The 115,343-nt window shown below is 69.3% G+C and carries 99 protein-coding genes (1 of these 99 only partly in view); 61 read left to right on the top strand and 38 right to left on the bottom strand.

What is annotated here, in order from left to right; all coding sequences use genetic code 11:
• The first annotated feature begins 431 nt into the window (after nt 1–431).
• Nucleotides 432–1,163 (top strand): hypothetical protein, encoded by a 732-nt coding sequence (locus PXH83_RS20000; protein WP_274561740.1) that lies wholly within the window; start codon nt 432–434, stop codon nt 1,161–1,163.
• Nucleotides 1,164–1,404: 241 nt separating this feature from the next.
• Here the strand turns inward: PXH83_RS20000 and PXH83_RS20005 are convergent, their stop codons facing one another.
• On the bottom strand, nt 1,405–2,829 hold the full coding sequence (locus PXH83_RS20005; RefSeq protein WP_274561741.1) for a hypothetical protein: 1,425 nt from the start codon (nt 2,827–2,829) through the stop codon (nt 1,405–1,407).
• Between the two features lie 847 nt (nt 2,830–3,676).
• Here PXH83_RS20005 and PXH83_RS20010 point away from each other — a divergent pair.
• From PXH83_RS20010 to PXH83_RS20025, 4 genes are all read left to right on the top strand, one after another.
• Nucleotides 3,677–5,830, top strand: a complete 2,154-nt coding sequence (locus PXH83_RS20010) for an AIPR family protein (protein WP_274561742.1) — start codon at nt 3,677–3,679, stop codon at nt 5,828–5,830.
• A gap of 817 nt (nt 5,831–6,647) precedes the next feature.
• Complete coding sequence (locus tag PXH83_RS20015) at nt 6,648–7,676, top strand: tyrosine-type recombinase/integrase (RefSeq protein WP_274561743.1); 1,029 nt, start codon at nt 6,648–6,650, stop codon at nt 7,674–7,676.
• A 404-nt stretch (nt 7,677–8,080) separates the two neighbouring features.
• Nucleotides 8,081–9,520: an ATP-binding protein gene (locus PXH83_RS20020; RefSeq protein WP_274561744.1), complete on the top strand. Its 1,440-nt coding sequence runs from the start codon at nt 8,081–8,083 to the stop codon at nt 9,518–9,520.
• Between the two features lie 239 nt (nt 9,521–9,759).
• Entirely contained in the window at nt 9,760–13,209 is a 3,450-nt protein-coding gene (locus PXH83_RS20025) for a type ISP restriction/modification enzyme (RefSeq protein ID WP_274561745.1), read from the top strand.
• Between the two features lie 400 nt (nt 13,210–13,609).
• Here PXH83_RS20025 and PXH83_RS20030 read toward each other — a convergent pair whose 3' ends face one another.
• A complete protein-coding gene (locus tag PXH83_RS20030; RefSeq protein WP_274561746.1) occupies nt 13,610–14,629 on the bottom strand; it encodes an SMP-30/gluconolactonase/LRE family protein in 1,020 nt (339 codons plus the stop codon).
• Nucleotides 14,630–14,747: 118 nt separating this feature from the next.
• Between PXH83_RS20030 and PXH83_RS20035 the strand changes: the two genes are divergently transcribed.
• Complete coding sequence (locus PXH83_RS20035; RefSeq protein WP_274561747.1) at nt 14,748–15,197, top strand: MarR family winged helix-turn-helix transcriptional regulator; 450 nt, start codon at nt 14,748–14,750, stop codon at nt 15,195–15,197.
• Between the two features lie 139 nt (nt 15,198–15,336).
• The gene (locus PXH83_RS20040) at nt 15,337–16,407 is read left to right on the top strand and encodes a class I SAM-dependent methyltransferase (RefSeq protein WP_274561748.1); all 1,071 of its coding nucleotides are present in this window, start codon (nt 15,337–15,339) and stop codon (nt 16,405–16,407) included.
• A 58-nt stretch (nt 16,408–16,465) separates the two neighbouring features.
• On the opposite strand, the gene PXH83_RS20045 is transcribed toward PXH83_RS20040, so the two are convergent.
• Nucleotides 16,466–16,897 (bottom strand): ester cyclase, encoded by a 432-nt coding sequence (locus PXH83_RS20045; RefSeq protein WP_274561749.1) that lies wholly within the window; start codon nt 16,895–16,897, stop codon nt 16,466–16,468.
• 58 nt (nt 16,898–16,955) lie between these two features.
• Nucleotides 16,956–18,182, bottom strand: a complete 1,227-nt coding sequence (locus PXH83_RS20050; protein ID WP_274561750.1) for an MFS transporter — start codon at nt 18,180–18,182, stop codon at nt 16,956–16,958.
• Nucleotides 18,183–18,313: 131 nt separating this feature from the next.
• Here PXH83_RS20050 and PXH83_RS20055 point away from each other — a divergent pair, with 131 nt between their 5' ends.
• On the top strand, nt 18,314–18,820 hold the full coding sequence (locus PXH83_RS20055) for a MarR family winged helix-turn-helix transcriptional regulator (protein ID WP_274561751.1): 507 nt from the start codon (nt 18,314–18,316) through the stop codon (nt 18,818–18,820).
• A gap of 158 nt (nt 18,821–18,978) precedes the next feature.
• Here the strand turns inward: PXH83_RS20055 and PXH83_RS20060 are convergent, their stop codons facing one another.
• Nucleotides 18,979–20,130, bottom strand: a complete 1,152-nt coding sequence (locus PXH83_RS20060; RefSeq protein ID WP_274561752.1) for a threonine synthase — start codon at nt 20,128–20,130, stop codon at nt 18,979–18,981.
• A 231-nt stretch (nt 20,131–20,361) separates the two neighbouring features.
• Between PXH83_RS20060 and PXH83_RS20065 the strand changes: the two genes are divergently transcribed.
• The 7 genes from PXH83_RS20065 (at nt 20,362) to PXH83_RS20095 (ending at nt 28,256) form a co-directional block, all read left to right on the top strand.
• Complete coding sequence (locus PXH83_RS20065) at nt 20,362–21,936, top strand: S8 family peptidase (protein ID WP_274561753.1); 1,575 nt, start codon at nt 20,362–20,364, stop codon at nt 21,934–21,936.
• Between the two features lie 196 nt (nt 21,937–22,132).
• Nucleotides 22,133–22,834 (top strand): DUF4190 domain-containing protein, encoded by a 702-nt coding sequence (locus PXH83_RS20070; protein ID WP_274561754.1) that lies wholly within the window; start codon nt 22,133–22,135, stop codon nt 22,832–22,834.
• Between the two features lie 151 nt (nt 22,835–22,985).
• On the top strand, nt 22,986–23,738 hold the full coding sequence (locus PXH83_RS20075) for a GntR family transcriptional regulator (protein WP_274561755.1): 753 nt from the start codon (nt 22,986–22,988) through the stop codon (nt 23,736–23,738).
• Between the two features lie 575 nt (nt 23,739–24,313).
• A complete protein-coding gene (locus PXH83_RS20080) occupies nt 24,314–24,493 on the top strand; it encodes an SPOR domain-containing protein (RefSeq protein ID WP_274561756.1) in 180 nt (59 codons plus the stop codon).
• Between the two features lie 71 nt (nt 24,494–24,564).
• Nucleotides 24,565–24,978, top strand: a complete 414-nt coding sequence (locus PXH83_RS20085) for a (deoxy)nucleoside triphosphate pyrophosphohydrolase (RefSeq protein WP_274561757.1) — start codon at nt 24,565–24,567, stop codon at nt 24,976–24,978.
• Nucleotides 24,979–25,104: 126 nt separating this feature from the next.
• Nucleotides 25,105–25,542 carry an ATP-binding protein gene (locus PXH83_RS20090; protein WP_274561758.1) on the top strand — a complete coding sequence of 146 codons (438 nt, stop codon included), beginning with the start codon at nt 25,105–25,107 and terminating at the stop codon, nt 25,540–25,542.
• A gap of 209 nt (nt 25,543–25,751) precedes the next feature.
• On the top strand, nt 25,752–28,256 hold the full coding sequence (locus tag PXH83_RS20095) for a SpoIIE family protein phosphatase (protein WP_274562916.1): 2,505 nt from the start codon (nt 25,752–25,754) through the stop codon (nt 28,254–28,256).
• A gap of 6 nt (nt 28,257–28,262) precedes the next feature.
• Here the strand turns inward: PXH83_RS20095 and PXH83_RS20100 are convergent, their stop codons facing one another.
• On the bottom strand, nt 28,263–28,979 hold the full coding sequence (locus PXH83_RS20100; protein ID WP_274561759.1) for a PspA/IM30 family protein: 717 nt from the start codon (nt 28,977–28,979) through the stop codon (nt 28,263–28,265).
• Nucleotides 28,980–29,012: 33 nt separating this feature from the next.
• The gene (locus PXH83_RS20105) at nt 29,013–31,145 is read right to left on the bottom strand and encodes a TPM domain-containing protein (protein WP_274561760.1); all 2,133 of its coding nucleotides are present in this window, start codon (nt 31,143–31,145) and stop codon (nt 29,013–29,015) included.
• A gap of 101 nt (nt 31,146–31,246) precedes the next feature.
• Between PXH83_RS20105 and PXH83_RS20110 the strand changes: the two genes are divergently transcribed.
• Entirely contained in the window at nt 31,247–31,408 is a 162-nt protein-coding gene (locus tag PXH83_RS20110; protein ID WP_274561761.1) for a hypothetical protein, read from the top strand.
• Between the two features lie 60 nt (nt 31,409–31,468).
• Here PXH83_RS20110 and PXH83_RS20115 read toward each other — a convergent pair whose 3' ends face one another.
• From PXH83_RS20115 to PXH83_RS20135, 5 genes are all read right to left on the bottom strand, one after another.
• The gene (locus PXH83_RS20115) at nt 31,469–32,314 is read right to left on the bottom strand and encodes an arylamine N-acetyltransferase family protein (protein WP_274561762.1); all 846 of its coding nucleotides are present in this window, start codon (nt 32,312–32,314) and stop codon (nt 31,469–31,471) included.
• Nucleotides 32,315–32,395: 81 nt separating this feature from the next.
• Nucleotides 32,396–33,166 (bottom strand): succinate dehydrogenase/fumarate reductase iron-sulfur subunit, encoded by a 771-nt coding sequence (locus PXH83_RS20120; RefSeq protein WP_274561763.1) that lies wholly within the window; start codon nt 33,164–33,166, stop codon nt 32,396–32,398.
• Nucleotides 33,163–35,109 (bottom strand): fumarate reductase/succinate dehydrogenase flavoprotein subunit, encoded by a 1,947-nt coding sequence (locus PXH83_RS20125; RefSeq protein WP_274561764.1) that lies wholly within the window; start codon nt 35,107–35,109, stop codon nt 33,163–33,165. The genes PXH83_RS20120 and PXH83_RS20125 overlap by 4 nt, the downstream gene beginning before the upstream one ends.
• A gap of 41 nt (nt 35,110–35,150) precedes the next feature.
• Nucleotides 35,151–35,969, bottom strand: a complete 819-nt coding sequence (locus PXH83_RS20130) for a hypothetical protein (protein WP_274561765.1) — start codon at nt 35,967–35,969, stop codon at nt 35,151–35,153.
• A gap of 58 nt (nt 35,970–36,027) precedes the next feature.
• Nucleotides 36,028–36,321, bottom strand: a complete 294-nt coding sequence (locus PXH83_RS20135; protein ID WP_274561766.1) for a hypothetical protein — start codon at nt 36,319–36,321, stop codon at nt 36,028–36,030.
• A gap of 303 nt (nt 36,322–36,624) precedes the next feature.
• Between PXH83_RS20135 and PXH83_RS20140 the strand changes: the two genes are divergently transcribed.
• The 12 genes from PXH83_RS20140 to PXH83_RS20195 all read left to right on the top strand — a co-directional run bounded on the left by PXH83_RS20140 (nt 36,625) and on the right by PXH83_RS20195 (nt 53,227).
• On the top strand, nt 36,625–38,931 hold the full coding sequence (locus PXH83_RS20140) for an ABC transporter family substrate-binding protein (protein ID WP_274561767.1): 2,307 nt from the start codon (nt 36,625–36,627) through the stop codon (nt 38,929–38,931).
• Between the two features lie 302 nt (nt 38,932–39,233).
• The gene (typA, locus tag PXH83_RS20145) at nt 39,234–41,105 is read left to right on the top strand and encodes a translational GTPase TypA (RefSeq protein ID WP_274561768.1); all 1,872 of its coding nucleotides are present in this window, start codon (nt 39,234–39,236) and stop codon (nt 41,103–41,105) included.
• Between the two features lie 421 nt (nt 41,106–41,526).
• Nucleotides 41,527–43,143, top strand: a complete 1,617-nt coding sequence (locus tag PXH83_RS20150) for a peptide ABC transporter substrate-binding protein (RefSeq protein WP_274561769.1) — start codon at nt 41,527–41,529, stop codon at nt 43,141–43,143.
• Between the two features lie 123 nt (nt 43,144–43,266).
• A complete protein-coding gene (locus PXH83_RS20155) occupies nt 43,267–44,196 on the top strand; it encodes an ABC transporter permease (protein WP_274561770.1) in 930 nt (309 codons plus the stop codon).
• A complete protein-coding gene (locus PXH83_RS20160; RefSeq protein ID WP_274561771.1) occupies nt 44,189–45,133 on the top strand; it encodes an ABC transporter permease in 945 nt (314 codons plus the stop codon). The genes PXH83_RS20155 and PXH83_RS20160 overlap by 8 nt, the downstream gene beginning before the upstream one ends.
• Nucleotides 45,134–45,144: 11 nt before the next feature.
• Complete coding sequence (locus PXH83_RS20165; protein ID WP_274561772.1) at nt 45,145–46,203, top strand: ABC transporter ATP-binding protein; 1,059 nt, start codon at nt 45,145–45,147, stop codon at nt 46,201–46,203.
• Entirely contained in the window at nt 46,196–47,347 is a 1,152-nt protein-coding gene (locus tag PXH83_RS20170; RefSeq protein WP_274561773.1) for an ABC transporter ATP-binding protein, read from the top strand. Before PXH83_RS20165 ends, PXH83_RS20170 begins: the two co-directional genes overlap by 8 nt.
• A 193-nt stretch (nt 47,348–47,540) precedes the next feature.
• On the top strand, nt 47,541–49,160 hold the full coding sequence (locus PXH83_RS20175; RefSeq protein WP_274561774.1) for a peptide ABC transporter substrate-binding protein: 1,620 nt from the start codon (nt 47,541–47,543) through the stop codon (nt 49,158–49,160).
• Nucleotides 49,161–49,209: 49 nt separating this feature from the next.
• Nucleotides 49,210–50,133, top strand: coding sequence for an ABC transporter permease (locus PXH83_RS20180; RefSeq protein ID WP_274561775.1), 924 nt, complete (start codon nt 49,210–49,212; stop codon nt 50,131–50,133).
• Nucleotides 50,126–51,130: an ABC transporter permease gene (locus tag PXH83_RS20185; RefSeq protein WP_274561776.1), complete on the top strand. Its 1,005-nt coding sequence runs from the start codon at nt 50,126–50,128 to the stop codon at nt 51,128–51,130. The genes PXH83_RS20180 and PXH83_RS20185 overlap by 8 nt, the downstream gene beginning before the upstream one ends.
• 11 nt (nt 51,131–51,141) lie before the next feature.
• On the top strand, nt 51,142–52,116 hold the full coding sequence (locus PXH83_RS20190; RefSeq protein WP_274561777.1) for an ABC transporter ATP-binding protein: 975 nt from the start codon (nt 51,142–51,144) through the stop codon (nt 52,114–52,116).
• Nucleotides 52,109–53,227 carry an ABC transporter ATP-binding protein gene (locus PXH83_RS20195; RefSeq protein ID WP_274561778.1) on the top strand — a complete coding sequence of 373 codons (1,119 nt, stop codon included), beginning with the start codon at nt 52,109–52,111 and terminating at the stop codon, nt 53,225–53,227. The genes PXH83_RS20190 and PXH83_RS20195 overlap by 8 nt, the downstream gene beginning before the upstream one ends.
• A 272-nt stretch (nt 53,228–53,499) precedes the next feature.
• Here PXH83_RS20195 and PXH83_RS20200 read toward each other — a convergent pair whose 3' ends face one another.
• Nucleotides 53,500–55,626, bottom strand: a complete 2,127-nt coding sequence (locus PXH83_RS20200; RefSeq protein ID WP_274561779.1) for a prolyl oligopeptidase family serine peptidase — start codon at nt 55,624–55,626, stop codon at nt 53,500–53,502.
• Nucleotides 55,627–55,805: 179 nt separating this feature from the next.
• Here PXH83_RS20200 and PXH83_RS20205 point away from each other — a divergent pair, with 179 nt between their 5' ends.
• From PXH83_RS20205 to PXH83_RS20220, 4 genes are all read left to right on the top strand, one after another.
• On the top strand, nt 55,806–56,000 hold the full coding sequence (locus tag PXH83_RS20205; protein WP_274561780.1) for a DUF2304 family protein: 195 nt from the start codon (nt 55,806–55,808) through the stop codon (nt 55,998–56,000).
• A gap of 23 nt (nt 56,001–56,023) precedes the next feature.
• Nucleotides 56,024–56,911: an N-acetyl-1-D-myo-inositol-2-amino-2-deoxy-alpha-D-glucopyranoside deacetylase gene (mshB, locus tag PXH83_RS20210; protein WP_274561781.1), complete on the top strand. Its 888-nt coding sequence runs from the start codon at nt 56,024–56,026 to the stop codon at nt 56,909–56,911.
• Complete coding sequence (locus tag PXH83_RS20215; RefSeq protein ID WP_274561783.1) at nt 56,908–57,333, top strand: DUF6113 family protein; 426 nt, start codon at nt 56,908–56,910, stop codon at nt 57,331–57,333. The genes mshB and PXH83_RS20215 overlap by 4 nt, the downstream gene beginning before the upstream one ends.
• A 175-nt stretch (nt 57,334–57,508) precedes the next feature.
• Nucleotides 57,509–59,509, top strand: coding sequence for a hypothetical protein (locus tag PXH83_RS20220; protein WP_274561784.1), 2,001 nt, complete (start codon nt 57,509–57,511; stop codon nt 59,507–59,509).
• Between the two features lie 608 nt (nt 59,510–60,117).
• On the opposite strand, the gene PXH83_RS20225 is transcribed toward PXH83_RS20220, so the two are convergent.
• Both PXH83_RS20225 and PXH83_RS20230 read right to left on the bottom strand, forming a co-directional pair.
• The gene (locus PXH83_RS20225) at nt 60,118–60,942 is read right to left on the bottom strand and encodes a transglutaminase-like domain-containing protein (RefSeq protein ID WP_274561785.1); all 825 of its coding nucleotides are present in this window, start codon (nt 60,940–60,942) and stop codon (nt 60,118–60,120) included.
• An 18-nt stretch (nt 60,943–60,960) separates the two neighbouring features.
• Nucleotides 60,961–61,956: a GNAT family N-acetyltransferase gene (locus PXH83_RS20230; RefSeq protein WP_274561786.1), complete on the bottom strand. Its 996-nt coding sequence runs from the start codon at nt 61,954–61,956 to the stop codon at nt 60,961–60,963.
• Nucleotides 61,957–62,098: 142 nt separating this feature from the next.
• On the opposite strand from PXH83_RS20230, the gene fdxA reads away from it, so the two are divergent.
• Together fdxA and PXH83_RS20240 are read left to right on the top strand one after the other, a co-directional pair.
• The gene (gene fdxA, locus PXH83_RS20235) at nt 62,099–62,419 is read left to right on the top strand and encodes a ferredoxin (RefSeq protein ID WP_018089397.1); all 321 of its coding nucleotides are present in this window, start codon (nt 62,099–62,101) and stop codon (nt 62,417–62,419) included.
• A 100-nt stretch (nt 62,420–62,519) separates the two neighbouring features.
• Nucleotides 62,520–63,617 carry a bifunctional succinyldiaminopimelate transaminase/glutamate-prephenate aminotransferase gene (locus PXH83_RS20240; RefSeq protein ID WP_274561792.1) on the top strand — a complete coding sequence of 366 codons (1,098 nt, stop codon included), beginning with the start codon at nt 62,520–62,522 and terminating at the stop codon, nt 63,615–63,617.
• Nucleotides 63,618–63,697: 80 nt separating this feature from the next.
• Here the strand turns inward: PXH83_RS20240 and PXH83_RS20245 are convergent, their stop codons facing one another.
• Both PXH83_RS20245 and PXH83_RS20250 read right to left on the bottom strand, forming a co-directional pair.
• Nucleotides 63,698–64,144 (bottom strand): ATP-binding protein, encoded by a 447-nt coding sequence (locus PXH83_RS20245; RefSeq protein ID WP_274561794.1) that lies wholly within the window; start codon nt 64,142–64,144, stop codon nt 63,698–63,700.
• 297 nt (nt 64,145–64,441) lie between these two features.
• Nucleotides 64,442–65,452, bottom strand: a complete 1,011-nt coding sequence (locus tag PXH83_RS20250; protein ID WP_274561795.1) for a heavy metal transporter — start codon at nt 65,450–65,452, stop codon at nt 64,442–64,444.
• A 97-nt stretch (nt 65,453–65,549) separates the two neighbouring features.
• Between PXH83_RS20250 and dapE the strand changes: the two genes are divergently transcribed.
• Nucleotides 65,550–66,629 carry a succinyl-diaminopimelate desuccinylase gene (gene dapE, locus PXH83_RS20255; RefSeq protein WP_274561797.1) on the top strand — a complete coding sequence of 360 codons (1,080 nt, stop codon included), beginning with the start codon at nt 65,550–65,552 and terminating at the stop codon, nt 66,627–66,629.
• Nucleotides 66,630–66,698: 69 nt separating this feature from the next.
• On the top strand, nt 66,699–67,448 hold the full coding sequence (locus PXH83_RS20260; protein WP_274561799.1) for an LOG family protein: 750 nt from the start codon (nt 66,699–66,701) through the stop codon (nt 67,446–67,448).
• Nucleotides 67,449–67,662: 214 nt separating this feature from the next.
• Here PXH83_RS20260 and folP read toward each other — a convergent pair whose 3' ends face one another.
• Nucleotides 67,663–68,523 (bottom strand): dihydropteroate synthase, encoded by an 861-nt coding sequence (gene folP, locus PXH83_RS20265; RefSeq protein ID WP_274561801.1) that lies wholly within the window; start codon nt 68,521–68,523, stop codon nt 67,663–67,665.
• A 106-nt stretch (nt 68,524–68,629) separates the two neighbouring features.
• On the opposite strand from folP, the gene PXH83_RS20270 reads away from it, so the two are divergent.
• The gene (locus PXH83_RS20270) at nt 68,630–68,995 is read left to right on the top strand and encodes a DivIVA domain-containing protein (RefSeq protein ID WP_274561803.1); all 366 of its coding nucleotides are present in this window, start codon (nt 68,630–68,632) and stop codon (nt 68,993–68,995) included.
• On the top strand, nt 68,992–69,591 hold the full coding sequence (locus PXH83_RS20275; protein ID WP_274561805.1) for a DNA-3-methyladenine glycosylase I: 600 nt from the start codon (nt 68,992–68,994) through the stop codon (nt 69,589–69,591). The genes PXH83_RS20270 and PXH83_RS20275 overlap by 4 nt, the downstream gene beginning before the upstream one ends.
• Before the next feature lie 23 nt (nt 69,592–69,614).
• Here PXH83_RS20275 and chcB read toward each other — a convergent pair whose 3' ends face one another.
• Nucleotides 69,615–70,415 (bottom strand): 2-cyclohexenylcarbonyl CoA isomerase, encoded by an 801-nt coding sequence (chcB, locus tag PXH83_RS20280; RefSeq protein ID WP_274561807.1) that lies wholly within the window; start codon nt 70,413–70,415, stop codon nt 69,615–69,617.
• 303 nt (nt 70,416–70,718) lie between these two features.
• Between chcB and PXH83_RS20285 the strand changes: the two genes are divergently transcribed.
• Entirely contained in the window at nt 70,719–70,886 is a 168-nt protein-coding gene (locus PXH83_RS20285) for a DUF3117 domain-containing protein (RefSeq protein ID WP_003966491.1), read from the top strand.
• A 320-nt stretch (nt 70,887–71,206) separates the two neighbouring features.
• Here PXH83_RS20285 and PXH83_RS20290 read toward each other — a convergent pair whose 3' ends face one another.
• Nucleotides 71,207–71,872: an O-methyltransferase gene (locus PXH83_RS20290; protein WP_274561808.1), complete on the bottom strand. Its 666-nt coding sequence runs from the start codon at nt 71,870–71,872 to the stop codon at nt 71,207–71,209.
• A gap of 140 nt (nt 71,873–72,012) precedes the next feature.
• On the opposite strand from PXH83_RS20290, the gene sigE reads away from it, so the two are divergent.
• From sigE to PXH83_RS20315, 5 genes are all read left to right on the top strand, one after another.
• Entirely contained in the window at nt 72,013–72,795 is a 783-nt protein-coding gene (sigE, locus tag PXH83_RS20295; protein ID WP_274562917.1) for an RNA polymerase sigma factor SigE, read from the top strand.
• Nucleotides 72,792–73,730 carry an anti-sigma factor family protein gene (locus PXH83_RS20300; RefSeq protein WP_274561810.1) on the top strand — a complete coding sequence of 313 codons (939 nt, stop codon included), beginning with the start codon at nt 72,792–72,794 and terminating at the stop codon, nt 73,728–73,730. The genes sigE and PXH83_RS20300 overlap by 4 nt, the downstream gene beginning before the upstream one ends.
• A gap of 122 nt (nt 73,731–73,852) precedes the next feature.
• The gene (locus tag PXH83_RS20305; protein WP_274561811.1) at nt 73,853–75,568 is read left to right on the top strand and encodes a S1C family serine protease; all 1,716 of its coding nucleotides are present in this window, start codon (nt 73,853–73,855) and stop codon (nt 75,566–75,568) included.
• 98 nt (nt 75,569–75,666) lie between these two features.
• Nucleotides 75,667–76,119, top strand: coding sequence for a sec-independent translocase (locus PXH83_RS20310; RefSeq protein WP_274561812.1), 453 nt, complete (start codon nt 75,667–75,669; stop codon nt 76,117–76,119).
• A 118-nt stretch (nt 76,120–76,237) separates the two neighbouring features.
• Nucleotides 76,238–76,912 carry a hypothetical protein gene (locus tag PXH83_RS20315; RefSeq protein ID WP_274561813.1) on the top strand — a complete coding sequence of 225 codons (675 nt, stop codon included), beginning with the start codon at nt 76,238–76,240 and terminating at the stop codon, nt 76,910–76,912.
• A 166-nt stretch (nt 76,913–77,078) separates the two neighbouring features.
• Here PXH83_RS20315 and PXH83_RS20320 read toward each other — a convergent pair whose 3' ends face one another.
• From PXH83_RS20320 to PXH83_RS20330, 3 genes are read right to left on the bottom strand one after another with little or no spacing between them, the layout of a single operon-like run.
• Nucleotides 77,079–78,212 (bottom strand): Mrp/NBP35 family ATP-binding protein, encoded by a 1,134-nt coding sequence (locus tag PXH83_RS20320; protein WP_274561815.1) that lies wholly within the window; start codon nt 78,210–78,212, stop codon nt 77,079–77,081.
• A gap of 43 nt (nt 78,213–78,255) precedes the next feature.
• The gene (locus PXH83_RS20325) at nt 78,256–78,780 is read right to left on the bottom strand and encodes a DUF1003 domain-containing protein (protein ID WP_274562918.1); all 525 of its coding nucleotides are present in this window, start codon (nt 78,778–78,780) and stop codon (nt 78,256–78,258) included.
• Between the two features lie 52 nt (nt 78,781–78,832).
• Nucleotides 78,833–80,107: a magnesium transporter MgtE N-terminal domain-containing protein gene (locus tag PXH83_RS20330; RefSeq protein WP_274561817.1), complete on the bottom strand. Its 1,275-nt coding sequence runs from the start codon at nt 80,105–80,107 to the stop codon at nt 78,833–78,835.
• Between the two features lie 187 nt (nt 80,108–80,294).
• Between PXH83_RS20330 and PXH83_RS20335 the strand changes: the two genes are divergently transcribed.
• A complete protein-coding gene (locus PXH83_RS20335) occupies nt 80,295–81,074 on the top strand; it encodes a hypothetical protein (RefSeq protein WP_274561818.1) in 780 nt (259 codons plus the stop codon).
• Between the two features lie 97 nt (nt 81,075–81,171).
• On the opposite strand, the gene PXH83_RS20340 is transcribed toward PXH83_RS20335, so the two are convergent.
• Both PXH83_RS20340 and PXH83_RS20345 read right to left on the bottom strand, forming a co-directional pair.
• Nucleotides 81,172–82,293 carry an IS630 family transposase gene (locus PXH83_RS20340; protein WP_420803165.1) on the bottom strand — a complete coding sequence of 374 codons (1,122 nt, stop codon included), beginning with the start codon at nt 82,291–82,293 and terminating at the stop codon, nt 81,172–81,174.
• Between the two features lie 34 nt (nt 82,294–82,327).
• Nucleotides 82,328–82,861 (bottom strand): hypothetical protein, encoded by a 534-nt coding sequence (locus PXH83_RS20345; protein WP_274561819.1) that lies wholly within the window; start codon nt 82,859–82,861, stop codon nt 82,328–82,330.
• 77 nt (nt 82,862–82,938) lie between these two features.
• On the opposite strand from PXH83_RS20345, the gene PXH83_RS20350 reads away from it, so the two are divergent.
• Nucleotides 82,939–83,862, top strand: coding sequence for a DMT family transporter (locus PXH83_RS20350; protein ID WP_274561820.1), 924 nt, complete (start codon nt 82,939–82,941; stop codon nt 83,860–83,862).
• Here the strand turns inward: PXH83_RS20350 and PXH83_RS20355 are convergent.
• Nucleotides 83,840–84,955: a magnesium and cobalt transport protein CorA gene (locus PXH83_RS20355; protein ID WP_274561822.1), complete on the bottom strand. Its 1,116-nt coding sequence runs from the start codon at nt 84,953–84,955 to the stop codon at nt 83,840–83,842. The two genes, PXH83_RS20350 and PXH83_RS20355, sit on opposite strands and share 23 nt — an antisense overlap.
• 469 nt (nt 84,956–85,424) lie before the next feature.
• Here PXH83_RS20355 and PXH83_RS20360 point away from each other — a divergent pair, with 469 nt between their 5' ends.
• From PXH83_RS20360 to PXH83_RS20375, 4 genes are all read left to right on the top strand, one after another.
• Nucleotides 85,425–86,009, top strand: coding sequence for a suppressor of fused domain protein (locus PXH83_RS20360; RefSeq protein WP_274561823.1), 585 nt, complete (start codon nt 85,425–85,427; stop codon nt 86,007–86,009).
• A 73-nt stretch (nt 86,010–86,082) separates the two neighbouring features.
• Complete coding sequence (locus tag PXH83_RS20365) at nt 86,083–86,721, top strand: DUF6758 family protein (protein ID WP_274561824.1); 639 nt, start codon at nt 86,083–86,085, stop codon at nt 86,719–86,721.
• Between the two features lie 115 nt (nt 86,722–86,836).
• Nucleotides 86,837–87,703 carry a PHP domain-containing protein gene (locus PXH83_RS20370; protein ID WP_274561826.1) on the top strand — a complete coding sequence of 289 codons (867 nt, stop codon included), beginning with the start codon at nt 86,837–86,839 and terminating at the stop codon, nt 87,701–87,703.
• 81 nt (nt 87,704–87,784) lie between these two features.
• The gene (locus PXH83_RS20375; RefSeq protein WP_274561827.1) at nt 87,785–88,390 is read left to right on the top strand and encodes a MarC family protein; all 606 of its coding nucleotides are present in this window, start codon (nt 87,785–87,787) and stop codon (nt 88,388–88,390) included.
• A gap of 68 nt (nt 88,391–88,458) precedes the next feature.
• Here PXH83_RS20375 and PXH83_RS20380 read toward each other — a convergent pair whose 3' ends face one another.
• Nucleotides 88,459–88,611 carry a hypothetical protein gene (locus tag PXH83_RS20380; protein WP_199814110.1) on the bottom strand — a complete coding sequence of 51 codons (153 nt, stop codon included), beginning with the start codon at nt 88,609–88,611 and terminating at the stop codon, nt 88,459–88,461.
• 202 nt (nt 88,612–88,813) lie between these two features.
• On the opposite strand from PXH83_RS20380, the gene PXH83_RS20385 reads away from it, so the two are divergent.
• Complete coding sequence (locus PXH83_RS20385; RefSeq protein ID WP_274561830.1) at nt 88,814–89,731, top strand: NYN domain-containing protein; 918 nt, start codon at nt 88,814–88,816, stop codon at nt 89,729–89,731.
• A 1-nt stretch (nt 89,732) separates the two neighbouring features.
• On the opposite strand, the gene PXH83_RS20390 is transcribed toward PXH83_RS20385, so the two are convergent.
• Both PXH83_RS20390 and PXH83_RS20395 read right to left on the bottom strand, forming a co-directional pair.
• Nucleotides 89,733–90,575: an alpha/beta fold hydrolase gene (locus PXH83_RS20390; protein WP_274561832.1), complete on the bottom strand. Its 843-nt coding sequence runs from the start codon at nt 90,573–90,575 to the stop codon at nt 89,733–89,735.
• A 344-nt stretch (nt 90,576–90,919) separates the two neighbouring features.
• A complete protein-coding gene (locus tag PXH83_RS20395; protein ID WP_420803190.1) occupies nt 90,920–92,653 on the bottom strand; it encodes a DEAD/DEAH box helicase in 1,734 nt (577 codons plus the stop codon).
• A gap of 473 nt (nt 92,654–93,126) precedes the next feature.
• On the opposite strand from PXH83_RS20395, the gene PXH83_RS20400 reads away from it, so the two are divergent.
• A complete protein-coding gene (locus PXH83_RS20400; RefSeq protein WP_274561834.1) occupies nt 93,127–93,867 on the top strand; it encodes a ferritin-like fold-containing protein in 741 nt (246 codons plus the stop codon).
• A gap of 58 nt (nt 93,868–93,925) precedes the next feature.
• On the opposite strand, the gene PXH83_RS20405 is transcribed toward PXH83_RS20400, so the two are convergent.
• The 4 genes from PXH83_RS20405 to PXH83_RS20420 all read right to left on the bottom strand — a co-directional run bounded on the left by PXH83_RS20405 (nt 93,926) and on the right by PXH83_RS20420 (nt 95,787).
• Nucleotides 93,926–94,192, bottom strand: coding sequence for a hypothetical protein (locus tag PXH83_RS20405; RefSeq protein ID WP_274561835.1), 267 nt, complete (start codon nt 94,190–94,192; stop codon nt 93,926–93,928).
• Between the two features lie 187 nt (nt 94,193–94,379).
• Complete coding sequence (locus PXH83_RS20410) at nt 94,380–94,607, bottom strand: DUF3107 domain-containing protein (RefSeq protein WP_274561836.1); 228 nt, start codon at nt 94,605–94,607, stop codon at nt 94,380–94,382.
• A gap of 145 nt (nt 94,608–94,752) precedes the next feature.
• The gene (locus PXH83_RS20415) at nt 94,753–95,394 is read right to left on the bottom strand and encodes a TetR/AcrR family transcriptional regulator (RefSeq protein ID WP_274561837.1); all 642 of its coding nucleotides are present in this window, start codon (nt 95,392–95,394) and stop codon (nt 94,753–94,755) included.
• Nucleotides 95,395–95,568: 174 nt separating this feature from the next.
• A complete protein-coding gene (locus tag PXH83_RS20420) occupies nt 95,569–95,787 on the bottom strand; it encodes a hypothetical protein (RefSeq protein ID WP_274561838.1) in 219 nt (72 codons plus the stop codon).
• Nucleotides 95,788–95,911: 124 nt separating this feature from the next.
• On the opposite strand from PXH83_RS20420, the gene PXH83_RS20425 reads away from it, so the two are divergent.
• The 7 genes from PXH83_RS20425 to moeZ all read left to right on the top strand — a co-directional run bounded on the left by PXH83_RS20425 (nt 95,912) and on the right by moeZ (nt 105,016).
• The gene (locus PXH83_RS20425) at nt 95,912–96,874 is read left to right on the top strand and encodes an alpha/beta fold hydrolase (protein ID WP_274561839.1); all 963 of its coding nucleotides are present in this window, start codon (nt 95,912–95,914) and stop codon (nt 96,872–96,874) included.
• A 206-nt stretch (nt 96,875–97,080) separates the two neighbouring features.
• Nucleotides 97,081–98,325 (top strand): DUF3152 domain-containing protein, encoded by a 1,245-nt coding sequence (locus PXH83_RS20430; protein WP_274561841.1) that lies wholly within the window; start codon nt 97,081–97,083, stop codon nt 98,323–98,325.
• A 240-nt stretch (nt 98,326–98,565) separates the two neighbouring features.
• Nucleotides 98,566–100,383, top strand: coding sequence for a DUF3492 domain-containing protein (locus tag PXH83_RS20435; protein ID WP_274561842.1), 1,818 nt, complete (start codon nt 98,566–98,568; stop codon nt 100,381–100,383).
• On the top strand, nt 100,376–101,872 hold the full coding sequence (locus PXH83_RS20440; RefSeq protein ID WP_274561843.1) for a hypothetical protein: 1,497 nt from the start codon (nt 100,376–100,378) through the stop codon (nt 101,870–101,872). Before PXH83_RS20435 ends, PXH83_RS20440 begins: the two co-directional genes overlap by 8 nt.
• A 145-nt stretch (nt 101,873–102,017) precedes the next feature.
• Nucleotides 102,018–103,031 carry an SDR family oxidoreductase gene (locus tag PXH83_RS20445; RefSeq protein WP_274561844.1) on the top strand — a complete coding sequence of 338 codons (1,014 nt, stop codon included), beginning with the start codon at nt 102,018–102,020 and terminating at the stop codon, nt 103,029–103,031.
• Nucleotides 103,019–103,774 (top strand): spherulation-specific family 4 protein, encoded by a 756-nt coding sequence (locus tag PXH83_RS20450; protein ID WP_274561845.1) that lies wholly within the window; start codon nt 103,019–103,021, stop codon nt 103,772–103,774. The genes PXH83_RS20445 and PXH83_RS20450 overlap by 13 nt, the downstream gene beginning before the upstream one ends.
• Nucleotides 103,775–103,837: 63 nt before the next feature.
• Nucleotides 103,838–105,016, top strand: coding sequence for an adenylyltransferase/sulfurtransferase MoeZ (moeZ, locus tag PXH83_RS20455; RefSeq protein ID WP_274561846.1), 1,179 nt, complete (start codon nt 103,838–103,840; stop codon nt 105,014–105,016).
• A 71-nt stretch (nt 105,017–105,087) separates the two neighbouring features.
• Here the strand turns inward: moeZ and PXH83_RS20460 are convergent, their stop codons facing one another.
• The 5 genes from PXH83_RS20460 to PXH83_RS20480 all read right to left on the bottom strand — a co-directional run bounded on the left by PXH83_RS20460 (nt 105,088) and on the right by PXH83_RS20480 (nt 112,901).
• On the bottom strand, nt 105,088–105,903 hold the full coding sequence (locus PXH83_RS20460) for a ParB/RepB/Spo0J family partition protein (protein ID WP_274561847.1): 816 nt from the start codon (nt 105,901–105,903) through the stop codon (nt 105,088–105,090).
• Complete coding sequence (locus tag PXH83_RS20465) at nt 105,903–106,694, bottom strand: ParA family protein (RefSeq protein ID WP_214920286.1); 792 nt, start codon at nt 106,692–106,694, stop codon at nt 105,903–105,905. Before PXH83_RS20465 ends, PXH83_RS20460 begins: the two co-directional genes overlap by 1 nt.
• A 119-nt stretch (nt 106,695–106,813) precedes the next feature.
• Nucleotides 106,814–108,454 (bottom strand): alpha/beta hydrolase, encoded by a 1,641-nt coding sequence (locus tag PXH83_RS20470; RefSeq protein WP_274561848.1) that lies wholly within the window; start codon nt 108,452–108,454, stop codon nt 106,814–106,816.
• Nucleotides 108,455–108,528: 74 nt separating this feature from the next.
• Nucleotides 108,529–110,091, bottom strand: coding sequence for an alpha/beta hydrolase (locus PXH83_RS20475; protein ID WP_274561849.1), 1,563 nt, complete (start codon nt 110,089–110,091; stop codon nt 108,529–108,531).
• 137 nt (nt 110,092–110,228) lie between these two features.
• Complete coding sequence (locus PXH83_RS20480; RefSeq protein WP_274561850.1) at nt 110,229–112,901, bottom strand: lysylphosphatidylglycerol synthase transmembrane domain-containing protein; 2,673 nt, start codon at nt 112,899–112,901, stop codon at nt 110,229–110,231.
• Between the two features lie 176 nt (nt 112,902–113,077).
• Here PXH83_RS20480 and PXH83_RS20485 point away from each other — a divergent pair, with 176 nt between their 5' ends.
• Together PXH83_RS20485 and PXH83_RS20490 are read left to right on the top strand one after the other, a co-directional pair.
• Entirely contained in the window at nt 113,078–113,611 is a 534-nt protein-coding gene (locus PXH83_RS20485) for an MGMT family protein (protein ID WP_274561851.1), read from the top strand.
• A 251-nt stretch (nt 113,612–113,862) separates the two neighbouring features.
• Nucleotides 113,863–115,343, top strand: the start of a protein-coding gene (locus PXH83_RS20490) for an ATP-dependent helicase (protein WP_274561852.1). It continues 1,885 nt past the right edge of the window; only the first 1,481 of its 3,366 coding nucleotides appear in the window; the start codon lies at nt 113,863–113,865; its stop codon lies beyond the right edge, outside the window.

The raw sequence follows: 115,343 nt of genomic DNA on the forward strand, positions 1-115,343 counted from the left end.
TCGGCCAACCCCGCTACCTCTCCCGGGACAGCGCCGACGGCAGATCCTGCTACGTCGTCTCCGGCTCCGGCGGTGAACTGGCCTCGCGGCCGACCGGCCAGTACACGGCCCTGCAACTGGCAATGGTCGCTCGCCCGCGTGTTCCGGAACCCTGGGGCGATGCTCGCGGACCATACGGCAGGTGTGGGCGAGCTCCGCTGCCTGAGCCGATGCCTGGACGCGAGCCTGGCCGACTTCGTACGGATCGCGGAAGGCTGCAGAATCCTGCCGTAAGAGAGTGAGGGGCCGGATCAGGAGCCGAACCGATCAGATCTAGCCACAAACCGACCATGATCCGCAAAGCCGCTTGACCGGCCTCTGTACGGTGCAGGGAACATCAGGAGTCACGTCCTGAAGTTCCCCGTCCTCCCACGCGCCGCACAGAGGTATGCATGGCCATCGCACACCCTCAGACCCGTCAGTTCGAGTCGTTCGTCACGAACCTGTCGTACGCACGCCAGATGGTGCGAGCCGGGCAGGCGCTGGAGGTGCTCAGCCCCAAGGGCATCGACACCGGCGATTTCTACCGGGCTGCCTGGGTGCAGTCCATCGCTGCCCTCGAACACTGGGTGCAGGAGGAGGTGTTGCGCCGGGTCGCCGAGGAAGCTGCCAAGGACGACCCGGACATGCCGCGGAAGCTCCGTGACTACCCGTTGCCGCTGCATTGCGTAGAGAAGGTGCAGCGGGGCGAAACGACCACCGCTGAGGTGGTCGCGGATCGGGTCCGCCAGGACATTGCCCGCCAGACCCTGCAAAACCCGGACGCTATCGCGAAGGTGATGGCGCTCGTCACCGACGTCAAGGTGTGGCGAGAAGCGGCGAAGTGGGTCAACCGGTGGAGTCAGTACCGCACTTCGTACGACGAGAAACGGCTGCGCGGTCAGTACATCCTGCTGCTCCGCCGCCGAAACCAGATCGCACATGACGCGGATCTGATCGACGGTGATCTCAAGCAGCGCCGCCAGATTGGCGAGGCTAATGTCACGGACGCCCTCAACTGGATCGAGCGGATTGCGCTCGCGCTTGCGTATGCGCTGGACGGGGACGCGTCCAAGACCCCAGGGCATCCGGCCTCGGCGGGGGCTTCGGAAGCACCAGGTGGAGATCAGCTGCACATCGACTGAGTGATTGTCGTCGAGCCCTGCGAACTCGTCACCGACTGGCTCATGCTCATCGAAGTCGCACCATCGCCCGCGAAGTAAATGGTAGTTAGGAGTCGATCCGGGAAACAACGTTCCTGTTCCGCGGCCCGAACCGGCACACTCCGTAGGCGTGGAGGAGGGCGAGCCGCCGAGGGTTCATCTCCATGACGGCATGCACGGTCAGGAACCAGATGCTGCCATCTGCCCACCGTGCGAAGCGCAGTCACCACGAGGTGCGTCGGTTCCCAGGAGCTACGGAGCTTCCGTGGAGACCGACCGCGACGGATCCCGGGCCGTCAGGTGAAAGAGCGCGGAGGACCAAGTCGATGACGTAGTCGCTGCTGGCACCTCGCGTACCAAGCCATCCGTCCTTGAGGAGCGTGGCGAACGTGGTGTTATTCAGATATCTGGGTACATCTCCTTCCCGAAGGCGCCGGCCACCACGAGAACCTCGAGCGAGTGGGCTGTCGATCAGCGCCTTGAAGTGAGGGCGGGTGAGGTACATGCCGGGGATGAGCGCAGTGGAGCTCATGACGAAGGGCACGTTCCGGCACAGCTTGACCATGCTCGGAGCGGTGACGAGCCGAGGATCCAAGCCGTCGTCGAGTTGTTCGCACTCCTTGTCTACCATCGCCATGCGCTCCAGCTCGCGCTCTGCGGTCGCGTCGTACCGGTATGTCCAGAGGCCCGCCTCCTTGCGCATCCGCTTGTACTGGACTGTGGTAACACTCCCGGTGAACTCGTTCACGTAGATCATGTCGACCCCAGTGACGGTCTCCACGTTGTGGCGGTTGGCGTTGTACACGAAGAGACGATGGCCAGACGGTCCGCCGCTGCGACGGTAGATGCGCCACCCCACCTCGATCGCGTCCATGCCCGGCATCCCCGGGAAGCGGTGGTAGTCGTGCACGATCTGTTGGTCCTCGATCTGTCGGAGATCGGGTAGCCCCGCGAGAAATGGAACAGAGCGGGTCTCCAGGACTTCGGACGCAACGGGAGACTGCCAGGACTCGACCACGTCACGCTCCATGCCCGCGGCCTCGAGCAGCATGCCCACGGCGTCCTTCTCCAGGTTCAGTTTCTCGCCGACGGCGCCTGCTGGTGGGTGCATCCCAAGGGACTGCTCCAGGCCGGAAAGCGTCGAGGTCATCTCGGGCCGTAGCTGACGTACGCATTCGAGCAGTCGTTGGCCGGCTACTTCCGACATGCGGCCGTCGTCCTGAAGGAAGCGCCGGCTTGCTCCCATCGGCATCTCAAGATCCGCGAGTGGGAGCGGCCGAGTGAGCGGGGTGAAATCCCTGGAGAGCAAGGAGCGTTCGTAGGTTCCTGATCGTCTCCCGGGGAAAGCGCCACCGACGCCGATGACAGTGCGCTTGCCGAAATCGGGGTCCCGGTCGGTGAAGAAGGTCAGACACCATCCTCGGGGCTTTCGCCACTCTTTGTACGGGTAGGCGAAGCTCCGCTCGTCTCGCTGAAGCCAGCGTGGTGGGGGTTCCGGGAGGCGCTGCAGCATGAGGGTGGTGCAGTGGACCAGCGCGACGGATGCCACGAGAATCTCCCGATGATGAAGCAGTTCGACGTGGTCATTCTCGGGTAAGTCCAAGCAAAGTATCGCCTGTTGATCAAAAGTGCGGCGATGGTAGTTCATGGAGCTGACCGTCGTGCCCCAGTCGTACACTCGGTCGTCGAGTCCTCGGCCGGTGAGCGAGTGCAGGTCCGGCCTGATGCCCTGCGGGGTGCCTTCGTGAGCGGGCCGTAGAGGGCGGCATGCCTTTCCGTCGGCCTGGTCGATCTAGACGGCAACGCTAAGTACACGCCCCGCAGGCTGCGGCACTTTCTTCGCCTCAACTGTCCTGGCCAATGGTGTGCCGATCCATGAGGTCTCGCGCTGGCTGGGTCACCGGTCGGTCAAGGCCGCGGTCGACATCTACGGGCATCTGCTACCCAGTCCCTGGGAGCGTTGCCGAGGGGTGCTACAGCACGCCACGCCGCCCGCATCTCTCGACGCAATGCCCTGCCACCGAAGGAGGCGAGCTGGAGCGATGGCACCCGAGTTGCGTAGGCGGGCAGGAGAGGCGTCTGTGCTGCATGGTGCTGGGATAGCACGCCCGTGCTGGGATGAACCCCTCCAGAACCACGTTTCCCCAGGTGGCAGCTCTCTAATGCGGATTCCCTTTCAACAACTGCGTTCCGCCACGTCGCTGATGTGGTGGAGTTCAGTTCGAAACTACAAGTGACTGACTAGGCAGGGGACCTTGCTCCGGCCTCATCAGGCATGTCCGCCACCCTGGTGGTGCACGAAGGGGCAAGCCGTCCCCGTGGGCTGCATCACCGCCAGTGGCGGGCGTCTGCCGGGGAGCGCCGCCGACGAACAGCTGATGCGCCTCCTCCGTCAGCACGAGGGTGTGACGGGGGCTCATCCGTTCAGTCCCACCGGTTCACGCTTCTCGTAGCATATGAGAAGTTCAAACGCGTGATCGTGACTGGGGGCAGGGATGAGCAAGAGCGGGCAGGCAATGCCGCTGGAAGTCCGGCATGTTCGCGATGCGCTGAAGCGCGAGTTTGATCCGCTGATCTCGCTGACTGACTACGAGAAACGTCAGCCGTCGGAACGTGAGAATGCCTTCAACTCGCGTGCGATGTCCGCCAGGGCGGCTCGCATGCTCACGGACTGTACGTCCGAGGAAGCGGCAGAGTCGGTGATCGACGGCCGGGACGACTTCGGTATCGACGCAGTGGCCTTCTCCGCCTCCGCCCCCGAATTGTGGCTGATCCAAGCCAAATGGAGCGACAAAGGCAAGGCCGGCTTCGACACCAGCGCCGCACATAAGCTGGTACATGGCCTGAAGAAGCTCGACAATCGGGACTTCGACCAGTTCAACGAGCGGTTCCGACGCCTCGCTGACCGGGTGCGGTCGGTGCTCGACGTGCCTACCTGCAAGGTGGTCCTCGTCATCGCTGTCATGGGCGAAGGGCACCTGTCCACGGAGACCGAGGCCATACTCGTCGAAGCGGCTGAGGAGTTCGGTGGCTACACGCGCTCCATCGAGCACCGGGTGCTCAACCAGACGGACTTCCACCGTGCTGTCCGCGAGGACCTCAAGCCAGAACCGATCACCCTCACCGCCACCATGACGCAAGGCTGGCATTCCCGGGAAACCCCACACCAGGCATATTCGGGGCTCGTGGCGGCTGACGAACTCGCTCAGTGGTACGCCGATAACGGTGAGCGGTTGTACGACCGCAACGTCCGCAGATCGCTTGGCCTGACCGGAGTCAACCAGACACTCGTCGAAAGTCTGATCCGGGATCCGCAGGGCTTCTGGTACCGCCATAACGGCATCACGGTTCAGTGCGACAAGATTGAGCCGCACTTCTTCGCGAAGCAGAAACCCAGTGAGCCCGTCAAGCTGGTCCTCGAGAACGCAAGCGTCGTCAACGGTGCGCAGACCGTCAGTTCTGCCCACCGGGCGTTCCAGCAGAACGAAGAAGCGGTGGGAGAGGCGTACGTTACCGTCCGGATCATCTCAGTTTCCGGTGCCCCGGAAGGGTTCGCGGGCGAGATCACCGAGGCGACCAACACGCAGAACCACATGGAGCGGTCGGACTTCATCGCGATCAAGCCAGTACAGAGCCTGATCCGTGAGGACTTCCGACTCTCTCTTGACAAGGACTACGTATTCAAGCGCGGCGAGCTCGAGCCATCGCCGGCGTTCGGATGCTCGGTCCGCGAGGCCGCCACCGCCCTTGCCTGCGCTCACCCGGACCCGGCCCTGGCGGTACGGGTGAAGGGCTCAGCCGACGCGCTCTGGGAGGACGGTCCTGGAGGCATCTACACCCGGCTGTTCGGGCGCATGCCCAGCGCTTATCAGATCTGGCGTAGCGTCCTAATGATGCGGCGGGTGCGGGAGTCCTTGCACGAGGTCCGCTCCACGCTCACCGGACGGGCGGGTTCAATCGCTGATAGTGGTGCTCTGCTGGTGGCGCACATGGTTGCTCAGCAGGTCGGCTCGGAGGGAATCGACGAACCAGACTCGGGTTGGGAGTCCTCTCTGGAGGACGTACCGGCGCGGGTCGGCGCAACGCTTGCCCAGCTCATTCCGCTGGTGAACCACCTTTTTGGCGGCGGAAGTTACATCACCAGCACCTTCGCCAGTGAGGAACGCTCCCGAAAACTGGTCGCCGCTGTCCTTCAGGCGCTCGCCGACGGTACGGACGCTGGAGACCTCGCTGCGTACCAGCAGCGGGGCGATTCGAAGCCGCCTAGGCGCCCCAATACCGTGACCCTGCTTATCGACCATGACCGCATTCCAGCCGGTACCAGGCTGATGTACCACCCCAGCGCGACGGAGGAGCAGGCCATCGGGGATTGGCTGAACGTCGACCCGAGCCGGGCCTACGCGACCTGGGTCAACGACCGGCGTAAGCCGTTGCTCTGGGAGGCTGACGGGAACCGTTACTCGCCAAGCGGCCTAGTCACGCACATCTGGCAGCAGGCCGAGTGGCGCGAGGCGTGGAGCGCGGTCCAGGGGCCAAAACAGTGGGGTGTGCTGGGCGAAAATGGAACGCTTGTTGACCTCGCAGAGCAGCTCTGGCAGCGGCTCCTGAGGGAGTCCTTGCCTGAGGAGGAACAGTTCGAGTCACTCTAATAAAGGCAGCCGCCAGCGGCGCCCGGGCACAGTGACGCGTGTCAGCGATCCAGCTCTGCCTCGGCCCTCTTTCGATTCGGCACTGGGTGGGCGAGGTGTGAGCGAGGAGTGCGCGGCGCTCTGCGCGAGCATCGGCGACTTCGATGCGCAGAGCGCACTGTCTCAACGTGACGCGGAACTCGAAGTCCCGTCCGAGGACGCACGAGCTGACCCGCGCGGCCGAGCCGTTCTTGTCTCTGAGGCCGAACTTCGTGACAACGGACGTGTTCGAGCCGGTTGCGACCTTGAGTGCATCCGTACTGCGTTGCCGGTCGGCTGTGGAGCTGGGTGGCTCTCCGTCCTCAGGGCGGGCGGCTGAAGCGTCGTTTACATCCAGTAGGCCAGAAGGTCGAATCCCCGTCTGTCTGGAAGTACGGCACAGATGGAAAGACAGTGGCTCCGCCCGTGGAGTAAGGGCGACTTCGCCTAAAAGGGCGGATTAGGGACGGGTGTCTTGTCCGGTTGTGAGGCGCTGACGACGATCTCAAGTGCAGGGTCCGGCTGCAGATCGGAGACTTGGGTGGCGAGCGTCTTTCAGAGGTGCAAGCGGGACGCCCGGGATCGGAACTATCCGTGTGCGCGTCCAAGGTGCGGCCATGGGTGGACCGTGCGGTACCGGGAGCCGGGCGGTAGGCGAGGACGGCAGCGGGAGAGGTCGTTTCCGCGGAGGATCGGCCTGGATGGTGCGGACGCCTTTGCCGCCGGTGTCGAGAAGGACAAGCAAGCCCGCGTCTGCGTCGACCCTGCGCGCGGTGCCATGTCTTTGTCGGTCTGGGCTGTGGAGTGGCTTGAGAGACGAGTCATCGGTGAGTCGACCCGCCGCAATTACGGGGAGTTCATCCGTAACCATCTTGCGCCGCGCCTCGGTGGGAAGCCACTGGCCGGGCTGGCGCGGAGAGACTTTGAGAAGTTCGTCAAGGACATCTACCGAGGCGGTGCAGGGCTGGCTGCATCGACAATGAACGACCGCATGGTGATGGTGGCCGCCATCATGGAGGCGGCCGTCGTCGACAAGCGCATCACGGAGAACCCTGCACGGGGCATCCGGATCTCCCGTAGAGATGCAGTGGCGGTGGACGAGGGCGAAGTTCCGACGCCAGCCGAGGTGGATCTGATCGCTGCGCACATCGCGCCACAGTTCCGCCTCACCGTCTACCTTCAGTCCGGCACAGGCCAGCGCCCCAGCGAAGCCCTGGCTTTCTCCACCGAGTGCAGGCGGCCCGGCTACGTCAGGATCCGATGGCAGGTCAGTGCCAAGGCACACCGTAAGGACTGCCAGACGCCCTTCGTGCCGCTCAAGCATCGGCTGGAGAAGGAGTGCCGAGACGTCCCAACCGCCCAGTTCATTGAGCAGGAGATCGACGCGCATCTCTTGAAGTGGAAGCCGGTGCCCGTCGTCTTCGCTGGGCAGAAGGGGAAACGGATTCGGCTCGAGACCTTCTTTGCCCCACGTCAGCCTGGCGCTGGCGTGATGCCGTCCATCGCGTCTTACGGCTACCAGTTCAAGAAGGCATGCCTGTCGGCTGGCCTGGTCGATCTGGACGGCGATGCCAAGTACACGCCCCGCAGCCTGCGGCACTTCTTTGCCTCCACTGCCCTAGCCAACGGTGTGCCGATTCACGAGGTCTCGCGCTGGCTGGGGCACCGTTCGGTCAAGACGACGGTCGACATCTACGGGCATCTGCTGCCCAGCGCGTGGGATCGCTGCGGGCAAGTTCTGCAGCGCGCCATGCGGCCCGCATCCCCGGACGCGACGTCCCTCCCGTCCGAGGAGGCGAGCTGGAGCGCGGGCACCCGAGCTGCGTAGGAGTATGAGAGCCGTCTCGCCTTCATGGTGCTGGGATAGAACGCCCGTGCTGGGATGGTGCTGGGATGACCCCTGCAAAACCCGCGTTTCCGCAGGTGGGAGCTCTGCACTACGGATTCCGCTTCAACGTGTGAGCGAGTGAAATAACACCACGTTGGTTGCTTGGCAAACATGCAGGTCAGATGGGGTCCGGCTCTTCCGAGTCGGGCCCCTGGTTTTTGCCCGTGCTGGGATGGTGCTAGGAAATCTGATCCCTCGTCACCCGTCATCACCCCTGCTCACCTCTACCGTGCTGGGTTTTCGGTAGGGCTTCCCGCCTCTGCACTTCATACACTCGGCCGCTCGGATGAAGTAAGATTCAATCTACGTAATAATCTATCTACGTTGATCGGCTGGGGAGTGTCGTGGAGTTCCAAGGTCGGGCTGGGGATCTTGAACTACTGGCCGAGCAGTACCGGACAGTGGCAGAGGGTGCTGGAGCCACTCGGGGGCGCGCTGTGATCATGACGGGCCGGCGCCGAGTAGGGAAGTCGCGACTGGTCCAGGAGTTCTGCGACCGTTCGGGAGCGCCGTACGTAGTGTTCCAGGCCACCCGGGGGCGCAACCCTGTGACGGAGCGCGCCGACTTTGCCGCGACGCTCGCGCAGTCGCCAATGCCGGGGGCGGAGCTGGTCGCCGGCCTCCAGGCGCAGGACTGGAACCAGGCCCTGCGCTCGCTGGCGCTCGCGGTACCCGATGACTCACCCAGCATCGCGGTGATCGACGAGGTGCCCTGGCTGGTCGAGCAGGATCAGGAATTCGAGGGCGCACTCCAAACTGTCTGGGACCGTCACCTGTCTGCCAAGCCCGTGCTTCTGCTTCTGGTCGGCAGCGATACATCGGTGATGGAGGCACTGCAGTCGTACGGGCGCCCGTTCTTCGGCAGGGCAGCGAAAATGACCGTCCGTCCCCTGAACCTGGCCGACGTGCAGGCCATGACCGAGCTCGACGCCGCCGGGGCTGTCGACGCCCAGTTGATCACTGGAGGATTCCCCGAGATCGTGCAGTCATGGCGGCCGGGTATGGGGCGTACTGCCTTCTTGCAGGCTTCGGTCACCAATCCTCTCTCGCCCCTGCTGGTGGCTGGCGAGCTGTCCCTGCTGGGCGAATTCCCCGAGGCTTCGCACTCACGGGCCGTACTGGAAGCGGTGGGCAGCGGTGAGCGCACATTCAGCACCATCGCAGCCCAGGCCGGCGGCGCCAGCGCGCTGCCGTCCGGCACGCTCTCCCCGCTACTGGCCATGCTGCAGGCCAAGCGAGTCTTGGCCGCTGATCTCCCCCTCTCCGTCAAGCCGGACAGCAAGAACAAGCGCTACCGGATCGCCGACCCGTATCTGCGGTTCTGGCTGGCCTTCCTGGCACGCGCGATCCCGCTCATCGAGCGTGGCCGCGGTGACTTGGCGCTGGAACGCATCGAGCGGTCATGGACCACTTGGCGCGGACGAGCGGTCGAGCCACTGATCCGCGAGTCCTTGCTGCGCCTGATGCCCAACGACGAGTGGCCCGAGACCGAGGCCATCGGTGGTTGGTGGAACCGTCAGAACAACCCCGAGATCGACCTCATCGGTGCAGACCGCGAGCCGGTGGCCCGGCAGGTGCACTTCGTCGGGTCGGTCAAGTGGCTCGAGACTCAGCCCTTCGGCCGTCATGAGTACGACGCCCTGGTACGCGACATGCTCGCCGTCCCCGGCACCGCCCCGGATACTCCATTGGTCGCGGTCTCCCGTTGTGGGGTGGCCGATGATCTGCCGCTCACTGCGCACTGGGGGCCGGAGGATCTCGTACGGGCGTGGCAGCCCCGATAGCCGCGGAGCAGCGATGTGCTCCTTCTCGTGCCGTGCGAGATGAGCACAGTGGCGGGGTCCGCCTCGGCCGGATCGGTCCCACTGCATCAACACCCGTACCTCAAGGGCCATTGGCACCGGCACGCGCCCTCCGTGCGCCCTGCGCCCCTGTGCGCGCGCTCCCCCGTCCTATTGCTGCGGCTCAAGCTGTGGGACGGCGGTGAGCCACCGCAAAGGGCTACAGCCTGGAGGGGGACGGTGTGCCGGAGGACTGGATTCGGGCTCTCGTGGCGGACTTCGGAACCGAGTGCAGGGCGGGCCTGAGATTCAGCGATACCGAAGCATCGGTCAGCCCGCCGGTGAAGAAGCTCGTCGAGGCATTCGGCGCACGCTGGAGGGTGAACTCCCGTCTGCATCCCGAATTCCCTCTCCCGGAAGCGAGAGTGCGGCCCGACTATGCCGTGGAGAGCGGGGGACGTGTCACCGGCTTTCTGGAGTTGAAGGCACCTGGTCACGACATCACGCCGGATGGCTTCACGAAGCGTGATCGCGAGCAGTGGGAACTAATGCGTCAGCTCCCCAATGTTCTCTACACCAACGGTCACACGTGGTGCTTGTACCGGGGTGGCCCGCTTCCCCTCCGGACAGTCCGCCTTGAGGGAGATCTGTACCGGTCCGGCAGCCGACTGCGCACAGTTGACCCTGATGGTGCCTCGCTGCGGGACCTACTGCGCGACTTCCTCGGCTGGCAACCTGAACGGGTCACCACCGTCCGCCGGCTGGTGACTTCGATGGCTCCGTTGTGCCAGTACCTTCGAGCAGAGGTGCTGGAGCAACTCGATATCGAGCGGCGGACTCCGGAAAGCGCCCCCACTCGGCGACGTGCTCACAAGCCCTTCACCGCGCTCGCCCATCACTGGAGCAAGGTGCTCCTCCCGTCGACCGACGGGCAGGACTCGGACCACATCTTCGCCGATCGTTACACGCAGACGATCGCCTTTGCTCTGCTCCTAGCACGCACCGAGGGTCTGCGCCTGACAGGTCGGGACCTCGCCGCAGTGGCAAGTGAGTTGGAAGTTGAGAACACGGTCATGGGCCGTGCCCTGCAACTCCTGACGGAGAGGGTGGATGCCGAGTTCGCCCGGCGCCTCAACACCCTGGTCCAAGTGGTAGACGCCGTCGACTGGAAGTCGATCACGAAGCAGCGACCCGACGCCCACATGTATCTGTACGAGGACTTCCTGGAGGAGTACGACCCCGAGTTGCGCAGACGTTCCGGTACCTACTACACCCCGCCGCGACTCGTCCGTACGATGGTCCGCTTCACCGACGCTGTGCTGCGTACCCGGCTCGACTGTGCGGAGGGCTTCGCCGACGGCCAGGTCACCGTCATCGATCCGGCGATGGGAACAGGCACCTTCCTCAGCGAGATCATCGACACGGTCGCCGAGCAGCGGGCCCGACGAGGGCAGGGCTTCCGTGGTGAGGCGGTGGAGCAGCTGGCAGGGCGACTGATCGGTTTCGAGCGGCAGATGGCGGCGTACGCGGTCGCCCAGATGAGGATTACCCAGACCCTTCGTGAGCAGGACACCCGCACACGGCTCGACGACTTACGGCTCCACCTCGCCGACACTCTTGCCGACCCCTACGAGAGGTCCTCGCTCTTCGCCTTCCTGCCCGCCGACGACGCGTTGGTCGAGAACAGCCGCCAAGCGGATTGGATCAAGCGGGAACAGCAAGTGACCGTTGTGATCGGCAACCCGCCCGACCGTGAGAGGGCCGAAGGTGAGGGGGGGTGGGTAGAGGCAGGTTCCGAGAAGGAAGGCATCGCGCCTCTGCTCGACGACTTTCGCCTGAGAGGAAGGAACGGCACGCAGGAGAACAAGCTCAAGAATCTTTATGTGTATTTCTGGCGCTGGGCCACCTACAAGGTGTTCGACCAGCACCGTCCTGAATCGCACCGCGGCATCGTCGCCTTCATCAGTACCGCGGGTTTTCTCAGTGGTCCGGGTTTTCGGGGCATGCGGGAGTATCTGCGCCGTACATGCTCGGAGGGCTGGATCATCGACCTCAGCCCGGAGGGCATCCGGCCTCCGGTGCGGACACGCCTCTTCCCCGGAGTGCAACAGCAGCTCATGATCGCCGTGTTCGTCCGCAGCGGGGGCGGCGAGAAGCCCGCCGGCATCAGATATGTCGCCCTGGAGGGCACAGCTGAACAGAAGTATGCACAGCTTGAAGATCTCACTCCTGACAGTGCGCAATGGCGTCCCGTTCGTTCAGACGCCCAGGCCCCGTTCACCCCTGCGGCGGAGGGCGACTGGGATACTTATCCGGCCCTTGGCGACCTGTTGCCGTGGGCGGTGCCTGGCGTGCTGCCGAAGCGCACGTGGGTCTATTCCACGGACAACGACACGCTGCGGGCCCGATGGAGGAGGCTGACCGCAGAGCGAAACGTCGAGGAGAAGAGGGCCCTGTTCCGGGAGACGCACAGCCGAACCGTCGACAGGCAGGTATATCCCCTGCCTGGCTCTGCACTGCCGAAACAGTCGATGATGGACAGCTCTTCTGCCTGCCCGGAACCAGTACCGGTCGCCTACCGACCCTTCGACCGACAGTGGGTTATTCCAGACAACAGAGTCCTCGACAGAAGTTCGCCGGAGTTGTGGGAGAGCCAGATTCCAGACCAGATACGGATTGTTGAGCAACACTCCAGGAAATTCGGTCCCGGGCCCGCCGTACTCTTCACGGCTCTGTTGCCAGACCATCATCACTTCGATGGTCGAGGCGGTCGCGTTCTGTCCCTCCTGCAGAAGGATGGCACACCCAACGTGGCTCCCGGTCTGCTCCAGCACTTGACTAACTCCTACGGCTACCGGAACGTCTCTGCGGAAGATCTGGCTGCGTACATTGCCGCCGTCATCGCTCACCCTGACTTCACCTCACGGTTCGGAGATGAACTGACCACGCGAGGCGTTCGCGTGCCGCTTACCGGGGATGCCGCACTGTGGTCGGAGGCGCTCTCTCTCGGCAGGACCGTGATCTGGGCATCGACCTTCGGCGAACGGTTCATCGACCCGCAGGACGGGCGGCCGGGCGGTGCCGATCAGGTCTGGGGGACAGCGCTGCCGACGATCACGTACCGGAAACAGGTCGGCAGACACGAAATGCCTGAGCGATTCCTCTATGATCCCGACCGCCTAGAGCTGTGTCTCGGCAGCGGTGTCTTCGGGCCGGTTACGCCCGGGGTGCGCGGGTACCAGGTCAGCGGGCAGAACGTACTTGACGGCTGGCTGAGGCGACGAAGCGGCCCTCCGTCACCCAAAGCGAGCAGCGAGCTGGACCGTGTACGCCCGGACCAGTGGCTTCCTGCTTGGAGCGAAGAACTTCAGCATGTACTGGCGGTTTTGTGGCACCTGGTCGAAGTGCAACCCGCCCAATCCCTATTACTCGACCGTGTCCTAGCTTCCCCTCTGATCAGTGTGGAGGAGCTTCTCAGGCGCGGTGTTCTCCCCGTGGCGGAAATTGCCCGCCGCTCAGCTCCGGCGCCATCGCGTGACCAAACCATCCCAGGGACTGAGGGCATCGAACTACGGGAACCGCACGCAGTCAGACCGATCACGCCGCAAGGCCAAGCGCCAGTGGAGGCTCCGACCCCGCGGCCACGCAGCAGCAGGGAGCCCGGCAGTAATCGGCCGTACCGGAAGCGGTAGCCGGATACTGGATGGCGGGGATCGCGAGCCCGTGTTCCGCGACCTGGGGGAGGGGACAGGACGCTCCGGTACGCGGTCCATCGCGATCTCCGTGGAGGGGCAGCCCACAAGCGAGCTGGCGAGGACACGCGGGGCGGATCAGGTGGGTGAACGACCTTCCTGAACCCCGATCAGTTGGCGCTGGTGCGGCCCAACTGGCCGTGCCTGGCATGTGCCAGCGCCCCGGCGGGCACTGGCAAGACGGTCGTCGGTCTGCATCGCGCGGCGTACCTGAACCGACGCACCACTGAGGGCCCGGGAAGAGGCACGAGTGCGCGCAGATCGACGGCACGGCGACGATCCTGGAGACACTCGGGCCGGCTGTGCAGGGTGAGGCGTCGTCTTTCCCGTGCTGATCCCGTCAGATTCCCCTGACCGCCGCGACCGTGAACGGAGTCTCAGGGGTGCCCGGTCCCATCGGGCCGCCCTTGTCGAATTGCGAGCGGACCACGAGCGTGCGGCCGTTCTGGCGGACCAGGGTCGTCGGGATCTGTAGCGCCTCGTCCGTCACTCGGCGCTCCATGCGGGCGGTCCTGCCGTCGTCGGTGAGGTGCCAACGGGTGATCGTATTAGTGGTGTTGTGCGCGGCCCACAGTGTGCCGTGGCGCAGTTCGAGGCCGTCGGCGTGCCGCATGTCTCCGCCGTGCAGGGTGACTCGGCGGGCCGTGCCCGACGCGAGGTCGATGCGGAAGAGGTCGCCGCCGGTCATGTCGGGCGTCAGGAGGTAGCGCCCGGACGGGTCGGCGACGATGCCGTTGAGGGTGAACGTACCGGCCGGGTGCGGGCCTACAGTGCCGGAGAGGTCGAAGCGGGTCGTGAGTGTGCCCCGCCTGTCGCCTGCTGCGGTACGGGCCAGCTCTCCCGGGGTCACGCGGTAGACGACGGTGCGGACGCTGTCGGTGAGGTAGGCGCTGCCGTCCGGTGCGATGGTGACGTCGTTGACGAAGGACGCGCTGTCGCCGGGGACGTCGAACCGGGCCAGAAGCCTGCGGCTTCGTATGTCGTACACCGCGACCCCGGCCGTGGAGTCGGTCACCCACAGCCGTCCGGCGCCGTCCACCTTCAGGCCGTTGGCGGTGTGCCGCCCGTCGGTGCCGGCCGGGAGGAAGACCTCGGCGGTGCGGTGGCGGGGGGTGATGCGGTAGATGGTGCCGTTGGTGTAGGAGCCGACGTAGAGCTCGCCGGTCCGCGGGGCGGCGGCGATGCCTTCGGGGTAGACGCGGTCGCCTGGTAGTTCGTAGGCGGCGGTTATATGGGTGTGTGCCGTGGCCGGTGTCGGGTGGCGGAGGTCTGTGGCCCCTACGGGAGCGGCTGAGGCAAGAGTGACGGCTAAGGCCAGTGCGGTGGCCGCCATGGTGTGGTGCCGGATCGAACGGGGCACGGTGGCCCTCCTTCGGAGCTCGCGAATGGGCATGAGGTGTTGGGTCGGGTTCTAATGGTAATTAGAGCTCTAATTGTCGTCAAGAGTCTCAGTCTTCTGCGGCGGATACGATGCGCAGATGACGTCCATGCCTGTGTCCGAGCGCCTCGGCTCCCACGTGAAGCGCGCCGAGCAGGCCCTCAGCGCGGCCAAGTACGCCGCGCTCAAGCCGGCGGGTGTGACGGTCGCGCAGTACGCCGCCCTGCTCTTCCTCGTCGAGAAGCCGGGCATCTCGGCCGCAGCGCTGGCCAGGGCCTGTGGCGTCACGCCGCCGACCATGAACACGGTCCTGAAGAACCTCCAGGAGCGCGGCCTGATCGAGCGCACCCCGCACGAATGGCACAAGAACATCCTGGAGACCCGGCTCACCGAACAGGGCAAGGCGGTCATGGCCGATGCCGACGCCCGGGCGGTGCGCGTCGAGCGGGCTCTCGCCGACGAATTCTCTGATGAAGAGAGGCAGTTGCTCGTCGGTCTCCTTGCTCGCTGCACCGATCTGCTGGAGTCGGTCAGGCCCAAGTACGGGTGACCTGGCTCCTGCCATGCCGTCCGGTACGGATCTCCCCGCTCGGTGCGAATCTCCCGCGTAGCATCGAATAGAGGGTTAATTCGGGCGGTGCGGCAAGGGGCGGCGCGTTTCGCTCGCCGACCGCCGGGAGGAGGCTGCGATGACCGAGCAGACGATGGATCCCGTGCGGCAGGAGCAATTCGCGGAGCGGATGGTTCATGTATTGAACGATGCTTGCCTGGCGTATCTGTGCAGCCTCGGTCACCGGACCGGGCTGTTCGACGTCATGTCCGGGCTGCCGCCGTCAACCAGCGAGCAGATCGCCCACGCCGCGAGCCTCGACGAGCGCTACGTGCGGGAGTGGCTCGGGGGGATGACCGTGGGCGGGATTGTCGAGTACGACCCCGGGGGCCGGACGTACACGCTGCCGCCCGAGCATGCCGCCTCGCTCGTGCGGGCCGCCGGTCCCGGCGACATGTCTGCCCTTATGCAGGATCTGGCGCTGATCGGCTTGGTCGAGGACCAGGTGCTGGATGCGTTCTACACAGGCGGTGGCGTCCCGTCCTCCGCGTATCCGCGGTTCCAGGAGCTCCAGGCCGAGAAGACGGCGGCGGTGTACGACGCCGTGCTCGTCGACGGGATCATTCCGCTGGTGCCCGGGCTCACCGAGCGGTTGCGCGAGGGCATCGACGTGCTGGACGTCGGCACCGGGCAGGGGCACGCGGTCAATCTCCTGGCGCAGGCGTTTCCCGCCAGCCGGTTCCGTGGCGTCGACATCTCCGAAGAGGGCATCGAGTCGGCGCGCGAGGAGGCGGAGCGGCTGCGGCTGGTCAATGCCCGGTTCGACGTGCACGACGCCGCCGAGCTGAGCGGGGCGTACGACCTGATCACGGCCTTCGACGTCATCCACGACCTGGCCCGGCCCGCGGAGGCGCTGGAGTCCGTCGCCGGTGTGCTGCGGGACGACGGAGTGTTCCTGATGGGCGACATCGCCGCCTCCAGCAGGCTGGAGGACAACATCGACCACCCGCTGGGGCCTGCGCTCTACACCTTCTCCGTCTTCTACTGCATGACCGTTTCGCTCGGAGAGGGCGGTGCGGGTCTCGGCACGGTGTGGGGCAGGCAGAAGGCCCTGGCGATGCTCCGGGAGGCCGGGTTCACGGACGTCGACGTGCGTCAGGTCCAGGGCGACGTCCTCAACTTCTATTACGTTGCCCGGAAGGGCAGTTGACAGAGGTCGGTTGAGAGGTCTGTGTTGAGAGGTCGGTCGAGAGGGCCGTCGAGAGTGGTCAGGGGGCGTCCGGCAGCATGCCCAACTGGCCCAGGAACTCCATCTGGTCGAAGTACAGCCGGTAGCTGACGATTCGACCGTCCTCGACGGCGGCGAAGTCGACGCCGCGGACCCTGATGTCCCTCTGGGTCGCGGGCAGCGTCTCCCCGGAGGGGAGCGGCACCGGGCCGGTGTTCTTTCCGACGTAAAAGCCTTCGTCGATCGCCGTGTTGCCCACCTCGAACGAGTGCACCGGCTCGTACGTGCTGTCCGGGAGCGCTTGTGTCAGCTGGCGCCAGTACTCGACGATGTTGTCCCGCCCCCGGATCTCCCCCTGGTCCGGCGTGATGGCGACCGCGTCCTCCGCGAAGCACTCGTCGGTGGCCTGGAGGTTCTTTGCCGTGGTGAGCGTTTCGGTGAGCCTGTCCATGACGTCACGTGCCTGCCCCATGATGGACCTCCTGGTTTAAGGGGTTTATCCCAGTACAGGCCATTTTCTCACTTATCGCTCAGGCGAGCATGATCAGGGCCGCTGTCGCCGGGCCGAACGCGCCGCCCAGCTGGTAGCAGAGGTTGAACAGACCGATCACCGTCGGGCGTTGCGCGTCGGGAGCGGCCTGGGTCGCATACACCGCGAGCGTGGCGTTGCCCGCCGTCGTCGTGAAGACCGCCATCGCGGCTACCAGCAGGAGCAGTGGCGCCCACGGGCTCAGGGCTGCGGTCAGCGGGGCCAGTGCGCCCAGGGTGATCAGGAGTGCCAGGACCCTGCGCCTGCCCATGCGGGCGGAGGCCGCGGCCAGGAGCCAGGACAGCAACGAGCCCAGCAGGAGCGCGACGAGCTGGCCCGTGCCGATCGTGGTGGTCGACCAGTCGGTGCGGGCGGCGAGGAGCTGGGGGACCGTGAAGAGCAGGGCGAAGTACGACGTCGCCAGGGCGCAGGCGAGCAGTGCGGAGAGCAGGAACGTCGGCGTCCGCATCAGGGTGGCCGGGACGAAGCCGTCGGGGCGGGTACGGATGTGGAGGGTGAGGAGTACGCCCGCCACCAGGGCCGCGACCGCCGCCGGGAGCGGGTGGTGCGGGACGAAGACCAGGGCGGTCGCCAGCGCTATGAGCAGTGATGCGCCGCGTGCGTCGAAGGGGGTGGTGGGGCGTGGTGATGTACGCGGGGCGGAACGGGTCACGACGGGGAGCGCGAGGAGGGCCAGCGCCGAGACCGTCAGCGAGACGCGCCAGGAGAGTGCGTCCGCGATGAGCGAGCCGAGGAGCGGCCCGACCGCGCCCAGGATCCCGAAGCCCGCGGTGATGACCCCCATCCGGCGGACCGAGCCCGCCAGGCTCATGGCCGACGTCACCAGCCCCGCGCCGCCGACCGCCTGGGCCGCCCGGCCGGGCAGGGCCAGCGCCATCCAGGGGGCCACGGCCACCAGCAGAGTGCCTGCCAGGATGAGGAACGTACTCACCCGCAGCGTCGTACGCAGGCCACGGCGGCGCAGGAGGCTCGCCATCAGCGGGGTGCCGACCGCCATGGCCCACGCGAAGGTCGTGACGAACCAGGTGACCGTCGCGGGACCGACCCCGAACGAGCCCGCCATCTCGGGAAGGATCAGGACCGGGCTGTTGGCGCCTGCCGCGATGGGCGTTGCCAGTAACGCCAGCCAGAGGGCAGGTATGTGGCTGGGTTGGGAAGTGGCGGGTGGGGGTGTGGTGGTCGCCGGGGTGGTCGTGCGCGCAGGCATCTGAGAGCTCCCGTTAGTTCAGGGTTGATAATCTCAACGTTGAGACATCATCGGTGAAGATAAAAACAGGCAGCTCTCTCAACGTCAACTGTCTTAACGTTGAGATTGTGTTCGTTGAAGGAGATTGCGCGATGAGCGATGCGGTGGACGCGATCATCGGCCAGTGGGCCGCCGAGCGCCCCGACCTGGAGGAACACCTCTGGCCCGTGCACGTACTCGGCCGCCTCCAGCGCCTCGGGCGCGTCCTGGACAAGGAGTTCAAGAGCTTCGCCGCCAAGCGCGGCCTCGAACTTGGCGAAGTCGACGTACTCATCACGCTCCAGCGCTCCGGCCCTCCGTACGAGCTGTCCGCCGGTGCGCTCCTCAAGGCCGCCATGGTGACCTCGGGCGCGATCACCAACCGGATCGACCGCATGGAGGCAAAGGGGCTGGTGGAGCGCGTACGCGACGGCGCCGACCGGCGCACCGTGAACATTCGGCTGACCGAGGGCGGGCACGAGGTCGCCCGCGAATACATGGGCGCCCACCTCGCCAACGAGGCCCGCATGCTGCGGGAGTTCAGTCGCGAAGAGTGCGAACGGATGGGCGACTCGCTGCGCAAGCTGCTGGAGTCGTTCGGCGACACCTCCATCGGCTAGGGGGTGTCCGGTCGATCTCCGCGGCGTCGCGGGGCTTGGCACGCACATCTGCGGCGTTGTCGTCACTCGGCGACGCTCCGCGTCGCCTCCCTCCTCCGCCTTGCAGCTGCACGCACCAAGCCCCGCTCCTTCTCCCACGGAGACCGACCGGACACCCCCTAGGGGGCGGTGGGTGCCACCCCCGTCTTCGCGCCCGCGCCGCACAGCGGCACCACGGCGGTCCTGCCGGGCGGCGGCGGGGATGCTGCCGTTGCGGCCCAGCAGGCGACGCCGGTCGATTCCACGAAGAGGCCGCGTCCTGCCAGGTCCAGTTGTGCGGCGCGGATCTGATCCTCGGTCACCGTGAGGAACTTGCCGCCGGACTCCCGTACCGCGCGCAGGATCTGGCGGGCGCGTGGCGGGTTCGGGATGGCGATGCCCTCGGCGAGTGTGGGACCGGTGGGTGTGGTGAGGGCGGTGAGGTCGTCGGCTCCCGCGTGGAACGCCGCTGCCAGTGGTGACACCGCCTCCGCCTGTACGGCGATCAGGGCGGGGCGCTCGTCGATGAGGCCGTGGGCGAGGAGTTCCGTGATGGCGAGTGAGGCGCCCAGCAGGAGCGTGCCGTTGCCGACCGGGACGACGATCGAGTCGGGGAGCCGGCCGCCCAGGTCCTCCCACAGTTCGTAGACGTATGTCTTCGTGCCGTGCAGGAAGTGCGGGTTGTAGACGTGGCTCGCGTAGAAGGTGCCGGGTTCGTCGGCTGCCGCTCGGGCGGCGCGGGCCGTGGTCTCCCGGTCGCCGGGGACGAGGGTGAGCTGGGCGCCGTGTGCGCGGATCTGCTCGGTCTTCTTGGGGGAGGTCGCCTCGGGCACGTACACCGTGCAGGGCAGTCCGGCGCGCGCGCAGTACGCGGCGATCGCCGTGCCCGCGTTGCCGCTGCTGTCCGCGATCACCCGGGTGACCCGGTCGGGGCCGAGGCGGCGGGCCAGTTCGGCGAGCATCACAGCGCCGCGGTCCTTGAAAGACAGCGTCGGCATCAGAAAGTCGAGCTTGGCCGAAACCGTGTCAGTGAGCGGTACGAGAGGGGTGCGGCCCTCGCCGAGCGTGATGGTGGGGGGTGAGTCCTTGAATGGCGGGTTCCGCAGGGGGAGTGCTTCCTCGTACCGCCACAGTGAATTCACCCGGCCCGCGAGGGAGTCGAGCGGAACCGGGCTGGTGGGGGCGAAGTCCAGATCCCAGGGGCCGCCGCAGGCCGGGCAGCGCCAGGTGAGGGATTCGGCGGGCTCGCTGGTGCCGTCCACCGGGCAGCGGTAGATCGTCTTGGGCGTCATGCCCGAAGCCTAGGCACGGCGCGTCACGGCGAGCGTGTGACAACCAGTCATGTCGGGCGTGCGGCAGGCGGATTGCGAGAGCGGTGAAGCCCTTGTGGGATTCCTATGGATGCGCCAATCTTTCGCCTGTCAGTAGGGCGTGAGAAAGGGCGCGGACTCCGCAGCGTCATTTGTCATGCTCCTGTCGACCGGCCCCCCACCAGCGCACCGCCTATGAGGAGGACCCCTCACATGTCCGTGATGCGTAGTTCCCGGCGAAGAATCGCCGCCGCCAGCGCCACCGCCGTCGCAGCCCTCGCGCTCGGCGCCGTTTCCGCCCTTCCCGCCGGTGCGGCCGACGCCGCCGAGGGCCGGATCCAGAACGCAGGAGCCCCCGGAACCATCGCGGGCAGCTACATCGTGACCCTCGACGAAGAGGCGGCCGAGGCCGGCTCCGCCGAGGGCAGGGCGCTTGCCAAGGAGTACGGCGCCAAGATCAAGAAGACGTACACCGCGGCCCTCAACGGGTACGCCGTCGAGCTGTCCGAGGCGCAGGCGAAGAAGTTCGCCGCCGACCCGGCCGTCGACTCCGTCGTACAGAACCGCACCTTCACCGTCAGCGCGACCCAGCCCAACCCGCCGTCGTGGGGCCTGGACCGCATCGACCAGAAGGCCCTCCCGCTGAACCAGAGCTACACCTACCCCGACGCCGCCGGGGAGGGTGTCACGGCGTACGTCATCGACACCGGCGTACGCATCTCGCACAGCGACTTCGGCGGCCGCGCCTCCTACGGCTACGACGCCATCGACAACGACAACACCGCGCAGGACGGCCACGGCCACGGCACGCACGTCGCCGGTACGGTCGCGGGCGGCGCGTACGGCGTCGCCAAGAAGGCCAAGGTCGTCGGCGTCCGCGTCCTCAACAACCAGGGCTCCGGCACCACCGCCCAGGTCGTCGCGGGCATCGACTGGGTGACGCGCAACGCCGTCAAGCCGGCCGTCGCCAACATGAGCCTCGGCGGCGGCGCGGACTCCGCCCTCGACACGGCGGTACGCAACTCCATAGCCTCCGGCGTCACTTACGCCGTGGCCGCGGGCAACGAGAGCACCGACGCCTCCACCAAGTCGCCCGCCAGGGTGGCCGAGGCGATCACGGTCGGCGCCACCACCAGCACCGACGCCAAGGCCAGCTACTCCAACTACGGCAGCATCCTCGACATCTTCGCGCCGGGTTCGTCGATCACCTCGTCCTGGAACAGCAGCGACTCGGCGACGAACACCATCTCCGGTACGTCGATGGCCTCGCCGCACGTCGCGGGCGCGGCCGCGCTCTACCTGGCGGCCAACAAGACGGCCACCCCGGCGCAGGTCTCCTCCGCGCTGACGTCGGCCGCCACCACGGGCGTCGTGACCAGCCCGGGCACGGGCTCGCCCAACCGCCTGCTGTACGTCGGCGACGGCGGCACCACGCCGCCCCCCGGCAAGCGGTTCGAGAACCTCACCGACTACGCGATCAATGACCACTCCACCACGGAGTCCCCGGTCACCGTCAGCGGCGTCACCGGCAACGCGCCCGCGACCCTCAGCGTGCCGGTCGACATCAAGCACACGTACATCGGCGACCTCAAGGTCGACCTGATCGCGCCCGACGGCACGGCCTACACCCTCAAGGGCTACGGCACGGGCGGCAGCAGCGACAACCTGATCACCACGTACACGGTCAACGCCTCGTCCGAGGTGGCGAACGGCACGTGGAAGCTGCGGGTCAACGACAACGCGTCGTGGGACACCGGGAAGATCGACTCCTGGGCCCTGCAGTTCTGACGGTTCAGCGAGTGAGTCCCAGTGAGTGAGTACGTGAGTGAGTGACTGAGCGGGGGCGGCTGCTTGTGCGGCCGCCCCTTGCTTTGGCTTTTCGTTGTGCATTTGGGGCAGTTGTCGGCCGCGTTACGTCTTCCTCGGTCCGCCGCGTACCATGCGCGCGGCAGTTCGACCCGCCCCGACGAGGAGTTCCGTACCCGTGGACATACCGCCGCCCCAGCCGTTCCAGCAGCCGTACGGTGCTGTGCCGCCCCAGCAGCGGCCCAAGACCAACGGACTGGCTGTCGCCGCCCTCGTGGTCGGCATCGTGTGCTGCATACCGCCGCTCGGCCTGATCCTGGGCATCATCGCCCTCAGCCAGATCAAGAAGCGGGGCGACAGCGGCAAGGGCATGGCGATCGCGGGCGTCGTGCTGTCCGCGATCAGCACCCTGCTCGTGCTGCTCGCTGTCGCGACGGGCGGTGTGACCGAGGCGTGGGGGGACTTCAAGGACGGCATGAAGGAGGGCGTGGGCGAGGCTGCCCGTTCGCGGAGCACGCTGGATCTGAGCATGGGCGACTGCTTCAACGCGCCGGGCGGTTCGCTGGAGGGCATGACGACGGACGTCGAAGTCGTGCCGTGCGTGGAGAAGCATCAGGGCGAGGTGTTCGCGGTCTTCGAGATCGACCGGAGCGGCGCCTACCCGGGGGACGACGCCGTCACCGACATCGCGGACAAGCGCTGCACGGAACTGCTGTCGGACTACGTGCAGAAGGACTGGGCCAAGCCGGACGACGTGGACATGTACTACTACATGCCCGACCGGCGCGGGTGGCGGCTGCTCGACCGTGGCGTGGTGTGCGTTCTCGGGACGTCCGGTGACGGGCTGAAGGGTTCGCTGCGCGGGGGCGGTTCGGCGTAGCCGGGCGGCGGAGCCGAAGCTGTCTTGATACCCCGGTAAAGCCCTGCGTAAAGGTAAGTCATCACTTCGGGTGAAACTTTGGCCTGCGCTTGCGGTCAACAACCCACGGTTGCCAGGCTGTTGCTGTCTGTCAACCTGATGGGAGTGGCCAGTGACATTCGGTGAGCAGCCGGCCTATCTGCGCGTCGCGGGCGATCTGAGGCAGAAGATCGTCAATGGTTCCCTGCCACCCCACACCCGTCTGCCCTCGCAGGCCCGCATCCGCCAGGAGTACGGCGTCTCCGACACCGTCGCCCTGGAGGCTCGCAAGGTCCTCATGGCGGAGGGCCTGGTCGAGGGCCGCTCGGGCTCCGGTACGTACGTACGCGAACAGCCCGTCCCGCGCCGCGTCTCCCGCGCGGGCTGTCGCGGCTCGGGGGCCTCGAACCCCTTCCGGCAGGAGCAGTCCGAGGCAGGTGCGCGCGGCACCTGGGAGTCCAGCAGCGAGCAGCAGCAGGCCACTTCGGACATTGCGAAGCGCCTCGGCATCCAGGAGGGCGACCGTGTGATGTGTACGCGGTACGTCTTCCGGGACGCCGGCGATTCCATGATGCTCTCCACCTCGTGGGAGCCCCTGGCGGTGACGGGGCGTACGCCCGTGATGCTGCCCGAGGAGGGACCGCTGGGCGGCTGCGGCGTCGTCGAGCGGATGGCCGCGATCGACATCGTCGTGGACAACGTCGCGGAGGAGGTCGGCGCCCGGCCCGGTCTCGCCGAGGAGTTGCTCCAGCTCGGCGGCGTACCGGGGCACGCGGTGCTGGTCATCGAGCGGACGTACTACGCCTCGGGGCTGGCGGTCGAGACGGCCGATGTGGTGGTCCCGGCCGACCGGTACCGGATCGCATACCACCTGCCCGTGAAGTGACCGATACACGGATACGTCGTCCGACCACCGTGATCACGCATTAACGCGGCGCTGCATTCCGTAACCGCCGGGCAATCGGCGGCTACAACAGACTGTCATGTCCCAGACTTAGCTTCCCGTTCGTACCTGTACCGCACACGGACTGACGAACGGGAAGTCACCGATGACGGACACCGCCGCACACCTGTTACCCGGGCCACTGACGACCCCGACGACCCCGACGAGCAGCCGCCCAAGCGGAGTTACGCGAAGCTCGCCGCCGACGAGAGCCGCGAGGACTACTCCCTGCGGTACGCGCCGCACTCCTTCCGCCGCTGGTCGCCGCTGACCGAGGGCAGGTATTACCTGGCCCGTCCGAACCCGGTGACTGAACCGCGGGGAGGGATCGCGGCAGGAATCACGGCGGGAGAGGGGGCGCACTCGCGGGGGTGCGCTCCTTCGTCATGGCCGGTTGCGTATCTCTTTGTGTAAAAGCGTATCCGCTGAGTAAAGGTCAGGCGTACGCTCGGGCATATGCGGATTGCGGTTTCCTGGGGATCGTTAGAGGCGAGTGCACCGGCGGACGGAGGCACACGATGAACGACAGCGGCGCTGTGCTCTCTTGGCAGGTGATACGGCAGGACGACAACGGCAGCCGCTATCGCGTCGGGAGGTACGCCACCAGGGCAGAGGCGCAGAAGATCGCGGACAGCCTCGGCGACGACGGGCACAAGCAGCGCTACTGGGTCGAGCGCATCAGTCAGAACGTCCAGTAGGCCGGGCACGTCCGGCAGGCCGGGGCGTCAAGCAGGAGCGGCACCCGCCGTGCGCGTCGTAGGCTCCGCGCATGGACGATCGCGTCGTGGTGGGTGCAGCCGTGTACGACCGGGGGCGGCTGCTGGCCGCGCGCCGCAGCGCCCCGCCCGAGTTGGCCGGCGGCTGGGAGCTCCCCGGCGGCAAGGTCGAACCCGGCGAGAGCCCCGAGCAGGCGCTCGTACGCGAACTGCGCGAAGAGCTGGGCGTCGAGACCGAGACGCTGGAGCGCATCCCCGGCGAGTGGCCGCTGAAGCCCGGCCATGTCCTCCAGGTGTGGACGGTCCGGCTGGTTTCCGGAACGCCCCGGCCGCTCCAAGACCACGACGCACTCCGCTGGCTCCAGCCTCACGAGGCGGACTCCGTGGAGTGGCTGGAGGCGGACCGGCCCGCAGTGGCGGAGGCGGTGCGTCGCTTGAGCGCCCTTTCCGGCGGCCAGTCCGTTTGAGCGCCGCGTACGCCGTTCGTGCCACAGTGCATCGAGGACCGCGATAGCTCTGCCCGCATATCGGGTATGTGCTGATTAACCCCCTGAAACAGGACGCGGGTTTGCTGCTGGTCTGGGATCTGGGATGTGGTCGGCGTGATCGACACCGACGGCGACTGCGCCGAGTGGTCCTTCCCTGCTGAGCCCAATGCCGTACGCACCGCCCGGCATGCGGTGCGGGAGACGCTGCGTGACTGGGGTCTGCTGGACGCCATCGGCGATGTGACCGTCCTCCTCGTCAGCGAGCTCGTGACCAATTCTTTGCGGCACGCGTCCGGGCCCATCGGCGTCCGGCTCGTACGTCCCGAGGGCGACGGGCACCCCGAATCCGCTCCCGCCGGGCCGCGCGTCCTCCTGGTCGAGGTGTCGGACGCGCTTCCGGATCCGCCGCTCGAACGCCTCGCCGGGCCCGATGACGAGGGAGGACGCGGAATGCAGCTGGTGGCCTGTTCTGCACAGCGGTGGGGTACTCGTCGTGGCAGGACGGGCAAGACGGTGTGGTTCGAGCTGGCCCTCCCTGGTTAGAAGAGTGAAGGGACAACGATCAAGGAGCGGAATTTTCCCCGGTCGAAGCGGACACTTCTCCGGCCGAAAAGGAACGAGACCGTGCTGTGATCGTGAACGCCGTGCAGGTTGGGACCGTAGTGCTGAATACTGCGGGAAGGAGCGGTCCGGTGCGTTGAGCTGGAGGGGACGGTCGCGTGAACGAGATATCAGCGGCGGCGGGCGAAGTGATGTGGCAGAACAGCCCGCCCGGCTCTATCTACGACTACATCAGAGTCGCGTCCTTCTCGATCGGTGCCGACGGGCTGGTCGATCAGTGGAGCAGGCGAGCCGAAGAGCTGTTCGGTCTGGCCGCAGGGGATGTCGTGGGCAAGGACCCGGTCGAGGCGTTCATGCCCGCCGAGGTCCGCATACGCGGTCACCACCGCGTCGCCGAGATTCTCGACGGCAAGGAGTGGACGGGCCTCGTCCCGTTCCGGATGCCCGGCCGCCAGGGAGCGCACGGCGTCGCGGAGATCTATGTGATGCCGAGCGCCACCGCCGACGGCGAACGCGGCGCGGTCTGCATCGTCGTCGACGTCCGCGCACTGCGCCGGATCGAAAGCGACCTCGCCTCCTCGCAGGCCATTTTCGGCCAATCTCCTTTCGGCTTCCTCCTGTTCGGTACGGACCTCACGGTGCAGCGCGCCAACAAGCGGTTCGCCACCGTCTTCGGCGGCGCCGCCGACGACCACCGGGGCCGCACCGTTCACGACTACCTCGCCCGCCCCGAGGCCGAGCGGATGACCGCCGCCCTTCAGCGGGTCCTGGAGACCGGCGAGTCCGTCACCGACATGCAGATCGTCGGCACCGCCCCCGACAGCCCCGAGCGCAGACACTGGTCGGTCAACCTCTACCGGGTGCACAGCGGATCCGGCCGCCCCGTCGGCGTCGCCGGGCTCGGCATCGACGTGACCCGCCGCCACGTCGCCGCCCGCGAGGCCGACGACGCCCGCCGCAACCTCGCCCTGCTGAATGAGGCCGGCGCCCGCATCGGGAACTCCCTCGACCTGGAGACCACCGCCCGCGAACTCCTCGACGTAGCCGTCCCCGGCTTCTGCGACCTCGCCTCCGTCGACCTCTACCAGGGCCTGCTCGCCGGTGACGAAGCCCCGCCGGGCCGCGCCGACGGCAGCGCCGAACTGCGCCGGGTCGCCTTCGCCAGCGCCGTCTCCGACGCCCCGCTGGCCGCCCTCGGATGCGTCGCCGACGGGGACGACCCGGGACCGGTCGAAGTCGGGGCCATCCACCGCTACCCGTTCAACTCGCCCTGCGCAGGCGCCCTGCGCACCGCCCGCGTCCAGGTCGTACCGGCGGACGCCGGCGGCTTCGTCCACAGCACGCTCGCCGTGCCGATGGTCGCCCATGACACCGTCGTGGGCCTCGCCCAGTTCTCCCGTACGAAGGGCAGCGAACCCTTCGGAGAACGCGACCGGGCACTCGCCACCGAGCTCGCCGCACGTGCCGCCGTCTGCATCGACAACGCCCGCCTCTACCGGCGCGAACACGAACGCGCCCTCATCCTCCAGCGCAGCCTGCTGCCACCGGGCGACCCGGAGGCCGCGGGCCTGGACATCGCCTGCCGCTACCTGCCGGGAAATACGGCGACCGAAGTGGGCGGCGACTGGTTCGACGTCATCGAACTCCCCGGCCACCGCACGGCCCTGGTCGTCGGCGACGTGATGGGGCGCGGCCTGCGCGCCGCCGTCGCCATGGGCGAACTGCGCACCGCAGTAAGGACCTTGGCGCTGCTCGACCTGGAACCCGCCGAAGTCCTCTCGGCACTCGACGAGATCGCCCGCGGCCTCGGCACGCCCAGCGGCGCCCAGCACGCCTCGCGCGCCGCCCACAAGGCGCGGGAGGCCGACCTGTCCGAGGTCTACCTCGCGACCTGCGTGTACGCCGTCTACGACCCGGTCACCCGCCGCTGTACGTTCGCCAACGCCGGGCACCTGCCGCCCGTCATCGTCGAACCCGGCGAAGAGGCCCTGCTGCTCGACGTACCGCCAGGAATGCCGCTCGGTGTCGGCGGGGAGCCGTTCGAGGAGGTCGAGGTTGAGGTGCCGGAGGGTGCGCTGCTCGCGCTCTACACCGACGGGCTCGTCGAGTCGCGGGACCACCCGCTCGACGAGGGCCTGCTCGCCTTCCGCCGTGCGCTCACCGATCCGTCGCGCCCGCTGGAAGACGTCTGCGACCACGTGCTGAACACCCTCGACACCCGGCACGGTGAGGACGACATCGCCCTGCTGATGGCCCGCATCCAGGGGCTGCCCGTCGGGGCGGTCGGCGACTGGCAGATGCCGCGCGGGCCGCGCTCGGTGGGACGGGCCCGCGAACTGGCGCGGGCGCAGCTCGTCGCGTGGGGCCTCGAAGACCTGGTCGACACCACGGAGTTGCTGGTCAGCGAGCTGGTCACCAATGCCCTGCGGTACGGCGAGGGCGAGATCAGGCTTCGCCTGCTGCTCGACCGTACGCTCGTCTGCGAGGTCTGGGACGCGGGTCTCGTCCAGCCGCGGCGACGCCGGGCACGCGACACCGACGAGGGCGGGCGCGGGCTCCAGCTGGTCGGGCTGCTCAGCGCGGCGTGGGGCTCGCGGCGTACACCGCGCGGAAAGACGGTGTGGTTCGAACTGGCCCTGCCCGACGGGGACGCGGCGGGGGAGCTCAGCGTCGACGAGCTGCTGAGTCTCTACTGATGATCTCTACTGGCCCCTGGCCTTGAGGGCGGCGAACCGGGCCTCGATCTCGGCTTCGTCGCCCCCGCTCTCAAGCTGCTCGAACTGGGCGTCCAGGGACGATGCGGCGAGCTCCTGCTTGCCCATCGCCCTGGCCTCCTCGCGGCGCACCTTGCCCTCGAAGCGGCTCAGCTCGCTCGTCGGGTCGAGAAGGTTGACGCTCTTCACGACGTCCAGCATCCGGGTCTGCGCCTGGGCGGATGTGGCGCGGTCCGCCAATTCGTCGCGTTTGGCGGAGAGTTCGGCAAGCTTGGCCTTCGTTTGAATCAGGCCTGCCTTCAGCGGTTCGACGACCTCGGTCTGCGCGGCGATCACCGGCTCGGCAGCCTGCGCCTCCTTCTCGGACTGAAGCTGCCGCTGGAGTGCGACCTTGGCGAGGTTGTCGAACCTGTCCGCCTCCGCGACCGACCCCGCGGCGCGCTTCTCGTCGGCCCTCCGGCTGGCGGCGAGCGCCTTGGCGCCCCACGCGTTGGCCGCGTCGACGTCTTCCCGCTGGTCCTGTTCGAGGAGGCGCAGATTGCCGATGGTCGCCGCGACGGCCTCCTCGGCGTCGGAGATGTTGTCGGTGTAGTCGCGGATCAGCTGGTCGAGCATCTCCTTCGGGTCCTCGGCCTGGTCGAGGAGCGCATTGATGTTGGCCTTCGCGAGCTGGGTCACGCGACCGAGGACGGTCTGCTTGGTCATGCCGTGTCTCCCTGAGAGTGAGTGCTGTACGGGTCAGAACCGGCCACCGCCGCCCCTTCGGCCACGCGTGCCCCCGCCGCCGAAACTTCCGGGACTTCCGCCGAAGCCCCCACCGCCTCTGCCGCCGTAGCCGCGTCCGAAGCCCCCGTCACGGCCGCCGCCGAGGATTCCGCCGAGGATGATCCCGCCGAGTACGGCCCCGTTCAGCCCGCCGACCCTGTCGCCTCCGCCGCCGTTGCCCGGGCCGCCGTATCCGCGTACGTCCTCTTCGGCGAGGCTCTGCGCCTGCCCGGCCAGGGCGTACGCCTGCTGGGCCTCGGTGAGTGCGTTCTGCGGGTCGTCCGCCGCCGCGGTGGAACGTTCGAGGTGGCGCTGGGCCTCCGCGAGGCGCGTGCGGGCCTGGCTGCCGACCGCGCCCCGGTGCGTGGTGATGTAGTCGGCGGCCGCCCCGACGGCGGCGCGGGCGGTGAGCGTCGCCCGGTCGAGCAGGGCGCGCGCACGCTGCCCCGCCGCCCCTCGCTCGCGCGCGCCCGCCAGGGCTTCGTCGAGCAGGGCGTCGGCCTCCTCCACCCGGCGCAGGGCGTCGATCGGGTCGTACCGCCCCGACTGTTCCTCCTGCCGTACGTCGGCGACCACCGACTCCGCGCGGGCGATCCGCCCCTGGAGATCGGCCGCCGTCGACGCGTCGTGGTCGCTGTGGTTGCCGTGGTCGTCCGTGTCGCCCTTGCCGTCCTTGAGCCCCTGGAGCAGGCCGCGCGCGTCCGCGAGGTCGGTCTCCGTCTCGGTGAGCGCGCCGGGGAGCTTGCCCGCCGCCTCCGCCAGCTCCTGCGCGCGGCGGTCCACGGCGTCGACGAGGGTGGCCGCCTGGCCGACGGCGCCCTCGGCCGCCCGTACGTACACGGCCGCCTGCCCCGTGTCGCCCGCTTCGACAGCCTGCCTCGCCCCTTCGAGGGCGGTGGCCGCGAAGGCGAGCCGGTCCTCGGCCTGCTCGGCGTGGCCGGCGACCGGTGCGGTGGCGGAGTCGGCGTACCGCTGCCGCAGGGCCGTCAGTGTTGCCCCGGCCGTGCTCGTACGCCCGGTCAGCTCGCGGAAAACGGCCTCGGCGGCGGCCAGTGCCTCGGGGGCGTTCTTCTCCAGGTCCCGCAGCTCGTCGAAGGACGCCGACTCGGCGTCGAGGCGGCGGTTGGCCTCCGTACAGCGGGCGACGATCTCGTCCAGCATGTGGCGGCGCGTGTCGTCGCTCTCCGGCAGGGCGTCGTCGAGCTGCTGGCGCAGCCGGAAGGCGACGGCCAGCTCGCTCTTGGCGTCCGCGAGCGCCGCGGCGAAGGGCCCGGCTGCCTCCTCGCCGAACTGGGCGGACGCGAAGCCGAGTTCCTCCTCGCTGGTGCGTACCGCGTCGTCCGTCCCGACGAGTTCCCGCTTGGCCCTGGAGTCGAGTTCCGGCAGCGGTTCGGGCTGCGGCACCTGCGGCTCCTCGACGCCGCCCCACCTGGCGGGCTGTGCGGGCGTGGTGCGGGTGCCGGTCCGCCTCCTGCGCCGGGCATACGCGTACGCCGCCAGCGCACCGGCACCGCCGACCGCGACGATGGGCAGCACCAGGTCCCCGGAGCCGCTCTCGCCCGTGCCCTCGCCCCGCTCCGGGTCGGCCTCGCCGGGGGTGATCGCCGGGGTCGGGACAGGCTGCCCGGCGAGCACCGCGTCGTAGCCGTCAGCGGCGCCGATCGCGGCGCCCGCCCAGTCGTTCTCCCTCAGGGCGGGCTCGATCGCGGTCCTGGCGACATCGTCGAGCCCTGCGTCGCCGAGGCGGGAGTCGGCGTCGACGGAGTAGGCGTACAGCCGGTCGTGGGTGGCGACGGCGAGGAGCACGTCGTCGCGGCCGAGGCCGCTGCGCTCGGCGGTGGCGTCCGCCCAGCTCTGTGCGGGCCTGCCGGAGAAGTCGCGGACGTACGCGACGAAGAGCTGGATGCGGCGGGCGTCGTAGAGGCGGTCGAGAGCGTCTCCCACCTCGTTCGTGCGACTGCCGAGCGCGTCCACCCTGTCCGTGATCTGGCCGTCGCGGGACAGCGATATGGGGTCCTCGGCGTGGGCGGCATGGGCTGCGGGTACGAGGAGACACCACACCGCGACCAGCGTGCTGAGGAAGGCCCGGGCGGCTGTTCGCGTCACGTTTGTGAGGCTATGTCCATGCCCGGGGCGCCGCGACCGGACGGGAGGGAACCTCCGGAGCCCCTTACCGAGTCTTGCGCCGCATGGAACGGATGGGACGCGTGAGGCGCATGGAAGCATTCGTACGACGGTGGAAGAGCCCGCGGCTCAAGTGGCCCAAGCGGGTCGCCCTGGCGCTGGTCGTGCTGCTCGTCGCACCGCCGGCCACCGCAGGCGCCGCGCTGCGCGTCAATTACGCGGGCGACTACGAGGACGGCGGGTAGGTGCGTGCGGGTGCGCGGGTGCCCTGCGGGTAGGGGAAAGAAGAGCGCGCCGGTCGCGCCCTAGACCAGCTTGGTCAGCAGCAGCGCCGCGTCCTCCGGCGTCAGCTCGATCCCGAACACGTCGGCGACAACCTTCGGCACCTCGTTCGGTTCGAGCTCCCGCTCCTCGTGGGAGCCGGGCCTGAGCGTCATCAGCTTCCGGTTGTCCAGCAGGTGCAGCCGGTCGGGGTGCACGCGCTGCAGGAAGACGCGGCTGCTGAAGGGCGAGTGCGGGCTCGTCGCTATGAAATGGTTCCCCGTCTGGAAGTCGACCGGATACTGCGGGTCGAGCGTGAAGGTGTGCCGCGCCATCCAGCCGTCACCCGTCTCGTCGCTGAAGCGCCCGCCCGCCGGCTGGTAGAGCGTCCAACCCTCCGCGCCCGGAGTGACCTCCCCGCGCCGCAGCCGGTACGCCCATACGCCGTCCGACGTCTCGGTCCCGTCCCCGTCCGTCATCTCGATCGGCTCCAGCGGACTCGCCCCGAAGCCGATGTCGCTCAGCCAGCGCTGCCCGTCGAGCTCCACGACCATCATCGCGTGCGTGGTCGGCAGCATCTTGGGCGCACCCATCCGGATCCGCCCCAGGACCGCGAAGAACTCGAAGCCGAGCCGCTCCAGGGCCGCCGCGTACAGGGACGCGTGCTCGAAGCAGTAGCCGCCGCGCGCGTTGCCGATCATCTTGGCCTGGAGCGTGCCGAGATCGAGCGGGACGTCACCGCGCAGCACCGCGTCCAGGTTCTCCCAGCGCACCGAGAGCACATGCGCGCGGTGCAGCGCGCGCAACGTCTCCAGCGCGGGGGTGCGGTCCCCGTCGTACCCGAGGTGCGTGAGATAGGCGTCCAGGTCGAGTTCGTCGCCGTTCCACATGCGGTAGATCCCCGTTTCATCATGTCAATTGCATTGAGCAGTACGACAGATGAAGCGCGGCGTCGGCTACCGGCTATTCCCCTATTCCGCCCGGCGGCGGATCTTGTTCCCCAGCCAGACCAGCGGGTCGTACTTCCGGTCGACCGCCCGCTCCTTCAGCGGGATCAGGGCGTTGTCCGTGATCTTGATGTTCTCGGGGCAGACCTCCGTACAGCACTTGGTGATGTTGCAGTAGCCGAGCCCGTGCTCGTCCTGCGCGGTCTTCTTGCGGTCGAGTCCCGACCCGTCGGCCGCGTCCAGCGGGTGCATGTCCAGCTCCGCGATCCGCATCAGGAAGCGCGGCCCGGCGAAGGAGGCCTTGTTCTCCTCGTGGTCGCGCACCACATGGCACGTGTCCTGGCACAGGAAGCACTCGATGCACTTGCGGAACTCCTGCGACCGCTCCACATCCATCTGCTGCATCCGGTAGTCACCGGCCGCAACCCCCGGCGGCGGCACGAAAGCGGGCACCTCCCGCGCCTTCGCGTAGTTGAACGACACATCCGTCACCAGGTCCCGTACGACGGGAAACGCCCGCAGCGGTGTGACCGTGATCGTCTCCTCGCGCGAGAAGACCGACATCCGCGTCATGCACAGCAGCCGCGGCCGCCCGTTGATCTCCGCGCTGCACGAACCGCACTTGCCCGCCTTGCAGTTCCAGCGCACCGCGAGATCGGACGCCTGAGTGGCCTGGAGGCGGTGGATGATGTCGAGGACGACCTCGCCCTCGTTCACCTCGACCTTGAAGTCCTCCAGGTCCCCGCCGTCCGCATCGCCGCGCCAGACCCTGAAGGCCGCTGTGTAGCTGCTCATTCGTAGAGCTCCTCTTCGGCGAGGTACTTGACCAGCTCCTCTTTCTCGAAGAGGGCGAGCAGGTCGGAACGGATGGCGTCGGTCGTCTCCCGTACGAGCGAGATCTGGCCCCGCACCGGATCGGCAGGGGCGAGCCCGCCCGTAGGGTCGGCCGGCCGGCACAGCAGGTTGATCCGCCGCCACTCCCGCTCCATCGACGGGCAGTCCTCACGGGTGTGGCCGCCTCGGCTCTCGGTGCGCTCCAGGGCCGCGCGCGCGATGCACTCGCTGACCAGCAGCATGTTGCGCAGGTCCAGCGCCAGGTGCCAGCCGGGATTGAACTGCCGGTGCCCTTCGACCCCGGCCCGGCGGGCCCGTACCCGCAGCTCGGACAGCTTGTGCAGGGCCTGCACCATCTCCGGCTCCCGCCTGATGATGCCGACCAGGTCGTTCATCGTCTGCTGGAGCTCCTGGTGGAGGGTGTACGGGTTCTCCGGCGGACGGCTGTCCTCCTGGCCCGGCTCGGGGCCCTCCGCGCTGAACGGACGCAGTGCCTCGGCAGCCGCCGCGTCCACCTGGGCCTCGGCCACCTCCGGCCGCGCGGAGCCCGCGAAGCCGGTCGCGTACTGCGCCGCGTGCAGCCCGGCCCGGCGGCCGAAGACCAGCAGGTCGGAGAGCGAGTTGCCGCCGAGCCGGTTGGAGCCGTGCATGCCGCCCGCGACCTCCCCCGCTGCGTACAGCCCGGGGACGCCCCGGGTCGCGGCGGTGTCGGAGTCGACGGCGATGCCGCCCATCACGTAATGGCAGGTCGGCCCGACCTCCATCGCCTCGGCGGTGATGTCGACATCCGCCAGCTCCTTGAACTGGTGGTACATGGACGGGAGCCGGCGCCGGATGACGTCGGCGGGCATCCGCGTCGACACATCCAGGAACACCCCGCCGTGCGGTGAGCCGCGGCCCGCCTTGACCTCGGAGTTGATCGCGCGGGCGACCTCGTCGCGGGGGAGCAGCTCGGGTGGACGCCGGTTGTTGTCCGGGTCCTCGTACCAGCGGTCGCCCTCCTCCTCCGACTGGGCGTACTTCTCCTTGAAGACGTCGGGCACGTAGTCGAACATGAAGCGTTTGCCCTCGGAATTGAGCAGTACGCCGCCGTCGCCGCGCACCGATTCGGTGACGAGGATGCCCTTCACCGACGGCGGCCAGACCATGCCGGTCGGATGGAACTGGACGAACTCCATATTGAGCAGCGGTGCGCCCGCGAGCAGCGCCAGGGCGTGCCCGTCGCCGGTGTACTCCCAGGAATTCGACGTCACCTTGAAGGACTTGCCGATGCCGCCGGTGGCGAGCACGACGCTCGGCGCCTCCAGCACGAAGAAACGGCCGGACTCCCGCTCGTAACAGAACGTCCCGGCGACCTTCTCGCCGTCCTTGAGGACCCTGGTGACCGTGCACTCCTGGAAGACCTTCAACCGGGCTTCGTAGTCGCCGAATTCGCGGAAGTCCTCCTGCTGGAGCGAGACGATCTTCTGCTGGAGGGTGCGGATCAGTTCGAGACCGGTGCGGTCGCCGACGTGCGCGAGGCGCGGGTATTCGTGCCCGCCGAAGTTGCGCTGCGAGATCTTCCCGTCGGGCGTACGGTCGAAGAGCGCACCCCAGGTCTCCAACTCCCATACCCGGTCCGGTGCTTCGCGGGCGTGCAGCTCCGCCATCCGCCACTGGTTGAGGAACTTGCCGCCGCGCATGGTGTCGCGGAAGTGGACCTGCCAGTTGTCGCCGGCGTTCACATTGCCCATGGACGCGGCGATGCCGCCCTCGGCCATCACCGTGTGCGCCTTGCCGAAGAGCGACTTGCAGATGACCGCCGTACGGGCCCCCTGCTCCCGCGCCTCGATGGCTGCCCGCAGTCCGGCGCCGCCCGCGCCGACCACGACGACGTCCCACTTCTGCCGGTCGAGCTGCGTCATCTGGCACCCTTCATTTTTTTGAACAGCTTGTGAGACAGCTTTCAGAACAGCCGCGGGTCGTCGAAGGCGCCGGACGCCAGGAGATAGACGTAGAAGTCGGCGAGGGCGACGCTCACCAGTGACGCCCAGGCGAGCAGCATGTGCCGGTTGTTGAGCCTGCCGACCCAGCCCCACAGCCGGTAGCGCACCGGGTGCCCGGAGAAGTGCTTGAGCTTGCCGCCGACGATGTGCCGGCAGGAGTGGCAGGAGAAGGTGTACGCCCAGATCAGCGCGATGTTGACGAGGAAGACCAGGGTGCCCAGACCCATGTGGCCCCACTCGTAGTGCTCGTCGCGGAAGGCGAGCACGGTGTCGTAGGTGAGGATCCCGGCGACGGGGACGGCGGCGTAGAAGAAGTACCTGTGCAGGTTCTGGAGGATCAGCGGGAAGCGGGTCTCGCCGCTGTACTTCGTGTGCGGCTCGGCGACGGCGCAGGCCGGGGGCGAGGCCCAGAAGCCCCGGTAGTAGGCCTTGCGGTAGTAGTAGCAGGTCAGACGGAAGCCCAGGGGGAAGACCAGGATCAGCAGGGCGGGGGACAAGCCCCACCAGCTGCCGAAGATCTCCCAGTTGGGGCCGTTCTTCATCGGCTCGCAGTTCTCCGCCAGGCAGGGCGAGTAGAACGGCGAGACGTACGGCGCCGCGTAGTAGTCGGCATTCGCGAAGGCCCGCCAGGTCGAGTAGACGATGAAGGCGAGCAGCCCGGCTGCGGTCGCGGCGGGCGCCAGCCACCAGCGGTCGGTGCGCAGATGCCGCGGGGCGATGGCGGCGCGCGAGGCGTCATGGATGCCCGTAGGGGCTTGGGGTTCTGTGCCTGTGGCCAACGAGGACTCCAATGCGTGGCGGTACAGAACGGCAACGGCGTGGCTCGGTACGTACGGGCTACGGCGCGTGCCGGTCGCGTGCCCCGAGGCCCTCGTCGTCCGTGTCCGTCCACAGGGCGCTGTCGTACGGCGCTTCCGGGATGGGCACCAGGTCGGGCCGTTCTCTGGTGGGCGGCAGGTTCGGGGCGGCCTCGCCCAGCAGGGCGAGGCTTTCGCGCAGATGCCCGGCGTCCGTGCGCACGCGTCGCATCTCCAGGCTGCCGCTGCCGATCTGCTGCTCCAGCCGGGCGACCGACCGGTCCAGTTCGTCGAGGCTGCGCTGGACGGCCTTGAGGTCATCTTGCATGGACATGATTGCCCTCACTTCCGCAGTGGGCGGTGGCAACACTCATGCGCCTGCGAGTGTCGCGCGTCACATCCCCTTTTGTGAAGGGATGTGCAGCGATTCTCGGCGCGCGGCCCGCCGCACGCCCCCTTCTGTTGGGCCGCACGGGTGGGGTTGGAGGGGTCTGCCGCCGTGTCTCCCACGGCTCACGCGCGTGGTCCTTTTCAGTGGGAGGGCAATAGGTGTGATCAGCTGCATATGCCGCCAAAAGCAAAACCGGGCCTATTCCGACAGGGAGTGGGCCGGGCCCCGGCCCCGGAGGTACCAGCCATGTCCCACGTCGGCGTCCCACGCGGGGAGGCATCCCGCTGCAGGCCCCAGCGCGTTCGCCGTTCCCTCGCGCTCCTCGCCAGCGGTGTGCTCGCGCTCTCCGTACTGGCCGGATGCACCTCGGGCGACGACGGCACGGCAGCGGTGACGGCTGCGCAGGACATCGCACCGGCCGGGCGCGATCGGATCGCCGACGGCGGCACGGTGCGCTGGGCCACCGACACGACGCCCGCCACCCTCAACGTCTTCCAGGCCGACGCCGACGCCGCCACCAGCCGGATCGCGGGCGCCGTACTCCCGTCGCTGTTCACCCTCGACCGCAAGGGCCGCCCGCAGCGCAACGGCGACTACCTGGAGTCCGCGGAGGTCGTCGAGCGCGAGCCCAAGCAGGTCGTCCTCTACAAGCTCAACCAGCAGGCGGTGTGGAGCGACGGCCGCGAGATCGGGGCCCGCGACTTCCTCGCCCAGTGGCGCGCGCTGAGCGGCAAGGACACGGCGTACTGGACCGCCCGCAACGCCGGCTACGAGCGCATCGAGAAGATCGAACGCGGCGGCCAGGACCTTGAGGTGAAGGTCACATTCAGCAAGCCCTACGCTGACTGGCGTTCGCTCTTCACGCCGCTCTACCCCATGGACGTGATGGGCAGCCCCGACTCCTTCAACGACGGGGCCCGCGACCGGCTCAAGCCGACAGCGGGCCCGTTCAAGCTCAAGAAGCTGGACCGCGGCGAAGGCGAGGCCACGCTCGTACGCGACCCCCGCTGGTGGGGTCAGACCGCGAAGCTGGACACCCTCGTCTTCCGAAGCGTCCCCCGCGGCGAGCGCGCCTACGCGCTCGCCGCCGGTGACCTGGACGTCGCCGAGATCGGCCGGAGCACCGCCGACCGGGCCGCCCTGGCCGCCAGGGGCGCGGGCAAGGACAAGCGCAAGCGCAAGGAGAAGGACAAGGAGCTGAACCACGGACCGGGGAACGCCATCACGCCCGCCTCCGCGCTCAGATCCTGGGCGGTGGCGCACGGCTCGTCCGAGAAGGAGGCCGAGGCCGAGCAGAAGGCCCGCAAGAAGGCCCGCAAGGCGATGCGGAGGTACGCGGCGGAGCAGGCCGTACTTCGCGGTTTCGTCATCCGCAAGTCCCTCGAACCGGCCTACACGCAGCTCGCGCTGAACGGCACGTCGGGCCCGCTCACCGACGACCGGGTGCGCCGCGCCGTGGCCCGCGCGCTCGACCGCCAGGAGCTCGCCGAGAGCGTACTCAAGCCGCTCGGCCTGCCCGCCCAGCCGCTGGGCAGCCATCTCGCGCTGGCGGGCCAGGAGGCGTACGCCGACAGCAGCGGCGCACTCGGCACTCAGGACACCCAGGCCGCGCAGGCACTGCTCGCGGACGCGGGCTGGACGCGGGGCGGGGCGGAGCGGCTGCCGGACGGCACGAAGGCGGGCAGCAAGGCCGACAAGAAGAAGGCCGACAAGAAGAGGACCGACAAGAAGTCCGACAAGGAGAAGGCCGGGAAAGAAAAAGAGAAGCGGGCGAAGAACGACTCCAAGCCGGGCGAGGGCAGCTACGGCTCGGAGTCCGGTACGCACATCCTGGCCCCGGCACCGGCCGCGGCCCTCCAGGGCCGGGTGCTGATGCGGCAGGCCGTCGCGATGGACGGCAGCAAGATGGACGGCAGCAAGGAGAAGGGCGGCGTGCCCGGCGCCTACGCCCCGCGCGGCACCCCCGCCCCCGCGCCCGCCGCCGCCAAGGGCCCGCTCGGCAAGGACGGCGAGCCGCTGGCGCTGCGCTTCGTGCTTCCGTCCGGCCCCGGCTCCGAGTCGCTGCGTACCGTCGGGGAGAAGATCTCCCGGATGCTGGAGAACATCGGCGTACGCACAGAGATCGTCAAGGTCCCCGACGACAGCTACTTCAGGGACCACATCGCCTCGGGCGACTACGACCTGGCGCTCTACTCCTGGCCCGCGACCGCCTACCCGGCCACCGACGCCCGCCCGATCTTCGCCAAGCCGGAGCCGGCCGCCGACGGGTCGCTGATCGTCGAGCAGAACTACACGCGCGTCGGTACGGACCACATCGACCAGCTCTTCGACCAGGCCATGGCGGAGCTGGACCAGAAGGAGGCCCGCGACCTGATGAGGCGGACCGACGCCCGGATCTGGGCCGCGGCGGGATCCATCCCGCTGTTCCAGCGCCCCGAGCTGGTCGCGACCAGGCCGGACCTCGCCAACGTGGGCGCCTTCGGCTTCGCCGCCCCCCGTTACCAGGACATCGGCTTCAAGAAGACGGACGGCTCCAAGTCGAAGAAGAGGTAGCAGCCGGAACCCTCAGGATTGGCTCAAGTCCCTTGCCCGCCGGTGCCCCCGGCGGGCAAGGTCGTTTCCGAACCCTGTGACCAAAACCCTTTGACCCGAGGGCCAGTAAAAACCCCTGCCCAAAGCCCCGCCGGGACCCCCAGAATCCCTTGCGCGGGACCGGTAACGATCGCCCGGGAAGCCCTTGCGGCGCTCGCCCCGTACCATGGGGGGTAGCCGTGGCGCGTCCGCCCGGCGGGCGTATGAGGAACGAAACCGATTACGACGCCCGATCCCACGATCGAGAGAAGCGCACTCCACCCATGCCCACGCGCCACGACATCCGTAACGTAGCCATCGTCGCCCACGTCGACCACGGCAAGACCACCCTGGTCGACGCCATGCTCAAGCAGGCGGGCGCCTTCGCCGCGCACGCCGCCGAGCACCTCGACGACCGCATGATGGACTCGAACGACCTGGAGCGTGAGAAGGGCATCACGATCCTGGCCAAGAACACGGCCGTGAAGTACCACCCGAAGGATGGCGGCGACGTCATCACGATCAACATCATCGACACCCCCGGCCACGCCGACTTCGGTGGTGAGGTCGAGCGCGGCCTGTCGATGGTCGACGCCGTCGTCCTGCTGGTCGACGCCTCCGAGGGCCCGCTGCCGCAGACGCGCTTCGTGCTCCGCAAGGCGCTTCAGGCCCGGATGCCCGTCATCCTCTGCATCAACAAGACGGACCGCCCCGACTCCCGGATCGACGAGGTCGTCAACGAGACGTACGACCTGTTCCTGGACCTGGACGCGGACGAGGAGCAGATCGAGTTCCCGATCGTCTACGCCTGCGCCCGTGACGGCGTCGCCTCGCTGACCAAGCCCGAGGACGGCACCGTCCCGCAGGACAGCGAGAACCTGGAGCCGTTCTTCAACACGATCCTGGCGCACGTCCCGGCCCCGGAGTACGACGAGGCCGCCCCGCTGCAGGCCCACGTCACCAACCTGGACGCCGACAACTTCCTCGGCCGTATCGCGCTGTGCCGCGTCGAGCAGGGTGAGCTGAAGAAGGGCCAGACCGTCACGTGGATCAAGCGTGACGGCACGATGTCCAACGTCCGCATCACCGAGCTGCTGATGACCGAGGCGCTCACCCGCAAGCCGGCCGAGAAGGCGGGCCCGGGCGACATCTGCGCCATCGCCGGTATCCCGGACATCATGATCGGCGAGACCCTCGCGGACCCCGAGAACCCGATCGCGCTCCCGCTGATCACGGTCGACGAGCCCGCGATCTCCATGACCATCGGTACGAACACCTCGCCGCTGGTCGGCAAGGGCGGCAAGGGCCACAAGGTCACCGCCCGCCAGGTGAAGGACCGCCTGGACAAGGAGCTCATCGGTAACGTCTCGCTCCGCGTCCTGGACACCGAGCGCCCCGACGCCTGGGAGGTCCAGGGCCGCGGTGAGCTCGCGCTGGCGATCCTGGTCGAGCAGATGCGCCGTGAGGGCTTCGAGCTGACCGTCGGCAAGCCCGAGGTTGTCACCAAGCAGGTCGACGGCAAGACGTACGAGCCGATCGAGCGCATGACGATCGACTCCCCCGAGGAGCACCTCGGCGCGATCACGCAGCTGATGGCGACCCGCAAGGGCCGCATGGAGACCATGACGAACCACGGTTCGGGCTGGATCCGCATGGAGTGGATCGTCCCGTCCCGCGGCCTCATCGGCTTCCGTACGGAGTTCCTGACGCAGACCCGCGGTACGGGCATCGCGCACTCCATCTTCGAGGGCCACGAGCCGTGGTTCGGCGACCTGCGCACCCGTAACAACGGCTCGCTGGTGGCGGACCGTTCGGGCACGGTGACCCCCTTCGCGATGATCAACCTGCAGGAGCGCGGTGTCATCTTCCTGGAGGCCGGCACCGAGGTCTACGAAGGCATGATCATTGGTGAGAACTCGCGTTCCGACGACATGGACGTGAACATCACCAAGGAGAAGAAGCTCACCAACATGCGTGCGGCTTCCGCGGACAACACGGAGAACGTGGTGCCGCCGCGCAAGCTCTCGCTGGAGCAGTCGCTGGAGTTCTGCCGCGACGACGAGTGCATCGAGGTGACCCCGGAGACCGTGCGTATCCGCAAGGTCGTCCTGGACCAGAAGGAGCGCGGCCGTACGGCTTCGCGCGCCAAGCGCTGAACCGTGCGCTGACCTCGCCGACTGACCGTCAGCTCCAGAGGCCCGGGCCCCCGCAGACACTGTGGGGGCCCAGGCCTTTCGTCAACTCGTTTTCCGACTCCGAGTGTTCGGATATCGGGCGCCGCTCTCCGGAAGCTGCGTTAACAGTCCGTTTCGCGGGTGTCTGTCTGTGATCACTTTGTCCGGATTTCGGGCAGGTGTCCCACGTCGATGTTGTCAAAACGAGACCCTTTAAGTGTGGTTTACGGCTCGGACGTACTTAATAGTTGGCTCCATTGAGCTCGGGTCAATGGGTCACGCACTGTGGGGAGTGCCGACTCACGAGCACACTTGGGGCACATGACTTCATCGCCGTCAGGGGTGTCGGCGTCCGTCTGTGTGCCCCTCTTGAAGTGATCAGTGGACTCATGAGGAGGAACCCATGCGCGGTGCCAAGAGCGCCAAGTGGGTCGCAGGTGCGATAGTCGTGGCTCTGTCGGCAACGGCGTGCGGTGGCTCGGACAGCGGCGACAGCGACGCCAAGGAGAAGGGCAAGCCCGCGGGCTATGTCTCGATCGACGTCGGTGAGCCGCAGAAGCCGCTGAACCCGGCTGACACGAACGAGTCGCTCGGCAGCTACGTCATCCAGTCGCTGTTCACGCAGCTGCTTGACTTCGACTCCAAGGGCGGGATCGTCTACACGAACGCCGAGTCGGTGGAGACCAAGGACTCCAAGACCTGGACGGTCAAGCTCAAGCCGGGCTGGAAGTTCCACAACGGCGAAGACGTCACGGCCAAGTCGTACGTCGACGCGTGGAACTGGTACGCCAACACCAAGAACAAGATGCAGAACGCGCCTTGGTACTCGGACATCAAGGGCTTCAAGGACGTCCACCCGGAGAAGGGTGAGCCGACCAAGGACGTCATGTCCGGCCTGAAGGTCGTCGACGACACCACCTTCACCATCGAGCTCGACAAGCCGGTTCCGTACTTCAACTACAAGCTGGGTTACGCCACTTGGGCCCCGCTGCCCAAGGCGTTCTACGCGGACCCGAAGGCGTTCGGCCAGAAGCCGATCGGCAACGGCCCGTACCAGTTCGAGAAGTGGAACCACAAGAAGCTCATCCAGGTCAAGGCGTTCGACGGCTACAAGGGCCCGAACAAGGCCGCGAACAAGGGTGTCCTCTTCAAGAACTACGCGACCGTCGAGGCCGCGTACCAGGACCTCATCTCCGGCAACCTGGACATGATCCGCCAGGTCGGCCCGAAGGACCTGCCGAAGTACAAGCAGGACCTGGGCGACCGCGCGATCGACCAGGAGTACGCGGCGATCCAGAGCCTGAACCCCGCGTTCTACAGCAAGACCTTCAAGGACATCGACCCGAAGGTCCTGCAGGGTCTGTCGATGGCGATCGACCGCAAGACGATCACCAAGACGGTGCTCAACGGCACCCGTACGCCGGCCACGAGCTTCACGCCCGTCGGTGTCCAGGGCAACCAGCAGCTCGACACGGACATCTTCACGTACGACCCGAAGAAGGCGAAGCAGCTTGTCAAGGAGGGCGGCGGTGTCCCCGGCAACAAGCTGACGATCCAGTACAACGCCGACGGTGGCCACAAGGAGTGGATCACCGCTGTCTGCGAGTCCATCCGTAACGCCACGGGTGTCGACTGCGTGCCGGACGCCAAGCCGGACTTCCAGACCGACCTGGAAGCGCGTGACAACGACCAGGTCAAGGGCTTCTACCGTGGTGGCTGGGTCGCCGACTACCCGCTGAACGTCAACTTCATGCGCGAGCTGTACGACACGAAGGCCGAGTCGAACAACGGTCGCTTCTCGGACAAGGACATCGACGCGATGTTCCGCAAGGGCGACAACGCCAAGTCCCTGGACGAGTCGATCAAGTTCTACCAGGACGCCGAGAAGGCTCTTCTGAAGAAGATGCCGGCCATCCCGCTGTGGCAGTACCGCATCAACGGTGGCCACTCGAAGGCTGTTGACAACGTCAAGGTCGACTTCCACGGTGACTTCGAAATCACCGGCGTCACCGCGAAGTAGTCAGCCTGCGGGCCATCCCCCACTCGGCCGTTAACCCGCCACCGCACCGGCGGTAGGCACGGGGGCCGCTCCCTGAACCAAGGGAGCGGCCCCCGCGCCCAGTTATCCACACGGAGGCAAAAAATGGGGCGTTATGTCGCGCGGCGACTGCTCCAGATGATCCCGGTCTTCATCGGGTCAACCTTGCTGGTCTTCGCCATGATGTACGCGCTGCCCGGCGATCCCGTGCGCGCGCTCGCCGGCGAACAGACCGTAGACCCGGCACAGATCGCCCAGATGAAGAAGGACCTCGGGCTCGATCTCCCTCTCTGGCACCAGTACGTGAACTACCTGGGCAACCTGTTCCAGGGCGACTTCGGTACGCAGATCGCCAGCGGCCGACCCGTGGCCGACATCATCACGGACGCATTCCCGATCACGATCCGACTGGCCCTGTTCGCCTTCACGTTCACCGTGCTTGTCGGCATCTCCATCGGCATCTTCGCCGGTCTGAAGGCCGACACTCTCCGGGACCGGGGACTGCTCGTCCTGACGCTGCTCCTGATCTCGATTCCCTCTTTCGTACTGGGCTACCTGCTCCAGTACGTCTTCGCTTTTGAGATGGGCTGGGTCGAACCCAACGTCAGTGAGGAAGCCCCAGCGGGCGAGCTGATCCTGCCCGCGGTCGTCCTCGGCTCGTTGTCCCTCGCATACGTCGCACGCCTCACGCGTACGTCGGTCGCCGAGAACCTGCGCTCCGACTACATGCGCACCGCCGTGGCGAAGGGCCTGCCCCGGCGCCGCATCGTCGGCGTACACCTGATGCGCAACTCGCTGATCCCTGTGGTCACCTTCCTCGGCACCGACCTCGGTGCCCTGCTCGGCGGCGCCGTCGTCACCGAAGGCATCTTCAACGTCAAGGGCGTCGGCAACGCCGTCTTCGACGCACTGAGGCACCGCGAGGGCTCGACGGTCGTCGGCATCGTCACCCTGATCGTGGTGGTCTATCTCGTCGCCAGCCTGATCGTCGACCTGCTCTACGCGGTCCTGGACCCGAGGATCCGTTATGCCTGAGGCACTCGAAGCCACCGTCAAGGACGAGCCGGCGGCCAAGACCGACGCCCAGCCCGCGGCCGGCAAGCCCGAAAAGCCGCGCAGCCTCTGGTCCGACGCCTGGCACGACCTGCGGCGCAACCCGCTGTTCGTGGTCTCCGGGATCCTGATCGTGGTGCTGCTGACCATGGCCATCGCGCCCGGCCTGTTCACCAGCGCCGACCCGCGCTACGCCGACCTGGCCAAGCACTACCTCCAGAAGCCCAATTGGGGCAACGTATTCGCGGAGGACTGGCTCGGTTACGACATCCAGGGCCGGTCCATCTACGCCCGCGTGATCTACGGCGCCCGCGCCTCGATCTCGGTCGGCGTGGTCGTGACGGTTCTCGTCACGATCTTCGGCGGCGTCGTGGGCATGCTCGCCGGCTACTTCGGCGGCTGGATCGACACGCTCTTGTCGCGCGTCACCGACATCTTCTTCGGTGTCCCCTTCATCCTCGGTGCGATGGTGGTGCTGACCTCCTTCGAGGACCGCGCCCTGTACGTCGTGATCCTGGCCCTCGCCTTTCTCGGCTGGACCCAGATCGCCCGTGTCGCCCGCGGCTCGGTCATCACCATCAAGCAGGCCGACTACGTCATGGCGGCGAAGGCGCTCGGCGCCTCCACCTCCCGCATCCTGCTGCGCCACATCCTGCCCAACGCGGTGGCCCCGGTGATCGTGGTCGCCACCATCGCGCTCGGCGGCTACATCTCGGCCGAGGCCACGCTGTCCTTCCTGGGCATCGGTCTTGCCGAGCCGACCGTCTCGTGGGGTGTCGACATCTCGTCGGGTGCCGAGCAGCTGCGCAACGCGCCGTTCGTTCTGATCCTGCCGTCGATCATGGTGTCCATCACGGTTCTGGCGTTCATCATGCTCGGCGATGCGGTACGCAACGCCCTCGACCCCAAGCTGCGCTGAGGGAGGCGTACATGACCATCATCGACAAGACCGCAGATGTTCCCGCGCCCCGAGGTTCGACCGAGAACAGCGGACCGCTGCTCGACGTACGCGACCTGCACGTGGAGTTCAAGACCCGCGACGGCGTCGTCAAGGCCGTCAACGGCGTCAACTACAGCGTCGCCGCCGGCGAGACCCTCGCCGTCCTCGGTGAGTCCGGCTCCGGCAAGTCCGTGACGGCGCAGGCCATCATGGGCATCCTCGACATGCCGCCCGGCCGCATCCCACAGGGAGAGATCCTCTTCCGCGGCCAGGACATGCTGACCATGGGCTACGAGGAGCGGCGGAAGATCCGCGGCCAGAAGATCGCGATGATCTTCCAGGACGCGCTGTCCTCCCTCAATCCGGTGCTCACCGTCGGCTACCAGCTCGGCGAGATGTTCCGCGTACACCAGGGCCTGTCCAAGAAGGACGCCAAGGCCAAGGCCATCGACTTGATGGACCGGGTGCGCATTCCGGCGGCGAAGGAGCGGGTCAACGACTACCCGCACCAGTTCTCCGGCGGCATGCGCCAGCGCATCATGATCGCGATGGCGCTGGCTCTGGAGCCGGACCTGATCATCGCGGACGAGCCCACCACGGCGCTCGACGTGACCGTTCAGGCGCAGGTCATGGACCTCCTCGCGGAGCTTCAGCGCGAGTACAACATGGGCCTGATCCTGATCACCCACGACCTCGGCGTCGTCGCCGACGTCGCGGACAAGATCGCGGTCATGTACGCGGGCCGGATCGTCGAGACCGCGCCGGTCCACGAGCTGTACAAGCGCCCCGCGCACCCGTACACCCGTGGCCTGCTCGACTCGATCCCGCGCCTGGACCAGAAGGGCCAGGAGCTCTACGCGATCAAGGGCCTGCCGCCCAACCTGCTGAAGATTCCGTCCGGTTGCGCCTTCAACCCGCGCTGCCCGAAGGCGCAGGACATCTGCCGTACGGACATCCCGGCCCTGGCGCCGGTCACCGAGCAGGACGGCGGCGAGCTGCCCGGCCGCGGCAGCGCGTGCCACTTCTGGAAGGAGCAGATCCATGGCTGAGCTGAAGAAGAACGACGAGGCTGCCGTGGACGCTACGCCGAACGTCACTGCGGTCGAGACCGTCGACGCCTCCACCACCCAGGAGGCGGTGGCGGCGATCGAGGCCCCGGTCGAACGGGGCGAGCCGATCCTCCAGGTCCGCAACCTGGTCAAGCACTTCCCGCTGACCCAGGGGATCCTGTTCAAGAAGCAGGTCGGTGCGGTCAAGGCGGTCGACGGCATCTCCTTCGACCTGTACCAGGGCGAGACGCTCGGCATCGTGGGCGAGTCCGGCTGTGGCAAGTCCACGGTCGCCAAGCTCCTCATGACGCTGGAGACGGCGACGGCGGGCGAGGTCTTCTACAAGGGCCAGGACATCACCAAGCTGTCCGGGCGCGCGCTCAAGGCCGTACGCCGCAACATCCAGATGGTGTTCCAGGACCCGTACACCTCGCTCAACCCCCGTATGACGGTGGGCGACATCATCGGTGAGCCGTACGACATCCACCCCGAGGTGGCGCCGAAGGGCGACCGCCGGAGGAAGGTCCAGGAGCTCCTGGACGTGGTCGGTCTCAACCCGGAGTACATCAACCGGTACCCGCACCAGTTCTCGGGCGGCCAGCGCCAGCGCATCGGCATCGCCCGCGGCCTCGCGCTCCAGCCCGAGATCATCATCTGCGACGAGCCGGTGTCGGCACTGGACGTCTCCGTCCAGGCGCAGGTCATCAACCTGATGGAGAAGCTCCAGGACGAGTTCAACCTGTCGTACCTCTTCATCGCGCACGACCTGTCGATCGTCCGGCACATCTCGGACCGGGTCGGCGTCATGTACCTCGGCAAGATGGCCGAGATCGGTACGGACACGCAGATCTACGACCACCCGACGCACCCCTACACCCAGGCGCTGCTGTCGGCGGTCCCGGTCCCCGACCCGGAGGCCCGCGAGGGCCGGGAGCGGATCATCCTCACCGGCGACGTCCCGTCCCCGGCGAACCCGCCGTCCGGCTGCCGCTTCCGTACGCGCTGCTGGAAGGCCCAGGACAAGTGCGCCGAGGAGGTCCCGCTGCTGGCGGTCCCCGAGCGCTTCAAGTCCTCGGACACCCCGGCGGCCCACGAGTCGGCGTGCCACTTCGCCGAGGTGAAGGACGTCGTGCACGCGGCGTAGTCCTCGGTCGTACATGAACGAAGGCGCCCGGACCTTTTGGTCCGGGCGCCTTCGCGTTTTCCCGCGCTGACATCGGGTCAGGCGGAGTCCGGTGCGAGGCGACGCGCAGACGGACGCAGAGATGATGCGCAGGCGCGCGTTATGGGGTGATATTTGGGCCTAAGTGATGCTGAGGACCCTAGGAGGGAAGCCCATGCGCGGAGCCGCGCAGGCCAAGTGGGCCGCATGTGCCGTGGCGGTCGCACTCGCCGCCTCGGCGTGCGGTGGGGGCGGCGCAGGCGGCGCAGAGGGTGTGGTCAGTTCCTCCTGGGCCGACCCGCAGAACCCCCTGGAGCCCGCGAACACCAACGAGGTGCAGGGCGGCAAGGTCCTCGACATGCTCTTCCGCGGTCTCAAGCGCTACGACGCGAAGACCGGCGAGGCCAAGGACATGGTCGCCGAGAAGATCGAGACCAAGGACGCGCAGAACTTCACCGTCACGATCAAGGACGGCTGGGCTTTCAGCAACGGCGAGAAGGTCACCGCCAAGTCGTTCGTCGACGCCTGGAACTACGGCGCGCACCTCAAGAACAACCAGAAGAACGCGCCCTTCTTCGGCCAGATCGAGGGTTACGACGAGGTCCACCCGGAGACGGGCCAGGCCACCGCCGACACCCTCTCCGGCCTCAAGGTGACGAACGACAGGACCTTCACCGTCAAGCTGACCCAGAAGTTCTCCACCTGGCCCGAGACCCTCGGTTACGCCGCCTTCGTACCGCTGCCCAGGGCGTTCTTCGACGACCACGACGCGTGGCTGTCCAAGCCCGTCGGCAACGGCCCGTACACCGTCGAGTCGTACGCCAAGGGCTCCCAGCTGAGCATGCGCAAGTGGGACGGTTACAACGGCCCGGACAAGGCGCAGAACGGCGGCGTGGACCTCAAGGTCTACACCGACAACAACACCGCCTACACCGACCTGACCGCCGGCAACCTCGACCTGGTCGACGACGTGCCGGCCTCGCAGCTCAAGAACGTCGAGGCCGACCTCGGAGACCGGTACATCAACGTCCCGGCCGGCATCATCCAGACCCTCGCCTTCCCCTTCTACGACGAGAGGTGGGGCGCGGAAGGGCTGGAGAGGGTCCGTACGGGGCTGTCCAGGGCGATCGACCGCCGGCAGATCACCGACACGATCTTCCAGAAGACCCGTACCCCGGCCAAGGACTGGACCTCCCCGGTCCTGGGCAAGGAGGGCGGCTTCGACGACGGCCTGTGCGGTGACGCGTGCGAGTTCGACCCGGAGGAGGCCAAGAAGCTCGTCGAAGAGGGCGGCGGCATCCCCGGCGGCACCCTGAAGATCTCGTACAACGCGGACACCGGCTCCCACAAGGACTGGGTCGACGCCGTCTGCAACAGCATCAACAACGCGCTGGGCAAAGCCAATTCGTGCGTCGGCAACCCGATCGGCACCTTCGCCGACTCCCGCAACCAGATCACCCAGAGCAAGATGACCGGCCCCTTCCGGGCCGGCTGGCAGATGGACTACCCACTGATCCAGAACTTCCTCCAGCCGCTCTACTACACCAACGCCTCGTCCAACGACGGCAAGTGGTCCAGCCCGGAGTTCGACAGGCTCGTCGACGAGGCCAACGCCGAGAGCGATGTCGCGAAGGTGATCGCGAAGTTCCAGGAGGCGGAGAAGGTCGTACGCGACGAGATGGCCGCCATCCCGCTCTGGTACCAGAACGGCAGCGCGGGCTACTCCGAAAGGATCTCGAACGTGGCCCTGAACCCCTTCAGCGTCCCCGTCTACAACGAGATCAAGGTCAGCTGACACCGGCAGCCCATGACCACTGCGACCCCCGCGACCCCCGGAGCCCTTCATGGGACGTTACGTGATCCGGCGTCTGCTGCAGATGATCCCGGTCTTCCTCGGCGCCACGCTGCTGATCTTCCTGATGGTGAACGTGATGGGCGACCCCATCGAGGGCCTCTGCGGCCCCCGGGCGTGCGACCCCGCCACCGCCGGTCGGCTGCGCGCCGAGTTCGGGCTCGACAAGCCCGTGTGGCAGCAATACCTGACGTACATGGGCAACGTCTTCACCGGTGACTTCGGCACCGCCTTCAACGGCCAGGAGGTCACCGAGCTGATGTCGACGGCTTTCCCCGTCACCTTCCGGCTGACCGTCGTGGCCATCGTCTTCGAGATCGTCATCGGCATCAGCCTCGGCGTGCTCACCGGCCTGCGCCGCGGCCGCCCCGTCGACACCGGCGTCCTGCTCCTCACCCTCGTGGTGATCTCGATCCCGACCTTTGTCACCGGCCTGCTGCTCCAGCTGCTGCTCGGCGTGAAGTGGGGAGTCATCAAGCCCGCGGTCTCGCCCGATGCCCCGGTCGACGAACTGCTGCTGCCCGGCCTCGTCCTGGCCTCGGTCTCACTGGCGTACGTCACCCGCCTCACCAGGACATCCGTCGCCGAGAACTCCCGCGCCGACTACGTCCGTACGGCCGTCGCCAAGGGCCTGCCCAGACGCCGCGTCATCTCCAGGCACCTGCTGCGCAACTCACTCATCCCCGTGGTCACCTTCATCGGTACGGACGTGGGCGCCCTGATGGGCGGAGCCATCGTCACCGAGCGGATCTTCAACATCCACGGCGTCGGCTACCAGCTCTACCAGGGCATCGTCCGCCAGAGCTCCCAGACCGTCGTCGGCTTCGTGACCGTGCTGGTGCTGGTCTTCCTGCTGGCGAATCTGATCGTCGACCTCTTGTACGCCGTACTCGACCCGAGGATTCGTTATGCCTGAGCCGAAGTACGACGACGGGGGAGCCATCGGCCCGACCGGCGCCGGAGGGGCGATGGACCTTGCCGTGGACGAGGGCGCAACCCTCAAGACCTCGGGCGGCCCCGAGGGGACCGGCCCGGCGGGGCTGGATCCATCAGCCGCCTCCGGCGGACGGGCGCGCAGTCTCTGGTCCGACGCCTGGCGCGATCTGCGGCGCAACCCGGTCTTCATCCTCTCCGGCCTGATCATCGTCTTCCTCGTGATCATCTCGCTCTGGCCGTCGCTGATCGCGAGCGGCAGCCCGCACCAGTGCGACCTGGCCAGGGCCCAGGAGGGCTCCCAGCCCGGCCACCCCTTCGGCTTCGACGGCCAGGGCTGCGACGTCTACACGCGCACCGTCTACGGCGCCAGGACATCGGTCACCGTCGGCGTCTGCTCCACCCTCGGCGTGGCGCTGCTCGGCAGCATCCTGGGCGGGCTCGCCGGCTTCTTCGGCGGCGCGTGGGACGCGCTGCTGTCCCGTATCACCGACATCTTCTTCGGCATCCCCGTCGTCCTCGGCGGACTCGTCTTCCTCTCTGTCATCACCAGCACCACCGTCTGGCCGGTCATCGGATTCATCGTGCTGCTCGGCTGGCCGCAGATCGCCCGCATCGCGCGCGGCTCGGTCATCACCGCCAAACAGAACGACTACGTGCAGGCGGCGCGGGCACTGGGCGCGAGCAGCTCGCGGATGCTGCTGCGGCACGTCACTCCCAACGCCGTAGCCCCCGTCATCGTCGTGGCGACCATCGCGCTCGGTACGTACATCTCGCTGGAGGCGACCCTGTCGTACCTCGGCGTCGGCCTGAAACCGCCCGCCGTGTCCTGGGGCATCGACATCTCGTCCGCCTCGCAGTACGTCCGCAACGCCCCGCACATGCTGCTCTGGCCGGCGGGCGCGCTCGCGATCACGGTGCTCGCGTTCATCATGCTCGGCGACGCGGTGCGCGACGCCCTCGACCCCAAGCTGCGCTGAGGAGCCCCGCCATGTTGCTCGAAGTGCGCGACCTGCACGTGGAATTCCGTATGCGCGACGGGATCGCCAGGGCCGTCAACGGCGTCAACTACGCCGTGGACGAAGGCGAGACGCTGGCCGTGCTCGGCGAGTCGGGCTCCGGGAAGTCCGTCACCGCGCAGGCGATCATGGGCATCCTCGACATGCCGCCCGGGAAGATCACCGGCGGCGAGATCGTCTTCCAGGGCCGCGATCAGCTGACGCTCAAGGAGGACGAGCGGCGGAAGGTCAGGGGCAGGGAAATGGCCATGATCTTCCAGGACGCGCTGTCCTCCCTCAACCCCGTGCTCAGCGTGGGCGATCAGCTCGGCGAAATGTTCATCGTCCACAAGGGGATGTCCAGGAAGGAAGCGAAGGCGAAGGCCGTCGAGCTGATGGACCGGGTGCGCATCCCGGCGGCCAAGGAACGGGTCGGGCAGTATCCGCACCAGTTCTCCGGCGGTATGCGCCAGCGCATCATGATCGCGATGGCGCTCGCCCTGGAGCCCTCGCTGATCATCGCGGACGAACCGACGACCGCGCTCGACGTGACCGTACAGGCGCAGGTCATGGAGCTGCTCGCGGAGTTGCAGCGCGAGCTCGGGATGGGGCTCATCCTCATCACCCACGACCTGGGCGTCGTCGCCGACGTCGCCGACAAGATCGCTGTGATGTACGCGGGCAAGATCGTGGAGACAGCACCGGTCCACCCGGTCTACAAGGCCCCCGCCCACCCGTACACCAAGGGCCTGCTCGAATCGATCCCGCGCCTGGACCAGAAGGGTCAGGAGCTGTACGCGATCAAGGGCCTGCCGCCGAACCTGATGAACATCCCGCCGGGCTGCCCCTTCAACCCGCGCTGCCCGCTGGCCCGGGACGTGTGCCGGACGGATGTGCCGCCGTTGTACGAGGTCTCGGAGGAGCGCGGGAGCGCGTGCCACTTCTGGCAGGAGGCACTCAATGGCTGAGCCGATCACTGCCGAGGCGATTCCCGCTGTGCCGGGTCCCGCCGAGCGGATTCCTGTCGAGCCGATTCTTGAGGTGCGAGGGCTGCACAAGCACTATCCCCTCACCCGGGGCATTCTCTTCAAGAAGCAGATCGGCGCGGTCAGGGCGGTCGACGGCGTCGATCTCGACCTGGGGGCCGGCGAGACGCTCGGCATCGTGGGGGAGTCGGGCTGCGGCAAGTCGACCCTCGCCAAGATGCTGGTGCATCTGGAGAATCCGACGGCCGGGTCGATCCGGTACAAGGGCGAGGACATCACCAAGCTGTCCGGGCGCGCGCTGAAGGCGGTACGCCGCAACATCCAGATGGTGTTCCAGGACCCGTACACGTCACTGAACCCCCGTATGACGGTGGGCGACATCATCGGTGAGCCGTACGAGATCCATCCCGAGGTGGCCCCGAAGGGCTCGCGCCGGCAGAAGGTCCAGGATCTGCTGGACGTCGTCGGGCTCAACCCGGAGTACATCAACCGCTATCCGCACCAGTTCAGCGGCGGGCAGCGGCAGCGGATCGGCATCGCGCGGGGCCTCGCCCTCCAGCCGGAGATCATCGTGGCCGACGAACCGGTGTCGGCACTGGACGTCTCCGTCCAGGCGCAGGTCATCAACCTGCTGGACCAGCTCCAGAGCGAATTCCGCCTGAGTTACGTGTTCATCGCCCACGACCTGTCGATCGTGCGGCACATCTCGGACCGGGTCGGCGTGATGTATCTGGGGCGGATCGTGGAGATCGGCACGGACGAGCAGATCTACGAGCATCCGACGCACCCGTACACGCAGGCGCTGCTGTCCGCCGTGCCGGTGCCCGACCCGACGGCGCGCGAGTACCGCGAGCGGATCCTCCTGACGGGCGACGTGCCCTCGCCCGCGAACATCCCGTCGGGCTGCCGCTTCCGTACGCGCTGCTGGAAGGCACAGGAACGGTGCGCGCTGGAGGTGCCGCTGCTGGCGGTGCCGGCGGTTTTCCGGGACACGGACGGGCCGGCGGAGCACGATTCGGCGTGCCATTTTGCGGCGGAGATGCGGGTGGTGCCGGGGGAGGAGGGGGCGGGCGCGGCCGCCACGGCGCCATAACTGCCCTTCAATTTCTTTAACAGCCAGGCAACTTGGCTGTCGCAACTCCGATATACGAACGCGCCATTCTGAATGGCGTACGGCCGTGCGGGTGCCGTAAGCCGGCCGGGGCGCGCCATGTCGCCCCGGCCGGTTACCACGCCTTTCTGACGCAGCTCTCGCGCCCCTCGGCCCTGGCGGGCCTCCCGGGCTTCGACCTGCTGCGGCGGACTCCGTCCACCGGGCGCAGCTTCGGGCTTGGGGAAGGCAGGGGAACAAGCCCCGCGCAGCGGCTACCGCACCGCAGGCAGCGAGCGCTTCAGGAAGTCGACCTGCAACAGCAGCAGATTCTCCGCGACCTGCTCCTGCGGTGTCATGTGCGTGACGCCGGACAGCGGAAGCACTTCATGCCCCCGCCCCGCCCCCAGCAACGCCGAAGACAGCCGCAGCGTATGCGCCGCCACCACGTTGTCGTCCGCCAGACCGTGGACGATCATCAACGGGCGGTGCTGATCGGCCACTTCGGAAAGCCCGTCCCCCGTGACGAGCGAATTCGCCGTGTACACCTCCGGCTGCGAACCCGGATCGCCGAGATACCGTTCCGTGTAGTGCGTGTCGTACAGCCGCCAGTCGGTGACCGGTGCACCCGCGATCCCCGCGTGGAAGACATCGGGCCGACGCAGCACCGCCAGCGCCGCCAGGTAGCCGCCGAACGACCAGCCCCGGATCGCGACCCGGCCGAGGTCCAGCGGGAAGTCGGCCGCCAGCGCTTGCAGCGCCTCGACCTGGTCGTCCAGCGTGAGCGTAAACGCGTTGCGGATCGCCTTCTCCCAGCCCGGCGAGCGCCCGGGCGTGCCCCGCCCGTCGGCGACGACCACCGCGAAGCCCTGGTCGGCGAACCACTGCGAGGTGAGGTGCGCATTGTGCGCGGCGACCGCCCGCCGCGCGTGCGGCCCGCCGTACGGGTCCATGAGTACCGGAAGGGGACCATCCCCCTCCTCGTAGCCCGTCGGAAGCAGAACGGCGCACGGAATCCGGCGCGCGCCCCCCTCGACCAACCGCACGCGCGCCCGCAGAACCGGCTCCTCCGCGTACGACGTGACCACCGCCTCCCGCTTGCCGTCGCGCAGTACCGAAACGACCGTGCCGCTGCTCTCCGGACGGGCCGAGGCCAGCACCGTCACCCCGCCCGACCGGACCGCGGAATGCACCCCGGCCCCCTCCGAAAGACGCTCCACGCCCAGCTCGTTGACCCGGTAGACATGCACTTCGCCGGTCTCCGGAGCCGCCGCCTCCATACCCGCCGACGCCGAAACGAGCACATCGCTGTCCGATACGTCCAGCACCGCACGTACGTGCAACTGCGGCCCGGTCAGAGGCCGGTCGCCGACCGTCAGCACCCGCGCCCCGCCCTCGTCCGCGATCCGTACGAGCCGCCCGTCGGGGGCCCAGACCGGCACCCCGTCGAAGAGTTCCAGCCACGCCTCGTCCTCGTCCGCGTGCACGGTCCTCGTCCTGCCGGTCTCGGTGTCCACCGCCAGATGCAGCTGACTGCGCTGATCCCTCGCCTGTACGAGCAGCAGCGGCGCCCCCGCCTCCGACCAGTGGACCCGGGCCAGATACGGATGCCGGACCCGGTCCCACGTCACCTCCGTACGCGCCCCGTCCAGGCCGTACAGGAAGAGGCGTACGTCCGCATTGGGCGTACCCGCCGCCGGGTACGCGACCCGCGCCGGTTCGGCCTCCGGACGCGCCGGGTCGGAGATCCACCAGCGCCCCACGGCCGCGTCGTCGGTGCGGGCGACCAGCAGCCGGTCCGAATCGGGCGACCACCAGAAGCCGCGCGAGCGGGACATCTCCTCCGCCGCGATGAACTCCGCCAGGCCGTACGTCGTGTGCTCGTCCTCCGGCTCGGCGAGCGCCCGGTCACCGGCGCCCTCCGCGTCGATCACGCGCAGGGCGCCCCCGGCGACGTACGCGACATGCCGCCCGTCGGGGGAGGGGCGGGGGTCGAGAACCGGGCCCGCAGCAGGCAGTTCGCGCGCCGTACCCGCCCGCAGCTCCGCCGCGAACAGCCGCCCGGACAGCGCGAACGCCGCCAGTTCGACCGCCGCGTCCACGGCGTACGAGACGATGCCCGCCGACCCCTCGCGACTGCGCTCGCGCCTGGCCCGTTCCCGCGCCGACAGCCGCTCCGCGGCGCCGCCCAGCAACTGGCCGGGATCCGCCGCGATGCGCTCCTGCGCGCCCCCTTCAAGATCAAGCACCCAGAGCGCGTTGGCGCGATCGGTGCCGGAGGGGGAGCGGAGAAAGACCACACGCGTCCCGTCGGGCGACACGGTGAACGCCCGCGGTGCGCCGAGGGTGAAGCGCTGAGTCCTGGCGTGCTGCCTGGGGAAGGAGAGCTGCTTCGAGTTCATGCGCCAGAAGCTACCGCTCCCTGCCCCCGCCCATGCGCCCCTCGTGCTGCCGTGCACCGATCAATGCGAACGCACTGATAGTTATGATCCGTAGCGCTAGGTGGGTATGAACCTGCTGGCGCCTGTCGTCATGCCCGCTCCGACCTGAGTCCGACCTGAGTAAGTGGAGGTGAACCGCCGTGGCACTCTCGATTTCGGCGGTAGTGCTGTTGGCGATCATCGTCATCCTGATGGTCCGGAAATCCGGGCTGAAGGCCGGACATGCGGTGGTTTGCGTCCTGCTCGGCTTCTACTTGGCGAGCTCGTCCATCGCCCCCACGATCAGCGAACTCACCACAAACGTGGCCGGGATGATCGGCGGCATCAAGTTCTGACCCATGCCTCGTAGGGTGGTCCCATGACGGACCACCCAGCCCGTCGTCTGCTTCTGGTGCACGCGCACCCCGACGACGAGTCGATCAACAACGGCGCCACCATGGCCAAGTACGCCGCCGAGGGCGCCGGAGTCACCCTGGTGACCTGCACGCTCGGCGAGGAGGGGGAGATCATCCCGCCCGCCCTCGCGCACCTGGCCGCGGACCGCGACGACACCCTCGGCCCCCATCGCATCGGCGAACTCGCCGCCGCGATGAAGGAGCTGGGGGTCGGCGACCACCGCTTCCTGGGCGGCCCCGGCCGGTTCCGCGACTCCGGAATGATGGGCGCCGCACAGAACCACCGCGAAGGCGCCTTCTGGGCCACGCCGGTGGACGAGGCGGCGGCGTACCTCGTCGACGTGATCCGTTCCGTACGCCCGCAGGTCCTCGTGACGTACGACCCGGACGGCGGCTACGGGCACCCGGACCACATCCAGGCCCACCGCGTCGCGATGCGCGCCGCCGACCTCGCGGCCGACGCGGACTTCCGCCCGGACCTCGGGGCGCCGCACACCATCGCCAAGATCTACTGGAACCGGGTGCCGCGCACGGTGGTCGAGGACGGCTTCGCCCGCCTGCACACGGCCGGGGCGGGCTTCCCCGGTACCGGCGCGGTGGACGACGTCCCGGGCGTGGTCGACGACGCGCAGATCACCACGGAGATCGACGGCACGGCGTACGCGGCGGCCAAGGCGGCCGCGATGGCCGCCCACGCCACCCAGGTCGCGGTCGAGGGCGACTTCTTCGCACTCTCCAACGAACTGGGCCAGCCGATCTTCACCACAGAGTTCTACGAGTTGGTACGGGGCGAACGCGGTGTCGCGGCCGGCCGCGAGACCGACCTCTTCGCGGGAGTGGTGACGTCATGACACAACGCAAGAACCCGCCGGCCGCGCCGCCGCCCGCCGGACTCGCCGCGCCCTTCAACGCGGGCCGCGTCGGCGCGTATCTGCTGCTCGCCGTACTCGGCGCGCTGGTCGGCGCCGCGGGCGTCCTCGTCCACGCGGCGTGGATCCCCGGCGGACTGTTGCTCGCACTGCTCGCCACGACGTGCGTCTTCTACGGCGGCATGTACGCGATGGGCACCAAGGCGGGCGTCGGCGCGTCCGCCGCGGGCTGGATCGTCTCCATCGTGCTGATGACCGTCAGCCGCCCCGAGGGCGACCTTCTCATCGGAGGCAGTCTCGTGTCGTACGCCTACATGTTGGGCGGAATGGGACTCGCTGTGATCTGCGCCACGGTGCTGCCCCTGCCGCAACGGGGTGCTGACGGCGCCCGACTTGGCAAATGACGTACCACTTGGGTCCGTGAATTGACCGCGCTCGCACGGCCGTAGGAACCTCGCTTCCATGGTCGCGGGACGGCTGTCGGCGGCGGCCAGTATGGTGGTGCGCGCCGCCGAGCTGCCCGCAGCAGGCATGCAAGAACGTAAGAGCGGGCGGCGGAGCTAACCGGGAGAACCTGCCTTGAGTCGTGAAACTGACAGTTCGTCCTCCGGCCCCCAGGGGCGTGCCGGAGCCGCGTACCCGTCGGGTACGCCGCCGTACGGAACCCCCCAGTATCCGTCGCCGCACCCCTCGCAGGACGCTCCGGGCGGAACCGCCGAGGCCGCCGCACCGGTCGAGCCCGACGAGCCCAGGACCGAGACCACGCTGACCACGCGTATCCGGATCAACATCCCCGGATCGCGGCCGATCCCGCCGGTCGTCATGCGTACGCCCATGAGCGACACGGACCAGGCCCCCTCGGCACGCTCCTCCGCCTCCGCATCGTCTTCTTCCGCCGCTTCGGGCCCCGGCCCCCGCCCCGACGCCGAGCGCACCGGCAGCACGCCCCGACCGGCGGAGCCGCCTCGGGACAACGCGGCTGCGGCGCAGCAGGCGGAAGCCGGGGCCGAGCGCTCCGGCGACCAGCCCGCCAGCGACTGGTTCGCCCCGCGCAAACCGGCCGCGCCCGCTCCGGCGGCCCCGGCGGCGCCCGCCCCCCCGCAGGGCGGCGGACAGCGCCCCGACCTCCCGTACTTCACCCCGGAACCGCCGCAGCGCGCGACCGAGCCGCTGCCGCGCCGCACCGGCGCCCCCCTCAGCGACTTCGACGCGGACGCCAACCGGCCCGCCACCGGTGGCTTCCCGGCCGGACGCATCGCAGGCCCCACGGGCCCCACGACCGGCCCCGTCACCGGCAGCTCGCCCATGGCGGCGGGACCCCGCCCCGGTATGAACCCGCCGGGCGCCCTCGGCCAGTCCGGCCCGCCGCGCATGTCGGACGACACGGCCGTCCTGACCCCGCAGCAGCCGGCCCCCAACACGCCCTCGGGCGGCAACGTCTCCGGTGACACGCTGACCAGCGGTATCCCCGTGGTCCAGCCCGTCGACCGGCACTCGCCGTTCGCCCCGCCGCCGCACTCCGGTGACACCGGCGGCCGCTTCGTTCCCGACCCGACGCCGGGCTTCCCGAACGACCCGCTGGGCCCGGCCGCCCCGCCGCGCGCCACGCCCGCGCCCGCACCCGCGCCCGCCAAGAAGGGCCGCTCCAAGCTGGTCCTGGCTGCCGTCGGCGTCGTGGTGCTGACCGGTATCGCGTACGGCGCCGGGCTGCTGATGAACCACTCCGACGTACCGAAGGGCACCACCGTCCTCGGCGTCGACATCGGCGGCGGCACCAAGGACGAGGCCGTCAGCAAGCTCGAAGCCGCCCTCGGCAAGCGCGCCACCACCCCGCTCCAGCTCGCGGTCGACGGCAAGCGGATGCAGCTCACGCCGGAGAAGGCGGGCCTCGCCCTGGACAGCCAGGAAACCGTGCGCGGCGCGGCGGGCAGCGACTACAACCCCGTTTCCGTGATCGGCTCCCTCTTCGGCGGCGAGCGCGTCGCCGAGCCGGTGATCCCGGTCGACGAGGAGAAGCTGAGCGTGGCGCTGGCCGACCTGGCGGGCGACTCGGGCACGGCCAGCGAAGGCACGATCAAGTTCGTACCGGGCAAGGCGATCGCCGTACCCGGCAAGGCGGGCAAGCAGCTCGACGTCAACCGCTCGATGATCTCGGTCAGGGACGCGTACCGGGCGCAGGTCGAGACCGGGAAGCCGAACATGGTGGAGCTGCCGGTCGCCGCCAAGGAGCCGACGGTCGGCCCGGCCGAACTGAACCGGGCCATGAAGGAATTCGCCCAGCCCGCGATGTCCGGCCTGATCACGATCAAGGCGGGCGGCAAGCAGATCCAGTTCGGCCCGGCGAGGTCGCTGCCGAAGATCCTCTCCATGAAGCCGATCAACGGGCGCCTGGTGGAGGTCTACAACAAGCCGGCGATCGAGCAACTGCTCGACGGCGTCTTCGACGGCGTACAGATCACCAAGGGCGACGGCAAGAAGCACCCGGTAACCGCGGACGACGTGGCCCACGCGATGCAGACGGCACTGCTGGGCAAGACGCCGGCGCAGCGAGTCCAGGAGATCAGCCTCAACCCGAGCTGATCTTGGCTTGCGCCGGTGGGCCCCGTGCGGGGTTTGGCTTGCGCCGGGTGGGCCCCGGGCGGGGTCGGGCCGCTCCGGGGGCGCCATTCGGGACTGCATGATTTAGCTGCGGTGCGGGGGCTGCGTTTGCGAGGCCAGTAATTCGCGCACAAATCACGCTTTACGTCCCGAACAGCGCCCCCTGCGCGTCCCGCCCCCTCGCGCCGGTGGTCCATCCGGCCCCGCTCGCCCAGGGGTGCCGCCCCCGTTCACCTGTGCCGTCGACCGGCGCCGGTCGGTGTTGGCGACGTACGGGAGGGGGACGGGGCCGTAGGGAGTGGTGTTCGGGACGTAAAACGTGATTTGTGCGCGGGACGCCGGGAGGGCTTTCGGTGACCCGGGATCGCAGCTAAATCATGCAGTCCCGAATGCCGCTCCCGTAGGCCCCGGCCCCCGGCACCATCACAGGCCCCGCAGCGTCCCGCCCCCGGCACCACGACAGGCCCCGCACCGCTTTGGCCCCGGCCCCCGGCACCACCACCGGCCCGGCAGCGCGCGCCCGCCCCCGGCACTACGACCGGCCGCCCTGCCACCGCCCCGGCAACCCGCCCCGCACCCCCCCGCAAACCTCAGTTCAGCCTCGCCCGTGCCGCCCGTGCCCTCCGGCGGATTACCTCCGCCGATGACGGTTCCACCTCCGCCAGTACCTCCGCGTACGCCTCCATCTCCGCCGCGCCGCCCAGGAAATCGCCCCGCTGCACCAGCAGTTGGGCCCGCTCGTATCTGAGCCGCGCCGGATGCGCCGGGAGCAGCAGCGACAGTTCGACCGCCCACAGCTGGACGTCCGTACGCTCGGGGCGGGCCGCCGCCCATGCGCGGATGTTGTTCAGGATCCGCAAGACGATCTCCAGCGGATCCGCCGGCACCAGCATCGAAGGGTCGAGCGGTTCCCCCGTAGCCCCAGCGACCAGCAGTTCCGCGTCAGCGCCCGTCAACAGCCGCCCCCCGTCGAAGGGGTCGACGAGGACCTGCTCGCCGGGAGGCCCGAAGCCGACCACGAAGTGGCCGGGCAGGGCGACTCCGTACACCGGGGCGCCCGCCCGCCGGGCCACTTCGATCCACACGACCGACAACAGAATCGGCAGCCCGCGCCGCCGCCGCAGCACCTCGTGCAGCAGAGAGGACTCCAGCCGCTGGTAGTCATTCGGCGATCCCCCGAACCCGCAGCGCGCACCGAGGAGGTCGGACACGGCGGAGGCCCACCCCCGCGCACCGCCGGGGCGGAACGGCAGCAGCCCGGCCAGCCGGTCGAGTTCGATCTCGGCCGCGTCCATCCCTGCCTGGTCCAGTGAAGCGTCCGCCTCCGCGCCCACCAGCAGGCACAGCAGTGCCAGATCGGGCCGTTCGGCGCGGGCCTCCTCGGCGAAACGGTGCCGCCGCTCGGTCGGTTGCATATGCCGTTCGTACCCTGCCTACGCCGGTCGGAAGTGGTGGTAGCTGTGGTGCGTCGCGAAGCCCATGCCGTCGTACAGAGCCCGCGCACCGCCGTTGTCGGCCTCGACCTGAAGCCACGCGGCCGACGCCCCTTCGTCCAGCGCCCGCCGGGCCAGCGCGGTCATGACGGCGCGGGCCAGCCCCTGGCGCCGGTACGCCGGATCGACCTCGACGGCCATGAACCCGGCCCAGCGCCCGTCGACGACGCACCGCCCGATCGCGGCGGGCGCCCGGCCTTCGCCGGGGACGGACGCGAACCACACGGACGGCCCACTCCCCAGCACCTTCAGTACGTCGGGCCCCGGCTCCTCGAACCGCTGGTAGCGCGAGAGCCACGCCGCGTCGCACGCCCGGTCCAGGCGTACCCGTGAGACATCCGCGTCCAGGTCCGCGATGGGCGCGAGCGCGGCGATCCGTACGTCGGCGGAGACCTCGCGCAGCCAGCCGCGCCGCTCCAGTTCCGCGCCGAGACGTTCCTGCGTGCCTTCTGCCCCGGTCGAGACCTGGACGTACGCGGGAAGCCCCCGTACCGCGTACCACTCCCGCACCTTCACGAGCGCCGCATCGAGCGGCATCCCGGGATCGCCGAGCGGCAGCGCCGAGTTGGCACGGCGGGTGAAGCCGCCGGCGGCCCGCAGGAGCCAGTCGCCGAGGGGCTCGCTCTCGACGGGCTGCCAGGCGCGTGCGGTGACCCGCGCGAGCTCCTCGAAGTTCGCCGCAGGGCCGCGCCGACGAGCCGGTGCGGAGGGTACGACCTTGCCCGCGACCAGCGCGGATTCCGGGATTCTGACCGACTCGCCACCCTTGCGTGTGATCGACAGCACACCCGCGTCCCAGGATGTGAGCACACCGACCGTGTCGGTGAACTTCTCACCCGGCGCTCCGGACCCGCCCACGCGCCTGACTGATACCCGTTTGCCCACGTCAGCAGGCGAAATACGGACCTCAAGCCGTCCTCCGGCTGTGAATTCCATCGATCTGTCCGCCCCTCCTGTTCGGATCGTGCCCGGGAACGGAGATACTAGGTACTGGGCATCGACGACGCCGCGCTCCCGCGCGCCAACGCGACGGAGCCGCAGATCGGCCCGCCGCGCCCTATCGAGGAGGAACGACAGCGTGACCTACGTCATCGCGCAGCCTTGTGTCGACGTCAAGGACAAGGCGTGCATCGAGGAGTGCCCGGTCGACTGCATCTACGAGGGCTCCCGGTCCTTGTACATCCACCCGGACGAATGCGTCGACTGTGGTGCCTGTGAACCGGTTTGCCCGGTCGAGGCAATCTTCTACGAGGACGACACTCCTGAGGAGTGGAAGGACTACTACAAGGCGAACGTCGAGTTCTTCGACGAGCTCGGTTCGCCCGGTGGTGCCTCGAAGCTGGGCCTGATTGAGCGTGACCACCCCTTCATCGCAGCACTGCCCCCGCAGAACCAGTAAGCGACGAGGCAAGTGCGCCGCCCCGGTCCCGTACGGCCTGCCGCCGTACGGGACCGAGGCGTTTTTTGCCGCCCGTACGAGCACGAGAAAGTGAAGCACCGTGTCCGCAGTCACTGACCGCCTGCCCACCTTCCCCTGGGACAAGCTGGAGCCGTACAAGGCGACGGCGGCCGCCCACCCGGACGGCATCGTGGACCTGTCCGTCGGCACGCCCGTCGACCCGGTCCCCGACCTGATCCAGAAGGCTCTTGTCGCGGCCGCGGACTCCCCGGGCTATCCCACGGTGTGGGGCACGGCCGAGCTGCGCGACGCGCTCACCGGCTGGGTGCAGCGGCGGCTCGGTGCGCGCGGTGTGGGGCACACCAACGTCCTGCCCGTCGTCGGCTCGAAGGAGCTGGTGGCATGGCTGCCGACGCAGCTGGGTCTGGGCGCGGGGGACCAGGTCGCGTACCCGCGGCTCGCGTACCCGACGTACGAGGTGGGCGCACGGCTGGCGGGCGCCGAGCCGGTCGTGTACGACGACCCCAGCGCGGACCTCGACCCCACCCGGGTCAAGCTCCTGTGGCTCAACTCGCCCTCGAACCCGACCGGCCGAGTCCTGGCCAAGGACGAGCTGACCCGGATCGTCGCATGGGCGCGTGAGCACGGCGTGCTGGTCTTCAGCGACGAGTGCTACCTGGAGCTGGGCTGGGAGGCCGAGCCCGTCTCCGTACTGCACCCCGATGTGTGCGGCGGTACGTACGAGGGCATCGTCGCCGTCCACTCGCTCTCCAAGCGTTCCAACCTGGCTGGCTACCGGGCCGCCTTCCTGGCGGGCGACGCGGCGGTCCTCGGCGACCTGCTGCAGATCCGCAAGCACGGCGGCATGATGACGCCCGCGCCGGTGCAGGCGGCGACGGTGGCGGCGCTCGGTGACGACGTACACGTGAGGGAACAGCGCGTGCGGTACGCGGCCCGGCGCGCGGCGCTGCGGACCGCTCTGGAGGCGCACGGCTTCCGGATCGAGCACAGCGAGGCGAGCCTGTACCTGTGGGCGACGCGCGACGAGCCGTGCTGGGAGACGGTCGGGTACCTGGCGGGCCTGGGGATCCTGGTGGCTCCCGGTGACTTCTACGGGGCGGCGGGCGACCGTTTCGTACGGGTGGCCTTCACGGCCACCGACGAGCGCGTCGAGGCGGCGGTCAAGCGCCTCGGCTGATGCGCATTGCATACAGGAAGGGGCCCCGGGGAGTTCGTGCTCCCCGGGGCCCCTCCGTTTTTGTGCGGGCTGCGTACGGACTAGCTGAGGGGCAGGCCCTGCAGCGGCAGGTTGTCGGTCGACGGCACGCCCTGGGTGGGCAGACCCGCGGTCGGGAGGCCGGTTTCGGTCGCGGTCGAGGCGGTCTCGCCGAGGGCGCCTCCGGCGGTGCCGGCGATGTGACCGGCAGCATTCTGCGCGGCCGGAGCGGCCATCTTGCCGGCCTTGCCGACGGTCTTGCCCGCGGCAGGGACCGCCTTCTTGACGGCCTTGCTGCCGGTGTTGCCCGCCGTCTTGGTGGCCTGCTGCGAGGCTCCGTCGACGGTGTCGCCGAGGCCGGCGCCGTCCACGGCGGTCACGCCACCCAGGTTCGGGGCGGCGGGGAGGTCTACGGCGCTTGCGGAGCCGGCCGCACCGACCACGGGGGCTGCGCCGGCCGCGATCAGCAGTGCGGCGCGGGCGATCCGACGGGTCAGGGGGAGGGACATGGTGCTCCTTAGACGGGATAGACGTTTGATGAAGAGGGTCTGTCCGACGATCGGACGCAGTGACAACCCCTCCGAGGGCGGGGAAAGTTGCGGTGCGCCAAGGTAAAGAGTTGGTAATGCATCGCATAATCGGCTGTGGATGAATCCGGGCAAATGATCCGCCTCGGAGTTAGCCGCAGAATCGTCAATGCCCTTTATTCGCAAGGGGATTGGGAAAAGGTGGCGCCTGGGTGGCCGGGTTTCCCTGGAGCGCCGAACCGGCGTGATCTCCGTACTGCTTTCGGGTGACCGTCCGCACTATTGCGCGGTGGTGATTCGGACTTCTCCGGTGCCGTTCTGAGTGCTGCCGGACTTTCCCGTGCCGGACTCGGCGTCCGCCTTGCGCCATTTCTTCCCGGAGTCCCCGGACTCTCCGGCGGACCACACCCGGCCCGCGTAGGAGACCTGCGCGATGTGCAATTCGGACGAATTGGCCACGGCCCAGTGCGCCAGCTCCCAGCCGCGCGGATCGCCGTCACCGTCGGCGCTGCCATTGCTGCCGGTGTTGCCCGCCGCCCGAGCGGGTACGGGCACGGTCACCGTCGCTCCCGCCGGGGCGCCGCCGGGCTGGGCCTTCTCGCCCCCGGTGCCGGTCGGCGAACCGGCGGCCTGCGCCGTCGGCAGCACATCGGGACCGAAGTCCCGCACCAGCGCGGCCCGTACGTCGGCAGGCTTGCCCGGCCGGCCGTCCTGCGGCGCCGCGCAGGTCAGCGACGCGGGTGCGCGGCCGGTGAGCGCGGCGGCCAGCAGCGCGGCGTCGGGCTCGTGCTTCGCGTACGCCTGCGGGAAGCCACTGCGCTGGACGCGCTGGGCGGCGACCGTCAGGGGCAGCCGCGAATAGCCGGGGACCTTCGCCAGGTGCTCGTAGAACTTCCCGGCCGAATACCCCGGGTCGAGGATCTGCTTCTCGGTGCCCCAGCCCTGCGAGGGGCGCTGCTGGAAGAGGCCGAGCGAGTCCCGGTCGCCGTGCCTGATGTTGCGCAGCGCCGACTCCTGGAGGGCGGTCGCGAGCGCGATCGTCACCGCTCGCTGCGGCATTCCGCGCGAGGTGCCGACGGCGGAGATCGTCGCGGCGTTGACGGCCTGCTCGGGACTGATCTCGTACGTCGCCCCGTCGCCCGCCGCCGAGCGCACCGTGCAGCGCGGTGCGCCTCCGCCACCGGTCACGAACTGCGCCACCAGATACCCGGCCAGCGCGAGCAGCACGGCGACACCCGCCGTGATGCGCAGGGCGCGGCCGCGAGCTGCGGAAGAGCTGGACTCAGGCACGCTGCCTAAGGTACTTGAGGCCTGTGACAGGCCTGTGGGGTGCTTCCGTTTCCGGCTCCCCGGCTGTCCCCGGACGTCGCGCGCTAGGGTCGGGGGCATGGCCGAAACACCGCTTGACCTCGCCCTGGACGCCCCCACGCTGACCGCCCGGCTCGTCGACTTCCCGTCGGAGAGCGGCACCGAGAAGGCACTCGCCGACGCCATCGAGGAGGCGCTGCGCGCACTGCCGCACCTCACCGTCGACCGGTACGGCAACAACGTGGTGGCCCGTACGCACCTGGGGCGGGCCGAGCGGGTCATCCTGGCCGGGCACATCGACACCGTCCCGATCGCCGACAACGTGCCGTCCAGGCTCGACGAGAACGGCATCCTGTGGGGCTGCGGCACGAGCGACATGAAGTCGGGCGTCGCCGTGCAGCTCCGTATCGCGGCGACCGTCCCCGAGCCCAACCGCGACCTCACCTTCGTGTTCTACGACAACGAAGAAGTCGCCGCCCACCTCAACGGCCTCGGCCACATCGCCGACGCCCACCCCGACTGGCTCGCGGGCGACTTCGCCGTACTCCTCGAACCCTCCGACGCCCAGGTGGAGGGCGGCTGCCAGGGCACGCTGCGGGTGCTGTTGCGCACGGCGGGCGAGCGGTCGCACTCGGCGCGCAGTTGGATGGGCTCCAACGCCATCCACGCGGCCGCGCCGATCCTGGCCCGGCTCGCGGCGTACGAGCCGAGGCGTCCCTTGATCGACGGCCTGGAGTACCGCGAGGGCCTCAACGCCGTAAAGATCGAGGGCGGTGTCGCGGGCAACGTCATCCCCGACGCCTGCACGGTGACGGTCAATTTCCGGTACGCGCCCGACCGCAGCGAGGACGAGGCGCTCGCGCACGTACGGGAGATCTTCGCGGACTGCGGCATCGCCGAGTTCGTCGTGGACGATCACTCGGGCGCGGCCCTGCCCGGTCTGTCGCACCCGGCCGCCGCGGCGTTCATGGCGGCGGTGGGCGGCTCCGCGCGGCCCAAGTTCGGCTGGACGGACGTCTCGCGCTTCAGCGCGCTCGGTGTGCCCGCGGTCAACTACGGCCCCGCGGACCCGCTCTTCGCCCACAAGCGCGACGAGCATGTGGCCGTTGAGCGCATCACGCACTGCGAGGAACGACTCCATGCCTGGCTGACTGCCTGAATTTCACTTTTCGCCACGTCTGTGGACCTACCCTGACCGGACAATGTTCGGCAGCGGAGGGAGTACGGCATGACGATTCCTGAAGAGGAGCGGACCCCGGACGAGCAGCGACTGGGTCCGGTGCTGCGCCGCCGCGATCAGATCCAGGCCGGCACCACGGACCAGCGGCTGCTGGACACCGAGGGCGATGCCGACTGGGTGCACACCGACCCGTGGCGGGTCATGCGAATCCAGTCGGAGTTCGTCGAGGGCTTCGGCGCACTCGCCGAACTCCCCAGCGCGATCAGCGTCTTCGGCTCCGCACGCACGGTTCCCGGCTCTCCCGAGTACGAGGTGGGCACCCGGCTCGGACGAGCCCTGGTCGAGGCCGGCTTCGCGGTGATCACGGGCGGGGGCCCCGGCGCGATGGAGGCGGCGAACAAGGGCGCCCGAGAGGCGAACGGCATCTCGGTCGGCCTCGGCATCGAGCTGCCCTTCGAGCAGGGCATCAACCCGCATGTCGACATCGGCGTGAACTTCCGCTACTTCTTCGTCCGCAAGACGATGTTTGTGAAGTACGCACAGGGCTTCGTGGTCCTGCCGGGCGGCCTGGGCACGCTGGACGAGCTGTTCGAGGCCCTCACCCTGGTCCAGACCCGCAAGGTGACGCGCTTCCCGATCGTGCTGTTCGGTACGGAGTACTGGGGCGGGCTCGTCGACTGGCTGCGCGACACGGTGATCGCGCAGGGCAAGGCGTCGGAGCGGGACCTGCTGCTGTTCCACCTCACGGACGACGTGGACGAGGCGGTTGCCCTGGTGTCGAAGGAGACGGGCAGGTAGGGAACGCCGGACGGGCTGGAAATCCAGCCCGTCTGGGGGTCCCCCCTGGACGAAGTCCTTGGGGGAGTTTGAGGACCGGGGTCTGGGCGGAGCCCCCCCCCACGCGGCGGCAGCCGCAAAATGTCACAGCGGGAAGGGGGGTAGGGGAACAGCCCGCCGCAGGCCCACCCGCACCGCACCCGCCCCGCCGTACGCACCGCACGCGCATCGCCGACTACATCAGTCCGCGCCGCGCCACCGTCGGCGCCCGGTGGCCCGCAATCGCCGCCACCATGTCCAGCACCTGCTTCGTCTCCGCGACCTCGTGCACGCGATAGACCTGCGCCCCGAGCCACGCCGAGACGGCCGTCGTGGCCAGCGTGCCGATCACCCGTTCCTTCACCGGCTTGTCGAGCGTCTCGCCGACGAAGTCCTTGTTGGACAGCGAGACGAGCACCGGCCAACCCGTTTCCACCATCTCGCCGAGCCGCCGCGTCGCTTCGAGACTGTGCCGGGTGTTCTTGCCGAAGTCGTGCCCCGGGTCGATCAGAATCGCGTCGCGCCGCACCCCGAGTTTCTCCGCGCGCGTGGCCAGCCCGACCGTGACGTCGAGAATGTCCGCCATCACGTCGTCGTACTCGATCCGGTGCGGCCGCGTCCGCGGCTCCGCGTGGCCCGCGTGCGTACAGACCAGGCCCACATCGAAACGGGCCGCCACCTCGGCGAGCTTCGGGTCCACCCCGCCCCATGCGTCGTTCAGCAGATCCGCGCCCGCCTCGCAGACCGCCTCGCCGACGTCGTGCCGCCAGGTGTCGACGCTGATCACCACGTCCGGATGCCGCCTGCGGACCTCGGCCACGAAACCGACCGTCCGCCGCGCCTCCTCAAGGGCGCTCACCTCTTCGCCCGGACCGGCCTTCACGCCGCCGATGTCGATGATGGCAGCGCCCTCCGACACCGCCTGCTCGACGCGGGCCAGCGCAGGCTCGTCGTCGAAGGTCGAACCCTGGTCGTAGAAGGAATCCGGGGTCCGGTTCACGATCGCCATGATCACCGGCTCGTGCGCTCCGAACTCGCGCCGTCCCAGCCTGAGCACCGTGTTTCCTCCTCGCATCGGTCGCCTGCGACCTTAACTGTCAGTGCCGCATGGCACGATCGGGACTGGACAGTTTCCGCTTTGTGCGTGCCCCGGGGAGACGCTCGTGTTCTTGTTCTTGGTTGTGGCGATGGTCGTGGTGGTCGCCGCGGTCACCCTCGCCGTGGTGGGCGGAGGCGGCAGCGACAGCGGTGGCGTTCTGCCGGAAACGGCACCCGAGGAGTTCGTGGACCCGCTGCCCGTGACACGCCCTGTGGGCCGGGCGGACATCGAGGCGCTGCGCCTGCCGATGGCGCCCCGGGGGTACCGGATGTCCGACGTCGACGACGTGCTGGGCAGGGTGGGCGCGGAGCTCGCGGAGCGCGACGCGCGGATCGCGGAGCTGGAGGCCGCGCTGGCGGGCGTCCAGGCAAGAGCGGTCGGCGGCCGGGGCCTCTTCAGGGACGCGTCGGACGAGGAGCCGCAGTCATGACGGCGGTGACGGTGGGCGGCGCCGTGGCAGGCCCGGACGGCGGCCTGCGCTGCCCGTGGGGCCTGGCCACCGAGGAGTACGTGGCGTATCACGACGAGGAGTGGGGCCGCCCGGTCCACGGCGACGACGCGCTGTACGAACGGCTCTGCCTGGAGGCGTTCCAGTCCGGCCTGTCCTGGCTGACGATCCTGCGCAGGCGCGAGGGCTTCCGTACCGCCTTCGACGGTTTCAAGATCGCTTCGGTGGCCGCCTTCACGGACGCCGACGCGGAGCGCCTGCTCGCCGACCCGGGCATCATCCGCAACCGCGCCAAGATCGCCGCGACCCTCGCCAACGCCAGGACGCTCGCCGACTGGCAGGCCGGCGAGCTCGACGCCCTCATCTGGTCGTACGCCCCGGATCCCGCGACGCGCCCGGCGCCCCGCACAATCTCCGACGTCCCGGCGGTCACCCCCGAGTCCGTCGCGCTGTCCAAGGCCCTCAAGAAGCGCGGCATACGCTTCGTGGGCCCCACTACCGCGTACGCGCTGATGCAGGCGTGCGGCCTGGTCGACGACCACCTCGCGGAGTGCGTGGTGCGCGGCGGGGCTTCCTAGGGCTCCCGCCGCGGTTCCAGCTCCTAGCGGCCGACGTACTTCGCCTTCTCCTTGGCGATGAAGGCCTCGACGGCGATGGTGTGGTCCTCCGACGCGCCCGCCTTCGACTGGAGTTCGTCCTCCTTTTCGAGGGTCTCGCTGAGGCTGTGAGCCGTGCCGTACGCCATGGACTCCTTGATCGCGGCGTACGCGAGGGTCGGCCCCTCGGCCAGGGCGCGGGCGACGGCGGCCGCCTCCGTGGCCAAGTCATCGGCCGGGACGAGCTTGTTGGCGATGCCCAGGTCGAACGCCTCCTGCGCGGAGATGGAGCGCGGGAAGAGCAGCAGGTCGGCGGCGCGGCTCTGGCCGATCAGGCGCGGCAGCGTCCAGGAAACGCCCGAGTCGGCGGTCAGAGCGACGGCGGCGAAGGCCGTGTTGAAGGCGGCGTTGTCTGCTACGACCCGGTAGTCGGCGGCGAACGCGAAGCCCGCCCCGGCGCCGGCGGCGACCCCGTTGACCCCGGCGACGACCGGCTTCGGCATCTCGGTCAGGGCCCGCACGATGGGGTTGTAGTGCTCGCGCACCGTGTTCATGGTCTGGCCCGTGCCCGCCTCGCGGTCGGCGGCGAGCGAGGCGGTGTGCTCCCTGAGGTCCTGGCCCACACAGAAGGCCCGGCCGGTGGCGGTGAGCAGGACCGCCCGTACCGCGGAATCGGCGGCTGCGGCCTGCACGGCGTCCCGTAGTGCGACCTTGGCCTCGGTGTTCATGGCGTTCATGGACTCGGGACGATTGATCGTGATCGTTGCGAGTCCGTCGGTCACCTCGTAGAGCACGGTGTCGGCCATCAGTAGATCCCCTTTTGCGGCTCGGGCGGGCATGTCCAGCTCAGCATGGCGGAAGATCACCGGGCGTGAACATGTGACCTGCGTCAAACAAAGTGGGGTCCCTGAGTGGCCGACGGCGGCGAAGTATCGCAGGCGGACTGCCGAAATGAGGGGTTATGGGAGAGCGCGTTGCACAAGCGATGCCGACCGATGTTGGTCATTGGGTCCTGCGATGCGGGATAATGACCTGGAAGCAATGTGTTCGATGCCGGTGACACCTGGGTTGTCGGCTGCGATGAGCTGGTTTCAGGAAGGGGAACGAGCATGGCGGCCATGAAGCCGCGGACGGGCGACGGCCCGCTCGAGGTGACCAAGGAGGGGCGGGGCATCGTCATGCGCGTTCCGCTCGAAGGCGGCGGTCGACTTGTCGTCGAGCTGACTCCGGATGAGGCCGATGCGCTCGGCGACGCTCTGAAGAAGGTCGTCGGCTAGAAGCGGAAGCGCCCGAACTTTCCACTGCCCCGGCACGCGTACAGCGTGCCGGGGCAGTGGTGTGTCGCCCTCCCGAAATGCTGATGCCCGCCGGGTTAGGGCGTGTCCGGCGGATCATGCCTGGGCCGCGGGGCTTGGTGCGCACATCTGCGGCGTTGTCGTCACTCTTCCCCAAGCTCTCGGCTTCGCTCGAGCAGGGGAGGCCCCAATCGCTCCGCGTCGACTCCCTCCTCCGCCTTGCAGCTGCACGCACCAAGCCCCGCTCACCAGCACCGAGAACACGCCGCACCCTGAAGCCGGCCTGATCCGCCGGACACGCCCTAGGCGCGGAGTACCGCGCACAGCAGGCCGTCGCCCACCGGGAGCAGGGACGGGACCAGCCGCCGGCTCTCCCGTACGGAGCGCAGCAGCTCCCGCAGGCGCAGCACCTCCGCAGGCTGGGCCGCGGAGTCGACCGTACGGCCGTCCGCGAAGACACCCTCGAAAACGACGATTCCGCCCGGTCTGAGCAGGCGCAACGATTCAGCGAGATAGTCCATGCACTCGAGCCGGTCCCCGTCGCAGAAGACGAGGTCGTAGCCGCCGTCCGCGAGCCGTGGGAGCACGTCCAGGGCGCGGCCCGGAATGAAGCGAGCCCGGTTGCCGGCGAAGCCTGCCGCACGGAACGCCTCGCGGGCGAACTGCTGCCGCTCCGGCTCCGGGTCGACGGTGGTGAGTACGCCGTCCGGCCGCATGCCCTGCAGCAGATATATGCCGGAGACGCCGGTGCCCGTACCGATTTCGGCGACCGCCTTGGCGTCCGCCGTGGCAGCGAGCAGCCGCAGGGCACCGCCGGCGCCGGGCGAGACCGAGCGGAGCCCAGCGTCCCGCGCCCGATCACGAGCCCAGTGCAGGGCTTCGTCCTCGGCGACATAGGCGTCGGCGAACGCCCAGCTCGTCTGCCGGTTGGCGGTAATGGGCCTCTCCTGTCCCCGTAGTTGGCGCAACCGTGACTGTATCCGCTGACGTCGGGAACCCGCAGATGGGACCGGGCGTTATGACGGCAGGGGGAGAGATGAATCAGGACCGAGTGCGGGTTCCAAATTCACGTAAAGATGCTTATCCGGAGCTAACGGGCGAGGTGGCTATGGTAGGGGCTCCACTGGACACCACCAGAGCCGACAGGGGAGGTGCGGCTGCGCCTGTGGATCGGGGTGGAGTGCTGCGGCGCTTTCTCAGATCGGCGGGTGAGCCGAAATCCGTGACCGACATTGCTGACCGCGCCCATGGCCTCAACGGCTCCGCACAGACCGCGACCTTCGCCTCAGATGCGGAATCTCAGGCGTGGACTCCGCCCACATGGGAGGAGATCGTCAGCACGCAAAGTGGCCGCGTTTACCGCCTCGCTTACCGTCTGACCGGAAACCAGCACGATGCCGAGGACCTCACCCAAGAGGTTTTCGTCCGTGTCTTCCGCTCGCTGTCGACCTACACGCCCGGCACTTTCGAGGGCTGGCTCCACCGCATCACGACCAACCTGTTCCTGGACATGGTCCGCCGCAAGCAGCGGATCCGCTTCGACGCGCTCGGCGACGACGCCGCCGAGCGGCTGCCGAGCCGTGAACCGTCCCCGCAGCAGGTCTTCAACGACACGCACTTCGACGCGGACGTGCAGCAGGCGCTGGACACTCTCGCGCCCGAGTTCCGTGCGGCCGTCGTGCTCTGTGACATCGAGGGGCTTTCGTACGAGGAGATCGCCGCGACGCTGGGCGTCAAGCTCGGCACTGTACGCAGCCGAATCCACCGGGGCCGCTCCCATCTGCGCAAGGCTCTGCAGCACCGGTCTCCCGAGGCCCGTGCCGAGCAGCGTTCGCTTGCGACGGTCGGCACGGGTATCCCGGTGGTGGGCGGAGAGGGCGGAGCCGAGTGAGTGGCACCCGACCCACTTCTGCCGAGCAGCACCTGGGGGACCGGCTGGCCGCCCTGGTGGACGGTGAGCTGGACCACGACGCCCGCGAGCGTGTCCTGTCGCACTTGGCGACGTGTGCCAAGTGCAAAGCAGAGGCCGACGCCCAGCGCAGGCTGAAGAGCGTCTTCTCGACCACCGCACCGCCGCCGCCCTCCGAGGGCCTGCTCGCACGACTCCAGGGCCTGCCCGCCGGTGGCCCCGGGGGCGACGACGGCGACGACGGAAACCTGTTCGGCCGCGGAACCTTCGGGAACGGAGTCTTCGGCACGGACACCCCGAGGGGGAGACCCGGTGGCGTCTTCTACATGCCGACCGGGGGGCACGCCCTTCCGGCCGCCGCGTCCGAGCGGGGCTTCCGCATCCATGACGTGGGCCGCGCGGAGGCGGAGCGTTCGGGCGGACGGGGGCGGCGGTTCGCCTTCGCGGCGGCCAGTGCGGTGTCGCTCGCGGCGTTCGCGCTCGGCGGCGCCATGCCGCTGGGATCAGGGGGTGAGACCAATGCCCGAGGCGGAGCCTCGGGCAACAACGTCACGCCGCTGCGTACGCCCACCACGGCCGCCGCTGCCACGGAAAGCACCAGCCGCCGCAGCGAGCGCGGCGGCCTGCTCGCGGCATCCGGCGAACGTCCCGCAGCAGCGCCCAGTTCGGTCAACTCCACCGCCGCTGTGCCGTCCAGATACGTAGAAGTGGGCATGGGTACGGGCCCGGTCCAGCCACTGACGCATCCGTTCTCGGCGCCTCTGCTGAGCGGCGCGGCCCCGCTGCCGCTGATACGTCCGTCGGTTTCGTCTCTGCCGTTCAGTCATGCCCCTCATCGGAAACCGCCGGTGTCGTTCTCGCCGTCGGCAAGCCAGTTGGCAGCTCCGTCCCAGTCCGGGCTGCCTGTTTCGCCCTGACGTCCACCGGCCACTGCGCGGCCATTCGCAAACCTGGTTGAATCCATGGAGGGTGCCCCCACGGGGCACGGACAACGAGGTGGCACTGCCCGAGCGGCGTGCTCGTGGGTTGCGGGGAGAGCATGGACGAGGGCAAGCCCGCTGGGTCGAAGGCGAAGTGGTGGAGCCGTCCCGCAAGGACGGTCAACCGCTCAACGGATGCCCCGGAGGCGGCAGTTCATGCCGCCTCCGACGACCAACCGGATCAGCCGGACCATGAAGTGCACGCGCCGGACGCGCCCCGGGAGACCGGAGCCGCGGAGCCGGTCGCGGCCGCGTCGCCGGACCGCATAGCGCAGCAGTCCCCGGAGCAGCAGTCCCCCGAGCAGCACGTCCCCGAGCAGTACGCCTCCGAGCCCGGCGGGCGGACGCGGCCGCAGCCGCTGCACGCGCCCGATCCGTACGGGACACCGCCCTACGGAGGCCCAGGACCCTGGGCGCCCGCGCCGCCCGTGCAGCGGCCGGTGCCCACCCCGCCGCAGGGCACGTTCGTACCGCCGGGCGCCCGCGCCTCGAACGGCGCCGGTACAGCCGGGCCCGCGCACGCCCCCCTGCCGGTGTCCCCGCCGCACAACCAGCAGCCGCACCAGCCGCACCACCAGCCTTCGCAGTGGCTTCAGTACGACCCCTGGGGCACCATCCAGCAGCCGCTGACCCACCCCGGCGCTCCGGGTGGCGCCCCGAAGAAGAAGGGGCGCGGGGCCCGCCTGTTCGTCGGGGCGCTGCTGATCGCGCTGGTCGCCGGAGGCATCGGCGGCGGCGTCGGGGCGTACATCGAGCGCAACGGCGGCATCACCCGCGTCGAGCTCCCGCAGGCCGCCAAGGCGGACGGCAAGGCGCGTCCCGCCGACAGCGTCGCGGGCATAGCCGCCAGCGCTCTGCCGGGCGTCGTCACGCTGCACGTCAGCGGCGCGGGCGAGCAGGGCACAGGCACCGGCTTCGTGCTCGACGCCCAGGGCCACATCCTCACCAACCACCACGTGGTGGAGCCCGCCGGCGCTTCCGGCAACATCACCGTCACCTTCAGCCGCGGCGAGACCGCCAAGGCGAAGGTGATAGGCAAGGACAGCGGCTACGACCTGGCCGTCGTCCAGGTGACCGGCGTCGACGGCCTCCGGCCGCTGCCCCTGGGCAATTCCGAGAACGTGCAGGTCGGCGACCCGGTGGTGGCCATCGGCGCACCCTTCGACCTCCAGAACACCGTGACCTCCGGCATCATCAGCGCCAAGGAACGCCCCATCACCGCGGGCGGCGAGAAGGGCGACGGCAGCGACGTCAGCTATGTGAACGCGCTCCAGACCGATGCGCCGATAAACCCGGGCAATTCCGGCGGCCCGCTGCTGGACGGCAAGGCCAACGTCATCGGCATCAACAGCGCCATCCGCGCCGCGGGCAACGGCACGGGCCTCGAAGGCGGCCAGGGCGGCAGCATCGGCCTCGGCTTCGCGATACCCATCAACCAGGGCAAGCGAGTGGCCGAGGAGCTGATCAACACGGGTAGGGCGACCCACCCGGTGATCGGCGTAACGCTCGACATGAAGTACACGGGCGACGGCGCCCGCGTCGGCACCAAGGGCGCCAAGGGGCCGGCCGTGACACCCGGCGGCGCCGGCGCCAAGGCCGGGATCCAGCCGCGCGACATCATCACCGAGGTCGACGGGCAGCGGGTGCACAACGGCCAGGAACTGATCGTCAAGATCCGCTCCCACCGCCCCGGCGACCGCCTGGAGCTGACCGTGGTGCGGGAGGGCGAGGAGCGGTCCGTCGCCGTCACGCTCGGCTCGGCGGACGGCACGTGAGCGAGCGCACAGACGTCCACATGGGTGTCGCGTGAAGGTACCGGCCGGACAGATTGGGCGGGTACCGTGGACCGGGCCCGGACCGAAGGAGCAACAAGGTGTTCAGTGACATAGGCGCGCTAGAGCTGGTGACGCTGGTGGTCCTTGCTGTGCTCGTCTTCGGTCCGGAAAAGCTTCCGAAGCTCATCCAGGACGCCTCGGCGACGATCCGTAAGATCCGCGAGTTCTCCGAGAGCGCGAAGCAGGACATCCGCTCCGAACTGGGCCCGGAGTTCAAGGATTTCGAGTTCGAGGACCTCAACCCCAAGAATTTCGTCCGTAAGCAGCTCATGGACAACGACGATCTGGGGCTGAAGGAGATCCGCAGCAGCTTCGATCTCAAGAGCGAGATCGCCGAGGTCGCCGACGCCGTGCACGGCCGCGACAGCGATTCGGGTTCGGCCGGGCGGGCCAATCTGTCGAAAGAATCGGCGGGCACTCCCGACCTCCTGAAGAAGCGTGAAACGCCCGCTCAGAGCGAGCGTCCGCCCTTCGACGCAGACGCCACCTGAGACCAGGCAATCCAGACGAGCCGCACCAAGGTGGCTATCCTCCATCTGTCCGGTCAGAGGACGCCCGAGGGGGGCGGGCCCGCTCCGGACGCTACGGATCGAGGAGGCGGCCGGATAGATGGAGACCACGAGTCGGGTCGGAGCGCAGGGAGCATCCCTGGCGCCAGGCACATCCACAGCGGAGGGGGTGCCAGTAGCCCGGCGTACGGTCGATGGCTATCTGCGCGCAACGTTCCCCTGGTACGGGCTGGACGAGGCCTTCACCGGGCCGCGCTGGCTGATGCAGGTGGGCATGGCGGCGGACGGCACCGTCCAGCACGGTTCGACGGGGCACGGCGAGGAGCCGTCGATACGAGTGGATGACGGCCAGGAGAAGGAACGCTTCGCGGTCGTCGTCACCGTCGCGAGCAGCCCGGTGCGGCGCAGTGGCGACGGTACGGGCGTACTGGAGGCCACGTCGGTGTCCTCCGCGGCCTGGCTGGCCGGTTCGGGCCTGCTGTCGTCCACCTGGCCCGCGTCGCTGGACCACACGCTGCGGGACGACTGGCTCGACCAGCAGACCGAGGCCGCGTTCGAGCTGGCCGATGACCTGGAGGGGTCTGAGTGGTCGGCGCTGTCGCTGCCGGTGGACGGGGTGCCGACGCCGTTCCACTACCGGGAGTCGGAGTTCGGGTGGGTGCTTGCGGGGTCCACGCAGTCCGGGGTGCATTTGGGGGCGTACGGGCGTGGGATGAGTGCGTACGGGTTGGGCTTCTCGGTTGTTGAGGACATCTCGGCCTACGCGGCGCAGTAGGGCGGCGCAGGAGTACGGCAAAGGGGGCGTCGCTCGGTGAGCGGCGCCCCCCTCGCGTAAGCAGGTGCGGGTCAGTGGTCGGTTGTGCCCACCCGTTCCTCCCCCAAGGACTTCGTCCAGGGGGACCCCCAAGCGGAACGAATGCCCACAACGGGGGGTGGTCAGGTCAGAACTTGTTTCTCGGGGTGATGCCCAGGGACATGCCCGACAGGCCCCGGGCTCGGCCGCCCAGCTTGCCCGCGATCGCGCGCAGTGCCGCGCCGGCCGGGGAGTCCGGGTCGGACAGCACGACGGGCTTGCCCTCGTCGCCGCCTTCCCGCAGGCGTACGTCGATGGGGATGGAGCCCAGCACCGGCACGTTCGCGCCGGTCGTCTTCGTCAGTCCCTCGGCGACCCTCTGGCCGCCGCCGGTGCCGAAGACGTCGACGATCTCGTCGCAGTGCGGGCACGGCAGGCCCGACATGTTCTCGACGACGCCGACGATCTTCTGGTGGGTCTGTACGGCGATGGATCCGGCGCGCTCGGCGACCTCGGCCGCGGCCTGCTGCGGCGTCGTCACGACGAGGATCTCGGCGTTCGGTACGAGCTGCGCCACCGAGATCGCAATGTCGCCCGTGCCCGGCGGCAGGTCGAGGAGGAGGACGTCCAGGTCGCCCCAGTAGACATCCGCCAGGAACTGCTGGAGTGCCCGGTGCAGCATCGGGCCGCGCCACACCACCGGGGCATTGCCCGGGGTGAACATCCCGATGGAGATGACCTTCACGCCGTGCGCCGACGGCGGCATGATCATGTTCTCGACCTGGGTCGGACGGCCGTCCGCACCCAGCATGCGCGGCACGCTGTGCCCGTAGATGTCCGCGTCGACGACGCCGACCTTCAGGCCGTCCGCCGCCATCGCCGCGGCCAGGTTGACGGTCACCGAGGACTTGCCGACGCCGCCCTTGCCGGACGCCACCGCGTACACACGGGTCAGCGATCCCGGCTGGGCGAAGGGGACCTCGCGCTCGGCGGTGCCGCCGCGCAGCGCGCCCGCGAGCTCCTTGCGCTGCTCGTCGCTCATCACGTCGAGCTCGACGGAGACGCTTGTCACACCCTCGACGCGCTCGACCGCCTCGCGCACGTTCTTGGTGATGGTCTCGCGCATCGGGCAGCCGGAGACGGTGAGGTAGACGGCGACAGCAACCGCACCGTCTGCCCCGATCTCGACCGATTTGACCATGCCGAGGTCGGTGATCGGTTTGTGGATCTCGGGGTCGTTCACTGTCGCCAGTGCTTCACGCACCGCGTCTTCCATAGCCATACGCCGATGGTACGGCGCTTACTGCCGCACCGGGAAAGGCCTGTCAGCGGTCGCCTTCATCACTCTCGGAAGCGGGTTCGGACGGGAATACGGAGCGGCGGTCCTCCATCTCCTTGACCAGGTCCAGGAATTCCGAGCGGATCCAGTCGCGAGTGGCGACCTCGCCGAGGCCCATGCGCAGCGAGGCGATCTCCCGCGTGAGGTATTCGGTGTCCGCGATGGACCGCTCGTTCTGCTTGCGGTCCTGCTCGTAGGTGACCCGGTTCCGGTCGTCCTGGCGGTTCTGCGCGAGGAGGATCAGAGGGGCGGCGTACGACGCCTGGAGGGACAGCATCAGCGTCAGGAAGATGAACGGGTACTCGTCCCAGCGCAGGACGGCGGGCGCGAAGACGTTCCAGACCACCCACAGGATGATGGTCAGGGTCATCCAGACGAGGAAGCGGCCCGTACCGAGGAAGCGGGCGATCCGCTCCGAGAACCGCCCGAAGGCCTCGGGGTCGTACTCCGGCAGCAGCCGCGTGCGCGGCGCGCGCGGCTGGTCCAGGCGTACGCGGGGTGCCCGCGGCATCGCGCTCGCGCCGGTCGCCGACCTGGCCCGCTCCTTCGGCTCCGCACCTTTGTCAGTGCCCACGGGCGGTCTCCCCCTCGTGGAATTCCCTCTCGCGCCAGTCGTCGGGCAGCAGGTGGTCGAGTACGTCGTCGACGGTCACCGCGCCGAGCAGAGAGCCGCCCTCGTCCACCACGGGGGCCGCGACCATGTTGTACGCCGCGAGGTAACTCGTCACGGCGGGCAGCGGGGTGCTGGGCGACAGCGGCGGCAGATCGGACTCCACGATCGAGCTGACCAGCGTGAACGGCGGCTCCCGCAGCATCCGTTGGAAGTGCGCCGTCCCCAGGTACTTGCCCGTCGGCGTCTCGTCCGGCGGTCGGCACACGTACACCTGCGCGGCGAGCGCGGGCGACAGGTCCTGCTGCCGTACGCGCGCCAGGGCGTCCGCGACCGTTGCGTCGGGGCGCAGCACGATCGGCTCGGTCGTCATCAGACCGCCCGCGGTCCGCTCCTCGTACGAGAGCAGCCGCCGCACGTCGGCCGCGTCGTCCGGCCGCATCAGCGTCAGCAGCCGCTCCTGGTCCTCCTCGGACAGCTCGGACAGCAGGTCGGCGGCGTCGTCCGGATCCATCGCCTCCAGTACGTCCGCGGCCCGCTCCTCCTTGAGTTTGCCGAGGATCTCCACCTGGTCGTCGTCGGGCAGCTCTTCGAGTACGTCGGCGAGCCGGTCGTCGTCGAGCGCGGCAGCCACCTCGGCGCGGCGCTTCGGGGTCAGGTGGTGCAGGGCGTTGGCGAGGTCGGCGGGGCGCAGCTGCTCGAAGGTGGCCAGCAGGCTCTCCGCGCCCTGTCCGTGCTCCTCCAGCGAGAAGCCGGTGACGGCCGACCACTCCACGGTCAGGGTCTCGCCGCGGCGCCGCAGCGCGCCGCCCTTGCCCTTGCGTACGAAGACCTTGTCGATCTCCCACTCGCGGCGGGCGGGCAGCTGCACGATCGACACGTCGAGGACCGTGACTTCCTCGCCGCCGTCGACGAGGCGGACCCGGCGGTCGAGGAGCTCGCCGAGGACCAGGCGCTCGGTCGGGCGCTGCTCGAAGCGGCGCATGTTGACGACGCCTGTCGTGATGACCTGCCCCGACTCGACGCCGGTGATCCGGGTCATGGGGAGGAAGATCCGCCGTCGGCTGACCACCTCGACGACCATGCCGAGCAGCCGCGGCGGCCGGCGGCCGACGCGCAGCATCGCCACGAGGTCGCGCACCCGGCCGACCTGGTCTCCGTTGGGGTCGAAGACCGCGACGCCCGCGAGGTGCGAGACGAAGATCCGGGGGGCGGCGCCTGATGCCATACGGTGCGCCTCCCTATGTCTGCAAATAAGGCTGGATAACGGGTTCAGGCTAGCCCGTACCGGTCCACACCGCTCCCAACAGGCATCCGGACGGCTCCCTTCCGGGTGATGTGCACGACACAGGTACGCTGCCTGCTGCCACCCCGGACACCCGCATGAGGACACCCGCATGAGAGGCAGTGCGCTTGTGACTGCATTTCCCCCGGCCGCCCGAGCCCGCCTCCGCCGGGCCGCACTCCTGGGCCTTGTGTGCGCCGGGCTCACCGCGTCGCTCACGGCGTGCGCGGAGGAACCGGATCCGGACCAGGGGACCAACGGGCTGGGGAAACTCTCCGCCACCGCCATCGAAGGCAAGGCACGGGCGGCGGCCGGCCGCGCGGAAGCGGTACATCTCTCGGGCACGGTCGTCAGCAAAGGGCGCTCGTACAAGCTCAACATGCGCCTCAAGGAGGACGGCGGCACAGGCTCCGTCACCTCCAAGGGCAGCGCCTTCGAGCTGCTGCGCATCGACGACGAGCTGTTCATGAAGGCCGGGGCCGACTTCTGGGACCACGAGGAGACCGAGCCGTCCGAGCCGACCCACTCGGACGAGGGGGCCGGGGGCAAGCTGGAAGACAAGTACGTGAAGGTGCCGGACGACGACCCCGTGTACGACCAGCTGCGCGGCTTCACCGACAAGGACGTCCTGCTCGACGGGCTCCTGGGGCTGCACGGCAAGCTGGCCAAGGGCGAGCGCGCGACCGTGGGCGGCGTCCGCACGATCGAGGTCACCGGCGGCGCATCGGGTGAGGGCGGCCGCCTCGCCGTCTCACTGATGGGTACGCCGTATCCGCTGAAGCTGGAGCGGGCAGGTGGGGCGGGTGTGGTGAGGCTCGCCGAGTGGGACGAGGACTTCGCGCTGGAGGCGCCGGGTGAGGACGAGACCGTCGACTACGGCGGCCAGCTCCCGAAGACGTCCAACGGCTGAGCGGCGTCGCGGCATTGTGCGTTGGGTGGGTGCGGGTGGGCGGTGCCGCACGGGTCAGCCGTCCGGGGTCTGGGGGCTTGCCCCCAGATTCGACGCCCTAGTGTCCTGCGCCGGAGATTCGTCGGCAGAAACGGGCGAGCGAGGCGAGGATCTCCTCGGCTGTCTTGGTCCAGATGAACGGCTTGGGGTCTTCGTTCCAGTTCTTGACCCACTTGCGGATGTCGGCTTCGAGGGCTTGGACGTTCTTGTGTGCGCCGCGACGGATCATCTGGTCGGCCAGGAAGCCGAACCACCGCTCGACCTGGTTGATCCACGAGGAGCCGGTCGGGGTGAAATGCAGCTGGAAACGGGGGTGTTTGGCCAGCCACGTTCTGATCGCCGGGGTCTTGTGGGTGCCGTAGTTGTCACAGATCAGGTGGACCTGGAGATGTGCGGGGACCTCCTTGTCGATCCTGACCAGGAACTTCTTGAACTCGGCCGCCCGGTGCCGGCGGTGCAGGGCGCTGATGACCTCACCGGTGGCGACATCGAAAGCGGCGAACAAGGTGGTCAGGCCGTTGCGGACGTAGTCGTGGGTGCGCCGTTCGGGCATCCCGGGCATTATCGGCAGGACCGGCTGGGACCGGTCCAGCGCCTGAATTTGGGACTTCTCGTCCACCGAGAGCACCACCGCGCCCTCGGGCGGGTTGAAGTACAGGCCGACGACGTCGTAGACCTTCTCCACGAACAACGGGTCCGTCGACAGCTTGAACGTGTCCGCCAGGTGCGGCTTGAGCTGGAACTTCCGCCAGATCCGGCCGACGGTGGACTTCGACAGACCGCTGCGGTCCGCCATCGACTTACGCGACCAGTGGGTGGCGTTCTTCGGGAGGTCCTCCAGCGTCGTGACCACGACCGACTCCACCTGGTCGATGCTGATGCTGGGCGGCCGGCCGGGGCGGGGCTCGTCCACCAGCCCGTCCAGCCGCTCGGCGAGGAACCGCCGCCGCCACTTGCGGACCGTGTCCGCGGTCACCCGCAGATCCCGGGCGACCGCCACGATCGGCGGCACCTCCGGCCCCGCGCACGCCAGCACAATCCGTGCGCGCAGGGCCAGCGCCTGGGCCGACGTCGCCCGACGCGTCCACCGCTCCAACACCGCCCGCTCCTCATCACAGAGCAGCAGCGGTTCCAGCTTCGGGCCCCGACGAGGAACTGACGCACCAGCAGCAGAAGTCACACAACAACTAACGATCAACTATTGGCGCAGGACACTAGCGCTTCGCGCGTCGCTTCAGCAGTAGCCGCGGCAGCCCCGCCGGTACCGGCATCCGCGTCGTCGCCGTCGTCGGCAACGGCCTTGCCGCCAGCGATCCGTCCGGCAGCTCCCCCGCCACCTCCCGCGGCTCCAGCCGCAGTACGCGGCACTCCCGCCCCCACCGCTCCGTCATCTGCTCCGCGTCGGGCGCGTTCAGGCGCTTGCCCTTGAGCTCGGCGACTGCCGCCTCCCACTCCTCGGTGCCGGCCGCGTGCTCGGTGACGGTGGCCGTCCAGGCGACGAGACGGCCGCCCTTGTCCTTGCTGCGTACGGTCACTTCGGCGGTCCCGCCGTCGGCCAGCCCGGGGAACGGCTGCTCGCCGGGGCCGTCCCCGACGACGTACGCGGCGCCGTCGTGCCACACGTGCCAGAGCGACCGGGCGGGGCCCGTGCCCTGCACCCAGATCAGCCCGGACTTCTTGGTGGCCTCCTCGACGAGGGCCTGGTTGAGGAACGTCTGCGGCGCGGGCGTCTGCGGCATGGGCGTCATGAGTCAAAGCCTAGGCCCAGAGCCTCCCCAGTGCCCCGACAGTTCCGTCATCGCACTACACCCCTTACCGTGAGCCCGTGCCCGCAACAGCCCGCCGCACCGACGGCAAACCCAGCGCACTGAGCGCCCCGCCCGCCGCGCCCCGTATCGACCTGGTGCTGCTCGGCGTCGCCGTCGCCAGCGTCTCGTTCTCGGCGCCGCTCATCGCCGCCACCGCGGCGCCCGCGCTCGCCATCGCGTTCTGGCGCAACGCCATGGCCGTCGGCGTACTGACCCCCGTGGCGCTGCTCAAGCACCGCGCCGAGCTGCGCCGCATCGGGCGCAGGCCACTCCTGCTCGCCGTCGCGGCCGGGGCGCTGCTCGCCCTGCACTTCGGGCTCTGGCTGCCCAGCCTGCGCATGACCTCGGTCGCATCCTCGACCGCGCTCTGCACCACCACGCCGATCTGGACGACGATCCTCCTGCGCATACGGGGCCACCGCCCGCCCCGCATGGTGTGGGCCGGGACGGTGCTCGCCGTCGCGGGCGTGGTGATCCTGACCGGAGTCGACATGACCCTCTCGCCCCGCGCACTCGCGGGCGACGCCCTCGCGCTCGGCGGCGGCATCGCGGCCGCCGGATACGTCCTGCTCGGGGCCGAGGTGCGGCGGACCGTGAGCACGACGGCGTACACCTACATCTGCTACTCCACGACCGCGCTGATCCTGCTCGCGACCTGCCTGGTGGCGGGCGCCGACCTCGGCGGGTACAGCGCCACCACCTGGCTCCAGCTGGCCGCGCTCACCGCCGCCGCCCAGCTCCTCGGCCACTCGCTCCTCAACCGCGTCGTGAGCACCCTGGGCCCCTCCGTCACCTCGACGGCGATTCTGCTGGAGACCCCGGGCGCGGCCCTGATCGCCGCGCTGTGGCTGGGGCAGCAGCCGCCGATGGCCGCCTACCCCGCCCTGGTGGTGATCCTGGCCGGCCTCGCGCTCGTCGTCAGAGCCAGCCGTTCCGCTTGAGCGTGCGGTGGATGGTGACACAGACGACGACGATGGAGCCGAGGACCAGCGGATAGCCGTACCGCCAGTGCAGCTCCGGCATGTGGTCGAAGTTCATGCCGTAGACGCCGCAGATCATCGTCGGTACGGCAACGATCGCCGCCCAGGACGTGATCTTGCGCATGTCCTCGTTCTGGGCGACGGTCGCCTGCGCGAGGTTGGCCTGGAGGATCGAGTTCAGCAACTCGTCGAAGCCGACGACCTGTTCGTGCACGCGCGCCAGGTGGTCGGCGACATCGCGGAAGTACTTCTGGATGTCCGGGTCGACCAGCCGCATCGGCCGCTCGCTGAGCTGCTGCATCGGCCGCAGCAGCGGCGCGACGGCCCGCTTGAACTCAAGAACTTCCCTCTTGAGCTGGTAGATCCGCCCCGCGTCCGAGCCACGCGGACTCCCTTTGGCGGGCGCGGAGAAGACATCGATCTCGACCTCGTCGATGTCGTCCTGCACGGCCGCCGCGACCGCGATGTACCCGTCGACGACATGGTCGGAGATGGAATGCAGCACCGCCGAAGGCCCCTTGGAGAGCAGCTCCGGGTCGTCCTGGAGGCGGTGGCGCAGCGCACGCAGCGAGCCCTTGCCGCCGTGCCGCACGGTGATGACGAAGTCCTTGCCGGTGAAGCACATGACTTCGCCGGTCTCCACGACCTCGCTGGTTGCGGTCAGTTCGGCGTGGTCGACGTAGTGGATCGTCTTGAAGACGGTGAAGAGAGTGTCGTCGTACCGCTCCAGCTTGGGCCGCTGATGCGCGTGTACGGCGTCCTCGACGGCCAGCGGGTGCAGCCCGAACTCGGCCGCGATACCGGCGAATTCGGCCTCGGTCGGCTCGTGCAGACCGATCCAGGCGAAGCCGCCGCCCTCCCGGACGCGGATCATCGCCTCGTGCGGAGTCAGGCACTCCGCGTCCTTCACCCGACGGCCGTCGCGGTAGACCGCGCAGTCGACGACCGCGCTGCTCGCCGACGGGTCGCGGGTGGTGTCGTAACTGCTGTACACAGTGCTGCTCTTGCGCAGGGACGGACGGACCGCTGCGCGCAGGTCACGGATCATCGACATGGCGGGCTCCTTCACGGAGAAGCCGTCTGCGAGGCGTGGCACTGCCCGGAATGGAGACGTGCGGGCCACAGCGCTGGGGCTCCGTACGTCGGCAAAGCGGGCGGCACCGCAAGGACGCGGTGACGGCGTTCGCTCAGACACGGATCAGGCAAATATCGAGTGCTCTTCCGTCGCGCGAAATGCCGTGAGCCCCGTAGGTTTCACCGGTTGGCGGCCGGGTACGAAGGGCTTCAGGCCCCGGGGGACACAGGCTGTACAGGCTGTGCGGAAGAGCGGCTGGTACTGCCGGGTCGACTTCGATCCACCGCAGCCCCACCTCCTCCGGCCGGTCCCCCGTGGGGGATGACGTGATGTCGGGGCTCGAAAGCCACGCTTCTGCGTGCTGCCCTGACCAGCGGCCAAGAGTATCAGCCCACTGTTGTGTCAAGCTCTGCCTTTGCCCGTTCCATACGCGACCTATGCTCGCGGTATGGGAGATGTTCTTGCGCTGGTAGAAGCCCGGTTGCGTACGACTCTGGGTGAACCGGACGCGCGCGCCGCCGTCACGTTCCTCGGTACGGACCGAGTGGAGGTACTGCGGTTCGTGGACGGCGACGTCGTCCGCTACGCCACTCTCGGCATGTCGGCCCGGCCGATGGCCGACCCCAACGACGTCGTCGCCGACCCGGTGAAGGGCCCGCGCGCCGAGCTGGTCCTGTCGGTACGGGCGGGGGTCGCCGACACCGACAAGGTGCTGCGCCCGCTCGCGGTTCTCGCCGCTTCCCCGCAGGTCGAGGGCGTCATCGTGGCTGCGGGCGCCTCGCTCGACCTCGGTGAACCGCTGTGGCCGGGGGCGCCGTTCAGTTCCGTACTGGTGGCGGAGTCCGGCGGCCTGATCGAGGACCTGGAACTGGACGCCCCCATGGAGCCGGTGCGCTTTCTGCCGCTGCTGCCGATGACACCGAACGAAGCCGCGTGGAAGCGGGTCAAGGGCGCACAGGAGCTGCAGGAGCGCTGGCTGGCGCACGGCACTGACCTGCGCGACCCGGTGCGTGCGTCCGTACCCCTCGACTGATTTCCGGTGGGGCACGCTGCGGACGGGTGATCGTCCTTGACGCGAGGACGGCCGGGGAGGACCGTTGGGCTCTATGAGGGGCGAACCCAGTTGCCCGAAGTGTGGTGGCCGGGTCAGGGCGCCCGGTCTTTTTGCCGACTCCTGGCAGTGCGACGTCCACGGCGTTGTGCACCCGCTGCAACCCGTGGTCCCACCCAGCGTCGAGGCCCTCACCGTGGCGGTGAAGCGTGCCAAGGTGCCGGTGTGGATGCCCTGGCCGCTGCCTGTCGGCTGGCTCTTCACCGGTGTGGCCAGCGCCGGCGACGACCGCGGTGGCTCGCGCGCCACCGCCGTCGCCTGCTCCGGACCGGGACCGCTGGGCGGTATAGGTGAGCTTCTGCTGATCGCGGAGGAGCTCGGGGTCGGCCTCGGCGCACGCTATGCGGGCGTGGACGGACCGGACCCCGGCACGTACATCAACATGGAGAAGGCGCCGCAGGTCAAGGTTCTGGCGGCGGGCCGGCCCACGCCGCTGTGGCACGTGTCCGGTACGCCCGACGACAGAGCGGTCTTCGCGGGCGAGGCGTGCGGGCTGTGGCTCTGGGCGGTCGTCTGGCCGGAGCGGTCGGGCCTGATCATGTACGACGAGCTGGTGCTGACCGATCTGCGCGAGGCGGGTGCGGAGGTCGACCTGGTGCCGTGCGGGGCGCTGTCGCCTCGGATCCTCTCCTGACCCGGGGCTGACCGCGCGCTGAACTGGTGCTGACCGCGTGCTGACCCGGGGCTGTTCGATTCCCGGCTATCCTTGAGCGTCCCCCCTGTCCCGCCGAGCCCCGGAGTCACGCGTCGTGCGCATTGATCTGCACACCCACTCCACGGCTTCGGACGGCACGGACACCCCGGCCGAGCTGGTGCGCAACGCTGCCGCCGCCGGACTCGACGTCGTGGCGCTCACCGACCACGACTCGGTACGCGGCCACGCCGAGGCGATCGCCGCACTCCCGGACGGCCTCACCCTCGTCACCGGCGCAGAGCTCTCCTGCCGCATCGACGGCATCGGGCTGCACATGCTGGCGTACCTCTTCGACCCCGACGAGCCCGAGCTGGCGCGCGAGCGCGAACTGGTGCGGGACGACCGGGTGCCGCGTGCGCGGGGCATGGTCGCCAAGCTCCAGGAACTCGGCGTTCCGGTCGAGTGGGAGCAGGTGGCCCGTATCGCCGGAGACGGTTCGGTCGGCCGCCCGCACATCGCGTCCGCGCTGGTCGAGCTCGGCGTCGTCAAGACGGTCTCCGACGCTTTCACGCCCGACTGGCTCGCCAACGGCGGCCGTGCCTACGTCGAGAAGCACGAGCTCGACCCCTTCGACGCGATCCGCCTCGTCAAGGCGGCCGGCGGAGTGACCGTCTTCGCGCACCCCGGCGCCGCCAAGCGCGGCGAGACCGTCCCCGAGAGCGCCATAGCGTCCCTGGCCGCCGCCGGTCTCGACGGGATCGAGGTCGACCACATGGACCACGACGAGCCCACCCGCGCGCGGATGCGCGCCCTCGCCGCCGACCTCGGCCTGCTGCCCACGGGCTCCAGCGACTACCACGGCAGCCGCAAGACCGTACGGCTCGGGGAGTTCACCACGGACCCCGAGATCTACGGCGAGATCACACGGCGCGCGACCGGCGCGTTCCCGGTGCCCGGCGCGGGCGGAAGCGTCCGCTCGTAGGCCACGCTCCTCTGTTGCGGCGCTCGTCATCGCAGCGCCACCCCTTTTCTCTGTACGACCCTCTTCTCGCAAGGCCTCACTGTGCTCGACTTTGCCGTTTTCGGATCCCTCTTTCTCACGCTTTTCGTGATTATGGACCCCCCTGGGATCACCCCGATCTTCCTTGGCCTGACCTCGGGCCGACCTGCCAAGGTGCAGCGCAGGATGGCCTGGCAGGCTGTCGCCGTCGCGTTCGGCGTCATCGCCGTCTTCGGCGTGCTCGGCCAGCAGATCCTCGACTACCTGCACGTCTCCGTCCCCGCCCTCATGATCGCGGGCGGTCTGCTGCTCCTGCTCATCGCGCTCGACCTGCTCACCGGCAAGACCGATGAGCCGACGCAGACCAAGGACGTCAACGTCGCCCTCGTACCGCTGGGCATGCCGCTGCTCGCCGGGCCCGGCGCCATCGTGTCCGTGATCCTGGCGGTGCAGCACGCGGACGACGTCACGGCGCAGGTCTCCGTCTGGGCGGCGATCGTCGCCATGCACGTCGTCCTGTGGCTCACCATGCGCTACTCGCTGCTGATCATCCGGGTGATCAAGGACGGCGGTGTGGTCCTGGTGACGCGTCTGGCCGGCATGATGCTCTCCGCGATCGCGGTGCAGCAGATCATCAACGGCGTCACCCAGGTCATCCAGAACAGCTGACCCGGAACAGCACAGCGCCCCCGTACGCAATCGGTACGGGGGCGCTTCCTCTTCTCACGGCGAACGCGTTACGAAGCCGAGGTCTCGGCCGGGCGGATGTAGATGCGCTGGCCGATCGAGGCGGCCTGCTGCACGATCCGGTTGACGGAGGCGGCGTCCACGACGGTGCTGTCAACGGCGGAGCCGTCGACGTCGTCCAGGCGCATGATCTCGAAGCGCAAGGCTTCTCCCTTCGTCTGATCCTCCTGCTGGAGAACTATGTGTGGGAACGCGAGGCCGGGTGCCCCGCGTTCTCTAAGGGTTACAACGAGATGCTCCCTGCAATCATTCCCTACGCTAAAGAAAATTTTCGACTGTCTAAATACCCGCTGGTAGCGGGACCGGTTGTACCTGCTCGGTCACGCCACCGACAATGAGATCCGTATGGACGACGCACAGCCTTCGGGCCCCTCCGAACTCGCCCGGCTCGACGCCCGCCTGGAGCGCACCAACGAGCTGCTCCAACGCATGCTCGCCGAGGTGGCGAAGACCCCATCGACCCATGCGATCTTCGTGGACGCCGGATATGTGTACGCGGCGGCAGGCCTGCTCGTGACCGGGACCGAGGACCGCAGGTCCTTCGACCTCGACGCGGAAGGGATCATCGAGGCCTTCATCGACAAGGCCCGCACGATCTTCGCGGACAGCAGGCTGCTGCGCGTCTACTGGTACGACGGAGCCAGGCGCCGCATCCACACCACCGAGCAGCAGTCGATCGCCGAGCTGCCCGACGTCAAGGTCCGCCTCGGCAACCTCAACGCCAACAACCAGCAGAAGGGCGTCGACTCCCTGATCCGTACGGACCTGGAATCGCTCGCCAGGCACCGCGCGATCAGCGACGCGGCGCTGGTGGGCGGCGACGAGGACCTGGTGTCCGCGGTCGAGGCCGCCCAGGGGTACGGCGCGCGCGTCCACCTCTGGGGCATCGAGGCGGGCGAGGGCCGCAACCAGGCCGAACCGCTCCTGTGGGAGGTCGACAGTCAGCGCACGTTCGACCTCGACTTCTGCAAGCCGTACGTCACGCGCCGCCCCGTCACGACGTACGAGAACGAGGGCACGCCGCGCCCGACCCGCGAGGACGTCCGTTTCATCGGCGCACAGATCGCGGCGGCGTGGCTGGGTGCGCGGGGCCGGGAATCCCTGGCGGACCTGCTGCCGGGGCACCCGTACCTGCCGGGCTCGGTGGACCAGGAGCTGCTCGTCGAGGCGGAACGCCTGCTCCAGCGGTCGCTGCGCGGGCACGCGGATCTGCGGCGGGCGCTGCGGGACGGCTTCTGGCAGCACCTGCAGGCGCAGTACTGAGCTACGGCTGGCGGTCCCAGAACTCGACCAGCGCCTTCGCCGTCTCCTCGGGCCGGTCGGTGTTCGGCGAGTGCTGGGCGCCCTCGATCACGGTCCGGTGCGCGTGCAGCCGCTCGGCCATGTCGTCGAGCAAGGGCACCGGCCAGGTGTCGTCCGTGACCCCCGACACCACATGCACCGGCATTGGTACGGCGGCGAGTTCGGCCACGCGGTCCGGCTCGACCGTCAATTGCCGCCCGGTGGCGATGAGTTGGGTGGGGTTGTGCCGCAGCCAGCGTGCGCGCAGGGCGGCACTGTCGGTGTCGGTGTCCTCGGGCGGGTCCAGCGCCTGCATGGCGTCCCAGACCTCGTCCATGGTCAGGGTGGCCAGCGCCTCCGTCAGCATCTTCACCTTCTGCTGCTGAGCGGGCGAGACTTGGGCGGACCCGGACGACATGAGCGTCAGCGAAGCGAACGGCGCCGGGTCCTTGAGCACAGCCGCGCGGGCGATCTGGCCGCCGAGGGAGTGGCCGACGAGGTGTACGGGACCGCCGACGGCTTCGGCCTGGGCGAGCACGTCCCGGGCCAACTCGCCCTGGGCATAAGACGCTTGGCCCTCCGGACCCTCGGACTCGTACTGCCCGAGCCCGTCGACCGCGACCACCCGGTACCCGGCCTGTGCGAGGGGCACCAGCATCGCGATGAAGTCCTCCTTGCTCCCGGTGTACCCGGGCAACAGCAGCGCGCGACCTCGCGGCTCGCCGAGGAGGGGCCCCGCTTCGAGCGCGGCGAAGGTGCCGCGGGACGTGCGCAGGGTGAGGGCGCGAGTGCCGGGGGGCGGCGTGAAGGTGGGAGGCCTGCTCATGCGACGAGGCTAGCGCGACGGCAGCGGCGGATTCGCGAGTGCGGAGGGGGACGGGGGCGTAGGGAGTGGTGTTCGGGACGTAAAGCGTGATTTGTGCGCGGGACGCCGGGAGGCTTTCGGTGACCCGGGATCGCAGCTAAATCATGCAGTCCCGAATGCCGCTCCCGTAGGCCCCGGCGCCCGGCGCCAGACAGGCCCGGCAGCGCGCCCGCCCCCGGGAAGGCACAGCATGCAGTCCCGGACGCTGCTCCCGGAGGCCCCGGGCCCCGGCACCACGACCCGCCCCGAGCCGACATGCCAATGGCCCGGCCCCCTCACGGGAGACCGGGCCATCTACGGCTGGATCAGCTCTCGGACTGCGAAGCCACAGCCGCGCGTGTCCGGCGGCGGGGCTTCTTCGGAGCCTCGGGCTCCGAAGCCTCGGCCGTCACTTCGACGGCCGCCTCGACCGGCTTCGCGGCACGCGTCCGGCGGCGCGGCTTCGCGGGAGCCTCGGCCTCCGCGACCTCCGTCACGTCGGCCGTCACCTCGACCGCCTTCGCGGCACGCGTCCGGCGGCGCGGCTTCGCCGGAGCCTCGGGCTCCTCTGCGGGAGCCGGGACCACTGTTGCCACCGTGGTGTCCCCCTGCGTCACCGTCACGCGGGTGCGCCGACGCCGACGCGGCGTGCGCGTCTCGGTCGCGTCAGCCGCGCCACCGGCGTCGACCGCTTCGGGAGCCGAGTCCACAGGCGTAACCGCAGCCGCAGCCGCAACTTCGGCCTCGCCCTCGGAGACCGGCGCCCCATTGCGCGTGCGCCGACGCTGACGCGGCGTACGGGTGCGCGCAGGGCGCTCCTCCGTAGCAACCGGCGCAGCAGCCGCCGCCGACTTGCGACCGCGGCCGCCCGTCTCGCCGAGGTCCTCGACCTCCTCCGCACGCAGGCCCGCGCGGGTGCGGTCGGCCCGGGGCAGTATGCCCTTGGTGCCGGCCGGGATGCCCAGGATCTCGAACAGGTGGGCAGACGTGGAGTACGTCTCCTCCGGCTCGTCGAACGGCAGGTCCAGCGCCTTGTTGATCAGCTTCCAGCGCGGGATGTCGTCCCAGTCGACCAGCGTGACCGCCGTACCGGACGCACCCGCGCGACCGGTGCGGCCGACGCGGTGGAGGTACGTCTTCTCGTCCTCCGGCGACTGGTAGTTGATGACGTGGGTGACGCCCTCGACGTCGATGCCACGCGCGGCGACGTCGGTGCACACCAGCACATCGACCTTGCCGTTACGGAACGCACGCAGCGCCTGCTCACGCGCGCCCTGCCCCAGGTCACCGTGCACCGCGCCGGACGCGAAGCCGCGCTTCTCCAGCTGCTCGGCGATGTCCGCGGCGGTCCGCTTCGTACGGCAGAAGATCATCGCGAGCCCGCGGCCGTCGGCCTGCAGGATGCGGGAGACGAGCTCCGGCTTGTCCATGTTGTGCGCACGGAAGACGTGCTGCGTGATGTTCGCGACGGTCGCGCCCTCGTCGTCGGGCGACGTGGCACTGATGTGCGTCGGCTGCGACATGTAGCGACGGGCGAGGCCGATGACGGCGCCCGGCATGGTCGCCGAGAACAGCATCGTCTGACGCTTCGGCGGCAGCATGTTCATGATCTTCTCGACGTCGGGCAGGAAGCCCAGGTCGAGCATCTCGTCGGCCTCGTCGAGGACGAGCGAGCGGATGTGGGAGAGGTCGAGCTTCTTCTGCCCGGCCAGGTCCAGCAGACGCCCGGGCGTGCCGACGATCACGTCGACGCCCTTCTTGAGCGCCTCGACCTGGGGCTCGTACGCACGGCCGCCGTAGATCGCGAGGACGCGGACGTTACGGACCTTGCCGGCGGTCAGCAGGTCGTTGGTGACCTGCTGGCACAGCTCACGGGTGGGGACGACGACGAGCGCCTGCGGGGCGTCGGTCAGCTGCTCGGGCTTGGCCCGGCCGGCCTCGACGTCCGCGGGGACGGTGACGCGCTCGAGCAGCGGCAGGCCGAAGCCGAGCGTCTTGCCGGTGCCGGTCTTGGCCTGGCCGATGACGTCGCTGCCGGAGAGCGCGACGGGGAGCGTCATCTCCTGGATGGGGAAGGGGGACAGGATGCCGACGGCCTCAAGGGCTTCGGCGGTCTCGGGGAGAATCCCGAGGTCTCGGAACGTAGTCAGGGTGCTGCCTCTTCTGTGAGACGCGGCGTGACGCGAACGAAGGGGGTCGTACCGTGCCTGGTTCTCGTCCGGCCAAAAAAATGGGCCGGGTGGCGCGGGACCACGTGCCGTCGCTCAAGCGCTCGTGCCGCTGAGGGGGCCCCTCATCTGCGGTCGTACGCTTTCGTACGCCCCGCGTGGAGGGCTGTCGGGTCGGAGCCGATCGGGCCACCGACCGGGCATCCTCATTCAAATGCGCCGCGAAATGACTGAGCACTCTGCAGGCGCATTACCACTGTACCCCGGAATCGCGCATGTGTGTTGGGACGATTTCCCGGAACGGTGTGACAGCAGTGGCTGACCAGCCCCTTACGCACGGCGGGGGGCGGGCTATTGTGCGGTTCATGGAGACGCCTGACAACGCCACTGCCCCCGAAGAGACAACCAGGACCGGTATCGCGGCCCAGGACTGGGCCACGGCCTCCACCGAGCCGAATTACCGCGCCGCGGTCGTGGACCTGCTGGGCGCGCTCGCGTACGGCGAGCTGGCCGCCTTCGAACGCCTCGCCGAGGACGCCAAGCTCGCACCGACGCTCGGCGACAAGGCCGAGCTGGCGAAGATGGCGTCCGCAGAGTTCCACCACTTCGAGCAGCTGCGCGACCGGCTCACCGCGATCGAAGAGGAGCCGACGGCGGCGATGGAGCCCTTCGCGAAGGCGCTGGACGACTTCCACCGCCAGACCGCGCCGTCCGACTGGCTGGAGGGTCTCGTCAAGGCGTACGTCGGCGACTCGATCGCCAGTGACTTCTACCGCGAGGTCGCGGCCGCCCTGGATTCGGACACCCGCGAGCTGGTGCTCGCCGTACTGGACGACACCGGCCACGGAAACTTCGCGGTGGAGAAGGTACGCGCCGCGATCGAGGCGGACCCGCGCTGCGGCGGGCGGCTCGCGCTGTGGGCACGCAGGCTGATGGGCGAGGCGCTCTCGCAGGCGCAGCGGGTGGTGGCGGAGCGGGACGCGCTCTCCACGATGCTCGTCGGCGGTGTGGCGGACGGCTTCGATCTGGCGGAGGTCGGGCGGATGTTCTCGCGGATCACCGAGGCCCACACGAAGCGGATGGCGGCGCTGGGGCTGGCGGCCTAACCCACGTAGTTGATCAGCGTCCGCGCCCAATGGCGGCGTAACACCCGGAGAACGGTCGCTACGCCGCCGCTGATCGGCGGATGCGTCCGGCGGGGCGGATGAGGAGCGACAGCAGGACGGCTCCCACCGCCACCGCGCCGAACAAGGTCGCCACGACATGACCCGGGCCGAGAGCCGAGTGGGTCACGTACGCACCGAACAGGGCTCCGAAGGGGCCCGCGGCGAGCACAAGACGCCGTGAGGGCAGCCGGTCCCCGAAATGGTGGACAGCGGCCCAGGCAAGGGCGAAGCCGAGGGCAACGGAGCCGAGAGCTTCCCAGATCACGTGGTTTCCTCCCGCGCAGCCAAGGGGCAAATGGGTCGTAGCCCGTCCTACCCCCGGTACGCGAAATACAACCCTCCAAAGGCCGCCCGAACGGCGGCCGGAGATGAACAAACGGAATCGGCCCGGTGGGAAATCCCACCGGGCCGATTCCGTATGTGGTGTTGCTCTGTTGCTGTGCTGCCGACGCCTACAGTGCGCCGAAGCCCACCCTGCGGGTCGCCGGCTCGCCGATCTCCACGTAGGCGATTCGGTCACTGGGAACGAGGACCGTACGGCCCTTGTCGTCCTTCAGGCTGAGCAGCTGCGCCTTGCCGGCCAGCGCGTCGGATACCGCGCGCTCGACCTCCTCGACGGACTGCCCGCTCTCCAGAACGATCTCCCGGGGCGCGTGCTGCACGCCGATCTTGACCTCCACGGCTATGTCCCTCCGACGGTCAGTGCTGCGGTGCGCGGTCAGCCGCGCCGTACGGAGCACACATTAGCCCGGTGAGGGGACCCCGAATGCTGCGACGCCGCACGCCAGAAGCGAACACGCGGCGGGAACACCACCGGGACCGCTGTCAGTGCTGCTCCGTACTGTGCAGCGGGAAGCCTGCGATTCCGCGCCAGGCCAGGGACGTCAGCAGCTGTACCGCCGTGTCCCGCGGGATGGTGCTGCCACTGGAGAGCCAGTAGCGCGCGACCACCTGCGAGACGCCGCCGAGGCCTACGGCGAGCAGCATCGACTCGTCCTTGGACAGGCCGGTGTCCTCGGCGATGACCTCACTGATCGCCTCGGCGCACTGGAGCGAGACCCGGTCGACACGCTCGCGCACGGCGGGCTCGTTCGTCAGGTCCGACTCGAAGACCAGACGGAACGCACCGCCCTCGTCCTGGACGTACGCGAAATAGGCGTCCATCGTCGCGGCGACGCGCAGCTTGTTGTCGGTGGTCGACGCGAGAGCTGTGCGCACCGCCTGGAGGAGTGACTCGCAGTGCTGGTCGAGGAGGGCCAGGTAGAGCTCCAGCTTGCCCGGGAAGTGCTGGTAGAGCACGGGCTTGCTGACGCCGGCGCGCTCGGCGATGTCGTCCATCGCCGCAGCGTGGTAACCCTGCGCGACAAAGACCTCCTGTGCCGCGCCGAGGAGCTGATTACGTCGGGCACGGCGTGGCAGGCGAGTGCCCCGTGGGCGTGCCGCCTCTGTCTGCTCGGTGGCTGTCACGCCGCCTCCCATGTCTTTCAATGTCGCGGCCTTTCAACAGCACGGCCGTTCCGTGCGGGGTGTGCGCCGCGCCCGCCATCGTACTTTTGGGTAACCCGGCTGCGCGCGGTGCGGACGCAGAATTTCACGGACCGGACGGCGGCGGAAGGCTGATCAAGGGCGAATCGGAGCAGATCAGCGGTAGTCGTCCTCGTCGAGATTGACGACGCGTGCCTGTTCGGTGGCATCCGCCTCGTTCGCGGCATCACGGTCGATGCCGGTCAGAGGGGCGTCGTGGCTCTGCTGCCAGTCCGTGTGCTGCTCAGCGGCATCGGCCTCGGAGGCGTCGTCGTCGAGTTCCTCAAGATCTTCGTCTTCTTCGAAGGTTTCCGGGTCGGTGGGATCGACGGACATCAGGACTCCCTTTCATGGAGATTCACGGAGACGCCGGGGCCGGGGCGCTGTGCCCTTGCTCCGAGCGTAGTTCTGTGACGGCGAACACACGATCCAGCGCGTGATCGTCTCGTAACATTGCCGCATGTCTTCGACCGAGCTGCCCGGACCCAGCGTCGCAGCCGCCCCGGTGCCAAGAGTCAGTACCGTGCGGGTCGCCGACGGAGAGAAGCTTCGTTCCGTCACCCTGCCGGGGCTGACGCTGAACATCCGCGCCCGGCCCCCGGCGCGCAGCGGACTGCCGCCCGCGCTGTACGTGCACGGGCTCGGCGGGTCTTCGCAGAACTGGTCGGCGCTGATGCCGCTCCTCGACGAGTACGTGGACGGCGAGGCGCTCGACCTGCCGGGCTTCGGCGACTCGCCGCCGCCGGACGACGGCAATTATTCGGTCACGGCGCACGCCCGGGCGTGCATCCGGCTGCTCGACGCGAGCGGGCGTGGTCCCGTGCACATCATCGGTAACTCGATGGGCGGCGCCGTCGTCACGCGTGTGGCCGCCGTCAGACCGGACCTGGTGCGCACGCTCACGCTCGTCTCGCCCGCCCTCCCCGAGCTCCGCGTGCAGCGCACGGCGGTGCCGACCGCGCTGCTGGCGGTGCCCGGCATCGCCTCGCTGTTCGCCCGGCTCAGCAAGGACTGGACGGCGGAGGAGCGTACGCGCGGGGTCATGGGGCTCTGTTACGGCGACCCGGCGATGGTCACGCCAGAGACGTTCGCCCACGCCGTCGAGGAGATGGAGCGGCGGCTGGAGCTGCCGTACTTCTGGGATGCGATGACCCGCTCGGCGCGCGGCATCGTCGACGCGTACACACTGGGCGGACAGCACGGTCTGTGGCGCCAGGCCGAGCGGGTGCTCGCGCCGACACTGCTGGTGTATGGGGGCAGGGACCAGCTCGTGTCGTACCGTATGGCGCGCAGGGCCGCGGCTGCGTTCCGGGATTCGCGGCTGCTGACCCTGCCGGACGCCGGGCACGTGGCGATGATGGAATACCCGGAGGCGGTCGCCGGCGCCTTCCGGGAACTGCTGGACGACTGCGGTAGGAGCTGATCCGGGGCGTGGGACGACATAGCCGCCGAGGACCCGCGCCCAAGGGGGCTGCCCAACGGCCTGCGATAACAGGCGAGAGAGCCGCCGCGAGGCCGGAAACGGCGGGCGGGCCGCGCAGGCGGGGAGGGACGGAGCAGGACGCTGTCCCCGGCGCCTTTCCCGGCACCATTCCGGTACCTCCCCCGCAGTTCCAGCAGCAACAGCCGGTGCGCGGCGGGCACCCCGAGCAGCACGAGGGGGGCGGCGGCTGGGGCGCCGCGCTCGGGCGGTACGGCGACTGGCGCGGGGCGCCGCGCGGACCTCAGGGCGGGCAACAGGGCGGACCTCCAGGCGGGCAGTACGCCGCCCCGCACGGCGGGCAGATGCCGCAGGCGCCTGGGCCGATGGTGCCCGGGCAGGGGCATCAGCCGCCCCCGCAGGCGCAGTTCGGCAGCGGGCCGCGGATACCGGGACCGCGGCAGGAATTCGTGGCGGCCTTCGACGGCCCTCGTACGGCGACCGCTGAGCGCGATGTTTTCGGCTCGGTCACCGACTGGGACACCGACGAGGCCGACGGCGGCAGGACGCTGGGCGTTCGGAGCCCCGGCCCGGACGCGGACGACGACGGCTACGGTGACGATTCCGGTTACGACGTCGACGCCCCCGCCAAAGGCGGCAAGGGGCGGGCGTTCACCGGGATCGCCGCCGCCGCGGTGACCACCGTGCTCGCCGTGGTCGTGGCCGGGCAGGTCGCCCAGGGCGACAAGGACCCCGTCGCGAACCCGGCCACGGGCGACCGGAGCACCGACAGCGACGCCTCGCGTTCGGACGACCGGCCGGCGCCGTCGCAGGGCGCCGTGGAGGCCCCGGCGACGTACGAGCAGCTGATGGCCAGGACGTACCCGATCGACCCCAAGCTGACGGCCGACGGCAAGTTCGACGCGGTCGGCGGGTTCGACAGGGCGCCCGGCCGGGGGCAGAAGTTCTCCTACCGGGTGGATGTCGAGAAGGGGCTGAAGCTCGACGCCGGGCTCTTCGCCAAGGCCGTGCACCTCACCCTGAACGACAACCGGAGCTGGGCGCACAACGGCGCCATGACCTTCGAGCGGATCTCCTCCGGGCGGCCCGACTTCGTCATTACGCTCGCGAGCCCCGGGACCACAGGTGTGTGGTGTGCGAAGTCGGGGCTCGAAACGCTCTCCGGGAACGTCTCGTGCGATTCGGCCGCGACCGAGCGCGTCATGATCAACGCGTACCGCTGGGCGCAGGGAGCCGAGACGTTCGGCGAGGACAAGATGCTCCCGTACCGGCAGATGCTGATCAACCACGAGGTCGGCCACCGGCTCGGCCACGGACACAAGAACTGCCAGACGCCGGGCGAGCTCGCGCCGATCATGCAGCAGCAGACCAAGTCGCTGGACATCGGCGGCATCGAGTGCCGGCCCAATCCCTGGGTGTATCCCGGCAAGTGAGACGCCGTCTCACAGCCGCTTCGGCCGGTCCGACAAACCGTAGCCACGATCCGTAAGCACCGAAACGCTCCCTAGCGCGGCAGAACGCCACCAGGGGGCGAAAGTTACGCGTGTTCACCCCTTTTGGTGGCGCGATGGACAACCGTCCGTCGTGTCCCCGGCTTGTCCGCATACGGTCGGTCCCGCTGCGAGTCGCCGTACCAACGGCGGCCGTCCACAAGGGAGATCGGGGGTGCACTCGTGCGGATCGGACTGCTGACGGAGGGTGGCTATCCGTATGCGACAGGTGAGTCCAGGCTGTGGTGCGACCGACTCGTGCGCGGGCTCGCGCAGCACGAATTCGACATCTACGCCCTGAGCCGCAGCGCCGGCCAGGAGGCGCAGGGCTGGCTCCAACTGCCGCCCCAGGTACAGCGGGTGCGCACCGCGCCGCTCTGGGCGACGGAGGATTGCTTCGGGAGGGGCTGCCCGAAGGGCATCGCTGGAAGGGCGATGGTGGGAGACGGGTGGGCATACGGGCGGCGCGAACGACGGCGCTTTGCCGGGCACTTCAGGGAACTGGCCGACGCCGTCTGCGCGCCGGACGAGGCCGGCGCGGGCGAGCACTTCGCCGCAGGCCTGTACGGGCTCGCCGAACTGGCCCGCGAGCGCGGCGGCCTGCACGCCGCCCTGCGCTCCGAAGTCGCCGTGCGCGCCCTGGAATCCGCCTGCCGCGCCCCCGGCGCGAACCGCATCGTGCACGCCGCCACGGTCCCCGACTACCTGGAGTTCGTCGACCTGCTGGAGCGCGCACTGCGTCCGCTCTCGCTCGACTGGTACGGCCAGGACGGCATCGGCGCGGTCGATCTGTGCCACGCTGCGTCCGGCGGTTCAGCCGCCCTGCCGGGGCTTTTGGGCAAACGCTTCTTCGGGGTTCCGCTGCTGGTCACGGAGTACGGCGTACAACTGCGCGCGCACTACCTCGCCGTCGGCGAAACGCCCCGCAGTGCGCCGGTACGGGCCATGCTCGCCGCCTTCCACGGCAAGCTCACCGCCGAGGTGTACGCGCAGGCCGCCCTGATCACACCCGGCAATACGCACGCCCGGCGGTGGCAGGAACGGTGCGGCGCCGACCGTGCCAAGCTGCGCACCGTCTACCCCGGCATGGAGGCCGACCGTTTCGCGGCGGTGGGGGAGCCGGTGGGGGCGGCGGGGAACGGTGGCGGCGATCCCCGGACTGTCGTCTGGGTCGGCCGTATCGAGCCCGCCAAGGACCTCGTCTCACTGCTGCACGCCTTCGCCGAGGTGCGCAAGGAGGAACCGGGTGCCCGGCTCCGTATCGTCCACAGCCGGCACGGGCAGGGGGCCGAGGCGGCGGCGTACCTCGCGCACTGTCGGGCGCTCGCCGCCCAGCTGTTCCCCGACGAGGCGGCCGACGCACACGCCGTGGGAGACAACCCCGTCTCCTTCGAGGAGATCGGTGGCCCCGAGGTCCCCGAGCTGGCCGACGCCTACGCGGCGGGCGCGGTGGTCGTCCTGTCCAGCGTCGTCGAAGGCTTCCCGATCAGCCTGGTCGAGGCGATGTTCTGCGGGCGCGCGACCGTCTCGACGGACGTGGGCGCCGTCGTCGAAGTCATCGGCGGTACGGGCCTGGTGGTCCCGCCCCGCAATCCCCGCGCCCTCGCCGACGCCTGCCTGTCGCTGCTGCGGGATCCGCAGCGGCGCGAGCGGCTGGGTGCGGCGGCGCGCGCGCGGGCGCTCGAACTGTTCACCGTCGAGCAGAATCTCGCGGCATTTCGCGGCATTTACCTGGAACTGATCTCCCGCTGTCCGGTACGCCGCGAAGCCCTCGACGAGGCCGGCGACCCGCTGCTTTTCGCCCACCCGGCGGAGGCGCATGTGCCGGGGCGCTGGGCGGGCGGCGGGAACAGCTGGAGCGGCTTGGGCGGCGGGAGCGGCGGCGGATCCGGGCCGCCGAGCTGGGCTGCGGCTGCTGCCGGGGTCCAGCCGGTGGGCGCAGGGTCGGTGTCAGGGGCGGGGTCAGGGTCGGGATCACGGTCGGGGGAACGCGATGCCTGAATCCGGAACGGCCGCCGACGGCCGCAAGGCAGGCCTGACGTCGGTGCGGCGCGGGCCGGCCGACCCTGTGCGGGCCCTGATGCACCGGCACCGCGCACTCTGCGAGCGGGCCGTCGATCCGCTGGAGATCGCCGCCGGGCTCGAAGCGCACGGGGTGACCGACAGGACCGCGGCCCGTTTCCGGCACCGGGACGTCTTCAGCCTCGCCGAGGAGCTCTACGCACGGGTTCCGCGCACGGGGGACGACGGTCAGGCCGCGGGGGCCGCCGAGCCCCCGGCGCGCGAGGAGCTGCCGCGCGCGGGCTGGATCGCGTACGCGCTGCTTCCGGGCGTCGTCTGCGCCCTCACCGTCGCGGGGCTGAACATGTCGACGGGGCAGGCGCGGCTCGCCGTGGGGGTGCTGGGGGCGCTCACCGTCGCCGGTGCGCTCGCGCTCTGCCTGCGCAACGGGCCCCTGCGCGCCCCGGGGCGTACGGCGCCGGCCGCGCGCCTGTGGGCGCTCTGGCTCATCGGGTACGCCGTCTTCGGCGACGGGCTGCTCGGCGAGGTCCTCGACGGTGGCCCCGGCGGTGCGCACGACGGTGGCCTCGGCGCGGCCTACGACGGCGGCCCGGGCGCTGCGCACGACGGCGGCCTGGGCGCGGCGCACGACGGCGGCCCCAGCGCGGCCCACGACGGTGGACCTGGCGGTGCGCACGACGGAGGCCCTGGCGCGGCCCACGGCGGCGGCCCCGGTCCCAGCCCCGGCGTCGCCCACGGCGGCGGCCCCAGCGCGGCCTACGACGGCGGCCCGGGCGGTGCGCACGACGGAGGCCCTGGCGCGGCCCACGACGGCGGCCCCGGTCCTGGCCCCGGCGTCGCTCACGACGGCGGCCCCGGTCCCAGCCCCGGCGTCGCTCACGGCGGCGGCCCCGGCGTCGGCGACCGGGTCGGCTCCGACGGCTCCTGGCCCATGGCTACGGTGCCGTTCCTGGGGCTCACCGCTGCCCTGGCCCCCGCCGCCTGGTGCGCGCACCTCCTGTCCGTACAGGCGCGTCGCAAACTCGCCGCGAGCCGCGGCACCGAGGAGTTCGCCGAAGCGGCCAGGCCCCTCCTGCTCGGTGTCACCGCACTCTTCGTGTGCGCGCTCCTGGCCCTCCAGGCGGCTGTCGGAATCGCGGCGGGCGGCAACGGACGAGTGGCGGCCTCCGCCGTCGCCCTCGGCGCGCTCCTCTTCCTCGCCCGGCTGCTCACCGTCCACGGCTTCCCCGAGTCCGCCTCGGCCGGGCTCGCGGCGGCAACTGCCGTACAGATCACCGCACTTGCGGCCGTACTCGCTGCTCGCCTGCCCGGCTGCGGCTTACTCGCCAGGCCCGTCGAGGCCGTTGTCCAGGCGGGAGGCGCGGGAGCCGTACCCGCTGTCGCCTGCGCCGCGGCGGCGCTCGGCCTGCTCGTCCACGCCACCGTGGCCCTCTCCCGTGCCTCCGCCCACGCGGCCCGGCACGACTGAGCCGCCACCTCCGATCCCGCGGAGCCGACGCCGCGGGCGCACACCGAAGCGCTCACCGCAGCACTCACCGCAACATCCCCGAAGGAGAACGTGACATGACCCCCCAACCCCCAGCCCCAGCCGGTCGGCACCGAGGGGACGCGCGATGAGGGTGCTGCTGCTCGGTGCCAATGGATACCTCGGCCGGTTCGTCGCCGACCGGCTGCTCGCCGACCCGGCCGTGCAGCTCACCGCTCTCGGACGGGGCGACGACGCCGACGTACGGTTCGACCTCGCCACCGGGAGCCCCGGTGCGCTGACCCGCTTCCTGGACGCGGTCCACCCCGGCGTCGTCGTCAACTGCGCCGGCGCCACCCGCGGCGGCGCCCGTGACCTGACCCGCCACAACACCGTCGCCGTCGCGACCGTCTGCGAGGCCCTGCGCCGCAGTGGCTGCGGGGCGCGGCTCGTACAGCTCGGGTGTGCCGCCGAGTACGGGCCCTCGCAGCCCGGATCGTCCACCGCCGAGGACGCCGTGCCGCGCCCCGGCGGCCCGTACGGCGTCAGCAAGCTCGCGGCCACCGAGCTGGTGCTCGGCTCCGGCCTCGACGCCGTCGTCCTGCGCGTCTTCTCACCGGTCGGCCCCGGCACCCCGGCGGGCTCGCCGCTCGGCCGGCTCGCCGAGGCGATGCGGCGCGCGATGCAGTCGGGGGACGGCGAGCTCAAGCTCAGCGGCCTCGGAGTGCAGCGCGACTTCGTCGACGTGAGGGACGTGGCGCGCGCCGTGCACGCCGCCTCCCTCTCCGCCGCCCAGGGTGTCGTCAACATCGGCACCGGCCGCGCGGTGCGGCTGCGCGACGCCGCCGCCGTCCTGGCCAGGGTCGCGGGCTACGGAGGCGCCCTCCACGAGCTCGACGCCCCCTCCGGATACGGCGCGGGGAGCGCGGCAGCGGCGGCGCGCAACGGAGGAGTGGGCGGCGTACTCGCTTCGGTGGGCGCCCCCAGGGGCGAGATGCCGGCGGAGCACCTGGGCGGCCCGCCGTTCCCGTACCCGGACGGCTGCGGCAGCTGGCAGCAGGCCGATGTGCGCACCGCGCGCGACCGGCTCGGCTGGCGCCCCAGGATCAACCTGGAGGAGTCGCTCGCCGACATCTGGATGGAGGCGGCATGCCGCATCTGACCAGGAGGGGCACCCTGCAGGCCGTGACCGCGGCGGACCGGATGGGCGTCGGCATCCCGGGGTACGCCCATCCGCTCGTCGCCCCCGTCGAGTGGGCCGAACTCACCCGGCCCGGAGCGCCCCTGCACTGGACGGTGCTCAACGTCGCGAACGGCCCCGGCGCCCGGCCCGACCCGCACTGCCTGGAGGCGGCCGGCCGCCTGCGCAACACGGGTGTGAGGGTTCTGGGGCGGCTCGACGTGGCGTACGGCGCGCGGACCTTCGCCGAGCTCATCTCCGAGGGGCACCGCTTCCGTGACTGGTACCGGGTCGACGGTTTCTATCTCGACCGGTGTCCGGCGGAGGGGGCGGACCTCCCCGGCGTCCGGCGTCTCGCCTCCACGCTGTCCGGGCTGACGGACGACGGCGCTCACCTGGTCCTGGGCCAGGGCACCCACCCGCATCCCGGGTACGCGGAAATCGCCCACCAGCTGGTGACCTTCTCGGGGCCCTGGACCGACTACCGCTGGTCGCAGGTGGCCGAGTGGACCGCGGACCATCCGCCGGAGCGTTTCTGCCATCTGGTGCACGGCCTCCCGCGTACACACCTGGACGAGGCCGTACGTATCGCCCGCTGGCAGGGCGCCGGGACGGTCTTCCTGACCGACCGAAGCGACCGGGACGGACAAAACGACCCATTTGAGGCACTGCCCGGGTACTGGGACGAAATCGTCTCGCGGATCGGACCAGGTGTCTCGGAATGAGAAGGGGCGTGGCAGTGTTACGCGGAGAACAACCGTACTGACTTACCGACCTACGGAGTCCCCGTGTCGCTGCCACCCCTGGTCGAGCCCGCTGCCGAGCTCACTGTCGACGAGGTTCGCAGGTACTCCCGCCACCTGATCATCCCCGATGTCGGGATGGACGGGCAGAAGCGGCTGAAGAACGCCAAGGTGCTCGCCGTGGGCGCCGGCGGCCTGGGTTCGCCCGCGCTGATGTACCTCGCGGCGGCCGGCGTCGGCACCCTCGGCATTGTGGAGTTCGACGAGGTCGACGAGTCGAACCTGCAGCGCCAGATTATTCACAGCCAGGCCGACATCGGCCGCTCGAAGGCCGAGTCCGCCCGCGACTCCGTCCTCGGCATCAACCCCTACGTGAATGTGGTCCTTCACGAAGAGCGGCTCGAAGCCGAGAACGTGATGGAGATCTTCTCCCAGTACGACCTGATCGTCGACGGCACGGACAACTTCGCGACCCGCTACCTGGTCAACGACGCGTGTGTGCTGCTCAACAAGCCGTACGTCTGGGGCTCGATCTACCGCTTCGACGGCCAGGCGTCCGTCTTCTGGTCCGAGCACGGCCCCTGCTACCGCTGCCTCTACCCGGAGCCCCCGCCGCCGGGCATGGTCCCGTCGTGCGCCGAGGGCGGCGTGCTGGGTGTGCTCTGCGCGTCCATCGGCTCGATCCAGGTCAACGAGGCGATCAAGCTCCTCGCAGGCATCGGTGAGCCGCTGGTCGGCCGACTGATGATCTACGACGCCCTGGAGATGCAGTACCGCCAGGTCAAGGTCCGCAAGGACCCCGACTGCGCGGTCTGCGGCGAGAACCCGACCGTCACCGAGCTCATCGACTACGAGGCCTTCTGCGGCGTCGTGTCCGAGGAGGCCCAGGAGGCGGCGCTCGGCTCGACCATCACTCCCAAGCAGCTCAAGGAGTGGATCGACGCCGACGAGAAGATCGAGATCATCGACGTCCGGGAGCAGAACGAGTACGAGATCGTCTCGATCCCCGGCGCCCGGCTGATCCCGAAGAACGAATTCCTGATGGGCAAGGCCCTCGAAGATATGCCCCAGGACAAGCGCATCGTCCTGCACTGCAAGACGGGTGTCCGCAGTGCGGAGGTCCTCGCGGTGCTCAAGTCGGCGGGCTTCGCGGACGCGGTGCACGTCGGCGGCGGCGTGATCGGGTGGGTCAACCAGATCGAGCCCGAGAAGCCGGTCTACTAAGGCTCGTCGGTACGTGACGTACGAAGGGGCCGCCCCGCACAACATGTGCGGGGCGGCCCCTTCGGCTTGCGTCAGCGTCCCCGTGACAAGCGCCCCTGTGCCAGCAGTTCCGCCACCCGTTCGAGAGCGGCGGGCGCCAGGTTGCGGCGCAGCGCTTCGACGAGCTCCTCGGGCGTGCCCCGGCTGTCCAGGGTGATTACGCCGTAATCGCGCCGCCGTGCCTGCTGCCGTGCCTTGGGCACGGGTGCGGCCGGCACGGCTCCCGGGAGCTGCTGTTCGTCGCGGGGCTGCCGCGCGATCCGGCGCGCGTCCTCGACCGACACGCGTCCGTCGGCCAGCGCTTCCTGGAGGTCCTCGCGGAGCCTCATCAGCGACAGCCGCTGCGAGACGAACCCCTGGGTCTTGCCGATCCGGGCGGCCACCTGCCGCTGCGAGTAGCCGTACGAGGTGATCAGGCCCTGGATGGCCCGGGCCTGTTCGAGCTCGGTGAGATCGTCGCGCTGGACGTTCTCGATGAGCGCGTCCTCGTCGGTGCGGGTCGCGTCCTCCCGTACCAGCACCGGCACTTCACGCAGCCCGGCCAGCTTCGCCGCCGCCAGCCGACGGTGGCCGTGCAGTACGACGTACGGGGCGTTGCCCACCGCGGCCTCGTGTTGCGGATGCGCGCCGAGGAACGCGGCGCGCGAGACGACGCCGAGGGCCTGGAGCACGCCGCGCTCGCGCAGCGTCTCGGCCAGGCCGTCGAGGTCACGCAGCTCGTGGCGCGGGTTGTCGGGGTTCTCGGCCAGGTCCGCGAGCGGGAGGGTCAGCTGGTACGTGTCCCGCTCGGCGCGCGACGCGGGCGCTCCCGGAGTGAGCAGCGTGGCGAGGTCGGTGCGGCGGCCCATCAGCGAGCCCCCGCCTTCTTGGGCGTACGCGGCTTCGTATGCGGCTTCGTGCGGGGCGCCCGCCTGGGCTTGGCCGGGGCCGGGATGACGGCGAGTCCGACCTCCAGTGCCAGGCGGAAGAAGTCCTCGCGGGCCTGGAGTGCGACGCGGTTCGCGCCGTACTGCGTGACGACGAGGCCGTCGGCCGATGCGCGGGTGTGCAGCTTGTAATGGCGTACGACGGTGCGCGCGAGGGGCCAGCCCTGCGCCTCGACGAACGCCCGGGTCTGGTCCAGATCCGCCTTGCCGTCGCGCGGGTCCCAGTTGTTGATGACCACCCGGAACGGCAGCCCGCGCGGCTTCACGACCCGCTCGATGGTGCGCTGGGTGGGCTGGAAGCCGAGCGGCTCGGGCTCGATCGGCACGATCACGTCGTGCGCGCTGTCGAGGACGGCGCGCAGCGCGTCCGCCGCCGACCCCTTCCCCAGGGGGTCCTCGCCGTCCGATTCCGCGAGGTCGAGCCAGCCGGGCGTATCGACGAAGACGTGTTGGGCGGAGGGGATGCGGGGGAGGGCGGCGAGCCCGGCGAGGTCGTCATGGGCCTGCACGAAGTCGAACGGCAGGCCGTCGCCGACCCGTTCCGACCACCACACGGCGGAGCCCTGCGGGTCGATCGAGACGGCGACGACGGGCGGCCGCTCGCCTTCGGGCCCGGCGCCGAGCACGTCGGCGGTGACGGCGGCGAGGTTGACGGCGAGCGTGGATTTACCCACGCCGCCCTTCTGATTGAGGATCACATGTACGTGGGCCACGACCACTCTCCCTGATTCGCGCAAATCCGACATTCGGGATTTGTGGTCACTGTGACAGTGGAGCGCGGGCGCGCGTCGTACACACGCCGGTGGGGCTGCAGAGTGATGAGCGGATGGGGTTACGAGCAGGTGGTCCCGTCCGCCGGAACCTTGCCGTCCAGGAAGTACGGATTGACCGCTCGGGCTATGCAGGAGTTGCCCGTCAGGTACGCGCCGTGACCCTCGCCCTCGTAGGTGATCTGTACGCCGACGCCCTTGCCCAGCTCGTCGACCATCCGCAGCGATCCTTCGTACGGCGTGGCCGGGTCGCCCTTGCCGCCGACGACCAGGACCGGGTCGGCGCCCCGGGCACCGACCTCGGGCGTCTCGTGCTCGCCGTCGACCGGCCAGGACGCGCACCAGCCGGCCAGGTCCCAGGCCAGGTACGGGCCGAACACGGGCGAGACCTTCTTGAAGTCGGCCAGGTGTTTCTTCCTGACCTCGGCGCCGCTCACGCGCCCCTTGGCGTCGGCGCAGGAGATGGCGCGCTGGGCGTGGTGATCGGTGCTGTAATGCCCTTCCTGGTCACGGTTGTTGTACGTCTCGGCGAGGGCCAGCAGCGTCGTGCCGTCGCCGTTCTCGGCCTCCCGCAGGCCCCTGGTCAGCATGGGCCAGCTGTCCTCGCCGTAGAGCGTTTGGAGGATGCCGGTGACCGCCAGGCTCTGGGTGAGCGGGCGGCCGCTGCGGGCGGTCAGCCGCTTCTTGTCCAGCCGGTCGAGCAGCCGCGCGACGCGCGCGGTGCCCGCCGCGGGGGTGGTGCCGGTGCTCTTGAAATAGTTGTCGAGGGCGCGCTGGAAGCCCAGGGTCTGATTCCGCGAGTGGTGGACGAAGTCCGCCGACGGGTCGACGACCGCGTCCAGCGCCATGCGCCCGACGTTCTTGGGGAACAGGTGGGCGTACGTCCCGCCGAGCTCCGTTCCGTAGGAGAAGCCGAAGTAGTTCAGCTTCTTGTCGCCGAGGACCTGGCGGATCAGGTCCATGTCGCGGGCGGCGCTGCTCGTGCCGACGTACGGCAGGACCTTGCCGGAGCGCTTGAGGCAGCCCGCGCCGAAGGCGGCGGAGTCGTCGAGGTAGGCCTTTTCCTCGGCGGGTGTGTCGGGGGTGGAGTCCAGCAGGAACGAAGCGTCGGCCTGCCGGTCGTCCTGGCAGACGACGGCGGAGCTCTCGGCGACGCCGCGCGGGTCGAAGCTGACCAGGTCGTACCGCTCGTGCAGGGCAGTGAAGGCGGTGCCGAAGCCGGGCAGTCCGGCCACGCCCGAGCCGCCGGGCCCGCCGAAGTTGAACAGGAGCGAGCCGAGGCGCCGGTCGCTGTCGGTGGCCTTCGAGCGGATCAGGGCGATGCCCATCGTCTCGCCGTCCGGCTTGCTGTAATCCAGCGGCGCGGTGAGCGTGGCGCACTGCCACTGGCTGCCGGGGGCCTGGGCGCCGCTGCCCCTCGCCCTGCGGGGCGCGGCGCACCGCTTCCAGTCGAGCTGCTGGCCGGTCAGCGCTGCCGGGAGGGCGGGCTGTGCGCCGCCTTCACCGCTCCCGCCCATGTCCTTGGAGGGAGAGGTCTTGGAGGGAGAGGTCTTGGAGGGGGAGGCCTTGGAGGGCGAGGCCGGGGTGGAGGAGGCAGACGGGGGCGATCCGGCGTCCGGGGAACCGCTGCCGCAGCCGGCGGCTGCTCCCGCCGACAGGAGCGCAGCCGCCGCCAGGGCACCTGCTCGTACAAAACTCGCCATCGTGGCCCCCCGCAAGTGCCCAGTGTGCGAACGATTCGAATAAGTCGAAAACAGATTCGCCATCCTAGGCGGCCCTACTGACACACGGTCCCGGCGGCCGGGACCTTGCCCTCCAGCAGGTACGCGTTCACAGCGCCCTGTACGCACGGGTCGTCGCTGTTGTACGCCCCGTGCCCCTCGCCCCTGTACGTCAGTTCGATGCCGACGCCCTTGCCCAGCTCTTCGGCCATCTTCCGGGCGCCCGCGTAGGGCGTCGCCGGGTCGCCGGTGTTGCCGATCACGAGGATGGGGGCCGAGCCGGGCGCGCGTACGTCGGGGGTGTCCCACTCCCCGTCCACCGGCCACTGCGAGCAGCCCGACAGGCCCCAGCCGAGGAAGTCGCCGAAGACGGGGGAGACCTTGCGGAACTCGGGGAGCTTCGCCTTGGTCTGCTCAAGGTCGTGACGCGCCTTGTAGTCCACGCAGTTGATGGAGGCGTTCGCCGCACCGATGTTGCTGTACGAGCCGTCGGGGCTGCGGCCGTTCAGGGAGTCGGAGAGGGTGAGGAGCAGCTCGCCGTTGCCGCCGTCCGCCTCGTCGAGGCCCTGTTCCAGGTACTGCCAGTAGTCCTGGGAGTACAGAGTCTGGATGATTCCGTTGGCGGCGTGGGACTGCGTCAGCCGGCGTTCACCGATGCCCTTGACGGGCTTCTGGTCGAGCCGCTTGATGAGGTCGGCGATGAACTCCTCGATCTCCTTCACGGTGCGGCCGGGCAGCGCGCATTCCTCGCCCCTGTCGACACAGTCCTGGGCGAAGTTGTCGAGGGCGAGCTGGAAGCCCCTGGTCTGGCCTAGTGAACCCTGTTCGGAGGACTTGGTGGGGTCGACGACGGCGTCGAAGACCGCCCTGCCGACTCTCCTGGGGAACAAGTGGGCGTAGACGCCGCCCAGTTCGGTGCCGTACGAGATGCCGAAGTAGTACAGCTTGTTGTCGCCGAGGACCTGGCGCATGAGGTCCAGGTCGCGCGCGGCATTGGTGGTCCCGACGTACGGGAGCTCGTCGCCCGAGTTCTCCTCGCAGGCGGAGGCGTACTCCGCGAGGCTCTCGGTGAAGGCCTTCTCCTCGGTGGCATCGTCCGGGGTGCTGTCCTGGGCGTAGTACTCGTCGAGCTGCTCGTCGTCGTAGCACTCGATACCGACGCTGCGGCCGACTCCGCGCGGGTCGAAACCGACCAGGTCGTAGCGGGAGCGCAGCTTCTCGTAGTTGGCGGCCAGGGAGGGCAGGCCGGTCACTCCGGAGACGCCGGGGCCTCCGAAGTTGAAGATGAGGGAGCCGATGCGGTTCTTGGTGTCGCGGGCCTTGACACGGATGAGTGCCAGCTCGATCGTTTCGCCGTCCGGCTTCGCGTAGTCGCGCGGGACGTTCATGAAGGAGCACTGCCACTTGCTGCCGCCGGGGAGGGGCGAGGGCGCGTCGCCGCCGCCCTCCGCGGCGGACGGGGCGGGGCAGTCTTTCCAGTCCAGCTTCTGGCCGGCGAGGTCCTGCTCCGCTCCGTCCCCGTTCCCGTCCTTGTCGCCGTTGTCGGAGCATCCGGCGACGGACAGGAGCACGGCGGCGGTGAAGACGGCCGTGGCGCGCAGGACGGGGGAGGTGGCCATGGATCCATCGTGCGACGGGGCGCGGGAGCGTGCCGCTCCGGGAGCGCCATTCGGGACGCGCCCGGTTTGTACGAAGTGACGATGCGAAGTGACGCGACGCGAAGTGACGCGACGCGAGGTGACTGGATACGCAGTGACTAGAGGTAGCCCTTGCGCGTCAGGTGGTTGAAGAACAGCCAGCCAGGCAGCACCGGCAGCCAGAACGTCAGCAGCCGGTACAGCAGTACGGAAGGGGACGCGATCTCGAAAGGCAGCCCCGCGAAGGTCAGAGCCGCGATGAGCGCGCCCTCGACCGCGCCGATACCGCCGGGCGTCGGAACGGCGGACCCCAGCGCATTGGCGGTCAGGAAGACCACCGCGATGGTCGCGTAGCTCAGCCGGGCGTCGCTGTCGAAGGCGCGGATCGACGCGTCCAGGCACATCACGAAGGCCGCGGTGAGCAGCACCATCCCGCCGATACCGGTGATCAGCTTCTGCGGCCGCTGGAGTACGTCGAGCATGCGCGGCACCACACCCGCGAACAACGACCGCACCCGCGTCGCCACGAACTTGCGCAGGAACGGCACGGCCGTCACCACCAGCGCCAGCACGGCCGCCGTCAGCAGTCCGGCGATCACCGTCCGGGACGGGGACAGCGTGGGTGTCCGTTCGGTGCCTGTCACATAGCCGAAGATCATCAGCAGCGAGATGTGGCTGGCCAGACCGAAGAGCTGGGCCGCGCCGACACTCGCCACGGCGAGCCCGGGGCGTACACCGGCGCGCTGGAGAAAGCGGGTGTTGAGCGCCACTCCACCGACCGCCGCCGGGGCGACCAGCTTCACGAAGGACCCGGCAACCTGCGCGTTGACAGTGCGCCAGAAAGGCACCTTCTCGGGGACAAAGCCCAGCAGGCTCATCGCGGCGGCCGGATAGCTCAGCACGGAGAACAGCACGGCCACGGCGGCCCAGCCCCACTGTGCCTGTGTGATGGCCTCGTTGATGCCCTCGGCCATCAGCGCCGAGATCAGGAAGTACGCGGCGAACGCACCGGCGATGACGCTGACGAGCGTGCGCGGCCTGATGCGTTCGAGGCGGGCCGGCTCGACGGGCGCCTGCGGACGGATGAGCAGCACCTGCTGACGGATCTGCGTCAGCAGGTCGTCCTCCCGGGCCTCCTCCAGTGCCTCTTCGATGGCCCCCTTCTCGGCCTTCTTCTCCGCCCGTACGGCCTTCCGGCCATCGGCGGCGGCCGTGGCCTCGTCGCCCGCCGTCTCGCCCGTCCTGGACGCCTTGGCGGCGTGCGACGCGTCGAGCACCGCCTCGCGCTCGCGCTGCGACCGCTCGCGCGCCAGCTTGCGCAGCGTCGCGCGCGTGGAGCGGCTGAGCGCGATCGGCTGGAGCAGCGGCAGGCTGTCGGCGACCGCGTCGGGCCCGAGCACGTCGACGGCGGCGGCCACCGCGCGCTCGGCCCCCACACGGAGCCCGAGCGTGGTGAGCAGCTGGGCGATGTCCATGCGCAGGACGACGTCGCCCGCGGCGATCTCGCCGCCGCGCAGATCGGTCAGGATCACCCTGCCGGAACGATCCACCAGGATTGCGTCGCCGACCAGCCTGCGGTGCGCGATACGCCGCGACTGGAGCGCCTTCACCTGGCGCCAGGAGCCACGCAGCAGCTCGTCGGTGATCTCTTCGTCGGGGAGCGAGTCCAGCGAGCGCCCGCCCAGGTGCTCGTACACGAGCATCACGGCGTCGGGTCCGAGTTCGGAGGTCGCGATCAGCTTCGGGGCATTGGCCCCGGCGGCGATCGCGGCGTACGCCAGCAGCGCCTCCTGTTCGAGGGCCTGGCGCAGGGACTGGATCGAGCGGCGCTGGGTGATGCCGCGCAGCGTCACCTGGCGCCATACGCGGTAGAAGAAGCCCTGCGCCTGCTGCTCGCGGTCCACGACGGTGACGTCGAGGGGCGGGCCGTCCTCCAGGGTGACGAGATAGCGGCGTCCGCGGTCGCCCTGCTCGGCCGAGTCGGGGACGTCCTCGGCGCGCATCGCGGTGACGGGGTGGAACCCGACGTGCCGCAGGCCCGCGAGGAGGGTCTGTCCGGTGGGCCGTACGTTCGGGGAGCCGACGGCGTAGAGCGTGCCGTACGCGACGGTCCAGCCGATCAGCACCGTGACGATGATCGAGAACGGCGTGGTCTGGCCGCCGACGAGCACGGCGAAGGAGTTGAGCAGCAGGACCGCCCACAGCGCCACCCGCCAGCGCGGCCTGCGGGCCATGCCGACCGCCGTCATGTAGGCGATGACGGGCGCGAGATAGCCGTGCACAGGGTCGGTCAGGTCGCCGCTCGTCGTGGTCCGGGTGAGGGCGTCCGTGATCGTGTCGGGGGCGGCCTCGGAGACCCACAGGTCGGTGGCGAGGGCCACCCCATGGGCGAGTACGGCGGCCAGTACGCCGTCCGCGATCCGCAGTCCGTCGCGCTTGATCAGCCGCTCGATCGCGAAGGCGACCGGCAGGATCAGTATGGCGATGCTGGAGATGAGCCCTGCGAGCTTCGTGAAGACGTCGGGGGTCTGTCCCGTGCCCTTGCTGATGTCCTCTTCGAGGCCGGACGTGGTGCCGTGCGCGAAGGCTGCGATGGCGAGTACGCAGACGATTCCGAGGATGCCGACGAGGAGACGTACCAGGTCGGAGGGCCGGTGCACGCGCGCGGCGAGCAGCGGCTCGTCACCGGAGACCCGGTCGATGTGGCTCGCGCCCGGACCGCAGTGAGGGTCCGGAGCGGGCGCATCGGAGCGCGACTCGGCGCCAGGGGTGCCCGCCGGGGAAGGCTGCACGCCCTGCTCCTTCGTCGTTTCTTCTTGATCTCGTATCACCTGTCACCGCCCGGATGATGGTGGCATGACCAGATGACGGAGGGGGGCATCAGGGTGCATTGCGGGGGCGTGCGGTGTTTTGGATGCGCCTCTCGGGGCCGTGCGGATTGTCGGTGGCGTGGGGCAGGATTGGCCGGATGAGCGATGAACGGGAGCTGCCGGAATCCTCCGAATCCCCATCGGATTCCACCCGATACCCCGAGTATGCCGAGCGTGTGCTGGAAGTGGCAGACCTGATTCCGCCGGGCCGGGTGATGACGTACGGGGACGTCGCCGAGTGGCTGGAAGAGGGCGGGCCCCGCCAGGTGGGCCGGGTCATGGCCCTGTACGGCGGCGGCGCTCCCTGGTGGCGCGTGGTGCGGGCGGACGGCGTGCTGCTGCCGGGCCACGAGCTGCGGGCGCTGGATCACTACCGGGCAGAGGGCACCCCACTGCGCACGGCGTCCGCCAGGGCGGAGAGCCACGTGCCGCGCCTGGACCTGAAGCGGGCGCGGTGGGACGGCGGGAGGGGCCAGGAGGACGCGGGGGCGGGGGACGAGGACGGCACGGGCGGCGATCAGGGCACCGGCGCCGATTGCGGCACGGGCCGGGGCCGCGACAGCGGCCGGGACGGCGGCGCGGGGGACGCCGGCGTCGGCGGGGGTGCGGAAGCTCACACGGCTCACACCTGACAGCTTCCGGCATGCGGCCCCGCAGTGGGCGGCGCCAGGACCGTACGGGGTACGGTCCTGACTCGCTGCGCCCCCGCCGCCCACTGGCGTAGCGTCGTCAGCGCGCCGCACGCCCGGACCACTCGTCCCAGCCATCCCCGTCATCCTTGCTGTCCCCGTCATCCCGCTCGTACCACCACTCGTCCCGCACCCGCCGCGCCCCGCGCACCGCGGCAAGTCAACCCGCACACCCACCAGGACCGGCGATCCACGTGAGCTCCTCCACTTCCACAGGTTCCGCCCGGAATCCGCCACACCGTCAAGCACGGCCGGAGGTCCCCCCGAGCCGGCAAGGGCGCAGGGGGAGGACCCCGGGCGCGTACCGACTGGTACGTACCCCGCCTGCGCCTGTGGATCCTCCTCTTCTGGACGCACGACAGCGTGCGGTGGTTGACCATGCGGGCGGACCGCTGCTCGTTCTCGCGGGACCCGGCACCGGCAAGACGACGACCCTGGTGGAGGCCGTCGCCGCGCGCGTCGCCAAAGGGGCGTCCCCCGAGCGGATCCTGGTACTCACTTTCAGCCGCAAGGCGGCGGTGGAACTGCGCGACAGGATGGCCCTCCGTCTCGGCGGCGCGTACGGGCCGCAGGCGACCACCTTCCACTCCTTCTGCTACGCCCTGGTCCGCGCCCACCAGGACAGCGATCTCTTCAGCGAACCGCTGCGGCTGCTGTCCGGCCCCGAACAGGACGTGGCGGTACGGGAGCTGCTGGCGGGCCACGTGGACCTGGAGCGCACCGGCCTGGCCTCCGACGTCCACTGGCCGGACGAACTGCGCGCCTGCCTCACCACCCGTGGCTTCGCCGACGAGGTACGCGCGGTGCTGGCGCGCAGCCGGGAACTGGGCCTGGGGCCGGACGCGCTGGGCGCCTTCGCCGCCCGTACAGGACGGCCCGACTGGAAGGCGGCAGCCGCCTTCCTGGCCGAATATCTCGACGTACTCGACATGCAGGGAGTCCTCGACTACGCCGAGCTGGTGCACCGCGCAGTACTGCTCGCCGAAGAGGCGGAGCTCACAGGCCGGCTCAGCGCGCAGTACGACGCGGTCTTCGTGGACGAATACCAGGACACCGACCCGGCGCAGGTCCGCCTCCTGCACGCACTGGCCGGATCGGGCCGCACACTGGTCGCTTTCGGCGACCCCGACCAGTCGATCTACGCCTTCCGGGGCGCGGACGTCGGCGGCATCCTTCAGTTCCCCGACTACTTCCCCCGTACGGACGGCAGGCCGGCCCCGGTAGAGGTGCTGACCACATCACGCCGCTCGGGCGCCGAACTTCTGACGGCCACGCGCCTGCTCACCCGCCGTATGCCGTTGACCCGCCTTCCGGCCGAAAAGGTACGGGCGCACAGGGACCTGTCCCCGGTACGGGAGGGAGGCCGTACGGACGTCTTCACGTACCCGACGGCGGGCACGGAACTCGACAACATCGCCGACATCCTGCGCCGCGCCCACTTGGAGGAGGGCGTGCCGTGGAACGAGATGGCGGTACTGGTCCGGGCCGGCGGCCGCACGATCCCGGCCGTACGCCGGGCCCTCACCTCTGCGGGAGTCCCCCTGGAGATAGACGGCGACGACCTCCCGCTGCGCCACGAGCCTGCGGTGACCCCCCTGCTGACGGCCCTGAGAGCGGTGGCAGAGGCAGCACTGCACCCTCGTGAAGGGGCCGACCAGGGGAACGACCCCGCGCC

The sequence above is a fragment of the Streptomyces spiramyceticus genome, from assembly GCF_028807635.1.
Classification (GTDB): Bacteria; Actinomycetota; Actinomycetes; order Streptomycetales; family Streptomycetaceae; genus Streptomyces; species Streptomyces spiramyceticus.

Excerpts from the sequence above, each read along its gene's own strand:
- PXH83_RS20005 (WP_274561741.1), bottom strand. The coding sequence starts at position 2,829 with ATGAACTACCATCGCCGCACTTTTGATCAACAGGCGATACTTTGCTTG.
- PXH83_RS20355 (WP_274561822.1), bottom strand. The coding sequence starts at position 84,955 with ATGTCGATGATCCGTGACCTGCGCGCAGCGGTCCGTCCGTCCCTGCGC.
- PXH83_RS20080 (WP_274561756.1), top strand. The coding sequence starts at position 24,314 with ATGAACGACAGCGGCGCTGTGCTCTCTTGGCAGGTGATACGGCAGGAC.
- PXH83_RS20055 (WP_274561751.1), top strand. The coding sequence starts at position 18,314 with ATGAGCGATGCGGTGGACGCGATCATCGGCCAGTGGGCCGCCGAGCGC.
- PXH83_RS20275 (WP_274561805.1), top strand. The coding sequence starts at position 68,992 with ATGACGGCGGTGACGGTGGGCGGCGCCGTGGCAGGCCCGGACGGCGGC.
- PXH83_RS20245 (WP_274561794.1), bottom strand. The coding sequence starts at position 64,144 with ATGTCCCTCCCCCTGACCCGTCGGATCGCCCGCGCCGCACTGCTGATC.
- PXH83_RS20400 (WP_274561834.1), top strand. The coding sequence starts at position 93,127 with ATGGAGACGCCTGACAACGCCACTGCCCCCGAAGAGACAACCAGGACC.
- PXH83_RS20215 (WP_274561783.1), top strand. The coding sequence starts at position 56,908 with ATGACACAACGCAAGAACCCGCCGGCCGCGCCGCCGCCCGCCGGACTC.
- typA (WP_274561768.1), top strand. The coding sequence starts at position 39,234 with ATGCCCACGCGCCACGACATCCGTAACGTAGCCATCGTCGCCCACGTC.
- PXH83_RS20440 (WP_274561843.1), top strand. The coding sequence starts at position 100,376 with ATGCCTGAATCCGGAACGGCCGCCGACGGCCGCAAGGCAGGCCTGACG.
- PXH83_RS20035 (WP_274561747.1), top strand. The coding sequence starts at position 14,748 with ATGACGTCCATGCCTGTGTCCGAGCGCCTCGGCTCCCACGTGAAGCGC.
- mshB (WP_274561781.1), top strand. The coding sequence starts at position 56,024 with ATGACGGACCACCCAGCCCGTCGTCTGCTTCTGGTGCACGCGCACCCC.
- PXH83_RS20330 (WP_274561817.1), bottom strand. The coding sequence starts at position 80,107 with ATGGCATCAGGCGCCGCCCCCCGGATCTTCGTCTCGCACCTCGCGGGC.
- PXH83_RS20345 (WP_274561819.1), bottom strand. The coding sequence starts at position 82,861 with ATGACGCCCATGCCGCAGACGCCCGCGCCGCAGACGTTCCTCAACCAG.
- PXH83_RS20195 (WP_274561778.1), top strand. The coding sequence starts at position 52,109 with ATGGCTGAGCCGATCACTGCCGAGGCGATTCCCGCTGTGCCGGGTCCC.
- PXH83_RS20285 (WP_003966491.1), top strand. The coding sequence starts at position 70,719 with ATGGCGGCCATGAAGCCGCGGACGGGCGACGGCCCGCTCGAGGTGACC.
- PXH83_RS20225 (WP_274561785.1), bottom strand. The coding sequence starts at position 60,942 with ATGCAACCGACCGAGCGGCGGCACCGTTTCGCCGAGGAGGCCCGCGCC.
- PXH83_RS20365 (WP_274561824.1), top strand. The coding sequence starts at position 86,083 with ATGAGGGGCGAACCCAGTTGCCCGAAGTGTGGTGGCCGGGTCAGGGCG.
- PXH83_RS20160 (WP_274561771.1), top strand. The coding sequence starts at position 44,189 with ATGCCTGAGGCACTCGAAGCCACCGTCAAGGACGAGCCGGCGGCCAAG.
- PXH83_RS20425 (WP_274561839.1), top strand. The coding sequence starts at position 95,912 with ATGTCTTCGACCGAGCTGCCCGGACCCAGCGTCGCAGCCGCCCCGGTG.
- PXH83_RS20485 (WP_274561851.1), top strand. The coding sequence starts at position 113,078 with ATGAGCGATGAACGGGAGCTGCCGGAATCCTCCGAATCCCCATCGGAT.
- chcB (WP_274561807.1), bottom strand. The coding sequence starts at position 70,415 with ATGGCCGACACCGTGCTCTACGAGGTGACCGACGGACTCGCAACGATC.
- PXH83_RS20010 (WP_274561742.1), top strand. The coding sequence starts at position 3,677 with ATGAGCAAGAGCGGGCAGGCAATGCCGCTGGAAGTCCGGCATGTTCGC.
- PXH83_RS20140 (WP_274561767.1), top strand. The coding sequence starts at position 36,625 with ATGTCCCACGTCGGCGTCCCACGCGGGGAGGCATCCCGCTGCAGGCCC.
- PXH83_RS20185 (WP_274561776.1), top strand. The coding sequence starts at position 50,126 with ATGCCTGAGCCGAAGTACGACGACGGGGGAGCCATCGGCCCGACCGGC.
- PXH83_RS20050 (WP_274561750.1), bottom strand. The coding sequence starts at position 18,182 with ATGCCTGCGCGCACGACCACCCCGGCGACCACCACACCCCCACCCGCC.
- PXH83_RS20190 (WP_274561777.1), top strand. The coding sequence starts at position 51,142 with ATGTTGCTCGAAGTGCGCGACCTGCACGTGGAATTCCGTATGCGCGAC.
- PXH83_RS20165 (WP_274561772.1), top strand. The coding sequence starts at position 45,145 with ATGACCATCATCGACAAGACCGCAGATGTTCCCGCGCCCCGAGGTTCG.
- PXH83_RS20230 (WP_274561786.1), bottom strand. The coding sequence starts at position 61,956 with ATGGAATTCACAGCCGGAGGACGGCTTGAGGTCCGTATTTCGCCTGCT.
- PXH83_RS20475 (WP_274561849.1), bottom strand. The coding sequence starts at position 110,091 with ATGGCCACCTCCCCCGTCCTGCGCGCCACGGCCGTCTTCACCGCCGCC.
- PXH83_RS20170 (WP_274561773.1), top strand. The coding sequence starts at position 46,196 with ATGGCTGAGCTGAAGAAGAACGACGAGGCTGCCGTGGACGCTACGCCG.
- PXH83_RS20460 (WP_274561847.1), bottom strand. The coding sequence starts at position 105,903 with ATGGGCCGCCGCACCGACCTCGCCACGCTGCTCACTCCGGGAGCGCCC.
- PXH83_RS20305 (WP_274561811.1), top strand. The coding sequence starts at position 73,853 with ATGGACGAGGGCAAGCCCGCTGGGTCGAAGGCGAAGTGGTGGAGCCGT.
- PXH83_RS20470 (WP_274561848.1), bottom strand. The coding sequence starts at position 108,454 with ATGGCGAGTTTTGTACGAGCAGGTGCCCTGGCGGCGGCTGCGCTCCTG.
- PXH83_RS20260 (WP_274561799.1), top strand. The coding sequence starts at position 66,699 with ATGACGATTCCTGAAGAGGAGCGGACCCCGGACGAGCAGCGACTGGGT.
- PXH83_RS20150 (WP_274561769.1), top strand. The coding sequence starts at position 41,527 with ATGCGCGGTGCCAAGAGCGCCAAGTGGGTCGCAGGTGCGATAGTCGTG.
- PXH83_RS20115 (WP_274561762.1), bottom strand. The coding sequence starts at position 32,314 with ATGTGGAACGGCGACGAACTCGACCTGGACGCCTATCTCACGCACCTC.
- PXH83_RS20155 (WP_274561770.1), top strand. The coding sequence starts at position 43,267 with ATGGGGCGTTATGTCGCGCGGCGACTGCTCCAGATGATCCCGGTCTTC.
- PXH83_RS20320 (WP_274561815.1), bottom strand. The coding sequence starts at position 78,212 with ATGGCTATGGAAGACGCGGTGCGTGAAGCACTGGCGACAGTGAACGAC.
- PXH83_RS20385 (WP_274561830.1), top strand. The coding sequence starts at position 88,814 with ATGGACGACGCACAGCCTTCGGGCCCCTCCGAACTCGCCCGGCTCGAC.
- PXH83_RS20065 (WP_274561753.1), top strand. The coding sequence starts at position 20,362 with ATGTCCGTGATGCGTAGTTCCCGGCGAAGAATCGCCGCCGCCAGCGCC.
- PXH83_RS20100 (WP_274561759.1), bottom strand. The coding sequence starts at position 28,979 with ATGACCAAGCAGACCGTCCTCGGTCGCGTGACCCAGCTCGCGAAGGCC.
- PXH83_RS20445 (WP_274561844.1), top strand. The coding sequence starts at position 102,018 with ATGAGGGTGCTGCTGCTCGGTGCCAATGGATACCTCGGCCGGTTCGTC.
- PXH83_RS20360 (WP_274561823.1), top strand. The coding sequence starts at position 85,425 with ATGGGAGATGTTCTTGCGCTGGTAGAAGCCCGGTTGCGTACGACTCTG.
- PXH83_RS20135 (WP_274561766.1), bottom strand. The coding sequence starts at position 36,321 with ATGTCCATGCAAGATGACCTCAAGGCCGTCCAGCGCAGCCTCGACGAA.
- PXH83_RS20180 (WP_274561775.1), top strand. The coding sequence starts at position 49,210 with ATGGGACGTTACGTGATCCGGCGTCTGCTGCAGATGATCCCGGTCTTC.
- PXH83_RS20125 (WP_274561764.1), bottom strand. The coding sequence starts at position 35,109 with ATGACGCAGCTCGACCGGCAGAAGTGGGACGTCGTCGTGGTCGGCGCG.
- PXH83_RS20315 (WP_274561813.1), top strand. The coding sequence starts at position 76,238 with ATGGAGACCACGAGTCGGGTCGGAGCGCAGGGAGCATCCCTGGCGCCA.
- PXH83_RS20040 (WP_274561748.1), top strand. The coding sequence starts at position 15,337 with ATGACCGAGCAGACGATGGATCCCGTGCGGCAGGAGCAATTCGCGGAG.
- PXH83_RS20450 (WP_274561845.1), top strand. The coding sequence starts at position 103,019 with ATGCCGCATCTGACCAGGAGGGGCACCCTGCAGGCCGTGACCGCGGCG.
- sigE (WP_274562917.1), top strand. The coding sequence starts at position 72,013 with ATGGTAGGGGCTCCACTGGACACCACCAGAGCCGACAGGGGAGGTGCG.
- PXH83_RS20060 (WP_274561752.1), bottom strand. The coding sequence starts at position 20,130 with ATGACGCCCAAGACGATCTACCGCTGCCCGGTGGACGGCACCAGCGAG.
- PXH83_RS20420 (WP_274561838.1), bottom strand. The coding sequence starts at position 95,787 with ATGTCCGTCGATCCCACCGACCCGGAAACCTTCGAAGAAGACGAAGAT.
- PXH83_RS20175 (WP_274561774.1), top strand. The coding sequence starts at position 47,541 with ATGCGCGGAGCCGCGCAGGCCAAGTGGGCCGCATGTGCCGTGGCGGTC.
- PXH83_RS20045 (WP_274561749.1), bottom strand. The coding sequence starts at position 16,897 with ATGGGGCAGGCACGTGACGTCATGGACAGGCTCACCGAAACGCTCACC.
- PXH83_RS20395 (WP_420803190.1), bottom strand. The coding sequence starts at position 92,653 with ATGACGCTCCCCGTCGCGCTCTCCGGCAGCGACGTCATCGGCCAGGCC.
- PXH83_RS20095 (WP_274562916.1), top strand. The coding sequence starts at position 25,752 with ATGTGGCAGAACAGCCCGCCCGGCTCTATCTACGACTACATCAGAGTC.
- PXH83_RS20390 (WP_274561832.1), bottom strand. The coding sequence starts at position 90,575 with ATGAGCAGGCCTCCCACCTTCACGCCGCCCCCCGGCACTCGCGCCCTC.
- PXH83_RS20200 (WP_274561779.1), bottom strand. The coding sequence starts at position 55,626 with ATGAACTCGAAGCAGCTCTCCTTCCCCAGGCAGCACGCCAGGACTCAG.
- PXH83_RS20000 (WP_274561740.1), top strand. The coding sequence starts at position 432 with ATGGCCATCGCACACCCTCAGACCCGTCAGTTCGAGTCGTTCGTCACG.
- PXH83_RS20120 (WP_274561763.1), bottom strand. The coding sequence starts at position 33,166 with ATGAGCAGCTACACAGCGGCCTTCAGGGTCTGGCGCGGCGATGCGGAC.
- PXH83_RS20085 (WP_274561757.1), top strand. The coding sequence starts at position 24,565 with ATGGACGATCGCGTCGTGGTGGGTGCAGCCGTGTACGACCGGGGGCGG.
- dapE (WP_274561797.1), top strand. The coding sequence starts at position 65,550 with ATGGCCGAAACACCGCTTGACCTCGCCCTGGACGCCCCCACGCTGACC.
- PXH83_RS20325 (WP_274562918.1), bottom strand. The coding sequence starts at position 78,780 with ATGCCGCGGGCACCCCGCGTACGCCTGGACCAGCCGCGCGCGCCGCGC.